We start from the raw sequence: 115,343 nt of genomic DNA on the forward strand, positions 1-115,343 counted from the left end.
TTATAATAATGATAAAGTTAAATTAACTTTTTTGAGAGGATGTACATAAATGAACATGAAGAATCAGATGACAATAATTAAAAATGCAATAGCTGAAGTGTTAACAGGAAAAGAAGAACTTGTCGAATTAACGATGATATCGATCGTCAATAAAGGTCATTTATTATTAGAAGATGTACCTGGAACAGGAAAAACTGTACTTGCTAAAAGCCTTGCTCGATTAATAGGTGGAGAATTTAAAAGAATTCAGTTCACACCCGATATCCTTCCCGCTGATATTACGGGCATACAGTTCTTTCATCCGAAGCATCAAGAGTTTGAGTTGCGTCCCGGTCCAGTTATGACGAACATCTTATTAGCAGATGAAATTAACCGTGCGACTCCTCGAGCACAATCTAGTCTATTAGAAGTGATGGAAGAAAGACAGGTTACGATTGATGGTGAAACCCTTCCCCTTCCGTCTCCTTTCTTAGTTCTAGCAACACAGAACCCTATTGAATCTCACGGAACATTCCCCCTTCCTGAGGCCCAGCTTGATCGTTTTTTTATGAAATTACCGTCTGGCTTTCCAAACTACGATCAAGAAAAAGAAATGCTTCACATGTATCGTAAAAATAACCCACAAGATTCTTTAGAACCTGTCTTCACTTTAGAAGGTATATTAGTCATGCAAGAAGAAGTAAAGCACATTCATGTTAGTGATAGTGTTGAGAATTATTTACTATCCATCGTTCACGCGACCCGCAGTCATGAATTTATTGAGAACGGTGTGTCTCCTCGTGGTACCCTTGCCTTTATGAGAGCTGCTCAAGGCGCTGCTTATGTACAAGGAAGAACGTTCGTTACTCCAGACGATGTCCAATTCGTAGCTCCTTATGTTTTAACTCACCGATTAGTATTGACGATGGAAGGAACGATGAGAAAAACGAAAGATCAAGTGTTAAAAGAGATCCTTGAAGCTATTATTGTCCCTGTAGAATCTGAGGCAGGTAGATAACATGCAATGGAACAGCGAGGTATGGATTAAATCCATCTTTCGGGCCTTAGTTATTTTCAGCCCATTAATACTTTTGATAGGTTTTTATCGTAATATTCCATTTCTGTTTTTATTAGGACTTGCGATCATTTTTTTGTATGGAACATTATTGCTGCAATCTAGATCAGCAACAAAGGACATTGTTTTAGATACTACTAAACAAGTTCATCGTTTGTTTCCGGGTGATACAGATCAGTTCCATGTAAAACTTGTTCATAAAGGAAGGTGGCCTTCTTATAGAGGAGAGCTCATCTTCACACATCGAGCTCCGATAGAGGTCATAGGTCATGTTGAGTCCAACAATACTTCAAAAGGAAGAATTGAAGTTAAGCGTCATTTTGCACTCTATCGCCAAACAGCTTTTACACAAACAATACCTTATACTGCTACAAGAAGAGGAACAACAAGAATTTCTAATTTGACACTTCAAGTACAAGATCCTCTTTCATTAAGTGGTCAAGCCTTGGCTTATAACGGTATATTTCCAACAGAAATTGTCGTTTACCCGAGGCCACTCCCTGTTCATCGTATTGAGCATCTGTTTTCTCAAGGCAGCGGTGAAGCTGTAAGACCTTTTGCATTATTTGAGAACGTATCTCTTCCTGCAGGTAACCGAGACTATTCTCCAGGAGACTCTTTTCATAAAATACATTGGAAAGCTACAGCACGCTCAGGCTCGCTTCAAACAAAAGTTTTTGAAAAAACAGTTGTATATCACTGGACATTTGTTTATACGATACTTCCTGATCATAAAGAGATGAAATCTCTTGAGGATATGGAGAACGAGATCAGTCACTTGGCATACATGTGTCAATTTGCTGCTGAAAAAGGGATTCCTTTTGAAGTGTTCATTAATTTTAAAGTTCCAGGTCCGATGGGGATGTATCATGTGCCAACTGGAAGCGGAGCGATCCACCTGAGCAGTATCCTTGAAGGTCTGGCGAGGATTGACCGATCTAATGTTATCGTGAAACCTCAGATCATGTGGAATAAGATGGATCGTAGTTTTGTTGGAACGAGTCCTTTCGTCATCTTTTTAGGTCATATTCCTACTGACCAAAGTTCTCAAATCTTAATTAAGAAGTGGTCTAGATCAGGTGGAAGAACCTTTTATGTCGAGCATAACGAAGAACATGCCATACTGATGCCATACCTTTCATCGGAGGTCGCATCATGCTAAAGAAAAATCAGCAGTTTTCACTTTATGGATTGAACGTAACCTTTGATGCCATGCTTGTATTTATCTTCATGACCATCTTTTCAGGTGGTGCAACGTGGTTTGAATTCGTATGGTTCACGTCAAATCTCATTCCAATTATCGCGGTTAGCGGAGCTTTATACCTTTACAAACCTAACTTAAATAAGATCACCCTTCTTGCTGTTGTGATCTTATCATCACTGTTGTTTTGGTATATGACTTCTTCTCTCCTTTTATCCATTCTGATCTCAATCGTCCTTATGTGGAGAAGCGCAGAAAATTGGAATGATCCTTTTAAGACAGATCTTGAATTAATTTTTGGTCTTGGCGCAGTGTTAACATTCTTTCTTTCGCTCTTTTTTAAAGATGGCTACACCGTCATATATGGAGCAATCTGGACACAATTCATGCTCATGTTGCTCATTAAAATGACTCTGCACTATTTTAAGAATGATTCTATTCGGATCGTAATGAAGGATTTTGCGGTTCCTTTAACGCTAGTTGGGTTAAGCGGGGTGATCCTTGCTGTATTAGGACCGTTAAAACAACTAATTTATTGGATTCTAGACGGTGTATTCTTCATTTTGTATTATATTTTGGCGGTTCCTCTTTGGGAGTTGCTTTCCCTTCTTCCCCCATTGATTCAAATGATTAAGAAATTGTTTAATACAAAAGAAGGCGGAAAGATGGAATTGAGTAATAAGACAGAGGACATAGTAGAGCAGCGTCCTGAAACACTTGCGGAATCTCCGATGCTTCTATACACGACAATCGCGATTCTTATCATCATCGTCATATTCTTTCTTTGGAAAAAGAGAAATATATTCAACAATCAATCCAGCCTTTTGCTTAATGGAAACATTTCAGTTCTTGATAGTTCATATGCGAACAGCCAGTTGATCGGCAAGAAAAGATGGCTTCACTCCAAAGACAGGACTAGAAAGAAATTTTTACAATTTGAAAAAGTGATGGATAAGAAGGGATTTGGAAGAGAGCCTGGTGAATCTGCGGTGAACTGGTTTCTAAGACTTGAACTATCCGGAAAAGATGCAGATTCTGTTTTAGCTGCTTATGAAAAAGTACGTTACGGTGAAGAGAGCATTTCTGATACTGAGTACAATCAGTATGTAAGTGCATTGAAAAAATTTGAAAAGTCGGATCACTTGAAGAAGAAGCCGAAATAAGACGGCTTCTTTTTTCTGTTCATACCACCTCATTTAATATAGACTAATAATATATAATTAGTCGGATTTCTTGCATACAAGGAGGATATTATGACAAAAAAAATATATGTGATTCATGAGAATAGTGAATGGACTGCTCCGTTATTCCAACGTTTTGAAGAACTCGGACTACCTTATGAAGATTGGCATATGAAAAAAGGACACATAGATCTGACAGAAGCTCCACCACAAGGTATTTTCTATAACAGAATGAGTGCCTCCTCTCATACGAGAGGACACCGATATTCACCTGAATACACGTCTGCGGTACTATCCTGGCTTGAGAGCTATGATCGTAAAGTATTTAACGACTCAAGAGCGCTTCAGCTCGAGATCAGTAAAGTGAAACAATACAGCGCATTAAAAGCATTTCATATACCTGTTCCCAGAACGATTGCCGCTTACGGAAAAGATGAACTGATACATGCTGCAACGAAATTTAACGGCCCTTTCATCACGAAACACAACCGTGCGGGTAAAGGTCTAGGCGTTCAATTGTTCCAAACGCAAACTGCACTAGAGTCTTATGTACATTCGGAGAATTTTGATGAATCCATCGACGGAATTACTCTGCTACAAGATTATATCGAAGCACCAGAACCTTATATCGTGCGCTGCGAATTTATTGGCGGCAAATTTTTATATGCCGTTCAAGTAGATACTTCTGATGGATTCGAACTTTGTCCGGCTGATGCTTGTCAGATAGGTGATCAGTTCTGTCCGATTACAGATCAGACAGAGAATCTAACGCCAAAGTTTCAGATTCTTAAAGACTTTGTTTTACCAAATCAAGAAAGTTATGAAGCATTCTTAGATGCAAATGGCATTACATTTGCCGGTATCGAGATCATTACGGACAAGAGTGGAAACGTATATGCTTATGATGTAAACACGAATACGAACTACAACCGTGATGCTGAAGCAGAAGCAAATATATATGGCATGAAGGCGATCGCGGAGTTTTTAGGTACAGAATTATAATAATAAAAAGGTGACGGTCATCTCAAAATATGCCCTCACCTTTTTATTAAGCTATTAAGTATGATCCACAACTACAGGAGTCTGATTTAAACTCTCCCATAGATAATAAGTGATATATGTACGCCACGGTGTCCAATCCTGCGCAAGCATCCTTACCTCTTCTTCTGACGGTTGCTCATCTAACTTCCAAACTTGACGGATGGCATTTCTTAATCCAATATCTGCAGCAGGCAGTACATCCGTTCTTCCCATACCAAAGATTAAAAGACATTCGATCGTCCATTTCCCTATCCCTCTTATAGGCAATAGAGCTTGTAGAACTTCTTCATCCGATATACTCCATAAGCTTTCTAAATCAAGATTACCTCCTGCAATAAGCTTTGCTAGGTCAATGATATATTCGGCTTTTCTCTGACTGAATTGAAGCTCACGAAGGTCTTCATACTCTAGCTTTGCAACAGAATTTGGAGTTGGAAACACTTGAAATGTACTTCCCTCTACTTCCACTTTATCGCCAGCAAGCTCAATCAGGCGTTCGGTCAACGTTCCAGCAAAAGTTAAGTTTACTTGCTGGCCGATAATAATTTTTACAATAGACTCAAACAGGTCCGTGTCTGTCAGAAGCTTTAACCCCTCAAAGCGTTGCAGTACTCCAACCAATTTCTCGTGTTCTTCAAAGTGGTTATAAAGAGGTGACAGATCGACTTCTGTTGAAAACAATTGTTGTATTTTTTTCTTAACTGCCTCTTCAGATACTCGACCAATTAAAGGTATTGCTTTACAGTTCAGAATAGGGTTAGTAACCGTTCCGCTCGATACTACTTTTACATAGCAAGGAATTTCTTCTATCCTGATTATTTTTTCGTATTCTGTAAATTGTTCATTGAGTTTTAAGACATGAGTTTTCCCTGTAACCGTTAGTCGCTGCATCATCTTTTGAAAATCAAACGGTGGTTTAGGTTCAATCACAAACTCCATCCATAACCATCCCTTCTTATTGAAGCTACTTACCCTCTTTTACCTCTTTATCGTTATCTTCATTATTTATATAGGGATTGTCGTCTAACTGATCGATTGTATGTTTATAGGCATAACCTTTTGTAATGGCGGCTGCGAAAATAATTACGACGAAGATAATGATAACGAGGGTAATTAATATTGAAATCGTTAATATGCTCATACAGACTCCTTACCAAAACTGATGTTATTTGTATGATAGCACATTTTCCCATTAAACAAACGTAGTTCACGATGCATAAATGGTATGAAAAAAGCAGCTATGCCCAATTTCAGACACAACTGCTTAGCTATTATTTACTTTTCTTCATATTTTTCATGCATCACAATACGATTAACATCGAAGCGTTCTGTAGGCTTTGCAGGACCGTCAGCATATCCTAATGTAATCATCATTACAGGAATGAATCGTTCTGGAATTCCAAGAGCAGGCACAATAGCAGCATGATCGAATCCTGTCATCGGACATGAATCAACACCAACTGCTTTAGCAGCAAGCATGAGCTGCATCGCACCGAGTGATGCATTTTTAAGTGCTTCTCTTTCGCCGATCGCACGCCCTTGTGAATAGGCAGAGTTAATATTTTTCAATAACATATTTCTTGCTTCTTCTGGAGCTTTTTCAAATACTTCTGCAGCTACTTTATCTGCTTCTGTGTCTCCTAAGACTACCACTACAGCTGATGCATCCAGCACATGCTTTTGATTATAAGCAATCGGGAAAAGCTTTTCTTTTTGTTCTTGAGATGTTACTACAATAAAACGCCAGTGCTGCAGATTCCATGCTGATGGAGCTTTCCCAGCCATCTCAAAAATCTGGTGAAGTGTTTCGCTCGGAATTTCTTTGTCTTTCTGATACAAACGGACAGAAGATCGTTCTTCCATAACTTTAAATGTTTCGTTCATTTCTTCCACTCCCTATTCCGCATTCTGATGGTTTCTCTATAAAATAAAGAGGTGCCAATTTTCGTTGACACCTCGTTACTATTCCACCAATTATAGTGGGTTATCAGTTGAAGTCAAAAATTATGCAAGCGTTTCGCTGATACTAATTCTTTAGCCAATTCAGTCGCTCTTTCACTTGCATCAGCCAAAATTTCTTCTGCACGATCTGGTGCTGCTGCCATACCTTCTGTAAATACATGATGATAATCAGTAATTCCGATGAATGCCATCACACCTTGAAGATATCCGTTCGTAAACTCAAAAGCTTGAGCAGGACCTTCAGAATATACACCACCACGAGATTGAACGTGAACAGCAGTCTTGCCGCCTAATAATCCAGCTGGGCCGTTCTCTGTGTATTTAAACGTCTTTCCTGCCATCACTACATTATCGATATATGCTTTAAGCATTGGAGGATAGCTCAAGTTCCACATTGGTGTGTTAAAAACATACATGTCTGCTGAAAGGAATTGTTCTAAAATTTCGCCCATACGGCTTGTTTTCTCTACTTGTGATGGAGAAAGCTCTTGCCCTGCAGCTAATTTGCCCCAAGCATCTAGAACATCAGCATCGATGAACGGAATGTTCTCTTCATAAAGATTTACCGTTTCGATTTCTACGTTTTCGTTTTGATTAGACAGTTCGTTTAAGAAGTGACGTCCTAGGCGAAGTCCGAACGATTGATCCATTGGTTTTGGGTTAGAGTTAATGTAAAGTACTTTCATTTTTGTTTCTCTCCTTTATGTCTGTTGTAATTAGTGATTAACTTCTCTTTAGTAAGTTGATTCTTTTACATCATAATTCCATAACTTACTTTTGTCAAGCACTAAACTTTTAATTATTATCATGATTTATTTTAGTGATTTTTCCCATTAAAAAACGCTTTCTAGCTAATAGCCAGAAAGCGATAAGGGGGAGCGAAGATCAGAGTTCCGTTAAAAGGAACTTGTACCTTTATAAAAATTATATTCTTCCAGGCCGTCAAAACATTGCAAACGGTCCCCAATCGTTAAACCAAAATCAATATAAGCATGGCTTTTTGCTGTTAAAAGATTCTTATCTTCAACAATCTGTTTTGATTGATACGTTCCATTCAACCAGCTGTTTGTTTTAGCAAATTCTTCTTCACGTAAAGACACAGTATACGACCTGCCGTTCAATATACCGGCTCGTCCTAAAATAACTGTTCCATTACCAATAGCTGCAATCTTAATATTCTCTCTGTTGAACACTTGCAACAGATGCAGAAGTCTCGGATTTCCTTGAGTGAAAGCTTGTTTTCCCCCAGGAATAATCAGCATCTCATAATCAATAGGACTAATATTCTTCATCTTAATCGTAGGCTGCATCAGTAAACCACATTCACTAGTAACAGTTCCTGGCAACAGCGAGAAAGGCAGCACTTCATACTTTTTACCGATAATAGATAAAGTCGTCATTACTTCAACTTCTCTAAATTGTGGATACAGATAGACAAGTACTTTCTTTTTCAATGGTATTCACCCATTCCTGTTACTTTTCTACCCGTCTTGCAGGGAAGAGGGTGTATAATTATTGTAACAGGATGCCGACTTGCTTTGTATTGGGAAAATTGAAGGAGAACATGTGCTTTCTTTTTAGTAAAATACAAGCAGTTTTCCCAAGTTATTAGATAGAATTGATAGGTTATATATACAACATCTTGTTCAAGTGAGGTTATTTTCTGGTTAGAATGTAGGACTTTACGATTTAAAAATGCGATCGCAAAGGAAACCAGAAACAGAAAACTTACTAACACATATGTCTCTCGAACTCCAAATTCCTCTGCAAACCAACCGAGTAATAATGTCGCTATTCCAAATGTCCCATACACGATTGTCCCATGAGATGCATACACTTTAGCCAGCTGTTTATCTCTATAGGATTCTTGGATCAACGTATTTTGGGACACATCTCTCGCCATCTGAGGAAACCCAAAAACGAAAGAAACCAATAAGGCAATCCATGCTGATGAAGTTAAACCGAACCACACGTTAAGCAACATCAAACAAACCGTTGATGCCATAATGACAAAGCCAAGATATGATTCCATCCATTTAGAGAACCGGTATACTACAAGACCCGCTACCATCATTCCTGCAAAAAAAGACGCATTGATGTAACCCCACCACGCTTCTCCTTTTCCTATCGCTGTTTCAACATATACGTAAAGAATTGCGGCGATCCAAACTCCATGACCGAAGTTTTCAAGTACATCCATAACTGTTAAAGTTGTAAGTTTTTTGATTGAAAGATCAGTTGCCAACCTTCTTTCATCGCTTTCCACTTCGACTCTTGTGTTTTAACGTTCTCCTTTTCGTTAACCTTTATTTGTATAGTAAGTAAGGTTGCAACGACAAATAAGCCAAAAGTTACCCATAGCATATTTTGTTCCCCCCACATCACCAATAGAACACTGCCGAGTGGCCATGATAAAAGCATAGAAGTCTGGTTGGCAATACTGATGAAACTGTTTGCTTTTACAAGCTCATCACTTTCTACAAGATCAGGAACCATAGATCTTCTTGCGGGGTTTCCGAGACCTTCAAGAAGAGAAATGATTACGACCAAAATATACAATAGAGTAAATGTTGTAGCCGTATGTATACCATATAAACCGAGTAAACATAAACAGAATAACAATGCTGTTTTAAGCATAAGTGTGTGGATCAATAAACTCGTTCGTTTGTACGTTTCAATGAATAGAGGAGCTAGAAAACCTGAAACAAGCAAGGACATCGTCTTCGCAAATGGAATAAGAGCCATATGCAGGACAGATCCCGTTTCATTGTAAACAAGTGTAATCAAACAAATGATATAGAGAATATCTCCTAAATTCGCGAGCGTCTGTCCGCTCCATAAAAAATGAAAATAGCGATTTGCTTTGATCATATAAATGCTTCATCCTTTTTATGGTAATATAAACCACACAAAGTTTACCACATGACAGGTGATTACGTCTTTGACGGTGTTTGAGTGGATGATGAGGTTGTTGATTTAAGGTTTTTGGGATAGGTGAAATTTTCGGGAAACGATCATAAATTCTCAGCATCGATCATAAATCCTGAGAGTCCATCAAAAATTCTCGGTATCGATCATAGATCCCAAGAATCGATCATAAAGCCTCGGAACCGATCATAATTCCCTAAATCATAGAGATTTCTCATTGCCGTAGCTAAAATTTCCTTCAAAACCCTCTCTTCACTTCTCTACCTATAAAAAAACTCAAAAAAAAGCTGGCCCATATATAGGCCAGCGAACACAATCACATTATTTATGTCCTCTTCCTTTTGTAAGATGGCATGGTACTCCTTTACCCATAGCTCCTGGCTGTGACATGCGTTCCATGTAAGCCAATCCTCTTACGCATTGGTTTTTACAGGCGATGCAAGTTTCACTTGTAACCATCTTTTGTGTGTGCTGGTATTTATTAACCTGACTGTCATATTTATTTTTTGTTGTTTTTTTTGCATTTTTTTTAGCCATGAATGTGCCCTCCCCCTGAATCCTAAACCCAGTGTATGTAGGAAGAGGGGCTTTTGACATACATAAAAATAAAAAAACTACCCTATGTACAGGTAGTCTTCATCATGTGCGATTTCATATTGAATGCTTTGCCGTTCAGCCAATGACATGATGTAGTCACTGTCTGATTTGTCATACGCTAATAAAAACTCGTGCAATGGCATGTTGTATTTGTTCCAGACCACTTCCATCAGCCACTTTTGGCTGATCATAAAATACTCACCATTATAACGGTCTACTTTTATGGTATTGCCTACATACATCCATAACACTCCCTTTCAAAGAGGTTAAATATGCATTAGGTCTTACGGTTGTACCTCCATTATATTCCTTTTATCAGAAAAGTCAAAAAGGAATCGTCTGTATATAATATACGGGTACATTTACTACTTGACGCAAATAGTGGCAAAGAAATTGTAACCGTACTTGGGAAGACTAGACATAACCATAAATTGATATAAAATTTATAGTAGAATACGTCTCATGACCTATGACAAATAAACCATAATATGGTAACCTCAATAAGGTGTATTTTAAAACGTGTAAAACCTTTTAAAACGGGAATATGTTATTAAGCTGATGATATAGATAAAGGAGTAGTTCGTATTGCGTATTATAAAAGAGAATATTTTAGCATTATGTCTTCTCCTCTCTATCCCTTTACTGAATATTATTTATCAGGTATTAAATCACGGGGAACGCGGGGCGAGGCAACTTATTACAGCAGTGGATCACCAAATCCCATTTGCGGAGATTTTTATTGTACCTTATATCCTTTGGTATGCTTTTATTTTTCTAATGTTTGTTTACTTTTGTGTATATGACAGAGCCATCTATTATCGGACTTTATTAAGTTTTTGTGTTGGAATGCTGGTATGTTATGTGATTTATTTCTTTTTTCAGACCACTGTTCCCCGTCCCGAATTAGTTGAAGGTGGCATACTCACAAAGATGGTTCAATATGTATATGGGGCTGACCAACCGTTCAACTGTTTTCCAAGTATTCATGTTTTGAGTAGTTATCTTATGATCTTAGGTATTCGCCATAGTAAGATGTGGACGATCAGAAAAGATATCATTGTCTCAACCATCGCTTACAGCATTATCTTGTCAACATTGTTCGTCAAACAGCATGTTGTATTGGATGTAGTTGCTGGGATTTTATTAAGCAGCTTGCTATTTAAACTGTTCTATTATCTTGAGGCTGAAACGGTACTCAGCTTTTTCAAACGAATGTTCAAGACAAAACTTCAAAGCACAGAAAAAAGTTAAAGAAAAAAGAACTGCTTTTATAAGCGGTTTTTTTTTGTGGCTTTAACTCGTTCATAACTGTTTTCTATGTACAGACATAACTTGGGCTTGAAGGAAATATGAATAACATGGGAAGGAGTGATAATATGAGCGAAGATCAATTACATTCGAAGAATCAGAATCGGGCTGACAGTATGCATCAGATGTGTAAGCAGCATATGTATTATCATGTAACGATTAAAACCCGAGACGGACAAGAAATTGAAGGTATCATTACCGATCTAGACAAGAAAAATGTGTATATGATGGTTCCGCAAAACATGATGCCAGCGGAAGAAGAGCAAGAGAGTCCTCAACCTACACAACAGTCTCCAAATCCCCAACAACAATCTCAGCAAGTTCAACAAAGTTCAGAGCAAAATCAACGACAATGGTATGGTAATCCTTATTATCGAAGATATTATCGTCAGATTTTCCCACTAGCATCCTTAGCAGCTTTGTCATTATACCCTTATTATCCACCTTATCCATATCCTTATTATCCACCCTACCCATACCCTTATTATTAGAAATCCGCCTGAAACAGACAGGCGGATTTTTTTTATGATTTCAATTAGGAAAAAACGGGAAGTGTACATAAGTCATATTAAATAAGGAGGTAATATAATGGCTAACGTTTTGGTTGTATATTATAGTTCTTATGGTCATATTCATGAGATGGCATTAGCAGCTTCAGAAGGTGTAAAGCAAGTTGACGGTACCGAAGTTAAAGTTGTAAAAGTTCCTGAATTTGAAGTCACAAAAAAATATATGTCTCAACAAGATGCTTATGTAAAAGCTCAAGAAGCACAGGTTGATATTCCTGAAGTTACACTTGATGATTTAAAATGGGCAGACGGAATAATCTGGGGAATTCCGACACGATATGGGATGATGCCAGCACAGATCAAACAACTACTCGATTCTGCGGGCAGTCTTTGGGCAAATGGCGATTTAGAAGGTAAGCCGACGGCCGTAATCACAAGTTCTAATACGATTCATGGCGGACAAGAATCTACTGCTATCACTTCTTTTGTTCCACTCATGCACTTTGGAATGATTTATGTAGGTCTTCCTTATGGAGAAAATCCAGAACAGATGACATCAGAAGGAATCGGTGGTTCACCGTACGCGGCATCGACTGTAGCTGGAGCAGATGGTAGTCAGCAGCCTCAAGATGCAGAGAAAACAATGGCATCTCGTTTAGGAAAACGCGTGGCAAAAGTGGCAAAAGCACTTAAAGGGAACTTATAGAATCTATATAAAAAGCCCCTCCACATGGAGAGGCTTTTCACATTACTTCACGTCATACCCTTGATCTTCAATCGCTTCACGCATTTCGGCTTCTGTAACTTTCGAGGAATCCACTTCAACTTCCACTTTTCCTGTTTCTAAGTGAACCACTACGTTTTTCACTCCATCTAGTTCATTTAGTGCATTTGTTACCGCTGCTTTACAATGTCCACACGTCATACCTTCTACATTTAGTGTTTTTGTTTCCATCATTTTTCCTCCTAAATTTTATTTAAGTTGACTCGTTTTAAACGCAATGCGTTCGTTACAACAGATACAGAGCTAAAAGCCATAGCCGCTCCGGCAACCCATGGTTCGAGCAAACCGAATGCAGCTATCGGAATACCTGCTGTATTGTAAAACAATGCCCAAAATAAGTTTTGCCTAATGTTCTGCATTGTCTTCCGGCTTAACTCTATAGCTTTTGGAATATGATTAAGATCACCGCCAACAAGCGTAACATCAGCGGCTTCGATCGCTACATCTGTTCCTGTTCCGATTGCCATTCCAATATTAGCAGTCGCAAGTGCTGGAGCATCATTGATCCCATCACCTACCATCGCTACTGTTTTTCCCTTTTCTTGAAGTTCTTTCACAATACGTGCTTTATCTTCGGGTAAGACTTCAGCGAATACCTCTTTAATGCCTACTTCTTGTGCGATCGCAAGTGCTGTTCTTTTGTTATCACCTGTGATCATATACACATCAATACCCTGTTCTGTTAAAGCGTTAATCGCATTTTTAGATGTTTCTTTTACCGTGTCAGCAACAGCTACAATCAGAACGAGCTCTCCATCTACTGCACCAAGCATAGCTGTTTTTCCTTCGTTCTCATATGCTTTAAGAAGTGCTTCCTGCTCTTTGTATTCTACAGCTTTTTCTTTCATGAGCTTTCTCGTTCCGACGAGTATCGTTCTCCCACTAACTACCGCTTCAATACCATGCCCTGGAATAGCATGAAAGGATTCCGTCTCAATGGATGGTATATCCTGTTTATTTCCGTACTCAACAATTGCTTCTGCTAAAGGGTGTTCAGAGCTTTTCTCTGCGGAAATCACATGAGCAAGGAAACCTTCTTTTAACTCTGTGAGATCTGTTACTTCTGGTTTACCTTTTGTAACCGTTCCTGTTTTATCAAGTAGTACAGTATTAATTCTTTGTGCACCTTCTAAATATTCCCCACCTTTGAACAGGATTCCCTGCTCTGCACCTTTACCAGTTCCAACCATGATGGACGTCGGTGTTGCAAGACCAAGTGCGCATGGGCAGGCTATTACTAGTATGGCAATGCTGACTTCAAGTGCTTGTGGCAGGTTTCCTGAATCAACAAGAAAATACCAAATTACAAAGGCAAGTATTGCGATACCTACTACAATCGGCACGAAAATCCCTGAAATGTAGTCTGCCATACGTTGTATGGGTGCTTTCGATCCTTGAGCTTCTTCAACAATTTTTATGATTCCTGCTAAAGCCGTTTCTTTTCCTACTTTTTTGGCTTCCATACGAAGAGTACCATTCTTGTTAAGTGTAGCTCCAATAACGAAATCACCTTCTGCTTTTTCAACAGGAATCGCTTCGCCTGTAATCATACTCTCATCGACGGAAGAATTTCCAGAGAGTACAGTGCCATCAACCGGTATTTTTTCACCCGGTTTAATAACCAGCGTATCCCCCACCACTACTTGATCGATTGAAATTTTCTCTTCCATTCCATCTCGAACGACAGTAGCTTCCTTCGCTTGCAGATTCAATAGTTTGGAAATCGCCTCAGTTGTTCTACCTTTTGCGAGAGTCTCGAAATATTTACCGACTAAGATTAACGTGATTAATACAGCGCTCGTTTCAAAGTACAGCTGGGGCATATAGTCTGGATTACTAAGCGTTTTAAATGCTTCAACGACGCTGTAAAAAAAGGCAGCGGACGTTCCGAGTGCAACAAGAACATCCATGTTCGCACTCTTATTACGAAGCGCTCGAAAAGCACCGATATAAAAAGGTCCTCCGATATAAAATTGGACGATAGAAGCGAGAATAAATTGAAACCAAGGGTTCATGAATAATGAAGGCATCAACAGACCAAAATCCCAAGGCATATGTGCAAACATTGTATAGAGAAGTGGAAGAGACAAGATGATAGAAAGAATTAACTTTCTCTTCTTAGCCGTGATCTCTTCTTCCTTCTTCGTCTTTTTTGTTTCACGATCTTGGTGAGTAGACGCATGATACCCAAGCTTCTTGATCTTGTTTAAAACATCGTCTACAGAAACAATCGCCGGGTTATATTCTATGGATCCTGTTTCACCCGTTAAGTTAACGGTAGCACTAGAGATCCCTTCCATACGGTTTAAGCTTTTTTCAATGCGTGTAGAACATGCTGCACAGGTCATCCCCGAAATATCAAGATCTACTTTTTCTTTAACTACCCCGTATCCTAGCTTTTCAATTTTTTGTTCGATCTCTTGAAGGGTGATTGTTTCAGGATCAAACGTTACAGATGCTTTTTCCATGGCTAAGTTGACGTTAACATCGACATGATCCATTTTCTTCAGCACTTTCTCGATTCGAGTTGAACAAGCTGAGCATGTCATGCCCGTGATTCCTAGATTTACTTTCTTTTTGCTCATGGTCTTCACCTTCTTTTATGATTTAGAGAATTGCTTAATGACCCTCATTAATTCTTCTATAGAGTCTTCTCCATCACCAGATTTTATCGCATCTGCCACACAATGCTGAGTGTGACTTTCCATCAATTGAAATCCTACTCTTTTTAATCCGGCTGTCACAGCTGAAATCTGAACAAGAACATCTATACAATAACGATCATCTTCTATCATTTTTTGAAGTCCACGAACTTGGCCCTCGATCTTTTTTAAACGGTTGTTTAAATCTTGTTTATCACTGTCACAGCGATGTGTTTTTTGTTCCATATGGGTTCATCCCTTCGTTTTGGATGCTTACAAGGTTAGTATATACTATACCCCCCTATAGTATCAAATGTTATGATCAGTTTCTTCTTTTGTTTACAAAAATGTAGATCCCTGCTAACGCTACAACTCCTAAAATGATCTTTCCTTCTGTATTCCATTCGGTTACGTTATACACTGAATATGCTTCAAGTACCAATGCTGGTATCTTCCCTATTGAACTTGCTACAACAAAAGTCCATGCTGAGACAGCCCCGATCGCACTAGCAAATGTAACAAATCCTGAAGGTACAAAGGGCAGCAATCGAAGTGACAGGATGAGGAGGAATGCTTCCTTCTCTCTTGCTTCCAACAATCTTACCACCCTGGGGTACCCTTTAAGCTTCTCTCTAGAAACCTGTTTGAATCCTTTTCTGTATAGAAAAAAAGCAACCATTGCTCCTAATGCTTCTCCAATAAATGAAATGAATGTTCCGTACCAAAACCCAAAGAATAAAATATTTGCGGCTGTTATAAAAACAGTAGGAACAACACCTAAAATTCCAATTAATATATTGAGAACGAGTGAAAGGATAATCGCCCATTCGCTATATTCTTGGAAAAATTGAATCACGGTTTCTGACATGACATGCATTCCTCCTAAAAAATCCTAAGTTCATACCCCTTTATGGTACTAAAAAAGCCATGCAGCTGCATGACTTTTTACGTTCACTATTTTCTATTGTGAAGCAGGACAGTAAGGCTGATCAATGTTACAAGAATTGTAGCACCCATGTCAGAAAGGATTGCAATCCAAAGTGTGAGCCATCCCGGTATCGTAAGCAGCAGAGCTAAAAGCTTCAACCCAAGTGATAATCCGATGTTCCACTTGATGATTGTATTTACTTTTCTTGAAACCTGAACAGCATCTGGAAGTTTTCCTAAATGATCTTGCATGAGTACAATATCTGCCGTTTCGATCGCACTATCTGTTCCTTTCCCCATTGCAATACCGAGATCTGCCGTAGCAAGTGCGGGAGCATCGTTGATTCCATCACCGATCATAGCCACTTTTCCATGCTTCTTTAGTGATCTAACCTTTTCTACTTTATCCTCCGGGAGCAGCCCCCCGAAGAAAGAAGACACTCCCGTTTTTTTAGCAACTTTATCTGCAACAATTGGGTGATCACCAGTCAGCATGACCGTTTCTCTTATTCCTTTTTCATGAAGCAGAGAGATAATGTCAGGACTTTCTTTTCTAATTTCATCAGCAATAGCAAACACACCAAGAATTTCAGTGTCACTTGCAACAAGGACGATCGTATTACCATCTTCTTTAAATGATTCGATAACATTTATTACGTCCTCATCCGCATGCATACTGCCAATGATTTTTTCGTTTCCTAGCCTATACGTTTTATGATCGACTACCGCTGTAATTCCTTGACCACTAACTGTAGTAATTTCATCCGCTTCTACTTCTTCAGCACCAACTTCCCGGCACTTTGCAACGACTGCTTTTGCAAGAGGGTGTGAAGAAGACTTTTCAATCGCATAAGCCACTTTATAAAAGTCGGGATGGAACGCTTTCTCCGCTACAACGTGCGGTTCCCCTAGTGTAAGAGTACCGGTTTTGTCAAAAGCAATGATATTTATCTTCCCAAGCTGTTCAAGATAAGCCCCGCCTTTGATCAAGATCCCATTTCTTGCATTAACGGTAATTCCAGATAGGATCGCAATCGGTGAAGATAGAATAAGCGCACAAGGGCAGCCCACGATCAATACCGCAAGTCCTTGATAGAACCATTCACCCCACGGATCGTTGAACAAGAGTGGCGGTACTAACATAACAAGTGCAGAAATAATCATGATGATCGGTGTGTAATAGTTTGCAAACCGATTGATGAAAAGCTCCGTTGGCGTTTTCGATTCTTGTGCTTCCTGAACAAGAGCCAAAATTTTAGAAAGAGCTGATTGGTTATAAGTCTTCGAAATTTTCACATGAAGGACACCTTCGTTATTGATGCTTCCACCAAATACGTTCTCTCCACTCTCTTTTTCCACAGGAAGTGATTCACCTGTGATCGCAGCTTCGTTCACAGAACTCTTTCCATAAACAACGACACCGTCTGATGGGATCTTTTGACCTGTTTTCACGAGTACCACATCATCAACAGCAAGTTCTTCGATCGAGATAACTTCTGTTTTCCCGTCTCTTAACAGAAGCGCTTCTTTCGGTGCTACCTTTAAAAGAGATTCCATCGAACGACGTGCTTTTTCCATCCCGTAAGATTCAAGAAGTTCATTAATACCAAAAAGGATTGCCACAAGTGCAGCTTCTTTCCATTCTCCAATGGCTACTGCACCGACTAAGGCAACTGTCATTAGAGTGTTTATATCAAATTTCAACTTCGTTAGATTTCGGAGACCTTTTAAAAACGTTGAGTACCCAGAAGCAATCGTCGCAACCGCATAAAATAGTATGGAAACATACGTTATGTTCATCATATGTTCTGTTATAAGTGCTGCTATGAAGGAAGCAACAGAGACGTATAGACCAATCATGAGCCAATTAGGTCCTGTAGGCTCTCCGTCTGATTCAAAACGTACATTCTCAGTCGAAAGGATAGAACGAACGCTGTCCAAATCCATTTGTTCATCTAAAACAATTTTGCTTGAGTTAAATTGCACTTTCGCTCGCTCTCCACCTGGAAGCTGTTGGATCTGTTCTTCCAGCTTTAAAGCACAATGTCCACACGATAAACCGGTGATCTTATGCTCTTTCATTTATGGTCCCTCCTTTCTAGTCGTGTCTCGCATGATGGATGGATTGATGCAGAAGGGTCATCACATGCTCGTCATCTATTGAGTAGAATAGTGTAGTTCCAGCGCGTCTAAATTTAACAAGTCTTAAATTTTTCAAAAACCGTAACTGATGGGATACCGTTGATTGCATGAGTGATAGTTCTTCAGCAATTTCAGAAACATTGCACTCTCTCTCTCCTAATAGATGCAAAATGCGAATGCGAGTTGGATCTGAAAGTGCTTTAAACGTTTGAGATACGATAAATAGTGTTTCCTCATCGAGGTGTTCATATTTGTTTTGCTGATCAGACATGAAAAACAGCTCCCTAAAATTCGGCTTTATTCATTATATGAACATATGCTCATATATGTTACTTAGAGTGTACCTAAAAATTTAAAATTGTGCAAAACAAAAAGAAGCGAGAATTCTCAGCTTCTTTAACTATTACTTATTTCGTTCCTTTTGAATCGCTGTTTTCGGCCATATGTTAGTGAGCGCCACACCCATTCAAGCGGTCCCGTGTAATACCTTTTCATCCACCACTTTGAAAAAATAACTTGAATAGAAAAAATAACGCACGCCAAGATAACACCAACGAGTGGTCCAAACTTACCATACAGACCTAACCCATAACTATAGAAAATCGTTGTTGCGATGATCGATTGAGTTAAGTAGTTCGTAAAAGCCATGCGACCTGTAAATTGAAAGAAGTTAAACAAACGTTTACACACTCCACTTCGATAAAGAAGAACGATGCTGCAGATATAGAAGATGCTCATCATTGCCCCACCAAATTCGTATCCCCATGACATCGCGGTCTCATAACGCCAATCTTCTCCTTTATTAGAAAAGAAAATAACAGCGAATGATTTACTTCCAGGACCAAGGATCAATGTTAACAGCCACAGTCTCCATAAGCCTCGGTTCGTGAACGTTCTTTTCTTAGCAGCATAAGCACCGAATAAAAACATCGGCAAAAGTCCTGCTATAAAAAAGAGAAAATAACGGTTCAGATCTCCCCATTCATGAATTCTTTCCTTCATGATCTCAACATAGGTACCGTTGCTGTATATTTGAATGGATTGCGCGATCTCTTGTTCATAAAGCTCGTTTTGAGCATTTTGATAAGTTATCGCCGCGCCACTACTCCAATAATCGTACGTTAATGTTGTCATAAATAAACTGTAAACCGTTATTAACAGAAATCCCATTATGATTAATACTTTCTTATTTAAACGATAAAAGATCAACATGAACAGACCAACGATTGCGTACATGATCAATATGTCACCGTACCAAAAAAACAGAACATGAAGGATTCCAAAGAGAAGCAGAACAAACTGACGTCTTAGAAACACAGGAACAAACCTCTTATTTTTTGCCGCTGCTCTTTCTGCCATCAACACGATACCAAACCCAAATAAAAAGGAAAACATCGTTATAAAGTTTCCTTGAACAAAAAACTCTAATAGCACATTTGTCCAAACGTTATACGGCTCATCAAAATATTCGTAACTCAATGCACGAATCGGTGAATCCGGTCCTGAAAAAGACTTCATATTTACGAGTAGAATGCCAAAAATGGCTATACCGCGCATAATATCTAACGATTGAATTCTGTCTTGCTCTCCGACTGGTTTCCAATTCATGATGAACCCCACTTAAAATTTTTTTTCATGATTCCACTCCCTTTGGTTTATTTTACCGCAAATAGGCAAAAAAGTTAGAATATGCGTCATTATTTGCTATTCTATAATCAACAGATCAAGGATTTGGGAAGGATGAAAGCGGTTTTGAAAAAATATACCTTAACGGTCGTTTCGATTGTCTCTATTGCAGCTACAGTACTATGGCTGTTTGGTCTTGGTTGGACGTTACAAGATCAATTTTCTACTAACAAAAAAGTTTCACAGCTTAAAGAAAAAACCGAATCAACTTCAACAGAGAAGCAAGATGGCACCCTTACGATCTTTGCATTAGGGGATTCTCTGACTCGTGGAACCGGTGACGCTGACGGAAAAGGTTATACGGGCTATCTAACTGAGCGCTTAAAAGAAAAAACAGACCAAGATATTAATCTGCTTAACACTGCAATCAAGGGGGAAACATCTAGAGGTCTTCTTAAGCAGCTTCAACAAAGTGAGATTCAGCGTCAAGCCAAACAAGCAGATGTGATCGTCATGACGATTGGCGGAAATGACCTTTTTCAACAAGGAGCAGCATTAGAGAATCTAGATGATAATGCGATTAACGGTAAAAAACAGATTTATTTAAGCAATGTAAAAAAAATCTATACACAGCTCAGAGAACTGAATCCTGAGGCAGTCATCTATCATGTTGGGTTGTACAACCCTTTTAGCAACATGCCTGATTCAAAAACAACTTCTTCAATCGTTAGAGACTGGAACTTCCAGTCTGCTGAAACAGCAGCTGGCTTTGATAACATCGTATATGTACCTACCTTTGATCTCTTTCAGCTTCAAGTAGAAAACTATCTCTATACCGATCAATTTCATCCTAACACGGAAGGTTACAAGCTGATTGCTGAACGAGTAGCCTCACTGATCAAATTTGAACAGGAGGAGAATGAATCATGAGCCAAACACCCGCATTAGAAGTAAAGAATCTAACTAAGAAAATTAAGGGCAAGCAGATCATAAAAGGTGTTTCGTTTACACTCGTTCCCGGAGAAGTCTTTGGTTTTCTCGGACCGAACGGTGCTGGAAAGACGACGACGATTCGAATGATCGTTGGTTTGATCTCTCCTACTTCTGGAACGATTAAAATCGGTGGTAAGAATGTACGAACGGAATTTACCGAAGCGATGAGACATCTCGGGTGTATTGTTGAAAACCCTGAACTGTATCCGTACTTAACAGGATGGGAAAATCTTATACACTTTCAAAAAATGGATTCATCTATCCCTAAGACAAGATTAAATGAAGTCATCGAACTCGTAGGGTTACAAAATCGAATTCACGATCGTGTAAGTACCTATTCACTCGGTATGAGACAGCGTTTAGGAATTGCTCAAGCTCTTTTAGGAAAACCGAAAGTACTTATTTTGGACGAGCCGACGAACGGACTCGACCCTGCAGGTATTCGCGAGATGCGTGAATTTATACGACAGTTAGCAAGAGAAGAAAACTTAAGCGTTCTTGTATCGTCCCATTTGTTAAGTGAAATTCAGCTGATGTGTGATCGTGTGGCGATCATCTCAAAAGGAACTGTATTACGCACAGACTCTGTTGATAACCTATTGGCTGAACAGGAACGTGTGATTTGGCGTGCTGAACCTATTAAAGTGGCTAAAGAGATTCTTTCTATGGAAACAGAAGTTACAGAAGGTCCTGATCATACACTAATCACGTTATATAATGAACCATTGCTGCCAGATTGGAACGAAAAACTCGTAAAAGCTGGAGTGAGGGTAAAAGAAATGAGAACTCAGCTTCCTTCTTTAGAAGATCTGTTCTTAGAAGTAACAGGAGGCGAAAGCATTGATTAATCTTGTCCGGAATGAAATGTTAAAGCTTCTAAGGAAAAAACGATTGTATGTCATCATCTTGATCATCGCGTTCTTAGTTCCTCTTTTTACATATGCTCAGTTTAAAGAGATTCAAGATCAACGTGAGAAGATGGGGAATCAAGATTGGCGAACTACACTGCAGCAAGAGATCACTGACACTCAAAATCGACTAAGCTCAAGCCGCATTCAAGATGAATGGCGTAAATTTCTAAAGATCAGACTTTCACAGCAACAGTATTATTTAGAGAACGATATCGATCCACGTGCTCCAGGAGCACCAACATTCATGCGAATATTCGTTGAGAACTCGATCGATCTACTTCTCCCGTTGCTCGTCATGGTCATTGTGGCAGACCTCGTTTCTTCTGAATCAAGTGGAGGAACGATCAAACTTTTACTCACCCGCCCAGTTAAACGATGGCGCATTCTTCTTAGCAAATATTTAGCGATGCTGCTCTCGATTTCATTCATCGTTCTATCAGTAGCAGTTCTATCGTATGGAATATCTGGCGTCGTCTTCGGATATGGCGGATGGAACATGCCTCTATTAACAGGATTTACGGTTTCTGGAGATGAACTTTTAACTGAAAATGTACACATCGTTCCACAATGGCAATACATCCTGATGGAGTTCGGTCTCGTATGGTATGTATGTATGATCGTTGGAACACTCACCTTCATGCTATCCGTACTGTTAAGAAGTACGGCTGCCGTTATGGGAATCATGCTCGCGTCACTCATTGCCGGAGCCATTCTAGCGAACATGGTATCTTCTTGGGAAAGCGCGAAATATTTCTTTATGGTAAACCTGAACCTTACAAACTATGTGAGTGGAATGGCAACTCCAATCGAAGGAATGTCTTTAGGATTCTCGATGAGCGTTTTAGCAGTTTGGGGAATTGCTGGATTCATCATCGCTTTCGTAACGTTTTCTAAGAGAGATATCTATTAAAATAGGAAATGAAAAAGGAAACCGCAAAGTCGGTTTCCTTTTTTATGTGACTTCTTTCTAGACTGTCGAAGGTAATCTATCCGTTCTAGCAGTTAATCTGTCTGATTGACTCAAGTATCTGTCCGATTCAGATGATAATCTGTCCAATTGAGAAGATAATCTAGCCATTCGACATCATAATCTATCCATTTGCAACTTATACTAGATCTTGAAGTGTTTGATCATTTCAGTCAGCGCTTGTGAAGCATCGTTCAATTCTTCGGCCGACTGAGAAACTGTGGATAGTGCCCGTACTTGCTCTTCAGAAGATGCGCTAACTTCTTCACTCGCTGCTGCAGATTGTTCAGCTACTGCGGCGATACTTTGAATGGATGCTACTACTTCCTCTTTATAGTTGTTTATCATTTCTACTTCACTCGTAATCTGCTCGATTGATCTCACCATATCAGCCATAGTTCCTGAGATATCATTAAATGCTGATTCGGTATCCGTAACGGTCACATTTTGATCGTGAGCGATTTTTTTTGTGTATGCCATCTCGTGTACAGCTCGCTCAGACTCTTCACCAATCCCTGAGATCGTTTTACGTACTTTATCTGCAGCAACAGCCGATTGTTCTGCTAACTTTCGTACTTCATCAGCAACCACCGCAAAACCTCGCCCGCTCTCACCTGCTCTAGCAGCTTCAATACTTGCATTCAACGCTAGTAGATTAGTCTGATTCGAAATCTCTGTAATCGATTGAATCACTTGCTCAATCTCTTCTACTTTAACAGCTAGTCCAGAAATAACAGATTCAATGTTTTTCAGAACTTGGTTACTTTCACCCGTTTTTTCACGCAACACGTCCATTTGTGAGATTCCTTTCTTATTAGCTGCTTCAGCTAATAAAGACAGTCGGGTCATCTCTTCTGCTTGTTCATTTACTTTCTCAATCTGTAGTGATAAGTCCATCGTTCGACGGTTTGTTTCATCGGCATCTTCTGCTTGTGTGGTAGCTCCAGAAGCAATCTCTCTGACTGCTCTTGAAACTTCTTCACTTGCAGCAATCGTTTCTTCTGACACGGCACTCAAATTAGAGGTAGATTCATTAACCGTTACAACAGAATGACTGACAGATGTTATAAGTCCACGCATGTTTTCTACCATAGCGTTAAAATGATGAGTGAGTGTCCCCACTTCGTCTTTAGACTTAGCTTCAACAGATATTGTAAGGTCGCCTTCTGCAACTTTTTGTACTTGTGCTTGTAATCTAGTAATCGGTTTAGAGATACTTTTTGCTAACATATAAGTTACACCTAACGCCACGATTACTGCGACAGATGTAAAGATAAGTATCATGTTTAAAAGCTCTTCAGCATCTTTTAGCAACTCTTTTTGATCGTAGACAAAACCGAGCTTCCAGTTCGTGCCGTCTATCGTCGTGTAATAGAGTTCTCGGTCTTTACTTTGATAAGTATAGGAAACGTTTCCTTTTTCATTTTTGTATATCTCTTTAATAAATGTCTCTTTACTTAAGTTTTTACCTTGTTGTGTCGGATGAACGAGTGCCATACCTTTCGGATCAAAAAGCACTGGATATCCTTTATAGCTGACTTTCGTTTTGTTAATCATGCTCGTTAATCCACCAAGATTTAAGTCAAGACCAACTACACCAAGAACCTCATCTGTTGCAGGGTCTAACACCGGTTTTGTAACCGTTACAACATATTCACCTGAACTAGCATCTTCGTACGGTTCTGTCCACATTATTTTCTCTGGTGTTTGTTTAGCCGTTTGATACCAAGGACGTTCCGTTGGATCAAATCCATCTGGCAGCTCAAGTTTAGGAGTCGTTTTGAACTGTTTTGTCTCTGCGCCTATGTATAAGACTGCAACGTTTTTATTAAGATCCAAAAAGTGTTTGAAGTCTTGATCTACTATCGGCCAAACTTCATTCAAACCCTTTGTTTCATTCGTTTTTACTGTTTTTAAATAGTTGATAAGTCTGCTGTCCTGGCTGTATCGATCGATTGTATCTCCATATGATTTCAAATACAGCTCTGTTGAGGCTTTAACTTCGCTTGAAAGACTTGTTGCTTGTTCGTTGCTGTTCCTTACAAGCTGTTGTTTGGTTTGAAAATAAGAAAATAGCGATACAGATAAGAGTGTAATGGCAACTAGAATACTTACAGAAAGCATGATCTTCGTTTGAATTCTTTTAAACATCTGTTTAACCCCCATTTATCATCTAAAACCCCTTACCTACATATCGACATCTAGTTATAAATGATTTAAGAAATAGATCTAAACAGGTACAAAAGAATCATTTTCATATTAAAACTTTTCGAAACAAGTACTTTTTACCTAACAATAGTAATCATTTCATAAAGATAGCCACAAAAAAAAACCGCACAAGGCGGCTTTCTAAGCTTCTTTTCTAGCAAGGACTTTTTCAGATGCTCTCTCTTGAGCGATTTTTCTTTTCTTCAGTGTACCTAATCCTAGTACAAGAAGTACCACAAGAACTTCAAATCCATATTTCACAAATCCATTTTCGAAATAAGGAGCCATGAATTTTTCTCCGACGATCATCTTAGAAGCCGTCCAAGCAAGGACACCGGCTCCAATAGTGATGATGAATGGGTATTTATCAATAACCTTTAGGAACAATGTACTTCCCCAAACAACAATAGGGACTGAGATTAATAATCCGATTACTACCAGTAAGAAATCGCCATGTGCTGCACCTGCAACGGCAAGAACGTTATCAAGCCCCATTACCGCATCAGCAATAATAATTGTCCGAATAGCTGCCCAGAAACTATTTTGAGCTTCAATTTCATGATCTTTTTCTTCGATCATAAGCTTATAAGCGATAACGACAAGAATTAATCCACCTGCAAGCAGCAAGCCTGGAATCTGCAGCAGCCATACAACCGCAAGCGTAGCTGCTGCACGAATCACGATCGCTCCTACTGTTCCCCAGATGATTACTTTCTTCTGATTTTCCTTTGGCAAGTTTCTAGCTGCCAAGCCGATTACAATTGCGTTATCCCCAGCTAATACTAAGTCGATAACAACGATCGCCAATAAGGCCGACCAAAAATCTGGTGTTAAAAAATCCATTCAAAAAATCCTCCCTGTAAAACATCTGTTGTTTTTAAAAAGCAGTTGATTTTTCGTTCCATCCAATCAACTACCAAAGTAGAACAAAGGCATGATAGCAATAATCTTTTAGAAAAGGTGACAAAGATAAAAAAAATGAGTAATTACGAACACGTTATGCCCTGCCAGGCTTATCCATTTCTACATATAATAAGAGCAAAGGGGGTGTTTTTTATGCGTTCATGTTCATGCGGATGTAAAGTTAGATGCCAATCCTGTGTAAACTTTTGTGGTGTTCCTTTATTTTGCCGAGACATTCATCCTTGTTGTTTTCCTTTCATTCAGCCTCAACCTACACCAACAACCTCTCCCTTAATCGTTGTTTGTAGATGCCCTCGTTGCTCAACAAGGCAACGGTAACTTGCTTAGAAATGCAGTTACCTTGTAACTTCACATCACTGATACGATTGAGTGAACGTTTTGTTTCAAAAAAAGCGTTCTTTTTTTTTATTAAGGGAATAATGCAGGATAGATTGATAAGATCCATTTATTGGGGGTGTCCTCGTGCGTTGGTTTATGAAACAGTGGTTTCACCGTTTCTTTCAAGATAAAGTATTTGATCTTTCTGCACAGCTAGCTTATTACTTCCTAGTTTCTCTGTTTCCTTTTGTTTTTCTCATCTTTACGATCCTTAGCTTTTTGCCTATTTCTTCTGCTTATGTCCTATCACTTTTTCAGTCTATCGCACCAGAAGAAGCATATGCTTTATTAGAGTATAATCTAGTGGCGGTATTGGACGAGCATAGAGGAGATGTATTATCTGTTTCATTAATCATCATGATTTGGTTAGCGACAATCGGTACGCACGCAATCATCCGGGTTTTCAACCAAGCTTACCAGGTCGAAGAAAGCCGACCTTTTATAAAAGAACTCATTTTAGGTATGTTCCTTACGTTCGGTCTTGTGATCGCAGTTATAACTGCTCTCCTTTTACCGGTCTTTGGAAGGACCATCGGGATTTACATATTTGAACGAACAGGATTCTCTCATCCCGTCTGGCACATATGGGAAACAGCACGTTATCTTATTGGTTTCTCAGTGCTTCTCTCCATCTTCTCGGCTCTTTACCGTTTTGCTCCAAATGTAAGATTGACGTTTAGAAACGTGTGGCCCGGGGCTATTTTCTCGACAGCAGGCTGGCATCTATTTTCTTATTTATTTTCTTCATACGTTCTTATTTTTGACTACGGACAGATATACGGAAATTTAGGCGCATTATTAACATTAATGGTGTGGTTCTATCTATCTGCGATGATCTTAATCGCTGGCGGACAGTTGAACGCGATACTCGCATTAAAGAGGGAATTAAGAAAATAAGAAGATTTTTGAAAACTTCACTTTCTGTGATTGACATTTTCACATTATCGTAACATCATTGTGTATATATAAAGAATTAACATCTTTTTTTCCGGTCATAATGGATAGTAATGAAAATTACTGACCGGCTAAAATTTCGGAGATCGGGGCTGGAAAATGACTGTAAAAAACTTAATCTTATTACTCATTTTGCTTGCCGGAATCGTCATCTTTGTCTTTTACAGTATACCTCTCCTTCTCGCATTGCTTACTGCTATAATGCTAGAACCAGTAGTAAAATTGTTTATTAGACTATTTAAAGGTAGACGATTATTGGCCGTCACTGCTACTTTTATCTTGTATCTTGCGGGACTAGGTATTTTCTCTTACTGGCTTACAACAACACTTGTTATTCAGGTTATCGAGTTTATTACCGTTCTTCCATCCTATTCTGTTCATCTGTTCGAAGTAGCAGAGAATACGTTTTATGAAATGGAAAACTTTTATGCTAGCTTACCTCCTGAAGTGGTGAGAACGCTTGAAGAGGGATTAGTAGGTTTAAAGGATTATGGCGTTGAAACAGCAAAGAACTTAACTTCGGGTATATTAGGACTGATCACAGCCATACCGGGATTGTTGATCTATTTTATTATCTATGTAGTTGCCGTTTTCTTATTTTCACTGGATCTTCCGCGACTGTATGCTGAGTTTCTTAACCTATTTACAACAGCAGCCCGCGAAAAGGTTGAATTGGTCTTTAGTCAACTGTCTAGAGCAACAGTAGGGTTCTTTAGAGCTCAGATCATCTTAAGTGTTGTTACATACGCATTGGCATTGATCGGACTCATGATTTTAGATGTTGAGTACGCAGTTATTCTCGCTCTTTTGATCGTTATTGTAGATATCCTTCCAATCCTCGGAACAGGATCATTCCTTGTCCCATGGGCGGCTTATTCCTTCTTTATCAATAACAATGATCATCTTGCATTCGGACTGCTGATCATGTTTGGAGTCATCACGATCGTTCGAAGAATTATCGAACCGAAAATACTCGGGTCAAGTCTTGGTATATCTGCACTAGCAGCTCTTGTTTCCTTATATATTGGATTCCAGCTTCTAGGCTTTATCGGATTGATCGTCGGTCCTGCTATCGTCATCATCTATGAAGCTTTGAGAAGTGCAGGGTTTATCAAAATTAAGATCGATTTCTAACGAAAAACGTGTTTCCTGTAATAGGAAACACGTTTTTTTCTATTTATAGGTTAGAAACACCTGCAATGTTGGGAATTATAGAAAATAAGTAAAAAAAATGAGAAATTCATACGAATACTTTATAAGGTGAATAATTATTGGAGGAATATCGATGAGTACTGCTACAAAAGAACGCGATTATTATTTCGACAACGCTAAGTTTATTTTAATTTTTCTCGTCGTGTTCGGGCACTTTATTTCCCCGATAAAAAGTCAAAATGAGTGGCTTTACACGATTTACAACTTTATATATACCTTTCACATGCCTGCATTTATATTAATAGCAGGATTCTTTACAAAAGGTGTGTGGCGTGATGGCTATCTTCCAAAAATATTTAAAAAAGTGCTGATTCCTTATTTGGTATTCCAGTTAATCTACAGCTTTTTCTATTATGACTTATACGGTAAAAGTGAAGTAAAATTAGACTTCTTTTCTCCACACTGGACACTTTGGTTCTTATTAAGTTTGGTTTTCTGGAACATCCTTTTAAAAGTCTTTGTGAAAATGAAATACCCGCTTCTCCTTGCTATTGGTATAGGAGTAGCAGTAGGTTATATTCATGACATTGGTACATTTTTGAGTCTCCTTCGAACATTTGTCTTTTTCCCTGTTTTCTTGCTTGGACATCTGCTTGAAAAGAGAGACTTCAAAAAGATATTACGTCCGAGAGCCAAAATTGTCTCAGCTGCTTTCTTAGTGGTACTGTTTATTACCTATCATTTTATTTTTCCAAACGGTACAAAAGAATGGCTTCTCTCGTCATCTTCCTACTCGGAAATCCTAGGATACAACGATTGGTATGGTGGTATTGTACGTCTTGCTATGTATGGTGTCATGTTTGCGGCAACCTTCAGCTTTTTAGCACTTCTTCCGCGCAGACGAATGTTCTTCACCGAATTTGGAGAACGCACATTATATATCTATCTGTTGCATGGATTTGTGTTGAAATACTTATTTACAACAGATCTGTTCGCGTCTATTGAGGAAAACGGCGCATACTTTATGCTCCTCTTCCTAGCTGTTATTGTAACGCTATTTTTAGCAAGCAAACCCGTAATCGCACTAGCACAGCCGTTTATTGAGTTGCGTTGGTCTAAGCTTAAGAAAATATTAAAACCAAAATCCTCTCAGCCTAGAGAGAGTTAATTCTTATAAGGAAGAAACACCGCAAAGCCGAAATGGCTAGCGGTGTTTTTTCGTTTCAATAAGAATGAAATAAATAGAAAGAGTGCGTAGGTTTTAATAAAATTTTAGGAACCTTGTTTATAATAATGTTGTTTTGCCTCTGCTAACACACGTAACGGAAGCTTGTCCGCTAGTTTAAATGCTTCTTTTTCGTTTAACTCTAATGTCTTGACTAATTTTTCGATCTTTTCTTCAGATGGAATCATTCTTCCTTTTTCAATATCTGCCATGTATTGAGGAGTGATGCTTAATCGTCTTGCAAGCTCTGATTTGCTCAAGCCCTTTTGATTTCTAGACAATTCAATAAACTTTCCGAACTCACTCATTTATTAAACCTCCCTTTCTTCCTGAATAAAACAGCGTGAATTGTAAGATGATGTACGCTGCTAACCGGCTCGTCATGTTGCGGAAATCTAAGGTTGGATCAATTTCCACGATGTCCATCCCTTTAACATAAGGCTCTTTTGCAAGATACTGAATCCCTTCAATTAACGAGTCACTGTCTAATCCACCTGGACCGATCGCAGGACAACCTGGAGCAAAAGCCTGGTCTAAAACATCCATGTCGAGAGAAATATATATGTTATCTGTTGTCTGTTTTAACTGGTCAACTGATTTTTGTAACAAAGAAAGCATTCCGTTTCTTTTTACATCACCCATCGTATGAACCGTTACTCCATGGTCCTTTGCATATTCATGATAAAGTTTCCCATTTGAGAAATCTCGAATACCAATCTGAACAAGTTGATCGCCTGTAATCACTCCATTCTCTATGAGTTGGCGAAACGGCGTACCGTTTGATGGACCACCGTCCTCCGTATTACGGAGATCAAAATGTGCATCGAACTGGATGATGCCAACACGTCCTCTCGTTTCTTGAAAAGCTTTGATCGCTGCAGCAGAAACAGAATGATCGCCACCAAGCGTAATTACACATGCTTCGCTATGCTGAGCTCCAATATCTTTTAAGACCGAATGTATTCTAGATTGTGAAGTAAAGAGATCTGTTACATGCATCTCAATATCCCCAAAATCTGTAATGCTGTGATCCCAAAGATCACTTTCTTCTTCAATGCTATATGTGGAAAACGAATGCATCATCGTACGGACGGTCTGTGGTGTGAGATGTGCACCTGAATGCGAAATAGAAGTCTTCGAGAGAGGAGCACCAGCTATCGCTACCCCTCTCACTTCATCTCCTGACCAAGGCTTCAAAAGTTGACCTGCCTTTTTTATCCCTCTGTCAGTAAAGGGCGCCTCACCCGATTTACGTAGAAAGGGTATAGTTTGCATGAATATCTCCCTTTCCAACTACTAACTTACCGTTCTTCCACACTTTGTTAACGTGGTTCACACCATAGTGATATGGAATATACTTATAGTTTGGTACATCCCACAGAACAAGATCTGCTCTTCTTCCTATTTCTAAACTACCTGCAACATCACCGCGTCCAATCGCATATGCTGCGTTGACCGTTACAGCATTCCAAATTTCTTCTGGTGTCATCTTCAGCTTTAATGCAGCGAGTGTCATAATAAACTGCAGATTTTCTGTAGGTGAACTTCCAGGGTTAAAATCAGTCGAAAGTGCAACTGCTGCGCCGTTTGAGATCATTTCTCGTGCTGGAGCAAAGTGATCTTTTCCTAAATAAAACGTTGTTCCTGGAAGAAGGACTGCGATCGTTTCGGATTCCCCTAGCATACGAACGCCTTCTTTACTCGCTCCAACTAAGTGATCAGCAGAAACCGCTCCAATCTCGCAAGCCATCTCCGTTCCACCGAGAGGATCGATCTCATCCGCATGAATTTTCACACCGAATCCTGCTGTTTTCGCTTTTTGAAGAAAGACTTTAGACTGTTCTACCGTAAACACACCAGTTTCACAGAAAATATCTACAAACTCGGCCAGACCCTCTTTTGAGATTATGCTTAACAAGGAAAGCATCTCTTCTAAAAAGGCATCTGGTCTTCCTTTATAATTTTCAGGAATAGCATGAGCTCCCAAAAAAGTTGAAACAAGATCGATCGGGTGAGTTTCATTCAGCTGTTTTGCTACTCTCAGCTGTTTTAGTTCAGTCTCTTTATCCAATCCGTACCCACTCTTTGCTTCCATAGTCGTAACACCATATGTTAAACACCTGTTTAAATGGAACATTCCCTTTTTATAGAGAGCATCTTCAGCTGTTTCACGTGTTGCTTTGACCGTTGAATGAATTCCTCCGCCTTGAGCTAAAATTTCTAAATAAGGAACTCCTTGTTGTTTCAAAGCGAGTTCATGCTCTCGTGATCCCCCAAACACTAAATGTGTATGAGGGTCCACTAAGCCTGGTGATAACAGTTTGCCTTCTGCCTTAATCGTTTCTTTTGCTTGTAACTGAGCCGCTTCATCGACAGTTCCTATAAACGCAATCACTCCATCTTTTATACCAACAGCTCCGTTATCGATGATGGAGAGTTCATTCATCTGTGTACCTCGAAGCGCAGCTCCATTACTTTTTGGAACAATCACCTGTCCAGCAATAATCAATGTATCTAGCATTCGTCACACCCCTTTTTAGTTCTCGATCATCGGCAGATCTACGCCTTTTTCTTTCGCAGTTTCAATCGCTAGGTCATAACCTGCATCAGCATGCCTTACGATTCCCATTCCAGGATCACTCGTTAGTACACGCTCAAGACGATGAGCAGCTTCTTCTGTTCCATCTGCTACAACGACCATTCCAGCATGAAGAGAATAACCCATCCCAACACCGCCGCCATGGTGCACAGATACCCAGCTTGCACCATTTACCGCATTGATCATCGCGTTTAAAATCGGCCAGTCTGCAATCGCATCACTGCCATCCAACATTCCTTCTGTTTCACGGTTTGGTGAAGCAACTGACCCGCAATCCAAGTGATCACGGCCGATCACGATTGGTGCTGACAATTCGCCGCTAGCTACCATTTCGTTAATAATTTTTCCAAACTTCGCACGTTCACCATACCCTAACCAACAGATGCGGGAAGGAAGACCTTGAAACTGTACTTTGTCTTGAGCCATCTTGATCCATTTGCAGAGGTGCTCGTTATCACTAAACTCTCGTAATATCACTTCATCTGTTTTTCTGATATCTTCTGGATCTCCCGATAACGCTACCCATCTAAAAGGTCCTTTTCCTTCACAGAACAGCGGTCGAATAAACGCTGGAACGAACCCAGGGAAATCGAAAGCGTTTGTAACTCCTTCATCAAGCGCAACTTGTCTGATGTTATTTCCATAATCAAATACAACGGAACCCTTCTTTTGCATCTCAAGCATAGCCTGAACGTGAATCGCCATTGATTGCTTCGATTTTTCGATATATTGCTCAGGATGACGTTTACGAAGTTCTGCCCCATCTTCCATAGAGAAACCTACTGGTAAATACCCATGTAACGGGTCATGTGCAGATGTCTGATCCGTAACAAGATCCGGAATCTCTCCCATCTCAATCATTTTTGGTAAAAGCTCAGCAGCGTTTCCTAAAAGACCGATCGATAGTGGCTCACCTTTTGCCGCGTATTCTTTTGCCATGCTTAATGCTTCGTCTAAACTCGTTGTCATTTTATCTAAGTATCTCGTGTCTAAGCGGCGTTGGATTCTTGTTTCGTCTACATCGATCGCAATCACAACACCATCATTCATCGTTACTGCTAGAGGTTGTGCCCCACCCATACCTCCAAGACCTGCTGTGAGTGTAATCGTTCCTTTTAGTGATCCGTTAAAATGTTTGCGGGCAGCTTCTGCAAACGTCTCGTAAGTACCTTGCAGGATGCCTTGTGTGCCGATATAGATCCAGCTTCCTGCTGTCATCTGGCCGTACATCATCAGCCCTCTTTTTTCAAGATCACGGAATGTATCCCAATTTGCCCATGCAGGAACAAGGTTGGAGTTCGCAAGTAAAACACGTGGAGCATCTCTGTGTGATTTAAATACAGCGACTGGCTTTCCAGATTGCACAAGAAGAGTTTCGTCATTCTCTAAACGCTCTAATGTTTCTATGATCTTATGATAAGAGTCCCAGTTGCGGGCAGCTTTGCCGATACCACCATAAACGACTAGTTCATCAGGATTCTCCGCCACTTCCCCATCTAAGTTGTTCATCAGCATTCGGATAGCCGCTTCTTGAACCCACCCTTTTGCTGATAATTTTGTACCTCTAGCAGCTGATATAGAATGTTTTACGTTTGACATGTAAAAATACCTCCTTTTAATGTGCTAACTTTTGAATTTTTGATCCGATTAAGATGTCATTCCACGATGTATCAAGAATCCATGAAGCAACAGCTTCCATATCTCGGTGGAACATGCGGTCACATTGTATTGTAGGACAAACGATTCTTCCTTGTTCATATACTCTCTTTGTTTTAGGTGCTAATTTTTCTGGACCTCTAAAATCTGCTGCTTGCATCGCACAGATTAACTCGACTGCAAGAACACGCCTTGCATTCGCAATAATTTGAGCCGCATGCCTAGAAGCGATAGTTCCCATACTTACATGATCTTCTTGATTGGCAGAAGAAGGTATTGAATCAACACTTGCAGGATGTGCCAATGTTTTATTTTCTGAAACGAGTGATGCAGCTGCATATTGCATGATCATCGCACCAGACTCAAGCCCTGGATTCGGACTTAAGAAACCTGGCAAGTCACTTAATTGAGGATTGACCATCCGTTCGATCCTTCGTTCAGAAATATTTGCCCATTCTGCTGCTGCAAGTTTTAAGAAATCCATAGCAAAAGCGATAGGCTGACCATGAAAATTCCCGCCTGATATGATTTTGTTTCCTCCATCAAATATCAGTGGGTTATCCGTTGCAGCATTCATTTCGATCTCAAGCTTTTCTTTTACATACCCAAGTACTTGCCACGAGGCACCATGAACTTGAGGGATGCATCTTAAGGAGTAAGCATCCTGGACCCGGATCTCTCCTTGCATCGTTGTAAGCTGGCTGCCTTCTAAATATTCTCTTAAACGCTTTGCAACAGCTACCTGCTCTTGATATCCTCGAGCAAGATGAACATCCTCATCAAACGCATCTGTTATGCCTCGTAAACTTTCTGTGGTAAGCGCTGCAATCGCATCTGCCATGAGTCCGATACGTTCCGCTTCTATATAGGCAGCAATTCCTTGTGCTGTCATGGCTTGCGTTCCATTGATCAAGGCAAGCCCCTCTTTCGCGGTCAATACGACAGGTTCAATGCCCGCTCTCTTTAAAGCTTCTTGGCCAGGAATACGTTCTCCTTTGTAATACGCTTCTCCCTCACCTACTAACACAAGTGCTAGGTGAGAAAGCGGAGCAAGATCTCCACTCGCGCCAAGTGATCCTTGTTGAGGAACAACAGGATGCACATTCTTTTCGACTAACTCTAGCAACCTTTCGATTACGACTGGGCGAATTCCAGATAACCCTTTTAGAAGTGCATTGGCACGCAAGATCAGCATCAAGCGGGAGATCGTCTCTGGGAAAGGATCTCCTATGCCGCACGCATGACTGCGGATCAGATTGATCTGAAGCGTTTCTACATCGTCTCTAGAAATAAAAACATCGCTGAATTTTCCGAAGCCCGTAGTGATTCCGTATACGACTTTACCTGCAGCTACGATCTCCTCAACCGCTTTCCGACTATCTGCTACTTTCTTCATGCTAAGCGGGCAAGCTTTTACTGGTTCGTTATCGTGCAGAATCCGCTTGAGCTCTTCAATGGAAAGCGTATTACCTGTTAATGTAATCATCTTCATCCCTCTTTTATTAAGGTTCTTTTCTTTATTATTCTTCTTCGTTAAAAGTGCAAAGTGCGTGTTTTTTTTACAACTGCGAAAATTGTGCCTTAGAAAACTTCATTGAGCAGTTGATTGGAGTGTAAGATGCGAGACTCCTGTGGGACAGGTGGGCAGGTGAGACACTTAAGAGTAAAACGTCCGAATGTGGCTCACCGCCTGCCCCACGGAAAGCGAGTATCTGGAACGGAAGTCAACCACTTTCAAAAGCAACAAGTACTGCTTTAATAAAGACTTACATCACATACAAAAAGAGCGCACCCGAAAGAAAACTCTTTCGAATACGCCCCCTCATCACTAGTTACTATGGGCACTATTTAAATATGATTGATTCCTAGACCGATCGCCTCATGCTCTAATCCTTTTACAGGAGCACCAATCGTTCCATAGAGAGCGACTGCGATCCAGTCCCCTTCTTCTTTCTTCTCATACGGATTACCTCGGACAACAATGAATCGTAAACCTACAGTCCTAAGAACGGTTCCAAGCTGAACCTGTCCCCTTGTCACCCCATGAAAAGCTTCCATGATGGCATGATATAACGAATGTGTTTCACGATAAATCCCAGTTTGAATTATATTTTCACTTTTGGCCGCTGTTTCAATGGCAGCTACTACCTTTTGTGAATCCATTGAACCGGCTTTGCCTACGCAATACTTCCAGCCCAATTTCTCGATTTCAGGCAGATAACTTTCATCTAATACCCCTAACATGGCCATCTTTCCGATCAAACGTTCATTTGATAATGCCATTGCATGAATCACTCTTTCTCTAACGGCTAATAACTATCTCTAGTGTATGCGTTTACAATTTGTCCGTCAATTCCCTTTCAACAACTTATCACAGCAGTTTAGTAAAGAAAATGACACGTATAATCTATCAAACTAGCGGTAAGAATGATAGTAAGAAATATAACGGAATGAGGGTTGTTACATGTTAAACGTACAAAAAGAAATTGCACTTGCTTCAATGTCACGCACACCACAGTTCGAGGAAGATGTGAATGACTTTTTTATCGCTTATGACAAAGGACATAATCCGTTACTTCTCTTACCTACTACAAAAGGTTTTCTTCCTGAAGGACAGGTATACGCGATCGCATTTATTAAAAAAGAAAACAATTCATATCAATTTACCCTTTCAGATAAAATTATGCCTTTTTCGATGGATGAGGCCACGCTCATTCATGATCAGCTCGGTTTCTTCTTCGGTCCTGATAATAATATGCTTTCTTCCTTTTTTAAAGGTGATACGTATGGTGCATATGTAGTCTGGACAAAGCATATGGTCACACAATTGATCAACGAGACTCTGCAGAATTGGCACAACACATCCGATGATTCACAGCGCGAAAAGCATAAAACGCGTCTAACTATGCTTCTTCAAGCTTAAATCTGTAACTTAAAACCAACTATTTTCAAAAGCAACACTGAATACGAAAAATACAAAAAACTGACTGCTAGTTCCTTTATGTATTGAACAGATGAAGGAAGTTAACAGTCAGTTTTTTTACTTAAATGGATCATGTAGTAGATGAAGCCTGTTCTTCATTATTTTTCTTAAAGTGTTTTTTAATGTAAGTCATTATAAATAGAAGTGGAATATAACTGATGGCTAAATAAAATCCGATCTTGTTCGTGTAGTTGTTTAACATGTTAATCTTAAGACGCGTGTCCAAATAGTAGCAAGCTGCTAATACTAAGACTAGCATAACGATGAGTGTGATATGATGACGAATGTTCAGCATCAACTTGGCTACCCGGCTCGAACACCAAATCGCCAGTGCAATATTAGGCAGAATCACTAAACACCATATGGAGACAAATACGAAATCAAAGCGTTCTACAAAGGAAACTTGAACGATTTTCACCATAGATAGTGTTGCCCAAATATTTCTAGATAGTTGCTCCTCGCTAAAGAAGGCAAACGAAAACAAAGTGACTAGCAAGTACATCATAAATGTAAAAAGATTAGCATGATGGGCAAACTTTTGAGAACGCTTTGCATTTTTGATAAACGGATAAAAAACAAGAAGTGTTTCAAAACCAAGATAGCTCAACATCATATTTTTCGTAGCTGACATGTAATCCTTGATACTTTCATCAAATACAGGCAGAAGATTTGAAAAATGAGTAAATTCCAGTGGATACACTAATAAAACAATCAATCCTAATGGAATAACCACCCCTAAAAAGCAGATTCCCGCCACCGTTCTAAAACCGGAAGAAACGACGTAGTACGTTAATACAAGGAACACTGCAGCGATCTTCCATGTACTTAATGTAGGAAACATCCATACTTGTATGACTTCAATATACGTTCTTAGTACAGTAATCGACCAAAGCAGAAAATAGAGAAGCAAAAATAGGTTGAATAGATTGCCTAGAAAACCACCAAACAACGTTTTATGTGTGGTCACAATATCTCCATCGCCATTATCAAGTACGTAATAGATCATCCAGATTAAAATATGTACAAAAACAGCAGCGATTATAACGGAAATCCAAGAATCATAACCTGCGTATTTAGCAATGATCCGCTGATACCCAAGAACCCCTACCCCTACTTGTTCAGAATGAACGAGGAAAAAGACAAGAAATGGAGAAACGAGAAAAGCTTCTTTAATTTTTTGCATAACGGTCTCTCTTCCTCTCTCTTTAAAGTAGCAATGAAATCTTGTTTAGCTTTCCCAAGAGGAAGTCAATTAACCCATAAATAACCAAAAAAGCTAATGCAGAATGAAGGAAATTCCTTCATCGCATTAGCCTCTTTTTTACCCAGTGAACACTTCACCATCTGGATATCTAATATTATCTTTTGTTTGTTTAGCAAGACTGAACGCCAGTGTTAACGGTCCTAATTTACCGAAAACCATTACCACACAGATTACAATTTTCCCGATGACTGTTAGATCTGGGGTCAGACCCATACTTAATCCAACTGTTCCAAAGGCAGACACAACTTCAAACACGATCACCATGAATGAAGTATCTTTCTGAACATATGTGATAATAAATAATGCGGCAAAAATGAACAGGATAGATATGGTTGTGATCGCAAGAGCCCTGTATACCACTGCATTTCGAATGGTTCTTTTCATAAGCACTGTATCATCTTTACCTTTTAAGAATGCTGCAACCGTAAAGATAATGACGACAAACGTTGTCAGCTTGATTCCTCCACCAGTTGAAGTACTCCCCGCTCCAACAAACATCAGTAGAATCATCAATAGAGATGTATCTGGATTGATCGCCGTCATATCAATCGAGTTAAATCCTGCTGTTCTTGGTGAAATCCCTTGGAAGTAAGAAGCCCAAAATTGTTCCGCCCCTGAAAGCATTCCAATCGTCTTAGGATTGTTGAACTCAAAAAGATAGAAAAACAAGATCGCAACAACATTGATTATCAATGTTGATAGCAACATCACTTTAGAATGCAGTGAGAGTGTTTTCCACCGGCGGCTTACCCATATATCGACTAATACTGTAAACCCTATTCCACCCGTTATAATGAGAAACGAAATGACAAGGTTCATCATCGGATCTCCTACATAACCCATCAAACCATCAGACCAGAGGGAGAAACCAGCATTATTATAAGCCGATATGACGTGGAATATGCTGTAATAAATCCCTTTGCTCACACCTAAATCCGGCACAAGTCTTAATGATAACAAGAAAATGGCAATGATCTGAATACCGATTGAAAATATAAAGAGATTCCGAACTAATCGAATTACTCCGCCAATAGAAGGCTGGTTTAGTGCTTCTTGCATCAATACACGTTGTTTGATAGAAATTTTTCTTCCCATCATAATAACGACGAGTGACGCAAATGACATGACCCCAAGTCCTCCGATTTGGATTAAAAACAAGATAACGATCTCACCAAACAAGGTAAACGTAGAGCCAGGATCAACTGTAGCTAAGCCTGTTACTGTTGCTGCTGAAGTAGCAATAAAAAATGCATCTACCCAAGATAACGTTTCTTCATGAGCAACAGGGAGCTTTAACAAACACATGCCAACAAAAATGAGAAATAAAAATAGCAACGCTAAAAACTGAGGAGGGTTCAATTTAATTGGGTTATGCAAAAAACGTTTATGCTTTCTGACATGTAGTGCCAAGGCTTACACTTCCTCATCCTCAAATCGGTTTAGATCTTCGTTCCGACCGATCACGACAAGTATATCTCCATATTGAAGAGATACATCAGCGATCGGTGAAACGAGAATCTCATCTCCACGTTTGATAGCCACGATATTACATCCATAGCGTGCACGAACATCAAGATCTGTTAAGGTCCGGTTTACGAGCTTATCTGTTACACCTATTTCTACAATACTGTGTTCATGTGATAGCTCGATAAAATCTATAATCTTTTCAGAAGAAATAAGTTGGGCAACGCGCAGCGCCATATCACGTTCTGGATGGATAATACGGTCTGCTCCTAGCTTTTCCAACACTTTATGATGATAGTCATTTTGTGCTTTAACCCAAACTTTTTGAACGCCTGCTTCTTTTAGAAGTAAAGTGGTTAGAATGCTCGCTTGAATGTCTTCTCCGATCGATACGATGACTTGAGTAAAATTACGAATTCCTAACGACTTCATCACGTTCTCATCAGTAGAGTTTGCTTGAACAGCTTGAGTCGCTATGGTAGCAAACTCATTTACTCTTTCCATATCTTTATCTATAGCTAAAACATCATAGCCCATCGTGGCAAATTCTCGACAGATGCTGCCACCAAAACGTCCTAGCCCAATAACTGCAAATTGTTTTTTCATTATGGTCTCCCCTTAAAATCCATGAAGTTTTTACTTCGTTGTTTTCTAGCCTTGCTGGTTAAGAGGCTTACAAATTTAAGTAAAAAAACGCAAAAAAAGACCACACAAAAAAGCGGGTCCGGTTTTCCACCAAATTGACCTCTCCAGTGACATGACGCTTACGGGGTTAGCTGTCGGATTAGGGAATGGAGTATCCCTTTTTGCAAATAGAGCAAAATTCACCCCAAAAGATTGGTTCCCCCGTTTTACAGTAGTTTAACTATAAAAATAACTGTAAATTCAGCGATCTAAAGCCTGCTAAATTTCGAATTACATATACTGTAATCCTCTCTCTTTTAAATGTCAATCCATTTTTTACGTGTTAACAAATACTTTACATTTTGCCTGAAAATTGAAGGATTAATACAACGATTCCAATCAACCACACATAAATAGCAAATCCTTTTAACGTGCCGGTTTGAAGAAGTTTAATCATCCACTTTACTGCCACATATCCAAACAGAGCTGACGCTAAAGTACCGATTAATAATGCTGAATAAGAGATCGGCGGATGTGCCCCAGTAAATAGATCTTTTGATTGTAAGACAACACCACCCGCAATAGATGGAATAGATAGTAGGAATGAAAAATAAGCAGCAGCTTTTTTATCGATCTTACAAAAGAGAGCTGCTGCAATCGTTAGACCTGATCGTGAAATAGCTGGAAGAATCGCTGCTCCTTGAAACGTTCCGATCACAAGTGCATCTCGTATTGAAATATCCTCTATTCCTTTGTATCCATTGCGTTTATATGAATCAGCCCACCAAAGCAAAAAACCTGTAATGAGAAACTCCCATCCAACAGTGATTCCCGTTTTTGAGATATCTTCAAAAAAATCTTTAAATGCTAGTCCTATAATAGCGGTTGGAATCGTTCCAGCGATAAGCAGAACTCCCGTTTTGCTGAAGGGTCTTTTTATGACTTCCAGAATTTCTCTCCAATACACCGTCATCACGGCAATAAGTGTTCCAATGTGAAGCATGCTATCAAGAAACAATCCGGCTTCTTCTAGCTGAAACACTTGCCTGCCAAGCAACAGATGACCAGTAGAACTTACAGGTAAAAATTCTGTTACTCCTTGCACAATGCCCAATATTAATGCCTCAAGCCACTCCATAAAAAATCCCCCTCACCTAACACGGTCTCGTACAACCTATTCCTGAGGGGGATTTTCTATTCTTGTTTTTTTATTGCGTTATAGCCATATCAGGCAACCAGCTGAGATTAGAGAACACCAGAGAACAGACGAGCAAACGATTCTTTTGTCCGTTCCCACAAACCTCTTTTGTAAAATTCAACAGGCTTCACTTTTACAGATTCCACCATATCTTCTTCGTATTGCACTACAAGATCATGAACAGATGCTGTATTCAGTAAGAACACGTTCACTTCAAAGTTAAGGTGAAAACTTCTCATGTCCATATTGGCAGTACCGATCGAAGCAGTATCACCATCGATAATGATTACCTTTTGATGGAGGAATCCTTTTTTGTAGGAATAGATCTCTATTCCTGCACGCAAAAGCTCTGGAAAATAGGAGCGCGTCGCATATTGCGTCAAGAATCCATCGTTGATCTCAGGAACCAGTAATCGAACCTGTACTCCTTTTTTTGCTGCCACTCTCAATGCCGTTCTAATCGCTTCATTTGGAACAAAATATGGCGTTGCGATCCAGATGGATTTCTCTGCACATGAGATCAAAGAATAGAATAGATCACTCATGATCCCAAGCTGGGTGTCCGGACCACTTGCTACAACATGAACGGTTCCGTCTCCTTCAGCAGGGTATGCGGTTGTAAGGTGATTATCTTCTAATAGATCTTCTCCACAAACATATTCCCAATCCATTAAGAAGATCGCATGAAGAACTTGAACAGCTTCTCCTTCCATAACCATATGTGTATCGCGCCAGAAACCAATTTCAGGATCTTCTCCTAAATATTCGACGCCTACATTCAAGCCTCCAACAAATCCAACCTTTCCATCGATTATTATAATCTTCCGATGGTTTCTGAAATTAAGTTTCTGATTAAAAAAGCCATATCGAACAGGTAGGAATGCTTCCACTAAGATTCCTGCTTTTTTCATTCTGTCGATGTCATATTGCTGAAGAGAAAGACTTCCTATTCCATCAAACAAAAATCTAACTTTTACACCTTCATTGGCTTTTTTTATTAAAAGGTCAATAATGTCTTTGCCAAGGCGATCTGAACGAAAGATATAATACTGAATATGTATATACTCCTTGGCTTCTTCTAGTCTCGCAAAGATTTCAGGAAACGTCTCTTGGCCATTCTTTAAAATTTTTGAACTTGTTTTTCTGTTTAATCGCGTTAGGGTAATGTGGTGAGCGTGTGTTGCAAAACACTGCTGATGCCTTTTCAAATCACTAAAGTCTGGTTTTTCTTCTTGTTTAGCTACTCGGATCCATTCGTCCCTGTCTTTTTTTCTTTTAGATTTAAATAGATGACCTTTTAGATAAAGCTGACCCGAGTACAGATAGAACATATAACCGATAAACGGAAACAGAATCAATACATAAATCCATAGAAGTGTATGTTGAGCTGTTCTGTTCTCAAGCATAAGCGAATAAATCGTATAAAGAATCACTGCGATGTAAAGGAGCCCAAAAACCGTTTTGATTACTACATATCCTTCTGCAAAGAAAACGATGTATAAACAGACAAGTAATAATAGTGTGAGGAAGAATTCCCATATTCGTTTCATGCACGTGCTCCTTTTTACCAATCTTCTCTTTTCTCTCTTTTATTCCCTTCCCCTTATAAATAAAACAAAGGGATTCTCTCTTTTTATACCATTTTTTTATAGGGTTTGCAGATTTGACGACTGTTATGAAATTAAGTATTGTTTTAATCATTCGAAACGGTTTTTTTGTACGCATTGGATTGTTATACAGACGCTTCAGAAATTTACGGGGCCAATCGGTGGTGAATTTTGAATTGGACAGATTATGTGACCAATCCGACAGATTAATCTTCAAATCGGACAGATTCACTAGTCAATTGGACAAATTATCGTCATTAACAGGAAAACGGCGCCCATGCACAGACTCCTCTATGGCACTTACTGTCGACTTTTACGAAAATACTGTCCACTTTTTGAGTTTTACTGTCCACTTTCGCTAATTTACTGTCCACTTTTGTAGATTTACTGTCCACTCTCCTATTTTTACTATCCACATTAATTTTAAGCAAAATTAGAAACATATAAAAAAGCTCCAGAGGTTATCACCACCTCTAGAGCCTTTCAACATTATTCAGCTTTCGCTCCATTTTCTTTCCAATAGTATTCAGCAACTGCTTCAGCAACTGCTTCAGCACTTCTGTACAACTCATCCATGTTGTTATCCACTCCGCCAAACTCAATGAGCAGAGCATGATCAGAAAGGTCTTGATTATAAACCCCATTTCCCTGAGTTTTATTTTTTCCGATGACCCCGCGGCTTAAACCAGGGTATTTTTTATCTAAGATCGCGTTGATCTCTTGCGCTGCTTTTTGGTTATTCTCAAAATTAGGATTCGCTTTACCGATAACGAATAACGTACGTGCGTATGACTTCCCATTGATTTCTGTTGTTGTAGACTTTCCTCTCATTGAATCTCGATGCAGATCAAAGATTAAATCAATATCTTTGTTGCTCGCCATCGCACTTTGAACCAGTGTTCGTGACATCGGATAGCTCTTTCTATAGTCTGTGTTATTCTTCCTCAAAAGCTCCGTCATGTTTGTCATATCGACGGATGTTCCAATTCCTCTCGCCTCTAATTCCTCACCGAGTTTTTTCCCTACCATTGTGATGTTTACTTTAGAATGAATAGCATGATCGGGATTCGTAACTCCTTTTAAGTGAGGCAGAAATGATTCCCAACTGTGCGAATGATAGATATATGCGATTTTCTTTCCACTCGTTGTTTGACCTGGCGGATTCTCTGAATCAGAAGGATCCGGATCTTCCAAACGTTCGATATCTTGAACTTCTGCATCTTCTCCACTTAAGAGGAGTTCCATCGGCGGCGGAGATTCGTAAGCAAGGTTTGTGTAATCTGTTCCTTCTCCAGCAACAATGATCGTTGAATCATAGAGCGCAAAACCTGGAAGTTCGTTTCCTAATAGACTCCGGATATCACCAGGCTTTATGCTTGTAGTCAATTCGAACAAAACACTCGATAAAGCCGGCGGTTCACTTTCTTTTGGAAGCTCCTGCGTAAAATATCGATTTTCCCAACCTATGAAATACACAAGTGCTTCACCTGAAAATTCCGTTAACCACTTATGCATGGTTGATGAACTTAGCCGATATTTGTGCTCAAAGGATGTGATAAAGCTAGTGGCTACAACAATAAATAGCATGGCGCCTGCAAGTAATAAAGGTAAACGCTTCATATTCAATTGCGGGGTAAACATGTATAGCCCTCCACTTCTGTTGACGTTTCTATCACATCCTATGCAGTGAAGAATTTAAATAGAATCCAATCTATGAAAAAATAATAGAGAACTTCTCTACGACTCATTTTACTAATACTTTCTAAGGCACAAAAAAAACCAGTTCCTCAACTGGTTTGTGTTGTAAAGACGATCTCGTCTGGGTCTGTATGATTGCCACTTGCAAGCTTTTCGTAAATATCAATAAAAATACCTAATTCTTCTTGTGATAAGTGATTAAGATAGCTGCTTATAGAATTAACTCTCTCACTTTCAGCCTCTCGTAAAATTTCATGTCCTTCGTCAGTAATCTCTAAATATACAATTCGACGGTCTAAGTCACTACGGTAACGACTCACAAATCCACGCTTGTACAAACGATCCGCACCAACAGTTATCGCACTTGGTTTTACACCCATATAGTCAGCCAATTTTGAAACGGTCCATTTATTTCTAATACACAACGTCTTCAAAAGTACAAACTGTGTTTTCGTTAACTCCTTTTCTATAGCAATTTCCGGGTGTAAACGCTTTGACACAATGTAATGCACTTTCTCCAATCTCTCCACATAGGACTTCAAATCCTTATTCCCCATACTATGAACCTCCAGCCTCTAAGTTGTAATGCGAATATTATACTAACATTATACAAGAATTTTCATAACATTTGAACTATTATTTACAAATAATGTGTAAAAGAGTTGACGACTTGCATATAAATAGGATATATTACGTTCAAATATATTTGAACGTTTCAGGAGTGTTGAACATGCAGGAAATTTATCATATACGCGAAGTTGAGCAATTAAAGGTAATCTCTGACCCGTTGCGTATCAAAATCCTATGGGAGATATTAGAGGAAGCTAAGACAGGAAAGATCTTATCAGACTTATTAGAAGTTCCAGCACCAAAGATTCATTACCACCTTAAGGAACTTGAACGTGTAGGTTTAATTAACGTCGAGAGAACAGAAGAAAAGAATGGCATTATACAAAAGTTCTACAGACCTGTAGCTCACTCATTTTCGATTGCCGAAATATTGCCCGATCAACGTCATGCTGTAAGAGATGAACTTTCAGATGCATTAAAAGAAAATATATTAGTTTCTCTTGATAAGACAAAATCTATGGTTCGCAAATTAGATCCTGAAATACTGGCTTACTCAGATTCTCCTCTTAAATTTGGTTATAGACATGTAAAACTTTCTTCCGATCAAGTAAAACTGTTACATGACAAGGCAAAAGAAATATCTGACTTAATCTCAGAATTTAAGAAGAATGAAAGTGACGATGGTGAGATCTATCACTACTTTATGCTCTCTTTTCCTTTGAAAGACACACCTTATCCTGAAGAGGAGTTAGAGTAAGATGGCTGAAACAATAGCTGTACTCCAGAAAAGTGAAACAGAGTCTTTATTCAGAAAACGTTCATTCCTATTCATATGGGCGATAACGATCTGTTCTTCTTTTTCAATCGCCATCTTTCAATTCTCACAGAGTTGGTATGTTGTAAAGACTCTAGATAAAGAAGCCTCACTCGGCATTGTATTTATTGCAGCAAACGTTCCTCGTATTTTATTCATGGCTATTGGCGGCGTTCTAGCGGATCGAGTCAGCCGTACGAAAATTTTGTTTGTCGCTAACTTTCTAAGAACCCTTTTGTTAGTCGGGTTGTTGATCATGCTTGCAACAGGACATCTCTCGCTCCTGTCTTTTATCATTTTTGGTTTGTTTTTCGGGGCACTTGATGCTTTTGTATGGCCAGCAAACGGATCTCTTCTGCCTAATGTTGTCGACCAATCTCAATTAACACGTGCAAATTCAGTCATTCAGACCACCCAACAAAGCTCGTTAATACTTGGACCGATGATTGGAGGTCTTCTTGTTGCAAGTAGCGGAGGATACATACTCTCGTTCGGTGTACCCGCTGTGATGCTGCTGCTCTCTGCCATCCTTGCTTATATGTTAAATATCCCAGCTACCATGAGTTCAAGCACAGCAAATCCTGGCATGTGGCTATCTATAAAAGAGGGCATTGATGTAGTAAGACAATCCGCTTTTTTAAAAGCACTCTTTCTTAGTACGATCTTCCTTAATGTTTTCGTAATCGGACCTTTGATGATGGGTTTGCCGATCTTCGTGAAAAACGTGCTCGACGGAACTGCACTTGATTTTAGCTTTATTGAAGGTGCTATGGCTCTAGGCATGCTCATTAGCTCCGTTATTATAGGTATCTTAAACGTTAAGAAAAGACGCGGACTGATGGTGACAGTTTCTTTATTCGCCATGAACATATTCTTTTTCTTATTTAGTCAAAGTTCCACCCTTTTTGCTTGTATGTTGACGATTTTCTTTATTGGGATTACGTTTCCCGCAACGAATATACCGCTTATTTCAGCGGTACAATCTTCCGTTGATAAGAATCTTCTAGGCAGATTGATGGGTTTGCTAACCATGGCAAGTATGGGGCTTGCTCCTTTATCACTTGCAGCAACGTCCATGTTGATCTCTTATGGCTTTTTTATTGAAAACATTATGTCTCTAGGTGCACTCTCTTTAATTGTTGTTAATCTTTTGATCATGTGGAAACTTCCTGCTTTAAGAAAAATGGAATAGGCGGTGTAGATGATGAAAGTATTACTTATTGGCGGCACTCGTTTTTTAGGAAAACATGTAGCAGATTCTTTTAACAACAATCATCATGAAGTGACTTTGTTTCATAGAGGGAAAACATCAAAGAAAGGGTTAGCAGAAAACGTTCATAAGATTATTGGTGACAGAGATCTTGATCTGTCTTCACTTAAGAGTGAATCTTGGGACATTGTAGTGGATACGTGTGGTTATTTTCCGAAGCAGGTCCGTAAATCAGCTGAAGCACTCCAGAAAGAAGGAACTTTCTATATCTTTATTTCTTCAGTATCTGTTTATGAAGATCAGTCCGTTCGAAACATTACGGAGGAAGCGCAAACCGCTGACCTTATTGATCCAACCATTACTGAGATCGGTGAACATTACGGTGCCCTTAAAGCAGCTTGTGAACAAGAGGTCTTAGAGATATTCGGTGAGAATGCTTTGATCGTGCGTCCAGGTTTGATTGTTGGCCCCCATGATTACACAGATCGTTTCACATATTGGCCAGACAGGGGTGTTCGAGGCGGAGAAATTTTAATCCCTGAGATGAAAGATCCGACCGTTCGATTCATTGATGTTCGTGATCTAGCGAATTGGATCGTACGGATGGCTGAGAATAAGGAGAACGGGATCTATCAAGCAGTTGGAGGTGTGTATGACTTCAATGAGGTTGTTCAAAAATGTTTGCGAAGTCAAGAACACTCGACAATCGTTCCTGTGGCCGAATCCTTCTTGTTAAAGGAGAACGTCGGCGAATGGGTTGAGTTGCCACTTTGGATATCAAGTGAAGATTATCGTGGTCTTGATTATGCGGATGATTCTAAAGCGATAAACAAAGGATTGATTTTTCGACCGATAGAAGAAACGATAAAAGATACTGCAGATTGGTCTCAAAGCCGAAACTTAAAACCAGATGATTGGAAAGCAGGCTTACATCCTGATAAAGAAAAGCAGCTTCTAAAAAAATGGAACGAAAGTGTAAAGTTAAGCTAAAGAGAAATAATTTCTTCTATTTTTCAAAAATACATGAATGCCCATGGCACTTGTCCATACCATTTGACTCCTCAGGACATATAGTATGATTGTGAGATACAAAATCTCTCCTGTTGGCAAGAGGCCGGCAGAGCAATTCCCTACCCCCCATTTCTTCATCATGCGTTCGGTTTTCTTTACCATAATCCTTTTTTAAGGATTATGGCTTTTTTTTTAGATAAAAAGGGAGTTTATTTAACTCACTCCCTTTTAAAACACAGATTTTTTATCTTGGAAAACGCTTAGGATCATCATGAAAATTGATATATTTTTTTAGATGATCAGGCAGTTCCCCTTTTTGAAAAACATGTTGAATATCAGAGAGCGGAATCTCTAAACGTGCCAATGAGGGATACAACGGAAGAATTTCTTTTGGTTCATAAGATTGCTGATAACTCGTGATCGCTTCATTCGTCTCTTTTTCAACAGATTGACGATACGCATGAATCTCTTGTATCTGTTTGACCATCATCAAGTACTCTGCTTTTAAACGTTCAAGCTGATGTATTTTCTTTTCCATACTATTCTTAGCCGTGTCTAGCTCTCTGTCGCGTGAAGAATAAACCGTTTTTAAATACTCGGACAACCGATCATCTCGGTTCTCTTTTAATTCATCCAGCTGTTCCATGGCATTACGTTCTTTCTCCATCGCTAACAAGTATTTATTCTTTACTTCTGTTAAATCATCCATCGTGATTTTTGAGTTTCTAACACCGTATGAATTTAATAACTCTTCATACTCATTTGAAGACCATTCTTTTTGTTTATGTAGTTGCTGCCACTTTTCTTGAGCGCGAGCAATATCGATATCGTATTCTTTTTTCATTTGCTTAAAATGGTTTAATTCAGGATACATAACAATCTCCCTTCGTTTTTCAACATTCATAGTATTCGGGAGGGTTTTGGGTTTAACGTCTCGAAAGTTTAAACAACTGTTTAAATTGAGTGATGATAGGAAATTCTGTGATGTTCTTTAAAGTGTTGGTTTCCGTTTCAGGTGCTTCGCTTTCCGCGGGGCAGGCGGTGAGCCACATTCCAACGTTTCAGGTTTAAGTGTCTCACCTGCCCACCTGTCCCGCAGGAGTCCCGCACCCTACACTCCAATCAACTTATCAATGAAGCTTAAGAGACTTAACATCAACACCTTGTTTAGTATTACCTAATAGAAAGAAGGATTAATTCATGAAGATTACAGCAATTAGACATTGTAAAGCGGAAGGTCAAGAAAGTAATTCTCCATTAACTGCTCAAGGAAAACAGCAAGCCAAAGAACTGGCTGTCTTTTTGGAGGGTCACCATTTTGATTGTGTGATCTCGAGTCCATTCAAAAGAGCCATCGACACCATTAAACCTTTTGCAGAGTTAAGTGAGCAATCTATAAAGATAGATGAACGATTGGCTGAACGTATTCTATCTGCTGAAGCTGACCCCAATTGGAGAAGTAATCTAGAACGTACATATATAGAAGAACATCTAAAGTTTCCTGGTGGCGAGTCCACATTTGAAGCAAAGCAAAGAATCTCTTCCTTCATTAATGACTTGCAAAATGAATCCTATAAATCCGTTCTGATTGTTACGCATGGAAATCTGCTTAGCTTGATGATTAATTTGTTTGATTCATCATTCGGTTTTAAGGAATGGGAGCTTCTCTCCAATCCAGATGTGTATCTTATTGATGTTTCTTTAAAAGATGTATCCAAGCTGTGGGTGTCTTAAACTGGTACATAATTCCAGACCCCCAACCCTCCTCATAAAATCCCGAAACCTGTACACGTAAGATAAATTATTAGGAGGGAAACATCTTATGAAAAAATTAGTAGTAGCATCAGTATTAGGCGCTTCCCTATTCGGCGCAAACGCAGGAATCTCAGAAGCGGCATCTTCATGCCCGTTCGCTTCTTTAAATAATAACCAAACTCAACAAGCTCAGGCAGCTCCAGCTCCACAACAGCAACAACAAGCTGCACCAGCACCACAACAAGAGCAAGCAAAAGCTCCAGCTGAAGCAGCACCAAAAGCTGAAGCAGGTGCAGAACTAACTGCACAAGAGAAACAAATGTTAAATCTTGTAAACCAAGAGCGTGAAAAACAAGGATTGCCAGCACTTAAAGCTGATCCTGAATTAACAAAAGTTGCACGCGTTAAAGCAAAAGATATGATCGACAACAACTATTTCGACCACAATTCACCAACTTACGGTTCTCCATTTGATATGATGAAGAAATTTGGTGTTGAATATAACACAGCTGGTGAGAACCTTGCAGGTAATTCATCTGTAGATGGTGCTCACACTAGCCTAATGAACTCTCAAGGTCACCGTGAGAACATCCTTAAGTCTGAATACACTAGCGTTGGTATCGGTGTAGTAGATGGTGGACAATACGGTAAAATGTTCGTTCAAATGTTTAAAGGATAATAAATAATAAAAAGCTTTCCCGCTGTGGGAAAGCTTTTTTCGTTCGCTTAGCTCATTAATGAATGGGAATCGTAATGGTAAACATCGTACCTTTTCCTTTTTTACTTTTCACATCTAATCTCCCGTTATGATGTTTGATGATGTTTGTGCTTACCATCAAACCTAAGCCTGTACCTTCGTCTTTTGTCGTAAAAAAGGGTTTCCCGATCTTCTTCATGACCGTTTCATCCATACCGCATCCATAGTCACGTATTTGAACATGAAGAAAATCTTTATTTCTAGATGACTTCATGTTAATTTCTACACAATCTCCAACAGCAGAAGCTTCGATCGCGTTCTTCAAAAAGTTGATGAACACTTGTTTAAGCTGCATAGGATCACAAAAAACAAGTGGAATCTGATCTTCTAAATCTTTTTTGATCTCAATATTCTTCATAATAGCTTGTGTGTTCAGCAAATCTACTGTGTCATTAATAATATCGGTCACACATGACATCATAAAATTTTGTGAATTGCTTTTAGATAGTACTAAAAACTCCTTAATGATATGTTCAATTCGATCAACCTCAGTAAGAATTATCGTTAAATATTGATCGAATTCATCTGTTTGATTCTGGATGAGTTGAACAAAACCTTTTAAAGAAGTTAAAGGATTGCGTATTTCATGTGCCACGCCCGCTGCAAGCTCTCCTACAACATTTAACGCTTCCGCTTTTAATAATTTTTGTTCTGTAAGCTTCTGATCTGTCACATCTTTCAAAATCGTAACATGTAAGTCATCTACGATATCTTTCTCACAAGAGTATTGGATTTCTTTCACCAGACCATCTGGTGTCTTGTAACGGAACTCTCCTTCAATCTTTTTTCCATTCAAGACTTCTTTCCATTTCTTTCGGATTAACTCTTTACCATTTCCTACAAAAAATTGGTCTGCACTGATTCCTATAAGTTCTTCTTTAGAAAGTTGCAATAGTTCGCAAGCACGGTCGTTCACTTCGGCAATCTCCATATTTGAACGACATAGAACAATCGCTTCTAGTGCATGATTAAACAACTGTTTAAACTTTTTTAAATTTTGTACAGTTGTCCGTTCTTCCTCTCTAATCGATGTTATATAGGATGTTCCCACAACCTCTATAACATCATGATTATTTCCTGTTATCGGATAAAGAGTTGTGCGGATACTTCTAACGCCTAACAGACTATCTGTGCTTTGGATCGAACCTGAAAATGCTCTTTCTAATGGTTCAGTCCACTCTGCGATTAACTCTTTGTTAAATAGGTCATGTAGTTTTGTTCCTGGTAAAGGCTTTATGGATACACCGAGTTCATCTAGCATAGAACCTACAGAATAGGTAAACTTATATTCACCCTCACCATCTCTTCTCAAACCGAAAAGATGGATAGGACAATGATTAAGTGAATGGTGAAAATCGGCAATACGTTTAATTTCGACTTCTTCATATTGCTTGTTCATTAATTAGTCCCCTTCTTATTTACAGAATTTCCTGATCTGTTGCTCGGGCTATTATGAGATTTAACCACTTCATCTTTGTTTTCACTAAACTTTTTAATTCGACAAAATTATTGTTTTCCCTATTGGACAACTTTCCCATTTTTTACAATCAACTATACGGGTCTTTTGAAGTGTTTTCCAAAATAAACTATTTCAACTTAAAAGAAATAAAATAAAAAAGCCTTCTACCAAAATTGGTCAAAGGCTTTAAAACAATAATTACCTATTCATCTTGTTGATTTCATCCTTCATGAAGTCGTAATCCATTGGACCTATATGTGAATTACTGATCATTCCTTTTTCATCGATAAAATAGCTAGTAGGGATCGACACGGCTCTAAACTGTTTTCCTATTGTATTCTTTTCATCAAGAGGAATAGGAAAAGACAGCTCATATTCTTTAACGAACTTGCTTACTTTCTCTGTATTTGTTTCAGAGTACTCAAGATTAACTGCTAAAATTTCTACATCTTTGTTCTTATAATCTCTATAGAACTTCTCCATTTCGGGCATTTCCTCCCTGCACGGGGGACACCACGTAGCCCAAAAGTTCACAATTACTTTTTTTCCACGATAATCCTTTAAGTCGACTTGTTTTCCGTCTAGCGTTTTTAATGAAAAGGTAGGTGCTGTGCTTCCTTGTTTTAATCCAGTATTTTCTTCTTCCTTAACTTCAGTTCGTGGTTCTTCCTTCTTATCGATAGCTGTATAAAATGCTAGACCAATCAATCCAGCAAATAAGAGAAGGATCACGATTGATTTTATTCTCAATATAATTCCTCATTTCCAATTGGTTCACTAAAATTTATTATAGAGGATTTCATACTGCCACTGCAAAGTTCCTCCTATGCTCATAAGTAAAGAGTAACATGCGACAGAGTGGATCATTTGTCCTAAAAATTAGAAAAGACAACAACTTATGTTTAAGCTGTTGTCTCCCGGGTACTTATAAATTAGAGGCCATCACAATCGTGCCAACTGGCTTTTTACTGTTTGGAGTTGGTTCATGTGAAATTGCAACTGCATCCCAATTGTGTTCGCCTTCGAATTTAACGGGGAACACCACTGCACCGTTTCCATTTTCGTCTGGTGTGAATGTGCCAGCTCGATAAGGTTTGTCTCCTTCAATCAGCCAAACCTGATAAGTCTCGGTTCCTTTGACTTGTGTTAGATTATTCGTCTGAACAACAAGGTTCATCGTCTCATTCTCTTGTACCATTGATGCTACACCTGTCGAATCTGTCTCTTCAGACGCAAGTTGAACTGTCTTGAACGTTTTGTTGATCTGCTCTTCGATCACTTGTTCATTTTTGTTGTTCTCATTAAATAGATAAGCATTCGTACCAAGTGATAACAATAGACCAGCTGCAAGTAAACCTTGTATCCATGGTTTTGATTTGCGTTGGGTAATAGGAGAAACCGTTGTCGTTAATTCATCGGTTTTGTTAACAGACTGTTTTTCTTGATGTGTAAAGCTTGAGTTAGAAGCCGTAACATTTGTTAAAATACGTTCTTTCATACCAATCGGAGGTTGTGCCTCTTCTGATAAATATGGAAGATCGGCTGTTAGTTCTTGCCATTCTGCCCATTCTTCTTGACATGCATCGCATTGCTTTAAGTGTTTTTCAAAGGCATCTTTTTCTTTACCTTCTAGCAAGCCATTATAATATTCCAGCAGATTATCACAAGTTTTCTGTTCCATATTTATCCCCCCTCTCTCGATAGATCTTTTTTAAATGTTTCAGTGCTAAACGTATCCTTCCTTTTACCGTACCGAGAGGAATGTTCTTTCGCTCTGCAATGTCTGATTGTGAATAGCCTTTGAAATAGAACATCTCTACAATATCTTGCTGCTCTTCTGTTAACGAAGAAACGGCTTCCTTCAAGCTCTCTCTTTCCTCGTTCCATGTAACGGTCTCTTCTACACTCTCAGTTCGTTCATAATCTATATCTTTTTCTAATATCTCAACTTCATTTTTTTGCTGCTTTCGTATTAAATCAATACAGGCATTTCGTGTAACGGTTAAAAGCCATGAAGAAAATTTCCCTTTATCCTCTGAATAGAGTCCCTTTTTTCGCCACAGTTTCATAAAAACGTCTTGAACTGCCTCTTCAGCCAACTCTTTTTGTCTCAACATTTTAAATGAAAAAGAAAACAATAGCTTTTCATAACGATCATACAGCATTTCAAGGGCTTCTTTATTTTCTTCTTGAACTTTTAAATAAAGTTCGTAATCAGAAGTTCTACCCATCTTTTGTCTCCTTTACTGCACACAGAATAAATCTATCATATCAAAATGAGGCAGTATTTGTCTTTTTTTACGATGGATGTATAAAGATAACGTTAAATAAAGCAATTTGGATCACATTTTTTCCGACTTTTATCATTAAGTTTCCCTTTATCTTTCCGATATAAAAGAAAATATAGCTCAAGTAAAAGATACAGAATTTAAAGATAAAGTGAGGAACATCATTATGGATCGCACAACATTAATCGGAGTCATTCTAGGCATATTGGCTGTAGGTGTCGGAATGTTTTTAAAAGGCGCAAGTCCGACAGCCTTATTGAACCCAGCTGCATTGCTTATTATATTTGCCGGAACTGCAGCAGCTATCCTCATCGCATTTCCGTTGAACGAAATCAAAAAGATTCCTGCTCTTTTCAAGATTTTATTTAAAGAACAAAAGCTCATCGATATGAAAGAGCTTGTCACGATTTTTATTGAATGGGCAACCGTCGCTCGTAAAGAAGGATTGCTCGCATTAGAACCAAAAGCCGAAGAAGTGGATGATCCGTTCCTACAACAAGGAATCAAGATGATCGTGGATGGTCAGCCTCCTGAATTTATTAAAGACGTCTTAATGAAAGACTTAGAAACGATGGAAGAACGTCATGCGAGCAACGCTACGATCTTTACGCAAGCTGGTACATACGCTCCGACTCTTGGTGTATTAGGTGCCGTAGTAGGATTGGTTGCAGCACTAGGAAATATGGCCGACATCACCGCTTTAGGTAAAGCGATCTCAGCAGCCTTTATTGCTACGTTGTTTGGTATTTTTTCTGGTTATGTACTGTGGCACCCTTTCGCTAACAAGTTAAAACGAAAATCAAAAAAAGAAATCATGATTAAAGAGATCATGATCGAAGGACTGTTGTCTATTCAAGACGGAACTTCACCAAAAATTCTAGAAGAAAAACTCTTAACGTATATTCCAACTAGCGAACGTGATCAATACAAAGCGGGTGGTTCTGTTGGCTAAGAAGAAAAAACATCATGATGAACATGTGGATGAATCTTGGCTCATTCCTTATGCAGACATGCTCACGCTTTTGTTGGCATTATTCATTGTATTGTTTGCTATGAGTGAGATCGATGCTCAGAAGTTCAAACAGATGGCAAGTGCTTTTCGAAATGAATTCACAGGCGGAACAGGCGTCATGGAAGAACAAGTACCCATTCCTTCTCCCGACTCTACTCCCATACCTGATGCACAAAAAGAAGTCATATCCAAGGAAGAAAAAGAACAGCTAGAAGCAGCAAAAAAAGAACTTGAACAATTAGAAGAGATGGAAAAAAAGATCAATGCCTATATAGAAACAAACAAACTTGATTCTAGTCTGCAAACAAAGCTGACTGAAAACGGCTTGTTGATCACCATCTTAGATAATGCTCTGTTCGACTCTGGAAGTGCTACAGTTAAGCCTGGATCTATTGAGATCGGAAAAAAACTTTCTGATCTACTCGTGACTACACCACCACGAAATATTGTCATCGCTGGCCATACCGATAACGTACCGATCAGCACTGCAAACTTTCAATCGAACTGGGAACTCAGCGCGTTAAGAGGGATCAACTTTATGCGCGTTCTGCTCGAGAATCCTTCATTGAAACCGAACCAAGTCAGCGCAAGCGGTTATGGAGAATATCGTCCAAAGTCAGAGAATAAAACTCCAGAAGGCCGAGCAAAAAACCGCCGTGTAGAAGTACTGGTCCTGCCAAATGTTAGTTTGAAAGCTGTGCAGTGATTTAGAGCTGCATATGACGATGTTAGAAATATGTGGAGAAGCGATGGGAATCGATCATAAATTCTGAGAACCGATCATAAATCTCGAGAATCGATCATAAATCCTGAGAGTCGCCCATAAGTCTTGAGAATCGCTCACAAACACATTTCACACAACTCTTGCTTCACACCACATCTAATACATCCATAAAAAAACTGGCTTCTAAAAGTGGTTATCCACTGTCAAAGAAGCCAGTTTTCATCTTTATTCCATCTTTTTACTCGTTTTATAGCTATCCAAGAAATGAATACGCTCCAGCATGGTCGGATGGCCGTATAAGAACCATTTTACAAGCTTTGGTGGGTTCACTTCGCTTAAAGAAACGGTCGCGAGTTCTTGGAAAGCCCCTACTGCGGCTTTCGGGTTATTAGTCATCTGAATGGCATACAGATCAGCGTCACGTTCTGCTTTTCTTGAAACCGCATTTTCGACCGGAGATACAGCAAAGCTTAACAGAGAAAAGATCAATAGCAGTGCGGGAAGTGCCGCTAGATCTCCTATCCCTTTTATCCCCCATGACTTTCCGTACTTCTCGACCCATTTTCGATAGATGATATTTCCGAGCCACAATCCTAAGAACGATAGGACAACAGATGAAATCAAGTTCCAATATAGATGGTTCATCACATAATGACCAATCTCATGAGCCATTACGAACAAGACTTGATTATCACTTAATTTATTTAATGTGGTATCCCATAGTACGATTCGCAAGTTTGATCCGATTCCATTTACATAAGCATTTAATGCATTTGTTTTTTCAGACATGTTCACTTCATACACATTTTCAGCCGGAATGTCAGCTCTTTCTGCTATATCTAAAATTTTTCCTTTTAGCACTTCATCCTGAAGCGGATAGAACTTGTTATACAAGGGATCGATCACTACAGGCTGAATAAAATAAAGAAACAAAGTAAACGGCACGGAAAGCAGCCACGCGTAAAGCCACCATCTTTTTTCGTATTTCTTGATCAACCAATACATTACAGCGACCATCACGGTTGTTAACAACCAGTTGATCCAGAAATCCACTAGTCCATCCCTCATCCAGCTGTGGAACGATTGAACGGATATATTGTAACTTTTGGAAACGGTGAAACTGTAGTAGCGGAGCGGGAATGTTAACACCCAGCTAGCAAACGAAAGCAACAGCACGTAAAGAGCGGTGTGTACAATAGAGAATCTAGTTAACCCACTAGAAGTCTTTCGGAACCATTTCGATAATCCGAACCCTAGAACAAACAGATAGATCAACCATTCTAGCGGCACAGAAATGAAGTAGATGAAATCTTTGATCCTTGAAAAATCAGTGCTAAGTTCTAGTTCACGGTCAGTCATAAAAACTGCTGGATCTGCAGCAGAGCCTTTTAGATCTACAGGCAAGTTTGCGTCTGCTCCTTGAAACAAGTAAAACCACATCAAACCCGCGTATATCGCAAAGCCGATTACAAACCATAACAATTTTTTCAAAGCATGCGCCCCCCTTTATTACCTACTATAAAGTGTAGGGCGATTTGTCCAAATTAGAACAAGCTTTCATAAAATACTTTGAGAATCTTAGAGAGCATTGGCTAAAGTTGGAACGACATGAAGGTTTTCATGCTCTACATCAATGGAATTAGGCTGGATGTATACCGCTCTTAATCCCATTAGAAGTGCTGGTGCGATTTCATTTATAAAATTATCACCAATCGATACTGCTTCATGTGGCTGTACGCCGTATTCATTCAATATCGTCTTTAATTTTTCTTTCGTCTTTAACGGTTTTTCACTTTCCGTATAAAGAGCATGAAACAGGTCATGAAGCTCTAACTCATGTAACAAGCGTTTCACATCTTCTCTTTCGCTGTTCGTTAAGAGAACCACCTTTTTCTTCTCTTTTAAACGTTGCAATGCCTGTTTAAGGCCAGGTGTTTTCGATAGCTGGAACTGATCGGTTACCATGTACTCTTTTGTAGCATTGTAGCATTCCCATGTATCTGCTTGTTTCAAGCCGAAATGCATAGCTGTAGCATATGGCAGCCACCAACCATCACCGATCGCAATCAATCGTTCAAAATCATACACAAGCTCCCCTGAGAATTCTGCTCTTACTTTATCCTGTGGCCACTCTTCTCCATTAAAGGATATTACTTTTGTTACTTGCAGGGTCATGGGATCAACTGTAACACTTGCATCATTCTTGATATCATACACTTTTCCGATCCCAACGGGGTGTGTTCCTTTCTTCATACTCTCATATGTATCCCAAAAAGCTTTCTGTTTATCATCAGACACCCTTTTTTGTAACAAGCGGCAGTAATAATCAAAATGGTCTGTATCTTCATATAGCGTTCCGTCCAAGTCAAAAATAAGTAACTTTGCATCATCAATAATCGATTTCACGTCTCATCCCTCCTACTTTCATTGTAGTAATCCTACTCAAAAAAAGTAAAGAAAAGTACGTTGACATAAATTTACTAATCTTGTATGTTATAAGTGTACTATACACAGTAATACACACATATAGTATATAAAGGTGGGATAACATGATATTGAATTTAGATCCCCGAAGCAATACACCGATATGGGAACAAGTCGTTCATCAGATCAAGGAATTGATCTTGCGAGAAATTTTGTTGCCAGAAGAAAAATTGCCTTCGGTACGCGAACTATCAGGAACATTACTGATCAATCCAAATACAGTGAGTAAGGCTTATCAAGAATTAGAGCGCCAAGGGATCATTGAGACCTTGAGAGGCAAAGGAACGTTCGTTTCCGCTTCTATCGTACCTAAAGCAGATGATCAGAAGATTACGGAATTGAAACAACAGCTGAAACAGCTATTTATTGAAGCTTCCTATCTAGGTATCGATCACCAAACATTATCAAAGTGGTTGAAAAACTTTTCAGAAGAGCTTGGGGGTAAAGACAGTCATGCTGAGAGTGAATAATATTAGTAAAACGATAGAAGGGTCTCAAGTGTTAGATCATGTGAACATTACACTTGAACCAGGTACAATTGCAGGTTTGGTCGGAAGAAACGGTGTTGGAAAGTCTACGCTGCTTCGCGTGATCGCCGGTATTTTAGATCCTGATGAGGGGCAAGTGCTCTTTAATGATACAGATATTCATCAAGATCCTCAGGTTAAACAAAAGATCACGTATGTACCTGACTCGACTGAGATTTTAAAGAGCTATAGCGTGAAAGAAATCGTAAAGCTTTACGATGCGATTTACGAAGATTTTGATGTTGTGTACTTCTACTCTCTTCTGGATCGCTTTAAACTTCCTAAGAATAAAAAGATCAGAACATACTCTAAAGGAATGAAGGCACTGTTCTTAATGATCCTTTCTTTTTCAACGAAATCGGATCTGATTATTTTAGATGAACCAACAAACGGACTTGATCCTATCGTGAAAAGAAATATTTTGCAATTTATTATTGAAGAAGTGAGCGAGCGACAGTTATGTGTTCTCATCTCTACTCATCATTTAGAGGAAGTAGAGAAGATGGCAGATGTTCTTATCATGATTAAAGAAGGACGAATTGAATCCACAACCTCTATCGAGGATGCGAAATCATCGTTCCGCAAAGTACAAGTTGTTTACAAACACTCTCTGCCTGAAAAGATTGAGCAATTGAACAACGTGAATATCTTAAATCAAACAGGACGTGTCTATACATTGATGATCGAAGGTAACATTGACGCGACACTTGAAAAGATGAACTCAGAGAATCCGCTATTATTAGAAGAACTACCTATGACACTCGAAGATATTTTCATTTCAACACTTGGAGGTGAATCACATGTTTCATAGAGCATTGTGGATGAGGAACCAAAAACTAGGAAGTCCTGCCGTATGGGGAATCTATATTTCGTTGTTTCTGTTTCTGCCGTATTCTTTTTTTGGAAAAGCACAAAACATGTTAACTGAAAAAAATAATCCCTATCGTGATGCACCTGAGAACTATTACTTAAACTTTCATTTTACTGGTTCCGATATCGTATTATTTCTCTTTTTAGTAATAGGATTAGCTGCACTTTTAGTGGGCAGTGAACGTACGTCTCATGCTACTGATCTAACGTTCTCACTTCCGTTTAAACGTAAAGAGATCTTTCTTTCAAAATGGATCTTTGGAGTTGGTCATATAACAACTGGCCTTTTGGTTAACTTGTTAGTTTGTATGCTTATCGTAAAGTTTACTATTCTTTCAGAAGTAACGGATGCAGCATTTCTTTTTGAATTCATGATGATCGTTATTCCGTTTTCTATCGCTATATTCTCTTTTAGTCTTTTTATTGGGACAGTTGCAGGCAGTCTAGTCTCACAATTAGTGTTAAGTGGTATCTTTCTACTTTTCCCGATTGGGTTTTTATCTCTAATTGCATCGTTTTTAGAGTACCACGGGATTTCTATTAATCGTGATGCACATACCACTCAAGTATTTGGTGATTTAATCAATAGTTTAACACTGCCAATACCTATCATTGATTTCCGTTATGATATAAATCTTTCAACAGAAAATTCTTTTACTGAATTCTCACATATACCTTATGTCATGTTACTCATTCCACTAGCTTATACGATTCTATCCGTAGTTTTTGGAACTTGGCTCTTTAGCAGAACTAAGAACGAGAACAACGGTAGATTACTTGTTTTTGAAAAAGGTAGAGGATTCTTTACCTTTGGCGTTGTATTGTGCTTTGCTCTAACGTTCGGAATGTTAGGTGGCGGTATATTTGGCGACTATGATTCAAGATCTTTAATAGGCTATTACTTATCTGCAGCAATAGGCGGCGTTCTAGCATACTTTATGTTGAAAAAATTGATTCATTTCCGTATGCAGTTTGGCAAATAAAGAGAAGAGCGGACAATATGTTCGCTCTTTTTTGTTTGCCTTATTTTTGTTTGGGCATCCTGATAACAATAACAGCACATGTAAATGAGGGATGACAATGGATGGAATCTTAATCACGATCTATAGAACAGTTCTAGGTTTTGCTTTTTTGTTAATGCTCATGAGGTTGCTCGGGAAAAAACAACTTGGTGAACTTACATTTTTTAACTATGCAACTGGCATCGCGATGGGTAATATCATTGGAGACATGGTCGTTCATAAAGAGATCACGGTTTGGGAAAGTTTGGCGTCTCTGAGCTTCTGGGCGTTAGCCGTATTCGGCATAGAATTTCTCAACCGCCATTCTCCCCTGCTCACAAAACTAACGAAAAGTCAGCCGACAATCGTTATAAAAAAAGGACAGATCATGCAAAAAGAGCTTAAGCGGATGCAGATGTCGATGGATGATTTATTGATGCTTCTCAGGATCAGTGCGGTCTTTGATATTACGGAAGTAGAGTATGCGGTTATGGAGCCTAACGGACAACTCAGTGTGTTAAAAAAGCCACTTAAAGACTCTGTTACAAAAGAAGATCTCAACATTCCACCAGAAGCTCCTCAATATTTGCCGGCTATGCTGATCTCAAACGGAGAGAAAATAGATCAGCCCTTTAAAGAATATAGCTTGTCAGACGAATGGTTGGATCAGCAATTAAAGAGTGCGGGTTATCAAGATGTAAAAGAGGTCTTCTTCGCACAGTTACAAGATGATGGAGAGGTATTTTTTGTAAAAAAAGAAAGAAGCAGCTGACACGCGTATCAGCTGCTTTTCTTCGTTATTTACCTTTTTTCACTTCATGCAGAAGATCAGGGAAGTTTGTGAAAATACCTGTTACACCCCAGTCGATCAGTTTCTGCATTTCTTCTTTTTCGTTTACCGTATACGGATGGATCTCTAGGTCGTTCTGCACCGCTTTTTGTACATACTCGCGGTCGATCATATCGCTGTTTGGCCCGATTCCCATCGCATATTGTTTGATGGATTGTACTTCTTCATCCGTTAACTCAGCAGGACTTGTATACTCTAAAAGCTGAACAAGTTTTACTGAAGGATCGATCTCGTCCATCTTTAACAGACTTTCAGAGCTGAAAGATTGAACCAACAACTTATCTTTATTAATTCCATACTCATTTACTTCATCAAGAAGCTTTTGTTCCATACCCGGATAAACTTCAGGTGATTTTGTTTCAATATAATAGTTCGCATTCTTTCCAAACGTTTCAAATACTTCTTTTAATGTTGGTACTTGAAGTCCTTCGTATTTTGCTTTTGCTTGCTCTGGATATTTTTCATTGAACCAGCTTCCGGCATCAAGCTGTTTGATTTCTTCAAGAGTATAATCTTTTACTTGACCTGTTCCGTTCGTAGTACGGTCCAACGTCTCGTCATGCATAGCGATCAACTCGCCATCTTTTGTCATCTGAAGATCGACTTCAATGTAATCTCCATGCATTTTTTCACCCATCTTATAGGATGTAATCGTGTGTTCTGGTGCATAACCAGAAGCTCCTCGATGCGCAACATTTAAGATGTCTTTATGTTTTTCTTTTGCATCAACCACTGAACTATCAGCCCCCATCAATGTAAGACTTAGTGCTAAAGCTCCTATACCCGTTTTTATTAATTTCTTCATCATGTTGCACTCTCCCTTTGTTGTAAGTGAACTACTTTGTCACTGTAACAAGGGAATGTGAACCTGCTTTTGCATTTTTGTAAATCATGTGTAAGTTTTTGTATACAAAAAAAGCTCGTCCGAAATGTTCGAACCAGCTTTTGTAAGTGTTATTATTTTTGTTCTAAAAATTTCTTGATTGCAAACGAGACACCACTCTCATCGTTTTCTTTCGTAACAAATGATGCCATCTCTTTTACCTCATCAACAGCATTTCCCATAGCTACAGGAAAACCTGCCACTTCTAACATGGAAACATCATTATAGTTATCACCGATTGCCATCGTGTCTTTTAAAGAGATTCCTTTAAGTTCTGCATACCGTTGAACCGCCACACCTTTTTGTGCTTCACTATTCGTGATCTCTAAGTTGTTATCAGCAGAAGCACTGACTGCGAGAGAATCAACTCCTTTTAAATGCTGAAAAGCTCGTTGAAGTTTTGCTGTATCACTTGAAAAGGCAAGAAATTTATAAACCTCAATACCATTCTCACTTAAAAGTTTATCAAAATCTCCAACAACACTCACTAATCCTAAGCGGAAACGACGAAGAGCCGCTTTTTGAACGTCGTCATCTGTAGCTTCTGGATTGGAAGTTAACACGATATCTTTCATCACTTCGTAAGCTTTTTCCCGATTATCTGTAAATGTTCCTTTGCTCGTGTAGAGTTCATAATAAATATCTTCTTCGTCCAGAATTTTTTTGATATCCTCGTACTGCTCAAATGTTAAAGGAATCGAAGAAAGGATCTCCCATCCTTCTGATCGAATCTCTGCTCCATTTACGCAAATTAGCGGCAGATGAAGATCTGCATCTTCTAGCGTGTGTTTGGCTTCATCATAAGAGCGACCTGTAGCGATTACAACATGATGGCCATCGTTTACAGCTTCTTTAATGGTTTCACTGTTCTCTTTTGTTACTTTTAACTGTCTATTAACTAGAGTTCCATCCATATCAATTGCGATTAATTTCATCTAAATCATCCTTTATTGCTTAGTCCATTAGTAAGTGTACCCATAATTGAAAGCTTGTTAATCATTATTTGAAGCTTATCAGGTAACAAAAAAAAGAGCTATAGATAGCTCTCCGATTTTACAAATTATTAATCTTTATAGATAAAAGATTGTACAACGTCCGTTACAGCATGAAAAATCTCAACGGCTTGAAAAGAGAGTACAGATAAAGCTGAAACGGAAAACAAACCAATTAGTACAAAACGAACTAAATGAGGCATCTTGTATCTCCTCCTTTTAATTGTGATTATACGCCCACCTTTTCAACAAATCAATTCATAAGGTGTAATATTTACAAAGTAAATTATGACAATATCCTACAAAAACGTATAACCGTACAAAACGAAGATTGAAGATAGCACGACCACGATCACATTTAAGTTCAACCAAGCCGCGATAAATGCTGCAGCAGCACCTATTCCCCCATATAGATAATTTTCTGGATTGATGGTAAATACACCTGGAAAAATGAGTGCACCTAGTATAGCAAAAGGAACGTTCTTCAATATCCCTTGTATCCTTGGATGGAGATGGTTCGTATGAAAGAGAACGAGCGGCAACATCCTAGGAATATAGGTAACGATTCCCATCCCGACAATTACCCATATTAATTGTTCACTCATCCCTCTCATCCCCCTTCATAAAAAACTCGATTGAAACGGCAGCGATTAAAGTAGATAGAATGATTCCCCATCCACCATTTAAAGTGGGAACGAACGAGAAGATTGAATTTAATACTGCTGCAGTCGCGGCAAGTGCAATTACCTTCTTGCTCTTTTTGGCAGCAGGTACGAGTAGTGCGATAAACATCGCATAAAGCGCGATCCCCATACTATCTTGCAGTGATTGTGGAAGTCCAGCTCCCATCACATAACCTACCCCTGAAAAGATTACCCAACAGCTGTATGCAACGATTCCCAATCCAAGCAAATAGCTTCCCGTAATTTTTTTCTCGGATGAGGTCGCAGCAACAGAAAAAGTCTCATCCGTAATGAAAAAAGCGTAGATCGCACGCAGCCATTTAGGGTCATCCTCAGCACGCTCCTTTAAAGAAGCACTCATAAGAAGGTGCCTAATGTTCATAATGAAAGTGGTCAGGATTAGTTCTGCAGCACCACTCATTGCCACAATCATCGATAAGGCGATGTATTGCGAAGCACCAGCAAACACGATAACGCTCATGCCTATCGTTTCAAAAAGACTTAACTCTGCAGCTTTAGCGAGCAGACCAAATGTAAATGCAACTGGCATATAACCAATTGCGATCGGCAAACCAGCTTGAACACCTTTCTTCCAGTATGCAGGTGATTCTTCTCTATGTACGGCAGGGCTTGGCATCATCTTTTTTCATCTCCGTTTTATAAGATGTGGAAGCTATTAAATTGTAAGGGGTCTGTCCCCGGGACAGACCCCTTATCATTATTTCTGTCCTGTGATCGTGCGTAGAATAAGGTCTACACTATCAGAAGCTTTAAATGTGTCCATGTTTTTCTTCATCTGCTCTTGATCATCTTTCAGATCTTTTAAAGAGGTGATCAATGTTACTTTCGTAAGTTCTTCTTCATAAAGAACGTGGCAATAACCCTGTTTTTCAAAGGATTGCGCATTAAGGATCTGATCTCCTCTGCTCGCCGCTCTTGAAAGCGGAATAAGTAGCATTGGTATCTTAAGCGTTAACCACTCAAAGATACTGTTCGATCCAGCACGAGAAATCACAAAGTCTGTTGCTGCAACCACATCTGGAAGTTCACTTTGAATATACTCGAACTGTCTGTAGCCTTCTGTATTTTTTAAACTTTCGTCTACGTTTCCTTTTCCGCAGATGTGTACGATCTGATAAGAACGTAACAATTCAGGCAGTGCTTCACGAAGAGCTTCATTGATCTTACGCGCACCTAAGCTTCCACCCATGATTGTCAGTACAGGGAGATGGCTTCGGAAGCCTAAGAAAGACAAACCTTTTTCTCTAGTACCTTGAAGAAGTTCATCGCGAATTGGTGAACCGGTCACAATCGCTTGCCCTGCTGCAAAATGTTTCTTTGCTTCATCGAACGTTACAAAAATCTTAGAAGCAAACTTAGATGAGATTTTGTTAGCCAGACCTGGAGTAATATCTGATTCATGGATATAAACAGGAATGTTGCGCATCCATGCTGCGATAACCACAGGTACAGCCACAAAGCCTCCTTTTGAGAAAACAGCATCGGGCTTTAATTTTCCAAGCTTAAAATAAGCCTGTGCAACACCAGCTGCCACTTTAAAAGGATCTTTTATATTTTTTAAGTCAAAATAACGACGCAATTTCCCACTAGATATTCCATGATAAGGCACGTTCGTTCCATCTTGGATCAAACTTTTTTCGATACCATCAACAGAACCGATGTAATTCAAGTCCCATCCCATCTTCTCCAATTTAGGTATTAAGGCAAGATGCGGTGTTACGTGTCCAGCTGAGCCACCGCCAGTTAAAACTAACTTCTTCAAACAGCATTCCTCACTTCTTTTATATCCGCCGTGCTTTTCTATAGCGGATGTTATCTTATCGCCATTTTAATATATGTAGCCCAAAAAAGAAAATGGCATGTGAGTGATAATTGTTTGTAAATTCTGATTGAATATCACATTTTGAACGTTTTTGTGCTTGAGGTGTTTCCTCTAAGAACTAAATACACGTCATTTCAGCGATCGAAAGAAGTTCCTAATGATACCAGCAGGGGTATATGCACAGCGAATTCTAGAAATTCAGGCATTAATCCTAGAAATTCCGGACTTATTCCAGCGAGTTTGAGCGATAATCCGGCGAGTTTTGATCATATATCGGCGAGATGACATAACTCGACAAACTCCTGACTCCATATACCCTTAACCCCAACAAAAAAACGGCCTACAAGACCGTTTTTTTCACATCATCATAACACTCATACAGAGCTTTTCTCTTTTTTGCGAGCTGGAGGTACATGAATCGCTTTTCCGCTCGCGCTCTCAATCGCTTCAAGCCATGCTTCGTTCAAAGCTGGATGCGCATAGACCGGGTAAGCCAGATCCTCTTCACGCGCAACCATCTCAAGTGCAAATGTTCCCGCTTGTATCATTTCGACAGCGCCAGCTCCCATCATGTGAATGCCGAGAACCACATCACTCTTCGCGTCCATCACCATCTTGGACAATCCTTCTTTTTGACCGAGGATGGAAGCAAAGCCATTGCCACTCATTGAAAATTGCCCCGTCTTCACTTCATAGCCCTCAGCTAGAGCTTGCTCTTCTGAGAGACCTACGGAAGCAATCGGCGGATTCGTGTGCACCACATAAGGAACAAGACTTAAATTGAACGATGACTGCATTCCTCCCATATGTTCAGCTGCCGTCTTTCCTTGCTTAATTGCTTTTGATGCTAACTTCATCCCAATCGTACAGTCACCAGCCGCGTATATGTTAGAAACAGAACTTTGGCTATGTTCGTTTACGATAATAAAACCATTCTCGTCACGTTCGATCGAAATCGCTTCTAGTCCTAGACTATCCACATTCGGCGAATAGCCAGCAGCATACAATACATGAGAAGTCTCGACAGAAATTTTTTCATCACCGTCTTTTTTCAACGATACGGTTACTGAATCAGCCATCTCTTCAGCACTTTCCCATAGATGATTCTTAAATACTTTTATCTTGTTTTTCTTTAAAACACGCTGCAGTTCTTTTTCAATGCTAGCGTCAAGACCAAAGCCATTACGGGGTATGGCTAACGTAACATCACTCCCAAGCTGTCTGTAAGCCATAGCTGCTTCCAGTGCAAAGTAATCAGCTCCATAGATGAATAGACTTTTAGGAAGCTCACCCAACTCCCATAACGTATGAGGTGTCATGATTCTATGTGATAGCTTTGCCTGTTCTGGCAATAATGGTGAACTTCCTGTCGCGATGAGCGCGTGCTCAAATTCATACATCTCAAAATGATGACCAGAGTCGATACCTATTCTCTCACCGGACATAAAAGATGCTGTACCTGTTAAATGCTCAATTTTGTTTGCTTTTATCAGGGCTTCTACTCCCTTTTGAAGTCCAGTTACAACCGAAGAATAATAGTTTGTGAAGGTATCATATTCAAAACTTGCGTCTGAAACTGAAATCCCCATGTTTTTATATTGATAAAGGCTTGAAAAGTTAGAAGCAGACTGTGTAAGGCTCTTTGAAGGAATACATCCCTTATGAAGGCAAACACCGCCTAACTTTTCTTTTTCGATCAGCGTAACTTCCATTCCAAGCTGTGCCGCACGGATTGCGGCATGGTATCCGCCAGGTCCGCCTCCGATAATAACCAGTTGTCGTTTTGTTGCAAAATCACCTACAACCATCTATATCAGCTCCAGTGTCATGAAGTAAGGATTCTCGATGAGTTCTTTTACGCGGTTCGTGAACATGACAGCCGTTGCGCCGTCTGCAACGCGGTGGTCAAACGACATAGATACGTTCATCATAGAACGAATCACGATCTCATCTCCGATCACAACAGGCGTTTTCTTTGTTTTATGAAAAGCCATCAGCGCTACTTCAGGATGATTGATGATCGGTGTCGCAGCGATCGAGCCGAGCGGACCAACGTTTGAAATCGTAAACGTGCTTCCTGTTAGATCAGAACCTTTCAGCTTGTTCGTCTTAGCACGTGTGATCTTGTCTTTCATGTCAACCGCGATGTCTCGTATATTTCTTTGTTCGACTTTTTGAATCACTGGTACGATCAAACCTTCATCAGAGTCGGTGGCGATGCCGATATTCACATTTTTCTCAAGACGAATGACTTCTTTTTCTTCATCTAGCTTTGCGTTGAAAATCGGGAAATCTTTTAATGCGATCTGAATCGCTTTTACGAAAAACGCTGCAACAGACACGTTCATGCCACGCTTGTTATCTGGATCCATCGCTTTAAGCTGTTTCTTCAGATTCATAACAGCTGTTACATCGATCTCTTCAAAATGCGTGACGTGCGGAATCGTCGCAAGAGATTGAACCATTTTCTTCGCGATCTGCTTCCTGCGTCCTTTAAACGGAATCTCTTCCGGGTCACTTGTTGAAAACTCTTTAGTCGGAGCAGTCGCTTTTTCTTCCACAGAACCATGTGGTGTTGCCTCAGTTTCTGTAGGCTGATCAATAAAGTTATAAACGTCTTGATCTGTCACACGTCCACCAGGTCCTGTACCCTTGATCTGTTCGATATCCACACCGTTTTCACGCGCAATTTTTCGAGTATATGGAGCAGCTAGAACACGCTTGTTCAATGTTGCGATACCGCCCGAAAAGGCAGTGTGACTTGGTGCTTTAACTATTTTTTCAACGACCGGCTGATCTTTGTTTTCTGGAGCGTCTTCTGCTTTTTGGGAAGACGGCGCAAAAGCATCAATCGTTAAGATAACAGATCCTACAGTCACGACATCTCCCTCTTTTACCTTGATGTCTTTAATCGTTCCGGCTGCTGGTGAAGGAAGTTCGGCGGTTACTTTATCCGTTTGAACCTCTACTAAAGGCTGATCAACTTTTACGGAGTCTCCGGCTTTTACGAAAAAGTGTATAACTTCTCCTTCGTGCATTCCTTCACCGATATCATGCAATTTAACTTCTACCACTCACACTCACCTCCTAAAATTGCGTTACTTTTTCAATAGCTTGAACAACACGATCCGCACTTGGCAAATAATGATCTTCTAGCGCAAACATCGGAACCGGCGTATCAAAACCTGTTACGCGCTCGATCGGCGCTTTCATATAAAGGAAAGAAGTATCATTGATCAATGATATGATCGTTTCTCCCAGTCCACCTGTTCCCGGTGCTTCATGAACAATGACGGCACGACCCGTTTTTTGTACACTTTCAGCGATCATTTCTTTATCTAACGGATATAGTGTACGAAGGTCGATCACGTCACACTTGATCCCTTTTTCTTCTGCTGTCTTTGCAGCTTTCATAACGACTTCGATCATCGCGCCATAAGCAAAAATTGTTACATCGTTTCCTTCTTGAAGGCGAGCAGCTTTTCCAAGTGGAACATTATACTTTCCTTCAGGAACATCCATCTTCGTACTTCTGTAACAGCGCATCGGCTCTAAGAAAAGGACAGGATCAGGATCTTCAATCGCTGAAACAAGCATCCCTTTTGCGTCATACGGATTAGATGGAACAACAACCTTCATTCCTGGCATCCCCGTAAATAAAGCTTCAACAGAATCAGAATGGATTTCAGGTGCACGTACGCCTGCTCCAAAAGGTGCCCGAATGACCATTGGCACTGTAAAATGTCCAAGTGTTCTCGCACGGATTCGAGACGCATGAGTCATGATCTGATTGAACGCAGGATAGATGAAACCAAGAAACTGCATCTCAGCGATTGGTTTGAAGCCGTTTATCGCAAGCCCGATCGATGTACCAATAATGCCAGATTCAGCAAGCGGTGTATCAATGACTCGATTCTCTCCAAATTCAGCAACTAGACCATCTGTTGCACGGAACACTCCGCCGTTCTGTCCAACATCTTCACCAAGCACGATTACGTTCTCGTGTTCTTTCATCATCACTCTCATACCGTCTGTTACAGCTTGAACCATCGTTAATTTTTTCGTATCTACTGCCGTTGTCATTAGCGATCACCTCTTGAATGAGCGTATGCTTCTTTTTGGCTTTCGATCGGCCAAGGATTCTCTGCAAACACATGATCAAACACATCGTTATAATGCGGTGCTTGTGCTTCTTCCATCTCTTTTACTGCTGCTTCAATCTCCAGCGTTAGTGATTCTTGGAGGTCAGCCGCCCACTTCTCATCCCACATGTTTTCGTTCTTCATAAATCGCTCTAATCTAAGAATCGGATCCGTCGTCTCACGGCGGTTCACAGACTCTTCTTGATTTCTGTATTTGGAAGGATCATCAGCTGTTGTATGTGCACCATAACGCCACGTTACAGCTTCAATCAACGTTGGTCCTTCCCCTTTTCTGGCTCGCTCCACCGCTGTACGCGTGTGGAAATATACAGCGAACACATCATTACCGTCTAATCGAACGCCTTCCATCTCGTATGCTACTGCTTTTTGAGCGATTGTTTTACTTTTCATCTGCTTTTCGATCGGTACTGAAATGGCAAACCCATTGTTTTGATTAAAGAAAACAACAGGAGCGTTAAACACGCTAGCAAAGTTTAAGCCTTCGTGAAAATCACCTTCTGATGTTGCTCCGTCTCCAAAGTAAACGATAGAAGCACGATCTGTACCTTTTAACTTTTCAGCCCAAGCAGCTCCTGTCGCATGAAGAAGCTGTGATGCAATCGGAACGGCTGGAGGAAAAATGTTCTTTCCTTCCGGAGGGATACATCCTTCTTGGCGGCCTTTCCAATAAAGAAAAAGTGTTTTTAGCGAATGACCAAATGTCATCGTTGCCGCGTGATCTCGATAAGTCGGGAACATCCAATCGCCTTCACCCATCGCCATCGCGCTTCCGATCTGTGACGCTTCTTGCCCTTCGAAAGGAACGTACGTACCGATCCGTCCTTGACGCTGCAGGTTTACCCCTTTACGGTCAAAAAGCCTCGAACGAAGCATCTTCGTGTAAAGCTCTTTCGTTAGTTCCTCTGTGATCTCACCGCGGTATGTTTCGTCATTCCACTCACCGTTCTCATTAATGATCTGCATCTTTGGAAATAACTTTTCCATGGATAAATTCCCTCCTTAGTTTCGAACTTGCCATTTTGGTCTTCGGTTGTGAGCGAAAAAGCTGTTTCGTTTTGATCGGGCTAGAAGCTTCTCCTCACAGAAAAGATTTGCTGCTTCCATCGTTGATATCTGGTTCTTCGTGCTCTCACTATAGATCTGTATCAAACTGTCATAGATCGCTCTCGTTTTTGTTAAGACTCGAGCCTTATTCGGACCATAAAGCTCATCAGCTACCTGAATGAGCCCTCCTGCGTTCACAATATAATCCGGACCATATAGGATTCCTTTTTGTTGCAGGTAAAGCCCATGTTTATCTTCTAAAAGCTGATTGTTAGCACTTCCAACTATCGCTTTAACTTTCAACTGTTCGATCGTCTCGTCGTGAATGATTCCTCCTAGTGCACATGGTATGAAGATGTCAGCGTCCACCCCGTAGATGTCGCTTCCCTCAACCACCTCCACATTTCCAGGCAGAAGTTCTGCTCGTTCTTGAATCATCTTTAACGCTTTTTCGTTAATATCCGTTACATAGATCTGTGCACCGGCAGCGAGCAGTTGCTCTGCGACCTTAAACCCTACTTTTCCTAATCCTTGTATCGAGTAGGACCTACCTGCAAGTTCATCTGTTCCTTCGAGAGTCTGAATCGTAGCTTGAAGGCCATAGATAACTCCTTGTGCTGTTGGAACAGAAGAGTCGCCGCTGCCGCCATATTCCTCAGGTACCCCGACGATACAATTCGTTTCCTTTAACGCGTGAACAAAATCATCAGGCGTCGTACCCATATCCGTTCCTGTGTAAAAACGACCGTTTAAAGAATCTACAAACTGTCCGAACGCTCGAAACAACTCTGGTGTACGATCAGTCGTGGGGTCTCCGATAATGACCGATTTACCCCCACCGAAGTCAACATCCGCACCTGCACATTTGTATGTCATACCTTTTGACAGTCTCAGAACGTCCTCAAGTGCCTCATCCACCGATCCGTATGGTCTCATTCGGCATCCCCCGAGTGCTGGGCCTAATGTTGTGTTATGTATAGCGATAATTGCTTTGAGACCTGTTGATGGATCGTTACAAAAAACAACTTGCTCATGCTGTGATATTTTTTCAAACATGTGTAAATCCCCCTAGTGTGTCTCTTGTTACTCTATTTCTTTTTCGCTTTGCCGCTTTAAAGTGTAAGCGCTTTCATTATTGGATAAAAAAATTTAAATCTTCATTTCTTTAATTTTTTGTGAGATTGCTTCTCGTGGCAGAATATATTGTGTTACTTCTCCTTCACCTGCTATTGCTTTACCGTTATAGACGGTCACATCACATATGACAGCTTTGCCTTTAACTTCTCTTAACGTGGCCGTTACAGTAAGCTCAGCGCCTTCTGGTGTCGGAGCCATATGCTTGGCTGCAACTCCACCGCCGATTCCTTCTTCGTGCTCTTCAAGATATGGCAATATAATCTGTCTCGCTGCCCATTCCATATGATAGACCATGCTAACCGTTGAATAGGCTGGATGGACAAGCTTTCCTTCAAATTGAGCAAACATATCGGGTGTAACGGTAGCTTTGATGGTCGCACTTTGGCCGACCTTCATGCCTGATTTCATGCACACACCTCATATCTTTTATCAAATTTATATAACGTTTTCTTAACGTAATCATAACATTTTGTGTGATATCCGGTCAATGAATCCCCAGAATTGTTTGATTTGTAAGAAATATGAAAAATATGCAAAAATGGTTCTGGAGGTGTATTTATTAAATGGATGAATGTATATTTTGTGATCCCATGAGTTTTCCTGAACAAAAAATAGTATTAGAGAATGAAAGTTGCTACTTTTTGCAGAGTCCGAGAGCTCAGGATATTTTACAAGGTGCGGGATTGATTATTCCAAAAGCTCATAAACAGACTGTATTTGATTTAAGTGAAAAAGAGTGGAGTGATACATATGAGTTGATGCAGCAAGCAAAAAGTTTGCTAGACTCAGAGTTTGCACCTGATGGCTACAGCACGGGATGGAACGTAAATCGAGTGGCTGGTCAGAGCATTCCACACGCTCATTTTCATATCATCCCTCGATTTGATGACGAGCCGTTCGCAGGAAGAGGCATTCGTTCGTGGATCAAGTCTGAGGAAAACCGCAGGACGGGCAGGCAAAGTAAGACTTTATAAATTCCTTTTTTATGTGATGGACGATTATTTTTATGTGATTCATAATCATTTTTATGTGATTGATCACCTTTTTTATGTGATCGGCGCTGTTTTTTATATGATTAAGTTTAGCGGAAGCTCCCTACCGCATAAAAAAGCTGATACAGCACATGCTGTATCAGCTTTATCCTTATCATTTCCGCAACTGCTTCAATACTTCGTCAACTTTCGCATGATCTTCAGGAGTTTCATCCATGTGCTTCCACAAAACCTCTCCATTTCGATCAAACAGCCATGAACTTCCTTGAATGTTCACATCTTGATTTTTCACTGCGCTTAAAAAATGCTTTCTTTCCTTCTTATCTTTAGGCACAATGTCGCTTATCTTAACTTCACCTTTTAAGAGATCCGCACCTACAGACAGCATGCTTTTAACAGTCGTCATGTGGTGGTTTCCCATTTCCTCGTATAGCTCAAGCTCCGGATCACCATAGATTTCAAACGGAAATGGTCCATGTACATTCATAAATTCTTGAATCTGTTCACGATTTGCTGGTGATACGACAACAACTTTTACATCTAAACGTTCAAACTTCTCAAATGACTCACGCAACTGCGCAAGGAACTCTTGATAGTATGGTCAGCCAAGGTGTCTGACTAACACAACGAATGTTTTATCTTCACCGAACAACTCATCTAGCTTTACAGATTTTGAACCTTCAATGGATAGCACTTCCTGATCTAGTTTCATCCAGATCGCCTCCTCATATTATACGTTCGGGTATTCCTGAGAAAGAGGGTGAAGCATGATCTCATCAACCACCATGTGTTTTGGTGCGCTTGCCATGTACGCTACAGCTTCTGCGATATCATCTACTTTTAGCCAATCTTCTTTAAAATCAAGACCTTGTTCAGAATCAGCAAAGTACGTATCGATCGCTCCTGGATTCACAGTACCTACACGAACACCAAATTCTCTGAGTTCTTGTGCAAGAGACCCCGAAAATCCTTGAACCGCATACTTTGTAGCTGTATAGACAGAGCCGTTCGCAATCGTTCTGCGACCCACATCTGATGAGATCGTGATAATCGTTCCCTCTTTTCGCTCTTTCATATGTGGAACAACCGCTGTACTACATAAGAATACACCTTGTACGTTAACTTCAAACATTTTTTGAAAGTCTGCTAATGAATGTTCTTCTGCCAATTTAAACTGACCGACACCCGCATTATTTACTAGAATATCAATGTTTCCAAACGCTTCAAACGTTTGTTTAAATAGTTCAGCTACGTCCGCTTCATTTGTCACATCGGCTTTTATGGCAAGAACATCGAAACCTTTAGCTTTTAACTCTTCTCCGGTTTTGAAGATACCATCAGACGAACCAACGATCGCTAATTTTGCTCCTAATGTTCCTAGCTTTTCTGCTATAGCTTTCCCACACCCGCGAGTTGCTCCAGTTACTACTGCTGTTTTGTTTTTTAGCATGTATAAAACTTCCCTTCACTTCTATGTTTCACAAATTCTATTATTAACACAAAAAAGGCGCTAAAACCAATTATGGTCCGCGCCTTTCTTTCTAATTTCCTTTTAAAAAAGTCCAAGCATGTTAACGAATACGATGATGATGACAACAGGAACGACATAACGGATCAGCATGAGCCATAGCGCAAAGCCTTTTACCGAAACAGAGGAACCTGCTCTAAACTCTTGAAGTAGCATCTCTCTAGGATAACGATAGCCTACGAATAACGCGATGAATAACGCACCTAAAGGAAGTAAGATGTTACTAACTAAGTAGTCGAGTTGATCAAAGATAATCTTGTCAAACAGCGTGAAATCTGACCATACGCCATAAGACAAAGTAGATGGTACTCCGAATGCAAAGATAAGAATTCCAATGATCCATGACCATTTTGCACGGTTCTCTAGTTCACCCTTTGTGATTGATGCAACGATGATCTCTAACATCGAGAAAGCTGATGTAAGGGTCGCAAATAAGAACAGCGCCAAGAACACGATAAAGAATAACTGTCCAAAAACAATCTGATCAAATACGGCAGGAAGTACAACGAAAAGCAAGCCAGGTCCTTCTGTTGGCTCTAGACCTAAAGAAAATACACCTGGGAAGATCGCTAACCCTGCTAATAAGGAAATCAATACGTTCAGTAATACGATAGTTGTCGCTGATTTTGTAAGACTTTCTTTTTTACTCAAGTAAGAGCTGTACGTTACCATTACAGAGATACCTACACTTAATGAGAAGAAAGACTGACCTAATGCAAATAGGATATCGTCTCCACCGATCTTGGAAAAATCAGGAAACAAGAAGAACTTTACGCCTTCCATCGCATTATCAAGTGTTAATGAGCGAATGATCAATACAGCAAACAAAACAAAAAGAGCTGGCATCATGATTTGGTTTGCTTTTTCGATACCGTTCTTAATCCCGCGACTTACAACGAAAATCGTGATCATCATAAAGATGAACTGAGAGATCAAAACGGGCCATGTACTAGAGATCGATTGGCCAAACATTTGACTAAAGTCATGATTAAAGAAGTCCCCGGAAAAACTTTTACCAAGGTAGAGTACGATCCATCCACCGATTACACTGTAAAATGATAATAAGATAAATGCTGTCGCTACACCCATTCTGCCTAACCAAGGCCATGCAGTACCTGGCGCGATCTTTCGATAAGCGGAAACTGCCTCTTTTTGTGCACCTCGACCGATAACAAACTCAGCCATTAATAGCGGAAAACCGATTAGAAACGTAAACAATAAAAAGAGAAGGAAAAAAGCTCCCCCGCCGCTAGTACCGGCAACATAAGGGAATTTCCAAATTGCACCGAGTCCAATTGCTGATCCTGCTGCAGCTAGAATAAAAGCTAACTTTGACGTCCACTGGTCTTGCTGATTCATAATTACATACACCCTCCTGTTACTATTACTACTGAATTAGATGAAACGATTGTTTAACATACTTACTGCTTCTCTTGCTTCTTTCATCATGGTCTCTAGCAGATCTTTTACGCTCGGCACATCCGAAATCGCACCAGCGATCTGACCGCTATTAATAAAACCGTTCTCCAAGTCCCCTTTTACAGCTCCTAAAATATGATGATCCTCTGAGGTGTGTGTAATAAACTCTTCAGGTGAGACGCCATTTTTTTCAAGTTGAATTAACTTTTGAGCATAAGGTGTATCATAAATTCTTCTGATCTTTCCAGTTGAGCGGCCAACGATTAACGTTTTGGTATCATCTGCCTCTACTAAGGAAGTCTTGTATCTCTCATGAAAAGGTGCTTCCTTTGTTGCAATGAATCGAGTTCCCATCTGAACACCTTGGGCACCAAGAGCAAAGGCAGCTGCCATACCGCTCCCATCAGCAATACCTCCAGCAGCGATAACCGGGATCTGTACGCTTTTGGATACCTGCGGCAACAGAACCATTGTCGTTGTCTCATACGGTGAGTTAAGTCCCGCAGCTTCATAGCCTTCAGCTACTAGCAGATCTGCCCCTGCTGCCTCGGCTTTTTTAGCATGATAGACAGAAGCCACAACACAGATAACCTTTAAGCCGTGTTCCTTTAGTTTCGGTATGTAAGGCGCTGGATTACCTGCAGATAAGGAAACAACTTCCACTTTATGTTTGATCAGAAGTCTAAGAATTTCTTTTACATTTGATGCAACGGTTAAAGGTACATTAACAGCAAATGGCCTGTCTGTCATCCCCTTTGTTGCAATTATCAAATTTTCTACCTCTTCAGGTGACATCGTACCAGCACCGATTGTGCCTAACCCACCTGCATTTGATATAGCAGAAGCTAGTTCTGCATTACTAACATTTCCCATTCCTCCTTGAAGGATCGGATACTGAATGTTTAACAATTCACAGATGGAATTCAATTTCTCCACTTCCCATTCTAACCTTTGTTATACTGAACCTATAACCTGTACGAGGGAGGCTCATAATGAAATACACGTTTAATGGAAAAACACCAGATGTTCATGAAAGCGCTTTTATTGCGCCTGGGGTTCACTTGATTGGCGACGTTACAATAGAAGAAGGAGCAAGCGTCTGGTTTAACTCCGTTCTTCGAGGTGATGAAGGACCGATCTCCATCGGCAAAAAGACTAACGTTCAAGACAATTGCACGCTACACCTCTATGAGGGGTATCCTCTCATACTAGAAGATGAAGTGTCGATCGGTCACAACGTCATCCTGCACGGATGTACGATTAAAAAAGGCGCACTCGTTGGTATGGGTTCTACCATTCTTGATGGTGTAGAAATTGGTGAACAAGCATTCATCGGTGCGAATACACTAATTCCTCCCGGCAAAAAAATTCCGCCGCGTGTCATGGTCATGGGTTCACCGGGTAAAATCATACGCGAACTGAACGACGATGATCTAAAGCTCATTCAGCTTACGATCGACACGTATTATGAAAAAGGGAAACAGTTCCGTGATGAATTAAAAGAATAGTAGAAAAGCACTTTCGTACAATAGCTTGCGAAAGTGCTTTTTTAGTTGTATCTAGCCTAATTCTTTTATGACCGGTTCTCCTGAATAAGAGGATGATTAAGAGCATCAAACTCTGAATCTTTCTTTAGATCGTTTCCATCCGAATAGATGCTTTCAAAGAAACGACTTGCAGGTCCTGCTAATGCTCGGTAATAATCACTAAAGAGCGAAGCTGCGTGATCACCTAGCCAGTCTGCATGAAGAAGCTCCTTCGGAAGACCTGGATCGATAAACAGGAACTTACGATATTCGTGAACAAGTTTTGTACGCTCTACAAAGCACTCTCCGTCTGTCATCTCACCTTTTTCAATCTTATTCTTATCGATCACATACTTTTGAGAATACGTTACGATGAACTCGTTGTATTTTTCGTTAATGTCATTCAGATCCCAACACTCAGAAACTAGCTTTTCATTCTCATTCGGCCCATTGTAAACGGCTGTAAACGAATGAACATAGTCTTTGATCTCATATTTATCAATCATAGATTGAATCTGCTCAGAGTATGCGTGCGGTGAGATCCAGAAACTGTTAGCAAGCAGACCAAATCCGCTCCAGACCAGTTCCTTTCGAAGCTCATCACGAATGCTTCTTTTCTCTTCAGGAATCGTATAGGTGAACATCATCCATTCGCCGTTCCACGGTTCCTGTTGCGCGTTAAAAATTCTCTTTGCTGCTTCATCCATCCGCTTTTTTCCACGCTCAGTTAAAAAATAATAACTTTTATTGCCTTGTTTTCTAGCTGCGATCCAGCCTTGCTTATTCATTCTGGAAATCGCTGCTCTTACGGCCTGTTCGTTGTGACCAAACTCTTCTAACAATCGAATCAAGCTGCCGATCCATATCTCACTGCCATAATGCCGGATATAGTCTCCGTATAATGTGAATATCATGGAGCGTGTGTTTAAACTATTCTGCATGTTCATACCCTCATTTGTACCTGTTATTGTCTGTACAATCCTACCATAAAGAAAACTGGACTAACATCAAGTCTTTCAGTTCAGAACTTCATTGAACTTATATTAACGACTTATATGTAACCTCGTCGAAAATCATCGGTACAAAAAAGTTATACTCTATGATAGTGGAATTATGGAGACAGAAACAAGTTACTCTCCCTTAAATACAGGCGGTCTTTTTTCTCCAAAAGCAACGAGTGCTTCCATTCGATCTTTTGTGGGAATTGTCACTTCATACGCTTTCGCCTCAATCGCAAGTCCTGTCTGAAGATCCACTTCCGTTCCATGCTTGATCGCATACTTTGCTTGCTGAACGGCAACTGGTCCATTCTTCATAATAAGACCAGCATAGTTTTCACAAACAGCCATCAATTCTTCTCTCGATGTTACTTGGTTTAAGATACCGTATGAAAAAGCTTCTTCCGCCATCATCTTTTTCGCTGTTAAAATCAGTTCCATCGCTTTCGCTTGACCGATCAGTCTAGGAAGACGCTGAGTTCCTCCCGCACCAGGAATGATCGCCCAACTAAGTTCTGTCAGACCCATCGACGCTTCTCTCACAGAAACCCGCAGATCACAAGCAAGAGCTAACTCGAAGCCTCCTCCAAAAGCATGGCCATTGATCGCACAGATCGTAGGCTGCGGCAACGCTTCAACAGCAGAGAACACATCGCGAATCTTACGTACATTTCTTCTTACTTCTGAATCACTCAGTGTACGGCGTTCTTTTAGATCAGCTCCTGCACTGAATGCTTTTTCCCCTGCACCTGTAAAAATCACAACGCGAACATCATTATTGTGATGAATGTCTTCTACGACTTCTTCAAGCTCTTTTAATGTTGAAAAGTTAAAGCAGTTCAAAACTTCTGGACGGTTTAAGGTTACATATGCAACATAATCTTTTACTTCGTATAAAATAGCACTCATGTTAGATGACCCTCCTATTCATTGATCGCTTCAACTACGGAAGCAATACCTTGACCAACACCGATACACATTGTTGCTAGACCGTAGCGCGATCCTTGCTTTTTCATTTCATGAATAAGCGTTGTTAAAATACGCGCGCCACTTGCTCCTAGCGGATGGCCGAACGCAATCGCACCGCCGTTTACGTTAACTTTGCCAGAATCTAGTCCAAGTTCTCTCATACAAGCAAGTGATTGTGAGGCAAAAGCTTCATTCAACTCCACCAAATCTAAATCAGCTATAGAGAGACCTGCCCGCTTCAGTGCTTTTTTGGAAGCTTCGATCGGGCCTACACCCATTATAGCGGGCTCAAGACCTGCCACACCGGATGATACATATCGAGCCAAAGGTTTTAATCCTAACTGATCTGCTTTTTCACGGCTCATCAAAAGTAATGCAGAAGCTCCATCGTTGACTCCAGACGCATTTCCCGCTGTGACGCTTCCGTTTTTAAACAACGGTTTAAGCGTACCAAGCTTTTCGAGCGACGTTTCAGGACGAGGGTGTTCATCTTCTGTAACCCACGTTTCGTTTCCTTTTCGGTCTACTACTCTTACAGGAACAATTTCTTCTTTAAAACGGTTCTGTCCGATAGCTTCTTTTGCTTTCTGCTGAGAATCATAAGCGAATTGATCTTGTTCTTCTCTTGTAATTCCATATTTCTTCGCTACGTTCTCTGCTGTTTCAGGCATAGAATCTGTTCCGAACTTTTCATGCAAAAGCGGATTAATAAAGCGCCATCCGATCGTCGTATCAAACATTTTCATATCGCCACGAGGATAGTCGACTTCAGGCTTCCCCATTACGAGTGGTGCACGTGTCATACTCTCCGTTCCACCGGCGATGAAGATATCTCCTTCACCAGCCAAGATGGCTCTAGCACCGTAGATGACCGCATCCATACCAGATCCGCATAAACGGTTGATCGTCGTTCCGCCTACCTCTACAGGAAGTCCCGCGAGTAAAGCTGACATTCTTGCCACATTACGATTATCTTCTCCCGCTCCGTTTGCGTTTCCGAATATCACTTCTTCAATCTCGTTGACAGGAAGTTCAGGGTTTCTTTCCACAAGCGCTTTGATCACCTCTGCACCAAGATCATCGGGCCGAACCGTTTTTAGTCCACCTTTATATCTTCCTATAGGCGTACGAACAGCATCAACGATGACAACCTCTCTCATCACTTTTTCACCCCGTTATCTTCCGTGGTATAGTCGTATACCCCTTTACCTGACTTTCGGCCAAGTCTACCCGCCTTAACATACTTGACTAAAAGTGGTGCCGGACGATATTTTTCACCTAACGTTTTATGAAGGTAGTTCAGGTTGTTTAAGCGTGTATCTAATCCTACTAAATCGCCAAGTTCAAAAGGTCCCATCGGAAAATTCAAGCCCAGTTTAATCGCTTTGTCGATGTCTTCTGGCGTTCCTACGCCTTCTTGCAGCATATAGAACGCTTCATTCCCAATCATAGCTGAAATCCGGCTTGTAACGAATCCTGGGAACTCGTTAACCGTTACGGTTTCTTTCCCCATCTTCACAGCAGCTTCTTTCGCGAGCTCGACCGTTTCATCGTTTGTTTCATGCCCGCGAACGATCTCAACGAGTGGCATTCTATGCACCGGGTTAAAGAAATGCATGGCGATTACTTTTTCAGGACGTTTAGTAAAAGATCCTATCTCAGTTGGACTCATCGTAGAAGTGTTTGTCGCAAGCACGCAATGTTCAGGTGCTGAACGGTCTAGTTCTTCAAAAACAGCACGCTTGATCTCTATGTTTTCTGGAACAGCTTCAATCACTAAGTCTGCACCGCTAACGGCCGCTGAGAGATTCGTAGCATACGAAAGTCTCGCTTGCGCTTCTTCAGCCACACTTTGTGATAACTTTCCGCGAGATACTGCTTTTGAAAAAATAGAATCGATCTCTTTTTTTGCATTTTCAAGTTGTTCTTCTTTTACATCAACGAGTTGAACATCAAAACCGCCGACTGCGCTCACGTAGGCGATTCCTCTTCCCATCACACCAGATCCGATGACTACAGCATTTTGTAACAATAGTCTCTCCTGCCTTTCTTTTAAACAAATGTTTAACGTTTTGTATGCAATACTGCTTTTGAAGGAGGTTAATTTCCGCTGCAAGGCTCGCTTTCCGCAGGGTGTGCGGTGAGCCCATTCGCCGCTTTGCGTCATTGAACGGTCTCACCTGTCTAGCTACAGCTCCTAGCCCCTCGAGGTCATAAGTTAAATGGTACACGAAGGCAAAGAGCGCCTTCCCTACCCATTTTCCTTATGCTTATCAGGGCTGTACAGTCGCTTCCGCATTTCAATAGTCCCACTCATCCTGCAGGCGTCTCGCCTTTCCGCTCCAATTAACTATTCAATGAAGTAGTAATTCAAATCTCTTTGCAGCAAATTCTTGTATAAAAAGCGAGCACTAAGGCTCGCTTTTGTTTTGTTCTTTACTAAATAAATCACTGACAGAAAAGCTTTAAAACCTTCTGTTAAAGGTGATTTTAGTGGAAGATGCGAGACTCCTGCGGGACAGGCCGGCAGGTGAGACACTTAAGAGTGAAACGCTTCAAATGTGGCTCACCGCCTGCCCCGCGGAAAGCGAGCATCTGAAACGGAAATCAACTCTCCCACAAGCAACAAAGCTTAAATAAACAGTTATTTTGTTTTTACAGATTAAAAGGATTCAACGGACGTGATCCTGTGTAGGACACGACACTCTTTGTTTCTGAATAAAGATCAAGTGTCTCGATGCATAGCTCGCGGCCGAAACCTGATTGCTTGTAGCCTCCGAATGGAGTTCCCGGGAATGCAGAGAACGGTGAGTTGATCATAATTGTTCCAGCTTGAATCATACCCGCTACACGTGTTGCCTTTGCGTGATCCTTCGTCCAAATTGCTGCTGCAAGACCGAAGTCAGTATTGTTTGCAAGTTTCACAGCCTCTTTTTCGTCTTTAAACGTAGAGACAACAACAACAGGTCCGAAGATTTCTTCTTTAACTACTTTCATTTCTTCATTTACGTCTGTAATGATCGTCGGAAGATACCAATGACCGTTTTCATATCCGTCGACTTTTGCACGTCCGCCACCTAAAAGGATAGTTGCTCCTTCTTCTTCAGCAGATTTTACGTAGCCGTCGATCACTTCAAGCTGGCGATCTGAAATAATCGCTCCAACATGCGTACCTTGATCGAGTGGATTACCTAGTACAAGCTTCTTCGCTTTTTCAACGAACTTTTCCATGAACGCGTCATAGATACTTTCCTCAATGTACAAGCGAGATCGTGCTTCACAGGATTGCCCTGTATTGTAGAAAATACCGAATAATGAGCCGTCCACTGCTGCATCAAGATCCGTATCGGCAAAAACTAAGTTAGGTGATTTTCCACCAAGTTCAAGCGTTACACGTTTTAACGTTTGAGACGCCTTAGCCATGATGTCTTTTCCTGTTCCTGTCTCACCAGTAAACGCTACTTTATCAACACCTTCGTGTTCAGCAAGGTATGAACCAACCGTAGCTCCGTCACCTGTAATGATGTTTACAACACCTTCAGGAACACCCGCTTCATGACAGATCTCCGTCATAACGATCGCTGTTAAAGGCGTTAAACTAGCAGGCTTTAAGATGACAGAACAGCCCGTTGCGATTGCTGGTGCGATCTTCCACGCTGCCATCATCATCGGGTAGTTCCAAGGAATAATCTGTGCACAAACGCCTAGAGGCTCTTTTAGCGTGTAGTTCATGAATGGTCCTGGCATAGGGTTCACAGCACCGCGGTGGCTTACAATCGCACCTGCGTAGAACTCAAAGTCTTCAATCGCTTGCATGACTTGCCCTTGTGCAGCACTTAAAGATTTTCCACTGTTCAAAATTTCAAGCTCAACAAGTTCGTTATAACGAGAACGCATGATGCTAGCGATCTTGTTCATCGTGCGAGAACGCTTGTTTACAGGAGAGCGCTTCCATTTTCCTGTTTCAAAAGCTGTTCTTGCAGCCTTTACAGCAGAATCCACATCAGCTTTTGTTGCTTTTGCAACTTTCGCTAACGGTTCACCTGTTGCCGGGTTATATGTAACAAAGTATTCTCCCTCAGATCCACCAACACTTTGTCCGCCTATCACCATTTCATATACGTCACGTTTTACCGCTTTAACTTCTGTCTTTGTGCTCATGTTCTCCACTCCTTTTAATCTAGATGCCTATTTTCCTGTGAATGCTGGTTTTCTCTTTTCTATAAATGCATGCAGACCTTCTTGATGATCCGCTGACTCACCAGCAATTTTTTGCGCTTGTGCTTCATATTCCAGCACTTCGTTCAGATCGCTTTCCCAGCTTTTATTCATATAGCGTTTGATGAGACCGATTGCTTTGGTTGGCATGTTTGCAAGTTTCTCAGCGAAGATTTCCACTTCAAGCATGAACTCTTCTTCGCTTACCGTTTTTGTTACAAGACCAAACTCTTTAGCCTGCTGAGCGGTGATCTTCTCACCTAACACAGCTAACTCCATCGCTTTTGCATGACCTACTAATCGAGGCAAGAAGTACAGATTTCCAGAGTCAGGTACGAGACCAACATGAATGAACGCTTCTATGAAGCTCGCTTTCTCACTTGCGATACGGAAGTCACAAGCTAGAGCGAGACTCATTCCTGCACCAGCTGCAACACCGTTCACGGCTGCGATTACAGGCTTCTCCATGGCAACTAATGCTTGCACCATCGGATTGTATCCTTTTCGCAGAACATCGCCATAATCAGCGCCCTCTGGTGAACCTGTTAAGTCTTGACCTGAACAGAATGCACGCCCGGCGCCCGTTATAACAACAGCTCTTACATTGCTGTCTTTGTTTGCTTCTTTAATCGCTGAAACCATTTCCTTATGCATGAGTGATGTGAATGCATTGAGTTTATCCGGACGATTTAAAGTAATCCAAGCCGTTTTTCCTCTTGTTTCGTAGCTGATCGTTTCAAACATGTTCATATCCCCTCTACTTCCCTTTAAATTCGGCTGGACGCTTTTCAACGAAAGCCTTCATGCCTTCTTTTTGATCCTGAGACGAGAATAATAGATAAAAGTTTTTACGTTCGAACTGCATGCCTTCGTGTGTGGAATAATCAATAGACTTATAAACAGTCTCTTTTATTAAACGAGTAGATAAAGGTGCTCTAGAAGCTACAATCTTCGCATACTTTTTTGCCCCGTCCACGACAAGTTCAGGTGCGATGACACGGTTGATCACTCCGTATTGAAGAGCTTCATCAGCTGTCATCGGATCACCGAGCCATAGCCACTCGAGCGCTTTTTTCTGACCCATCAGCTTTGTAAGTTTTACAGTGCCACCAGCACCTGGCATCACACCAAGTTTGATCTCAGGAAATCCGAACTGTGCATTTTCTGCTGCGAAGAGGATGTCTGCGCATAACGCTAGTTCAAAACCTCCACCAAAGCAGTAACCGTTGACGGCACCAATGATCGGCTTTTTGATCGTTGCGAGACGATCCCATTCTTTAAACTGGTTTAATAGTTCAAGAGAGACCGCTGTATCTTCTTTCATCTCATCAATGTCAGCACCGGCTGCAAATGCACGCTCACTGCCTGTTAAAACAATTGCTTTCACCTCATCATTACGGTCGAAGCTTTCAAAAGCATCTAATAGTTCCGTAACCATCGGCCTGTTGATCGCGTTTAACACGCGCGGCCTGTTTAATTGAATAGAGGCTATCCCATCTTCAATAGAGGTTAGAATTGTTTCGTAATTACTCATTGATTTCCTCACCGATCATGAGCGTTACAAGTTCAGCTGCAAAGCTCATCAAGTCTTTTCCAGAAGCTTTACCTTCATCAGACTTCATCGCTGCTTTCAACGCATCATGATCGTCATAGTACATTTCACAAAGAATGTGATAGTCGCTTTTCCCCATCGGCGAGCCTACGATTTTCGTTACTTCCATTTTGCGAAGTCCAGGAATCTTCTTCGTGATCTCAGTATGATGTCCAAAATAGTGGTCGTCGAACTGCTCCAAGTTTTCCGGTGTTTTGTAAAGTGCGATTAGTTTTACCATGTGTGTTTCCTCCCTATTTTTAAACTCATCATTTTTCTTATCCCATATCAGCAACAGGTTTCATCGCTTCAAACGGGTTCTTGCACGACTTGCAATATAGGATACTTCTGCAGGCTGTTGGTCCAAAGATGTTTTCCATCGTTACGTATGTTGATCCACAATACGGACAATCGATCTCCCAAGGCTCACCCATCACATGGTTCGCTGGTGGAGGTGAGATGCCAAACTCTTTTAACCTCTCTCGTCCCTCTGGTGTAATCCGGTCTGTTGTCCACGATGGTGTAAATACAAATTTCACTTCTGCTGAAGTAATTCCTTCTACATTTTCAATCGCTTTTTTAATATCTCGTTCGATGATGTGAAGAGCTGGACAGCCAGAGAACGTAGGCAGAACAGAAATCCTTACCCTATCATCTGTCACGTCAACTTCGTGCACCATCCCGAGATCCAATATACTGACAGAGGCGATTTCAGGATCTTTTACATCCCCAAGCGCGTCCATCACACTATCAGTCATGCTGCTTTTTAATTCGGACACGGGGTTCATCTCCTTTCTAAATCGTCTTACCAGCCAGTTGCAGGATTTGTTGCATAAACTTCAGAAAGTGTTGCAGTTGCTTGCTTCAAGTCTTCCGTGTGTACTCCGTTTCGACCGTTGCCTCTTTCCATGCGAGGTTCCCCAGGATAAGATGCACCTACTTCTTTTAAGACAGCCTCAATCTTGTTGTTCCATCTCTTCTTCATTACGTTCTCATCATCGATGAAGTTCGCCTTTACGATATCTTCATAATACGGTCCGAGCGTAAGAACGCCGCCAAAGTCTTTCCAAACCTTTTGGATGGCTGCTGTCATTCGAAGGGTCGCTTCATCTGTACTGGTCATAAGCTGCTTGAACCAAATCTCCCAATGCATCAGATGGTAATACTGTTCTGTCATGATTTTACGTGCTGCTTCTGCCAAAGGTTCATAGGAAGAGTGGCGCAATGAATCTAGACGTATATGTTTGTGTACAGCGTAAAAGTAGTTGCGTACGACAGTGAACGCCCAGTCGTAATCTGGTTCTTTTAAGTACGTTCCAGGTCCGTTCACTTCTTCTAAGATGATGGCATTTCGAAACAGATCAGGTGATCGCAGGTGAGCAATCCTGTCTGCTTCTCCTTCTTCAAGATTTTCGAGTAGGTTATAGTACAAATTCGCATGCCCCATCATGTCTTGTGAGATGGATGAGAATGCAACATCCTCTTCAATATGCGGTGCTAGACCAAGCCACTCCGATCCGCGAAACGCAAGAAGAAAATCATCGTCTGCAAGCTGATAGAGAAGCTCGATCAATGCTTTCTTTTCTTTTGGTTTTAACGTTTCTTGTGTCATGAATTGTCTCCCCTTCCGCCAAGGATGTGCTGTTCGGTAAACTGCTCCTGATTATAGTCGCGCCACTTCTTCTTTAGATAGCCGTACCCTTTTGTTTCTCTATATTGTTTATCGAGACGTTTTAGCATCTCTCTTTCGTCTTGGTTAAGTCCCCTGATGTTCTCTCTTTTCACAACCCAGATGTCGGCGACCGTTTCTCTTCTGAAAAAGTTCTCTTTTGCCATGATGAGCGCCATATCTGCGTTTGGTGCTAAAAGGCTGAAGCTATGCTGAAACGGAGATTTATCTGTTTTTTTACTGAATACTTCATACACGTTGTAAAACTCATTTGTTGATTCGTTCACCTTTGTTTCTCTCCTTTCCGCTGTTAGTTCGCCTTTTTAGCAGCGAGTGCCGCGCGTACCCACTCGTTATTTTTGTATGAGCGGCGACGAAGATCTAAACGATTCTGTGATTGTGGTCCGTTACCTGAAACAATCTGTTTGAACTTGCTCCAGTCAGCGTCCTTATAGATCCACATCTGGCTGTCTTCATCAAAACGGATCGTATCATCTGGAATCGTTAGCCCAAGCGACCAAATACGCGGAATATATTTTGTGAAGAACTCTTGTCTAAGGTCCTCGTTTGTTTTTGTACGGATCTTATACATGATGTTCTTATCAGCGTTTGAATTTCCGGTTTCTTTTGCTGACTTTGGTCCGAAGAACATGATCAGTGATTCCCACCAGCGGTTTAACGAATCCTGCAGCATTTCACGCTGTTCCGACGTTCCTTCTGCCATCGCTAAAATGATGCTCTCACCATGTTGCGCGTGGAAAACTTCCTCCGCACAGATACGCTTTAACGCCCTGGCGTATGGCCCATAAGAAGAATCAAGCATCATGCTCTGAGAGATGATTGCCGCCCCGTCCACAAGCCAAGCGATAATTCCCGCATCACCCCAAGTTGGAGCATCCATATGAAACACGTTATGAAATTTTAATTTACCTGAAAAAAGATCTTCCATGATGTCGTGGCGGTTCTTGCCAAGAGGGGCCATCAAATCTTCTGCCACACGAAGCAAGAGCTGTCCATGTCCCATCTCATCCTGAACCTTAGCCATAATCGCAAGTTTGCGGTGAAGAGAAGGCGCTTTAGGTACCCACTCTTTCTCCGGAAGCGCTCCCATAATTTCAGAAATGCCATGCATCGAAATCAAACGAATCAGCTGCAGGCGATAATCTTCCGGCATCCAGTCATCCGGTTCGATCTTTTCACCGGCGTTGATCCGATCAAGAAAATGAGTCATCTTCTCTTCTTCACTAAGCTGATTAAAACTCATACCAACTGTCATGTTGTTCCCTCCTATTATATTACGTTTATTTACCGTAATTATAAATTATCGTCATACGATTTAAAAGTAATTATACGCCCATTTTTCTCTGTGTTTTCCTGACGACTCGAATCGCCTTACCTTCAGAACGTGGAATACCTTTTGGTGGATACACTTTAATATTCATGGATACGAGGCATGTGTCTTTAATTTTTTTTGTGATCGTCTTCTTTAACAGGTGCGTCGCCTCATGATCTTCGTCTCCGTTTGTTACAGCATAAAGTTGTTCTGTCATCTCAACATGAAGTTCGATATGTTCTTTTAATCCTTCTGTTAAAATATGAACTTGGTAGTGAGGTACAATATCCTCTATCGAAAGAAGACAATTCTCAATTTCAGAAGGAAACACATTAACTCCACGTACGATAATCATGTCATCGATCCGGCCCTTCACACGGCTCATTCGTATGGAAGTCCTTCCACAGCTGCAAGGTACTCGATTAATGGAAGCAATATCTCCTGTACGATATCGAATGATCGGAAAAGCTTCCTTCGTTAAACTCGTAAACACAAGCTCTCCATACTGACCATCAGGCATTGGTTCGAGCGTATCAGGATTAATGATCTCAGCTAAAAAATGATCATCCATAATATGAAGGCCATCCTGTGCCTCGTGGCATTCCATCGCAACGCCTGGACCCATCACTTCGCTCAATCCATAGATATCCATCGCTTTGATGCCAAGCTTCTCTTCAAGCGTCGCACGCATCTCTTCAGACCACGGCTCTGCTCCAAATATTCCATATTCTATCGAAGTCGCTTTCGGATCTTTTCCTAGCTCCTCCATCTTTTCAGCAATGGTTAAAATATAAGAAGGTGTTCCGCATATCACCTGAGGTTTAAAGTCTTCGATCAAAAGGATTTGCCGTTCTGTATTTCCGCCTGAAACAGGAACTGTAATCATCCCCAGCCGCTCAGATCCGTTATGAAGTCCGAGTCCACCTGTAAATAGACCATAGCCATATGCATTATGAAGGACATGACCAGGTTCTCCACCTGCAATGGCAATAGAACGCGCTACCATGTTGCTCCACCTATCAATGTCACCTTCTGTATAGCCAACCACTGTCGGTTTACCGCTCGTTCCAGAAGAGGCATGCAGTCGGACAAGGTGATCGTTCGGAACAGCAAAAAGACCAAAAGGATAATGATCGCGAAGATCTTTTTTTACGGTAAAAGGAAGTTTTTGAAGATCTTCTAATGTATCAATTGAAGAGGGATGAATTCCTTTTTCGTCAAAAGCATTTTTGTAAAAAGAGACATTCTCATATACGTTGTGTACCGTCTGCTTTAACCGATGAAGCTGAAGCTCTTCTTTTTCATCACGACTCATACATTCCACTTGTGGATGGAGGATCATTCTTTCATCTCCCTTTATAATATGTAAGCGATTACAATTGAGATTAAAAAAATATGACGTTTTTGTACCGTTATCTAATTATTGTGTGATGTATTTGGTTTCAGCTTATCATTTATAATAATTTTCTGTCAAATGATTTTGAGTGCTGAAACAGTCGTTTAGACACGACCAGCACTTTATACTTTTCTGAAGACACGCTCATTGTGTCACAAGAAAAGTGTAATGTGACCTCGAGGGGCTGGTCTTTGAAGCTGGACTGATTTTGAGTGCTGAAACAGTCGTTTAGACACGCAACTTTTGGATGAGTTGTTGAAGACTTATAAATTGTCTTTGAGGACTTATAAAAAAATTTGAAGACTTATAAATTTTTTTGAAGACTTATAAATGAAAATGAAGACTTATAAACGATATAAACAAACAAAAACCGCCCATGAAAAGGCGGTTTTCTTCCTAATATAATAGATCAAGAAACTCCTGACGCGTTACATTTCCGAAATAGTGGCTTAAATCTAAATCCTTAAGCACTTCCTCGATCGCCTCGCGGTCATAACGTACACCGTTCAGCTTGTTTTCAATATCTGATACGTCACCTACACCAAAGAAATCACCAAAGATCTTACTTTCTTGAATGATTCCTTTAACGATGTGCAGACGGATATCAACAGAACCTGCTGCAAATCGGTTCGAAAGTTCCACATTGAACTTCGGAGATTTTCCGTAGTTCCAATCCCAGTTGGCATAACGCTCTCTTGAGATTTTGCGGATCTCTTCCCAGTCCTTTTCGGTCAATTCGTATTTTGGCACAGAATCCAACTCTTCGAATAAATACGCAAGAAGGGTCTGTTTGAACTCTTCCATCGTCATATCTTCATCCAAGTGCTCACGGATATTGGTTACTCGGCTGCGGATGGACTTGATTCCTTTTGACTCGATCTTGTCCATACGTACATTTAGAGCAGAAACTACATTTTCGATCTCAGAATCAAATAGCAAAGTTCCGTGGCTAAACATACGGCCTTTTGTAGAAAACTGTGCGTTTCCGGAAATTTTCTTACCGTCAGCCAAAATATCGTTTCGTCCGCTTAATTCAGCGTTCACACCGAGTTTTTTCAGTGCTTTTACAACAGGATCGGTAAACTTCTTGAAATCATGAAACGAATTACCGTCATCTTTCGTGATGAAACTGAAGTTTAAGTTTCCGAGGTCATGATACACCGCACCGCCACCAGATAAACGACGAACCACGTGAATCCCTTCATCTCGAACATAGTCCGCGTTGATCTCTTCAACGGTATTCTGGTTCTTACCGATGATGATCGATGGTTCATTTATATAAAAAAGCAAATACGTTTCATTGATGTCTAAATGTTTTAAAGCGAACTCTTCTATAGCTAGATTCACTCTTGGGTCTGTAATATTTTCATTATCAATAAAAAGCATATTTCTCTCCTCTTTCAGTCCCTATCTTTAAGCTCCCCACGTCCAGCCGGAAGAGGCAAGCTCCACTTTATTGTTATACACCTCTTTTGCCTCTGTGACAAGCTGTGATAACTGACCAAAATGAGGAAGGTGAGAAAGAAGCAGTTCACGAGCTTCGGACTCATGTGCTAGCTTGCCGCAATCCTCTGATGTCATGTGGCCTGGGCCGCTTCCATCCATTCCTTTGTAAAAGTTGCATTCTGCGATTAACAAGTCCGCATATAGGCTGAACGGAACGAGTTCAGGAATGAGCGCTGTATCTGCCGTATATACGATGGTATGTTTTCCGTCTGTAATGCGCATCGCATAGCAAACCGCAGCATGCTTTGTCAGTTGAAACGTAATCGTAAAAGGGCCGACCTTCAACACTTCATCTGGATGATAAAGAATTCCCTTTGTGGTAGTCCCGTGCGTGAGAGAGCGAAAACCATCTTGATCCTTATCGTGGCCATAGATCGGAAGTGGCTGTATTCCTTTTTGTAAAAACGACTGGATGAGACGACTGTATTGAAGAACACCTACATCAGCTACATGATCTGCGTGATAATGCGATAATACGACCGCATCTAGTTTTTCTGGCTTTATATACTTTTGAAGTTGTGAGAGAACGCCGCTTCCACAATCGATGAGCAGATTGAATCCCCCACTCTGAAGAAGATATCCCGATGTGGCTTCTCCCACTCCTGGATAACCACCCCAATATCCAATGACCGTTAGTTTCATAACTCTAGCCCTCCGCCTTTTTATTTACTAGTTTACACAATGCCCGACTCTTTACACTAGTTTTTGCGTTTAAGAGCATCTAGTACTTTTACTAAAACGGGGTTGTTTTTATGTTCTACTTTATATGCGGCATAGATTGTGTTTTCTGTGGTTAGTTCAGGAAATAATACCTTCACACGTTTTTCTAGTAATGATTTTTCAAAAAGATAAGTGGGAAGTATGCTCATTCCTAACCCATTTTCGATGCCCTCTAAGATCGATCTTAGATCAGGTATCACGTGGCAAGGTTGAAAGTCTGGTCGCTTTTTGAAATGATCACGCCAATACCTTCTTATGATAGGAAGTTCTAATCCATAGCTCAGCCAGTTCTTTTTGTTCAGCCACGCCTCTATTTCAGCAGTACTTTCTGCACTCGTTTCATAGGTTGGTGGTCCCACAGCAACAAATACTTCATCTTCAAGTTTTTGAAATTCAATTCCTTGCTGTTGCATTTTTTGAGTCGTCAGAATAAGATCCACTTCATCCTTCTCTAACTTTTCTAGTAACGTACCCGCCACTCCAAACTGAGATAAAAAACGAATATCTAAATCTCGGATTTTAGGAAGAGTTCGTATCGTAAAATATTCTACAGGCGAACCGATTCGGATAACAGGTGCACGTCCATTGCCAGATGAACTATGAAGCATTTGAAGTGTCGTATTTTCCAAGTTCTCAATGAGCGGAACAATTTTTGTATACAGTTCTTTGCCTTTATCCGTTGGTACCATTTTACGGGGAGCACGAATAAATAGAGGCTCTCCTATTTCTGCTTCTAAAGCTGCTAGATGCTGGCTCATAGCAGGCTGTGTTAAGATTCTAGCTTTTGCAGCAGCAGAAACAGAACGGTGTTTGTAGATGCTGATGAAACTTCTGTACCATTCAAAATCAATCATAAAAATCGCCCCCCCTTCTAAAGAATCAACATAAAAAACTGCACCGATCCGGATGAGGCACGATGCAGAATTTTATCCTATAGATCAATGATGTTTAAGCGGTATACTTCTCTTTCCTGAACAAGTGTTTCTATGTTTTTTCGATAATTTTTATAATGGTCGGATTCGATATGCCTGTTGAGAGCATCTTCATCACGCCAGTTTTCATAAAACACAAAAGTCTCAGGGTTCTCAGTAGATTCGTGAAGTGTATAGCTGATACATCCTTCTTCTTTCCTTGATGCTTGTACAACCTTAATCAATTCTTCGCGCAAACTTTCCGCTTTACCTGGTTTTGCTTTGAGTATTGCGTTAATGGTAATAGCCAAAAAATCATCTCCTTAAACAATCTTACAAACAATCTTGCCTTTAACATGTCTCTCTGAAAGCTTTTCAAGAGTTTCAGGTACTTCTTCTAGTGAAATCACTTGTTCTAGTAAAGAAGAAACTTTCTTATCTGCTACAAGCGCCAACAGCTCGTCACCCATTTTTGCTAAGTCGCGCTCAGCCACCTCGTCATGGTTATGATGAATGGCGTTTAATGCTACCTCATGAAAAGAGATTACACGTGTAAATGGTTTTACCTTTGTATAATCAGGAGCGCCAGCAATATGTGCAATGTGACCGTTGTATGCGATTAAGTCGAGTGATGCAGTTGCATTGTCTCTAGAGACTGTATCTAGAACTGCATCAACACCTCTACCGTTTGTAAAAGCCATCACTTTTTCCTTAACGTCGTCTTCCTTATAGTCGATCACAAGATCTGCTCCTAAAGAACGAACGTACTCATGGTTGTGTTTGGATGCAGTAGAGATCACCGTTTTCCCTGCATGTTTTGCAAGCTGAACCGCAAACCCACCTACACCACCCGCACCTGCATGGATCAAAATCGTATCGATTGAAGACATAGGCAATTTTCTAAACAGAGCCTGATAAGCTGTATAGCCTGCTGTTGGAAGAGCAGCTGCTTCTTCAAATGATAGAGAATCTGGAATACGTGAGATGGTATGTGCTGTTGTTACTCCATATTCAGCGTATGCCCCTTTTTTGTTAAAATCTCCGTGATACACAACACGATCACCGATCTTCCAATCTGTTACACCTTCTCCAACTTCATGTATGGTACCTGCCGCATCAAGCCCTAAAATGTGAGGATACGTCCAGTTCGGATTTCCTCCAGTTGCCGTTTTATAATCGACAGGATTTAGGCCAGCCGCATGAATTTTTACTACTACCTCTCCATTTCCTGCAGTTGGCATGTCTATTTCTTCTACCTTCATTTCTTTCCATTGATTGAGATCTTTCAAAAGTAATGCTTTCATCCGAAATTCTCCTCTCCCATATTCCTTTTCAATGTTCACAAAAAATAAAGCCTGCAAACCTTTTATTATAAAGGTCTGCAGGTTCACCTATAATTATGCTAACTGTTTTAGAACTTCTTTAGCCACAGAAACTGTAGATTGTGGATTTTGACCCGTAATGAGTTGTCCATCTCTTTGGACATGATCTGACCAATTTTCAGCAGCGACAAATTGTGCACCTAGTTCACGCATGCGTGTTTCTAACAAGAACGGCATATATTGATCAAGCGTTGTTGCTACTTCTTCAGCATCTGTAAAAGCAGTCACTTTTTTCCCAGCTACTAACGGAGTACCGTCAGAAAGTTTGACTCCAACTAGACCTGCTGGACCATGACATACCGCTGCTACTACTTTATTTTGCTCATATAGGTCGCGGATGACTTCTTGCAGTTTTGTGTTTTCTGGAAGGTCAAACATAGTTCCATGTCCGCCTGGCAAGAAGACAGCATCAAAACCATCAAGGTCTTTGATTTCTTCTAATTTTAATGTGTTTTCAAGATATTTGGCTGTGTCTAGTATCTCTTGAGGCACTTCACCCTCTAAGCTGCGGTCATCTACAGGAGCTTTTCCACCTTTAGGACTTGCAACAGTAATAGTATGACCCGCTTTGGCGAACTCCACATAGGCTTCACCAAATTCAGAAAGCCATAATCCTGTTGAATGTTCGTTGTTCATGTTATCAGCCGTAGTTACGACCATTAATATATGTTTAGACATCGTCTAATTCCTCCTAACAAAAAGTAAGTTATTACTCTAACAATACCTATTGTAGACTTCCAAAACCCATAATACAAATTAGAAAATATAACCCTATCTATAAATATATTTATTAATAAAGAATGAACATCTTGAAAAGATGACATGAGAAAAACCCCCGCTTTTTTGCGAGGGTTTACATACCAAGCTACTCTTTTACCGCACCTGAAGTTAACCCAGACACGATTCGGCGTTGGAAAAGCAGTACCATGATTACAAGCGGCACCGTTACGATAACAGTCGCGGCTGTAACCTCTCCCCAAGGAATCGTGAACTGTCCTTCAAACATTGCGATTCCGACCGGAACCGTTTTGAACTCATCATCTGTATTGATTGTTAACGCGAACAGAAACTCGTTCCATGCTGATATGAATACCAGAATCGCTGTTGTGAAAATTCCTGGTATCGCAAGCGGCAAGATCACACGCCAATACGTTTGCATAGGTGATGCCCCGTCCATTTTTGCTGCTTCTTCAAGATCAAACGGGATCTTTCGGAAGAACGTGACAAGAAGCCAAATCGATAATGGCAACGTAAATGTTGTGTACGGAATGATCAAACCAAGATAACTGTTCGTTAATCCAAGATTTTTCAAAACAATGTAGATAGGTGAGATCGTTGCGATCTGCGGAAACATGGATACCGATAACACTAATCCAAGGATAACTGTTTTTCCTTTAAAGTTTAATCGTGCGATCGCATAAGCCGCAAAGCTGGCTACAAGGACTGCGTACACAGTAGTAATCGTCGACACGACTAAGCTGTTCCATAAATATTTTAAAAATGGATAGTTAACAAATACAGATTCATAGTTCTCACCTGTCATGTTATTTGTAAACGGTATGAACGCACGATCACCAAACAGCTCAGCAACCGGTTTGATTGAACTTGCCAGTACCCATAAAAACGGAAACATGACAAGGAAGACAAACAATGTTAAGAATACGTAAAACATTGGGCCTGCTTTTTTGTTCATTTCCTATTCACTCCTTTATCTGTTCCGTTTTTATCTATCATTTAAAAGGTCTCGTCCAAGGAACTTGATATAGATCATCGAGATAATCGCTACACAGACAAAGACAATAACCGACAGCGCCGAACCTTCACCGAAATTAGTCTGTGCAAACATGACTTTGTAAGCAAGGATCGATATCGTTTCCGTAGAGTTTGCTGGACCTCCACCTGTGAGTACATAGATTAAGTCGAACACACGGAACGCATCTAGTGTACGGAACAACAAGGCAACGAGGATGCTAGACTTTAATAGAGGCAGTGTGATCTTTAAGAACTGTTTCCACTTGCTTGCTCCGTCGATTGCTGCTGCTTCATACAATGAACTCGGAATCGTTTGAAGCCCCGCTAATAACAAGAGTGCCATATACGGCGTCGTTTTCCATACGTCTGCGAAAATGACGGCAAACATAGCGCCCGTGCTTGTTGTGAGCATATCCGTCATCTGATCAAACAATCCGATCTCTGCAAAAGCTTTGGCTACGATTCCATTTTGACCATCATATAGATACTTCCACATGAATGCTGAAACAGCAGTTGGGATCGCCCATGGAATGAGGATGGTTGCTCTGACGAGTCCTCTACCAAAGAAAGCTTTGTTGATAAGCAATGCGATCGCGAGTCCGATAACGAGCTCTGCAAAAACAGAGATTACCGTAAAGACGGTCGTATTCTGAATCGCCTTCCACATGCGGCTATCTGTTAGATTTTCTTTATAGTGCTTCAATCCGATAAAGTTTGGTGTGATGACTGAATCCTTTAATGATGATGAAAGTCCGATCACGTCTTCAGGGTTTTTCAGTTCACTCTTTAACTCTCTAAGTTGTTCGGAAGAATCTGTTACAGCTTTCTCTAGATCGAGCGCTACCTCTTTGTCCAAATCAGAAACAGCGAGCTCTTCACTGATCGGCTCCATCACGGTTAGCTTCTCATCTATTTCGTCATACTTGCTACTCAATTCTCCATCAGCTTTTAATTCTGAATCCACTTTTTCAAGATTTGTTTTAATCGCTTCAAGCTCTGATTTTGTTTTTCCTGTTGCTTCATCTAATTCATCTTCAAGTGAACTGATCAAGAAAGGATAGTTATCTAGATAGGTTTGCAGATTCACTTTATACGACACATACGCTTCAGATTTTGCAGGATTGTTCAGTCGTAGATCAAACATGCTGTAATAGAAAGATTGAAATACTGGCCAAATGGCAATGATTAAGATCAAGATCATCGACGGGGCGATCAGCATGTAGCCTAGCGAACGGTCAGAACGCTTTTTCTTCGCCTTTTGTTTAGTTTTTGCTGCTATCGGCTTTTGGTTGTTAGGCATTAGATCAGGTTTCAAACGTTTCAGCTCCTTACTATTCGAATGCAATCGACGGACGGGCGCTGTTACGTCCATCCATTTCACTCTTTGTGTGTGGAATCGATACCAATTATAAAAGTAAGGGGAGCCTCTCTAAGAGAAAGGCATACCCCTTATCCATTTACGTTTCTTACTTTACTAGTTTTGCAGAGATTTCTTTTTGCATGTTTTTAGCTGCTTGTTCTGGTGTGATCTTTTTCGCTACTGCTTGAGAAACTTGTACTTGAATGATGTCAGAGATCTCAGGGTAGTTCGGTGCTACTGGGCGAGATACTGCTGCTTCAAGTGCGTTTACAAAACCTTCTTCTTTAAAGTATGGGTTTGCATCTAAAATTTCTTGGTCTTCATAAAGAGAAAGAATCGTTGGCGCGTGTCCACCTTTGATCGCGTCGATCTTTTGTCCTTCTTTACCAGCCATAAAGCTTAAGAATTTCCAAGCTTCTTCAGGGTGTTTTGTGTTTTTGTTGATACCAGCCATCCAGCCGCCAAGTGCTGCTGCAGAACCTGCATCACCTGCTGGAAGTGGAGCTACTCCAACTTTACCTGCGATCTTAGATTGCTTCTCATCATTTGCTAATGCGAATTGATATGGCCAGTTACGAATCAGACCTGCTTGTCCGTTGATGAATGCTGTATGTGACTCTGGCTCGGCAAACGTTGTAACGTTTTGCGGAACAACATCAGAGTTTGCAACTTCTACAAGCTTAGCAATTCCTTTGATCGCTTCTGGAGAGTCAACTTTAACATCACCATTTTCGTCGATGATCTGACCACCGTATGATGCGATAAATTCAACCGCGTTACATACAAGACCTTCGTATTGCTTCGCTTGCATTAAGTAACCAAACTGTGTTCCACCTTGCCCCTTCGTTTCCTTCGCTTTCGCTAAAAGCTCATCCCACGTCTTTGGAACAGAACCTGCATCAACTAAGTCTGTGCGATAGAAAAGCATTCCTGCATCAATAAACTTAGGAAGAGCCCATTGCTTTCCTTTAAATTTAGATGCCGTGATCGCACCTTGGTTATAATCATCTGGGTTAATACCGTCTTTTTCCATAAAACGGTCTAAAGGCATCAAGAATCCTGCTTGTGCAAATTCTGCCGGCCAGATTACGTCTAGATCGATAACGTCGATCTCATCTGAGTTAGCGTTGAACGCTGTCACATAAGCGTCATGCTGTTTGCCCGTATCAGCAGGCATCTCTTTAAATTTCACATCAATGTTAGGGTATTTCTTTTCAAAAGCTTCCACCATTGCTGTTGTACCTTGTGTATCATCCTTACCACGTGCATAGACGATCGTTACTTTTTCGTCTTTATCACCGGCGGAATTGTTACTGTTGCTGCTTCCTTCTTCTTTGTCCGAACAAGCTGCAAGTACAAGTGACAACGCTAGTGAAGTAGAAATCACTTTTGAGATTTTCTTAAGCTTCTTCATTGTGTTTCCCCCTAATCTCCTGTTTTGTAAACGATTACATTTCACCACATAAAGTTACGTTGAGGATCGTTTGATCAACTGAAATGGCAGGATTACTTCTTTTCGACTTAAAGGTTTCTTTGCCTGAATAGCTTCTACCATCAAATTCATGGCTTGCTTAGCAATAGTGTCGATCGGCTGTTCGACCGTCGTCAGATCCATTAATGCTGCCAGAGGCTGATTATCAAAGCCGATGATAGCAAGATCCTCTGGTACTTTCCAGCCAGCGTCAAACGCCGCTTTTGCGATACCTGCTGCCACTTCATCACTACCGGTAAAAACCGCTTGCGGCTTATCATCCAGCTCACTCAATTTTTTAAATGCAGCAAAGCCGTCTTGCACACTATAAGCGTTGTAAAAGAACCATTCTTCCTTCATCATGATTCCTGCTTCATCTAGCGCTTGTAAGAATCCGATCTTTCTGTCTTTAGAAACTCTGGAGCTTTTGTGGTTGCCAGTGCAATACCCGATCTTTGTATATCCTTGATCGATCAAGTGCTTCGTTCCTAGATAGCTTCCTTCTATCTGGTTTAAGTAGACGGAAGGTACTTGAGCAGAGTCTGAGTATTCGTTACAAACAACGATGGGGCCGAACGATAAGTATGGTTCAAACTCACTCCAATCGTTTTCTATGGATGTTAAGATCAGACCATCTACTTGCTTTGTTTTTAAAAGCTCTAAAAAATTCCGCTCTTGCTCTTTCTTATAACGGGTCTGGCACAAAATCAGCTGATAGCCTTTTCTCGCGGCTTCCTTCTCCATCACTTCAACTAGATGACTGAAAAATGGATTCGTGATCCGAGGCACATAGACAGCGATCGTTTCTGTCTGCTGTCGCCTCAATCGTCTTGCTGATGAATTGGGCACATAATTCAGTTCTTGCATCGCCTGTGTTACGAGACGTTTTTTCTCTTCTGTCACATACGGATGTTCATTGATCACCCTAGAGACAGTTGTGCGGGATAATCCTGCTTTCTTCGCCACATCTTGAATGGTTGCCATCAGATTCTCCTCTTAAACAATTGTGGAATCGAATTCATGAAATCGTTTTCATAATCAGAGTATAGTTCACGAAATATTCACAGGTCAATCCTTTTTTTCAGAAAGTTTTGTAATTAAAGATTTCATCGGAAGCAGGAAATACAACGATTCAAACGAACTTATGATAAAATACATACACGATTTTGTTTTTAACGTGAAAGGAGCCGGACCATGATTACAGTAAAAAATTTAAAAAAGTCCTTTGGTGATCTTGAGGTATTGAAGGATATCAATGCAGAAATAAAAGCACAAGAAGTAGTTTGCGTGATCGGCCCTTCTGGCTCAGGAAAAAGTACATTTCTCCGCTGTATCAATAAACTTGAAGATATAACTGGTGGCCAAGTCATCGTGAACGGGACGGATATCACAGATCCGAAAACGAATATCAATAAAATCCGGGAAGATGTCGGAATGGTTTTTCAACAGTTTAACCTTTTCCCTCATAAAACCGTCTTAGAAAACGTAACACTTGCTCCACTTAAAGTGAAAAGCGCCAATAAAGAGGAAGCTCGTGATAAAGCATTAAAATTACTCGCAAAAGTAGGCTTGCAAGATAAATCAAACGCCTATCCTTCACAGCTTAGCGGTGGTCAGAAGCAGCGTGTTGCTATCGCACGTGCACTCGCGATGGACCCTAAGATCATGCTCTTTGATGAACCTACCTCAGCACTCGACCCAGAGATGGTCGGTGAGGTTTTGGAAGTAATGAAAGATCTTGCGCGTGAAGGGATGACAATGGTAGTCGTTACGCATGAGATGGGGTTTGCGCGAGAAGTTGGTGACCGTGTGATCTTTATGGATGGCGGCTACATCGTTGAAGAGAATGTTCCATCTGAATTGTTCGGAAACACGCAGCATGAACGTACGAAGTCGTTTTTAAGTAAAGTTTTATAGTGATGGTAGTCGGTTCCCTGATTTGAAGGGACCGGCTTTTTATTTTGCTTTCTATGGTGTGTGTAAATGTCGAATGGCCTTTATTTTTGATTTTAGACTTAATTGGTCTTAATTTAGACTTAATTCGCTGCTGTTTTGACTTAATAGGATACAGTTTCGGCTTAATTAGTTAGCTTTACGACTTAATTGACCTGCTCCCCCCTCATAAACCACCCACAAACAAAAAAACTGGACTCTATAAAGAGTCCAGTTTGTTACTTTATTTGATCAATCCTTTGCTTTTCAGAAATTCTTGAGCTACTTCACGCGGATCTTCTTTATCAAGGTCCACTTTCGCATTCATTTCTGCCATATCTTTTTCTGAGATCTTCCCTTCAAGCTCATTGAGAACACCTTCAAGCTTCGGATACTCCTTCAACGTATCTTCCCTAACAACAGGTACTGCATAATAAGGTGGGAAGAATTTCTTATCATCTTCCAGCGTCTTTAAATTAAAACGAACGATTCTTCCATCTGTTGTATAAGCTGGAATCGCGTCCACCTTACCTTCTTTTACAGCAGAGTACATCAAGTTCGGATCGAGACTCTTCTTATCCTTAAAGTTAAGTTTGTACGTATCCACAAATGGCGTATAGCCGTCCTCACGTTCAAAGAACTCTGTCGGACCACCGAAAGTAAGCTGGTTCGACTTCGGTGCAAGTTCTGAAATCGACTTCACATTCACTTGTTTCGCCGTATCAGGATTTAACGCTAGCGCATATGTGTTTTCAAAACCGAGTGGCTTTGTCCACTTCAGATTATAGTCTTTCGCATAGCCTTCTTTTACTGCATCATAAATTTCTTCAGGCTTCATACTCGGATCATATTTTTCTTTTAAAATGGTTAGATAGCCTGTTCCTGTGTATTCAACATAAAGATCGATATCGCCTTTCTTGATCGCTTCCGTAAGAATAGGCGTCTCACCAATCGCTTCTTTAACGACTACAGGATAATCCGTTTTGTCTTTGACATACTCAGAAATCACATAAGGGAGGATGTATTGCTCTGTCCACTTCTTACCTGTGATTACAATCGCATCCTCTTCACCGCCACCACGCAGTGCAAAGAAAAGAACGAGTGCAGCGATCGGTAACCCAATAAGGACAGGCAGTTTCCATGAACCACGTTTCTTTGATGCTTTAGGTTCAGTAGCTAACTCAATGCGTCGCAGAATAAAATCAAATACGATGGCAAGTAATGCAGCGGGAATCGCACCTGCTAAAACAAGCTCATTACGAGTAGTAGATAATCCACGATAGATAAGATCACCTAATCCACCTGCTCCAATAAATGCCGCAAGTGTAGCTACACCAATCGTTAATACCGTAGCAGTACGCAGACCAGCCATGATGATCGGCAGAGCTAACGGCAGTTCGATCATTCGTAAGATTTGAGTATTTGTCATACCCATACCTTTACCAGCTTCAACAGCCGATTTATCTACCCCTGTAATTCCTGTGTATGTGTTGCGTAGGATAGGCAAAAGTGCATAAACAGTAAGTGCGATGATTGCTGTTGTACTTCCGATTCCGAATACAGGCAGTAAGAATCCGAATAAAGCCAAACTCGGTATCGTTTGGAAAATGGCTGTAACCCCAATAACAGGTTCAGCAACCGTTTTTCTTCTTGAGATAAAGATTCCTAGAGGAACCGCAATCACTGCTGCGATCAAAATCGATACAAGAGATAAAAATAAATGCTGCTGAAGTCCTGTAAGAATTTCAGGCCATCTGTTCACAAACGTATCTTTCATCGTGATCAAAAAGTTATTCAATGCCCGCACCCCCTTCAACAGGTTTTTGTGCGGAAATATTTAACCCAGCTAAACCGCGCATCATGGATGCACGTGTGATCAATCCAACTAATTTTCCGTTATCGAGCACAGGGATCATATGAACACCATGGGTTGCGAAGATTTCTGCAACCTCCGTGTACGTTGAGGAAACATCGACCGTAATGATCTCTTTTTCCATCAGATCACCGATGGTCTTGTCTTCTTCAGGATAATGCTGTTCGATTTTATCAAGTGTGGTGATTCCTAGAAGCTTGTTTTGCTGATCTGTGATCAAGAGACTGTCTACTCCATATCTCTTCATCATTTTTAATGACTCGGCAAGTCCTCTCGTTACTTTTGCCGTAACTGGATTTGGTCTCATAAGATCTACCGCTTCTGGCATGGACGATTCATCAGCAGACAATCGGTTCTCACCAATAAACCCTTTAACAAAATCGTTTGCTGGATGACGCAGAATTCGTTCTGGTGTATCGAACTGAACGATTTCTCCCTTATTCAAAATCGCGATCTTGTCAGCGATCTTAATGGCTTCATCCATATCATGGGTAACGAATACAATTGTTTTCTTAATGGTATCTTGCAATTTAACGAGTTCATCTTGCAGCTGTTCACGGCTGATCGGATCAAGTGCAGAGAATGGTTCGTCCATTAAGATGATAGGAGGTTCTGCAGCAAGAGCTCGAATAACACCAATACGCTGCTGTTGACCACCGCTTAGCTCAGAAGGATATCGCGTTCTGAATGTTTTAGGATCTAATCCAACTAAATCTAGCAATTCATCAACTTTGCCATCATACTTCTCTTTTTCCCACCCTTTTAAACGAGGTACGAGTGAAATGTTGTCTTCTATCGTCATATGAGGCAATAGACCAATTTGTTGAATAACATATCCAATATTCCTTCTCAGCTCAACGGGGTTTCGGTTTGCAATATCTTCTCCATCAATGAGGATCGTTCCTTTTGATGGCTCGATCAAACGGTTTATCATTCTCATGGTCGTTGTCTTACCACAACCACTAGGCCCGATTAATGCTACTAACTCCCCTTCTTTAATTTGAAAGTCAATATTCTTCAAGGCCTCAAAACCGTCAGGGTACGTTTTCCCTACGTTTTTGAAAGTTATCAAGTTCGGTTCTCTCCTTTTTTTACTTAAAATAAGCTGCATCCATTAGAATGTCCATAACTTATGTTTCCCTTGCTTGCTTGCTTGAAAACTTCTTTTCTAAAAGTTTTTTGTTTACATTGTTGCAATTGCTGCAGATAGACCGGCTTTTCCCTTTACAAAACTATAAAAAACACCTGAAAGGATGTTGTCCCCTCAGGTGCGTTCTAGTTATGCTATTGAACCTTCATCTTCGCTATTCTTTTTTCTAAACTGACTGGCAAAGTAAGCCCATGTACCGATCATACAGATCGCCATGAAACCTACTAGAATCCATAGATTAAAGCTAAAGCTTTCCATATCTCCGCTTGAGATTACCGCTTTAAATCCTGAAACCGAATATGTCATAGGAAGCCAAGCATTGAATCCTTGCAGTCCGTTCGGAATAAGTTCTAATGGGAATGTTCCCGCACTCGTTGTAAGCTGTAGGATTAAGATAATAATCGCTACAAATCGTCCTGGATCTCCAAGCACTGTAACAAGTAACTGAACGAGAGCTAAGAATGTAAGACTCGTGATAATACTAAGTCCGAGGAACGCTCCTAAGTTACTCACTTCGATTCCTAGACCATATATCAATACTGCATCCGCAATAAGTGCTTGAACAACACCGACAACAGCTAAGAACGTGAACTTACCAGCAAACCAGCTGAAGCCTGAACGCGGGTGTCCAGCTTTATCACGTAATGGGAATACGATCGACATCAACAATGCTCCTACGAAAAGACCTAATGATAAGAAGTAAGGAGCAAAGCCTGTTCCGTAGTTCGGAACGTCAGAAAAGCTTTTTGTTTTAACTGAAACAGGGTTTGCAATGCGTTCAAACATGTCACTGTCTGGATCAAGTTCACCTGTTTTGTCCGCAGCATCACTTAATGAAGAAGATAGTTTCCCGCTTCCATCAAGCAGCTTTTGTTCACCATTATGAATTTCTTTCACGTGCCCTGTAACCTCTTGCCAGCCTGTTGCAACAGTGGAAGTTCCATCTGCTAACTTGTTACTCGCCCCTAACAGTTGCTGACTGCCATTAGCCGCTTCGCCTAATTTAGATTGGAACGTTTGCGTACCTTCGTTTACTTTTGCCTGACCGCTCGCGAGCTGATCGACTCCGCCAACAAGTTTAAGCTGACCGTTATGAAGTTCTTCTGCTCCATTTGCTAAAGCTGTTTGTGAATCACTAAGCTTTTTAGCTCCGGCAGAAAGTTCATTCGCTCCGCCAGCGATCTTACCTGTTGCTGCAGTTAAACTATCCAATCCGTTATTTATGCCATTACTAGCTGCTGCAAGCTGTTTTAAAGATGCTGCCATCTGCTCATCTGACATGTTTCCTTGGTTTTGAATCAGTGCATTGATTTGTTGTTCTAATTGTTTTGAACCTGCGGTTGCCTTTTGTGCACCAGCGTTCCATTCGTTTACAGAGCCTGCAAGCGTACTTGCACCTGTCGATAATTTAGATGCCCCGCCTTGAAGAGCTAAGCTGCCGTTCTTAATTTTTTCTGAACCAGCTGTCGCTTGGCTCAGTCCACCTTTTAGAGCTTGTGCTCCATTACTTAATTGACCTTGTCCGTCTGCTAGTTGTTTATGAGCAGCAAGTAATTTATCAATTCCATTATCGAACTCAGTCATTTTTGAATTAAACAGGACTGCTCCATCTTTTAGTTCGTTGATCTGTGGTGTTTTTGCTTCCATTCCAGAAGCTAGCTCACCACTGCCAGAAGCTGCTTTTTTTAATCCATCTGTAACTTGATTTGACCCATCTGCTGCTTTCTCTAACCCGCCAGCCAATTGCTCGACTTGATCGAACATCACTTCAGCGTAAGTTTTTGTAAGTTCGTTAGACAAACTTTCTTTCATTTTATCTACGGCTGTTCCGCCAATTTGTGCAGCTAGAAAGTTAAAGCCAGCGTTCGGTGTATAAATGATCTCAGGCTTTTTGTTTGAGTTTCCTGATAGAGCAGTTGCCTCTTCAGAAAAGTTCTCCGGAATCTCGATCATCATATAATAATCGTTATGTTCCAAGCCTTGCTTTGCTTTTGCTTCACTAACAAATTCCCACTCAAACTGTGGATTTTCTTTGAGTTTTTTTACAAACTCATCTCCCACGGTTAAGTTCTCACCGTTATATTCATAACCTTCATCTTGATTGACTACGGCCACTGGCAGATCTTCCATCTTGTCATACGGATCCCAGAACGCCCATAGAAACATTCCGCTGTATAACACAGGTATAAATAGAACTGCTAGGACCGGTACTGCAATTTTTCTGTTAGAAAAAACTGCTTTAAATTGAGCTCCGATACTTTTTAGCACAGTTGTTCACTCCTCCTGATACTGAATGACTGTTTTAGTCATTTGGTCATTTAACGGTAAAAAAAGAGACTCTTACAGTCCGCTTTTTCGAAAATGACCGAAATAGAAATTTGGTCACAACTTAATGTAACACGTTTTTCTTGCTTCTGCAATACTATGGTTTCCTTAAACCATCCATTACAAACATCTCCAAAACCTCAAGCATCTTTTCTTTCTGAAGAGCTTCGTGATCACGTTCCCAATCAAAAATAAGAGCGATATATACCTTTACCATCATAAACGCCACAATATCTGTGTGACATTCTTTAATCTCGCCTTTTTCTACCGCTTTATCCAGCTCTTTTTGAACAAAACTTAATACCGCTTTTTCGATTCTCTGCAAAGCCTCAGTTACAGGCGAAGTATTTAGCTCTTTCACTTCTTGAGAAAGTTTAACAGCTAACTTATGCGTTTTACGAAGTTCTACAACTTCATACAGTGCATTATGCAAGTTCTCGTAAAACGGCCGATCTTCTTTTATTGCAGAAGATGCCGCTAATTTTGTCTCTGTTACTAAGTTTGTGATAATCTCAGAAAATAATTCTTCTTTGTTTGCGAAAAAAGTATAGATCGTTCCTTTTCCAACGTTTGCGATCTTAGCGATTTGATCTACTGTACTCGCCTTATAGCCAAACATAGAAAAAGAGCGCTCTGCTGCGTCTAGAATACTTTTTCTGCGGTCCATCATCCCACCTCCTCACCATTAACAATATTTCGTTTCGTACATAACTGCAAGGTTAAAAGGACTCTTGTACCTTCATGAAGCACGCTCTCATACCGAAGTTTGCCGTCCATATCTTGAATCAGTTTATAGGTTACCATCATACCTAGACCCGTGCCTTTTGCTTTTGTTGTATAAAAAGGTAGCCCGATCTGTTCTAGCTCCTCTTCTGTCATACCTTTACCATTGTCTTCAATCGCGATTGTAATACTTCTTTTTGTAACTTTATAGCGATACAGATGGATCGTACCTCCCTCTTCAATCGCTTCTATTCCGTTTTTGATAATATTTATTAAACCTTGCTTAAGTTTTGGTTCATCAATGCACACATTGTAAGATCCTAATGGACTTGCGGTAACCTCCACATTATTAATCGCTCCATAAGGGGCAGTAAGCGCGATAACATCTCTTAATACTTTTTCTAGTGAAACGGTCTCAAGCTTAGGAACATCAGGCTTAACCATAGACAAATAGTCTGTGATGATTTTGTTCGTTCGATCTAGTTCTTCAATTAAGAGTGGGGAATGCTCCCTCAATTTTGCATCTGTAGTCGTGCTGCCGAGAAACTGAATCATTCCACGAATAGTCGTCATCGGGTTTCTCACTTCATGCGCGATTGCCGCTGCCATCTGTCCTGCAACTGCCAGTTTATCTAAGTAAACGGTTTCCTTTAACTGCATGTTGATCTTAACGAGTCTCTCGATTAAGAATATACAAGAAAAGAATGCGATCAAGAAGCTCGAGAAATAGACGAGATAAAAATCGATTGTCAGAAAATCAAGATATGTATGAATGAACAACATATAAAAAAGTGTATAGACCAAAGCAATATAGATAGCAGAAACCCATCTGCGTTTATCTTCATCAAAGAATCCATGATAGATCAGACATACCACATATGCTAGTGAGATTAAGACGATACCCAGCCACGCTAATTCTCCACCTACGGCTAACCTAGCGATCGCAACAATTATCGAACAGATCGCTCCCGGTAGCCAGCCTACATACAATGTGACAATCATGATTGGAACATTTCGAAGATCAAAAAAAGAATCCTTCAGCGTTTCAATAGGAAACAGCATACAGACTAGTGCACCCGCACCACTGATCAGACCAAAGACAACTTGGTTCTTATAACTCGGAATGACACCGGGATGAAGGGGGAAGAACATGTTCAATAGATGAGTAAACGAAAATATGATTGCAATATTTACAAATAACGGCTCGATAAATGCTTGCACAACAGCTTCCCCCTTCCTTTTTTCTCCCTACAGTATAGCAGAAACATTCTACAAGAAAATATAAAAAACGACAAACATATCCATTTGCCGTTTAATTCTTAACATATTTATTATTTTTTATATAAGTTTGAGTGATTTCATGTCTCATTCATTACGAACGGAACAAAGAATCCACAGCCATTTTCGCTGAATTCACACAATCTGGCAATCCTACACCATCATATGGAGCTCCTGCTAATCTTATGCCAGGCAGCTCATGTTGAAACACAGTTCTGAGCTTTTTGACATACTCTTTATGTCCGACTTCATATTGCGGCATTGAATCAATCATACGAGAAACATGATAGAATTCTGGACGAGAATCAACACCCATAATTTTCTTCAAATCATCTAATACTTTTTCCAAAATAACTTCATCTGGTTGTTGAACGATATTCTGGTCTTCTGCTCGTCCTACATAACAACGAAGAACCACTTTTCCTTTCGGAGTCGTATGCGGCCATTTTCTGCTCGTCCATGTACAAGCGGTGATGGATGTTTTTTCACTTTTAGCAATAACAAAACCTGTTCCATCAAGACTGAAGTTCACGTCTTCTTCATTAAAACTCATTGCAACAGTTGCTACTGAAGTTGGCTTCGTGTCGTGAAAACCAGCAGGAAACAGAGATTCACCAAGAAGTTTTTTCGTAACATGATAAGGTGTTGTGACAATTACATGATCACCTTTCATAACCGAACCATCTTCCATCACCACAGAATATATTCCGTCTTCAGACCGCTCGACAGCTTTAACGGAAACCCCTGTCTTTATACTCTCTTCTGGCACTGCTTTCGAAAGAGTTTCAATGAAAGAGGACAGCCCGCCTTTGAGTGTTAAGAAAGCACCTTTTTTCTTCTTCGTGATCGGTGTCTTATCTTGTTTAGGCTGCGTCTTTTTCATGCCTAAGATTAAACTTCGATATTTCTTTTCCGTTTCTACAAACTGTGGAAACGTAGATTGCAGGCTAAGCCGATCGATCCTTCCGGCATATATGCCTGATAACAAAGGTTCGATCAGCCGATCAACTACTTCATCACCAAGACGTCTTCTAAAAAAATGACCGACAGAAATATCTTGTTGCGCATCTTTTCGTTTAGGAAGAATAAGGTCTAACCCTGCTCTTGCCTTTCCCGTTACAGAGAAAAGAGGTGTTGTCGCAAACGGCATCACTTTTGTCGGGATTCCCATCACAGCTCCTTCAGGAATAGGGTGAAGCCTCATATTATGCAAAATATAAGCCTGACCCGTTTCATTAGAAACTAAATCGTCGCCTAGACCAACATCTTTAATAAGTTCTGTCATTACTGTTTTTCTGGCAAGATAGGAATCAGGGCCACGCTCTAGCACAAAACCATCTTCTTTAATCGTATCAATCTTGCCGCCAAGACGGTTGCTTGCTTCGATCACTGTGAAGGTTATCGGCTTGCCCGTTTCCTTACCATATTTCTGAACATAAAAGGCAGCGGCTAAACCTGTTATGCCGCCGCCCAATATAATAACGTGCTTTCGCTCGTTCATTTCTTTCACATTCTTTCTTTTGCTAGTGCGTTTTCAATGACCGTTGCCAAACAGTCTATAAATTCCGGCTTTGCGTTAGGCATCTCAGGACGATAATAATTCACGCCCAACTCATCTGTGACCACTTTACACTCATAATCGTTGTCATATAAAACTTCTAGATGATCGGCAACAAAACCAACCGGACAATAGATAAAATGCTTGTAGCCATGCTCGTTATAAAGATCTTTAGTTAAATCTTGCACATCTGGTCCGATCCACGGTTCAGGTGTATTACCAGCACTCTGCCATCCAATCGTGTAATGAGGGACATTCACCTCTTTTGCGATCAAATCAGCTGTTTCCTGAAGCTGCGCCGGATAAGGATCTCCCATTTGTAGAATCTTTTCTGGCAGACTGTGTGCGGAGAAGATTACAACGGTTTTGTCGTGTTCGTTCTCTGGAATAGAGTTAAACGTTTGTTTAATGCCGTCCGCCCAAAATTGTACATACTTCGGCTCATCATACCAGCTGTCGATCGTCGTAAAGGATGGTCCACCGATTTTTGCAGACTCTTCCACAGCACGTCCGTTGTATGATTTAACGCTGAACGTTGAATAATGAGGAGCAAGAACAAGCGTTACTGCTTCTTCAATTCCATCTTCCTTCATCTGCTGCACAGCATCTTCAATGAAAGGATCGATATGCTTCAAACCAAGATAGCTTTTAAACTCACGATCGGGATAACGCTCATTCATCTCTGCTTCAATTTTTTGCGCTTGCTCTTCTGTAATCTTAGCAAGTGGCGAGATTCCACCGATCTGTTCGTAGCGTTCTGTAAGTTCTTGCAGCTGTTCAGGAGAAGGCTTACGTCCTCGTCTTATATGTGTGTAATAGCTTTCTACTTCATCAAGACTTCTTGGCGTTCCGTACGCCATGATTAATAGACCTGTTTTCTTGTTACTCACTTTTTATCACCCTAGTTTTTTAGACGTATATTCATGAACAAAGGTGGTCAACTGCTTTAATGTTGCAATGTTTACTTCAGGGAAAATACCTTTTCCGACATTGAAGATAAAGCCTGGTTCTTCCATACCTTCATCCAAAATTTCTTTCGTACGTGCTTCGATTACTTCCCATGGCGCCAATAGAATGGAAGGATCTAAGTTTCCTTGAAGAGCCTTCGTAACACCCATCTGACGAGCTTCTCTTGGGGACAATCTCCAATCAAGTCCGATCACATCGATCGGAAGCTCGTTCCATTCCATGATTAAGTGTCTTGCACCTGTTCCGTAAAGAATCAAAGGAATATTTTCTTCTCGTAGTGATGAGAAGATCTTGTACATCACAGGCTGAATGTATTTTCTGTAATCAGCTGCATTTAACGCGCCGACCCATGAATCAAAAATCTGAAACGCTTGAGCGCCAGCTGCAATCTGTGCTTTTGCATAAGCGATCGTCATATCGCCTAGCTTGTCCATCAGCATGAACCAGCTTTCAGGATCAGAGTACATCAGCTGCTTAGTTTTATGATAATCACGAGATGGCCCACCTTCAACCATATAGCTCGCAAGGGTAAATGGAGCACCAGCAAACGTAATAAGCGGCACTTCTAACTGCTGTCTTAAAATTTTAATCGTATCCAAAACATACGGTACGTCTTTCTCAGGATTAATCGTCCCTAAGCGCTCAACATCTTCGCGCGTTCGTACAGGCTTATCGATCACTGGTCCGATTCCCGATTTAATCTCTACGTCTACTCCAATCGCTGGAACTGGAGACATAATGTCTTTATAAAGAATCGCAGCATCCACTCCATGTTGATCTACAGGGAGTTTCGTAACGCCAGCGCACATCTCTGGTCTATGTGTGATTTCAAATAGTGAATACTTCTCTTTCAGTTTACGGTACTCTGGCTGGGAACGGCCCGCCTGTCTCATGTACCATACAGGAATATGTGAATTCTTCTCCTTACGACACGCTTTCAAAAACTCTTCATTCATAGTCAAAACGTACACACCTTTCTATACAAGACCAAAAGCTGCAGCACTATTGTTATCTCCTAGCTGCTGAAACTTAAAACCTTTAACGTCAATATCCATACACATTGTAAGGGAATTCATAATAAAAGTATAGAAGATAAGCTTAATTGTCATGATTTTGGCAAAATGGATGTTCTTTGGGTGTTGAAAGCCTTTACAGGCGCATGCTGCTTAAACCCTATGAGATAAGTAAATGATGGATTTCGTCTTCGAGCACATCGATTAAGTCAAAAGTGGCATCAATTAAGTCGAAATGAGCAACCATTAAGCGGTAACACGCCACAATTAAGTCTAAAATGAAAAATATAGGCTTGCCGATACAGTTCGATTCCCTCGCTCTACTTCCAACTTCCAAACTCTCATCAAAAAGGAAGACGGCCTCCTTGGCCATCTTCCACTACCACTCATTCCTCATTTTTCTTCTTTTTCTTTTTCTTCTCATTTTCACGATCTTTACGAATCTTATCTCTTACTTCTTTTTTATCTTCCTCACCAAAACTCGGGAAAAGAGAGATGGACACCACATTCGACGGCTCTCCTTCTTGTTTTGTAAGAGAATTATACGGAACAACATAAAAGTCTGGCAGCGTGAAGAGATTCTTGCCAGAAGCACTATACTCCCCTTTGCCTTTTATCGTATCTAGTAGAGTCGTTTCTCCTTCATTTACCGCGTAAACCTTGTATTGCAGGCGCTCGTCTTTTGACGGAGTCCAATTCAGTTGAACGGAAGGAATTCCATAGTCCCCCATACCAAATGAAGCACGCAGATCGTTTAGATCAATAAGCTCGATTGGCGGTGGCAAGTCTTTTACCCCGTCAGGTTTTTTGAACGATAGTCCTTGTTGAGACGGCATCTCGTTAATCACTTGTTTAAATAAGAGAGTAGGTAGAGAACTACCGCTATTAAGGTATGCTTCCTTGGTCGTTCGATCATAGCCAACCCAGACTGCACCGACTATTTCTGGCGTATATCCGACAAACCATGTGTCTTTGTTTCCTTTATCTACGTTCGGATAATTCGTTGTACCCGTCTTCCCGGCGATCTCCATGTTCTCTTTTCCATCAGATCCAGTTCCGTTCTTCACGACTTGCTGAAGCATACGCGTCATGTACCATGCATTCTGTTTTTTCCAAACTTTCTTTTCTTCCTTTTTTGCTTTGCCGATCAGTTCTCCTTCATTGTTATAGATCTTGCTGATCACGAAAGGCTCGATCGTTTTACCCTCATGAAGGAAACTGCGGTATCCTTTTACCATTTGCAACGGGGTTACACCTTGATCGATGCCGCCGAGTGCAATTCCGAGTCCTTTATCCTCAATCGGCATGCCAAGCTGTTCAAGATAACTTTTAGAATCAGGTATTCCGTTCTTGTTCAACAGCCATACTGCCGAAGAATTTACAGAGTGAGAAATGGCATCCACCATGGAAACTTCACCATCGTATCTGCCGTTATAATTCTTAGGTTCATAACCGTCGTAGCTTAATTCTTCGTCACGCAGCATCGAATAGGGTTTGTATTTTTCAGACTCAAGGGCAGGACCATACACGGATAAAGGCTTAAAAGTTGAACCTGGCTGACGATTCACCTGTACGCGATTAAGTCCCTCTGTCACATAATTTCGTCCGCCTTGAACAGCGAGCAGACCACCCGTTTTTCCATCCATCAGCACCATAGCGCCTTCGGGTTTTTCCTGACCCGTCCCTATAAAATAACGACCGTCTTGAAAGCTCTTATACACAGAATCTTGTGCAGCAAGATCCATTGGAACGACAATTTTATAACCACCTTGTCGCAGCTCTTCTCTTGAAAGTTGATACTTTTCTTTTGCTTCTTTTATAACCATATCAATATAGGTTGTATAAGCCGGATTTCGTTTTTCTTGCTGAAAATCTAAAGCAATCGTTTTCCCTTGCGCCCTGACGGTTTCAGAAGGTGTCAGATAATCTTGTTTCTCCATGAGTGTCAGAACGAGATCACGCCGCTCTTTCGCTTCCTTAGGATTCTTTAATGGCGAATAATAGTTTGGTACTTTCGGAAGTCCGGCAAGCATCGCACCCTCTGCTACAGTTAATTCGCTGGCATCCTTATTGAAATACGTTTTTGCAGCGAGTTGGATGCCGTATGCGCCATGGCCGAAATAGATTTGGTTCAAATACATCTCCAAAATCTTATCTTTCGGGTATCTTCTTTCCAGATTGATCGCAATTACAGCTTCTTTTGTTTTTCTTAGCCATGATTTCTCATGGGACAAAAAAACATTCTTTGCTAGCTGCTGAGTAATCGTACTGCCGCCTTCGACTTTTCCACCAGCTAGAATATCTTTATAGATAGCACGCGAGATCGCTTTTACATCAATTCCATTGTGTTTATAGAAACGGCTGTCTTCAACTGCAACAAATGCTTCCTGCACATGTTTTGGGATGTCCTCAATGTCTACGATCTCTCGATTTTCATCATAGATCTTCGTAATTTTATCTCCGTTCTCGGCCACAAGGACAGTAGCTGAATCCATTACAAGATCTTTTTCATCGATCACATAATCTCCCGCCAAGATAATGAAGAGATAGGCAAAAAAACCTATTATAAGTGAACCCGTTAAAATTCCGAGTACGATAAGACTTCTCTTTACCATAACCAACCCTCATTTCATTCTAGGTCGAAAAGTACATTTTATATAATTTTCCCTTAGTTGGAAAGTATATTACAAGTAACCAACTTCTTACACTGTTTAATGTGCTGAACGGTTGGGTAAAACAAAGGTAAATCAATAAAAAGGGCAGGGATTCCTATGAACATATATATTACTTATGGGACTTTAGACTATTTAGCAACATATCAGGAAAAATACGATGGAGCTCTCCTACTAGAAGGCGACTCTAATTCTGCTCTCGTAATTGAAACAGATGGAGAGAACCCATTTACAGAAAAACATGAGTATGAAGTGATAAACCAAAGAGGATCCTTAACTGGTGCTGGTTTTGTTGTTATGAACCACATCCCGGTATCTGAAGAAG

At 40.4% G+C, this 115,343-nt stretch carries 115 protein-coding genes and 1 riboswitch (1 of these 116 only partly in view); of the genes, 29 read left to right on the plus strand and 86 right to left on the minus strand.

The genetic code is table 11. From position 1 onward, the window contains the following. Positions 1-49 precede the first annotated feature (49 nt). The 4 genes from FS458_RS16315 to FS458_RS16330 all read left to right on the plus strand — a co-directional run bounded on the left by FS458_RS16315 (position 50) and on the right by FS458_RS16330 (position 4,438). Positions 50-997: an AAA family ATPase gene (locus FS458_RS16315; RefSeq protein WP_144702601.1), complete on the plus strand. Its 948-nt coding sequence runs from the start codon at positions 50-52 to the stop codon at positions 995-997. A 1-nt stretch (position 998) separates the two neighbouring features. Further along, positions 999-2,216, plus strand: coding sequence for a DUF58 domain-containing protein (locus tag FS458_RS16320; protein WP_144702604.1), 1,218 nt, complete (start codon positions 999-1,001; stop codon positions 2,214-2,216). After that, positions 2,210-3,418, plus strand: a complete 1,209-nt coding sequence (locus FS458_RS16325; protein ID WP_144702607.1) for a DUF4129 domain-containing protein — start codon at positions 2,210-2,212, stop codon at positions 3,416-3,418. Before FS458_RS16320 ends, FS458_RS16325 begins: the two co-directional genes overlap by 7 nt. 90 nt (positions 3,419-3,508) lie before the next feature. Then, positions 3,509-4,438 (plus strand): ATP-grasp domain-containing protein, encoded by a 930-nt coding sequence (locus FS458_RS16330; protein ID WP_144702610.1) that lies wholly within the window; start codon positions 3,509-3,511, stop codon positions 4,436-4,438. 54 nt (positions 4,439-4,492) lie between these two features. Here the strand turns inward: FS458_RS16330 and FS458_RS16335 are convergent, their stop codons facing one another. The 9 genes from FS458_RS16335 to FS458_RS16375 all read right to left on the minus strand — a co-directional run bounded on the left by FS458_RS16335 (position 4,493) and on the right by FS458_RS16375 (position 10,206). Continuing rightward, complete coding sequence (locus FS458_RS16335) at positions 4,493-5,416, minus strand: DNA-3-methyladenine glycosylase family protein (RefSeq protein WP_144702613.1); 924 nt, start codon at positions 5,414-5,416, stop codon at positions 4,493-4,495. A 25-nt stretch (positions 5,417-5,441) separates the two neighbouring features. Then, a complete protein-coding gene (ytzI, locus tag FS458_RS16340) occupies positions 5,442-5,618 on the minus strand; it encodes a YtzI protein (protein WP_144702616.1) in 177 nt (58 codons plus the stop codon). A gap of 134 nt (positions 5,619-5,752) precedes the next feature. Next, positions 5,753-6,361 (minus strand): nitroreductase family protein, encoded by a 609-nt coding sequence (locus tag FS458_RS16345; RefSeq protein WP_144702618.1) that lies wholly within the window; start codon positions 6,359-6,361, stop codon positions 5,753-5,755. 113 nt (positions 6,362-6,474) lie between these two features. Next, positions 6,475-7,125, minus strand: a complete 651-nt coding sequence (locus FS458_RS16350; protein WP_144702621.1) for an FMN-dependent NADH-azoreductase — start codon at positions 7,123-7,125, stop codon at positions 6,475-6,477. A 210-nt stretch (positions 7,126-7,335) separates the two neighbouring features. Beyond that, complete coding sequence (locus FS458_RS16355; RefSeq protein ID WP_186320589.1) at positions 7,336-7,893, minus strand: DJ-1/PfpI family protein; 558 nt, start codon at positions 7,891-7,893, stop codon at positions 7,336-7,338. Further along, positions 7,890-8,705, minus strand: coding sequence for an MFS transporter (locus tag FS458_RS16360; RefSeq protein ID WP_144702627.1), 816 nt, complete (start codon positions 8,703-8,705; stop codon positions 7,890-7,892). Before FS458_RS16360 ends, FS458_RS16355 begins: the two co-directional genes overlap by 4 nt. Then, a complete protein-coding gene (locus tag FS458_RS16365; protein WP_144702630.1) occupies positions 8,645-9,310 on the minus strand; it encodes an MFS transporter in 666 nt (221 codons plus the stop codon). The genes FS458_RS16360 and FS458_RS16365 overlap by 61 nt, the downstream gene beginning before the upstream one ends. Before the next feature lie 378 nt (positions 9,311-9,688). Next, a complete protein-coding gene (locus tag FS458_RS16370) occupies positions 9,689-9,904 on the minus strand; it encodes a hypothetical protein (protein ID WP_144702633.1) in 216 nt (71 codons plus the stop codon). A gap of 77 nt (positions 9,905-9,981) precedes the next feature. Then, positions 9,982-10,206 carry a hypothetical protein gene (locus tag FS458_RS16375; protein ID WP_144702636.1) on the minus strand — a complete coding sequence of 75 codons (225 nt, stop codon included), beginning with the start codon at positions 10,204-10,206 and terminating at the stop codon, positions 9,982-9,984. Between the two features lie 463 nt (positions 10,207-10,669). Here FS458_RS16375 and FS458_RS16380 point away from each other — a divergent pair, with 463 nt between their 5' ends. The 3 genes from FS458_RS16380 to wrbA all read left to right on the plus strand — a co-directional run bounded on the left by FS458_RS16380 (position 10,670) and on the right by wrbA (position 12,487). After that, positions 10,670-11,215, plus strand: coding sequence for a phosphatase PAP2 family protein (locus FS458_RS16380; RefSeq protein ID WP_260858781.1), 546 nt, complete (start codon positions 10,670-10,672; stop codon positions 11,213-11,215). A gap of 125 nt (positions 11,216-11,340) precedes the next feature. Next, entirely contained in the window at positions 11,341-11,763 is a 423-nt protein-coding gene (locus FS458_RS16385) for a hypothetical protein (RefSeq protein WP_222122229.1), read from the plus strand. A 97-nt stretch (positions 11,764-11,860) separates the two neighbouring features. Further along, positions 11,861-12,487 (plus strand): NAD(P)H:quinone oxidoreductase, encoded by a 627-nt coding sequence (wrbA, locus tag FS458_RS16390; protein ID WP_144702642.1) that lies wholly within the window; start codon positions 11,861-11,863, stop codon positions 12,485-12,487. 42 nt (positions 12,488-12,529) lie between these two features. On the opposite strand, the gene copZ is transcribed toward wrbA, so the two are convergent. The 7 genes from copZ to FS458_RS16425 all read right to left on the minus strand — a co-directional run bounded on the left by copZ (position 12,530) and on the right by FS458_RS16425 (position 19,884). After that, positions 12,530-12,736, minus strand: coding sequence for a copper chaperone CopZ (gene copZ / locus FS458_RS16395; protein WP_144703741.1), 207 nt, complete (start codon positions 12,734-12,736; stop codon positions 12,530-12,532). 11 nt (positions 12,737-12,747) lie between these two features. Next, on the minus strand, positions 12,748-15,150 hold the full coding sequence (locus tag FS458_RS16400) for a heavy metal translocating P-type ATPase (protein ID WP_144702645.1): 2,403 nt from the start codon (positions 15,148-15,150) through the stop codon (positions 12,748-12,750). Positions 15,151-15,165: 15 nt separating this feature from the next. After that, positions 15,166-15,453, minus strand: coding sequence for a metal-sensing transcriptional repressor (locus FS458_RS16405; protein ID WP_144702648.1), 288 nt, complete (start codon positions 15,451-15,453; stop codon positions 15,166-15,168). 76 nt (positions 15,454-15,529) lie between these two features. Next, complete coding sequence (locus FS458_RS16410; protein ID WP_144702651.1) at positions 15,530-16,075, minus strand: TVP38/TMEM64 family protein; 546 nt, start codon at positions 16,073-16,075, stop codon at positions 15,530-15,532. An 86-nt stretch (positions 16,076-16,161) separates the two neighbouring features. Then, positions 16,162-18,216 (minus strand): heavy metal translocating P-type ATPase, encoded by a 2,055-nt coding sequence (locus FS458_RS16415; protein WP_144702654.1) that lies wholly within the window; start codon positions 18,214-18,216, stop codon positions 16,162-16,164. A 16-nt stretch (positions 18,217-18,232) separates the two neighbouring features. Further along, on the minus strand, positions 18,233-18,547 hold the full coding sequence (locus FS458_RS16420) for an ArsR/SmtB family transcription factor (RefSeq protein WP_066391583.1): 315 nt from the start codon (positions 18,545-18,547) through the stop codon (positions 18,233-18,235). A gap of 125 nt (positions 18,548-18,672) precedes the next feature. Further along, positions 18,673-19,884, minus strand: a complete 1,212-nt coding sequence (locus FS458_RS16425; protein WP_144702657.1) for a DUF418 domain-containing protein — start codon at positions 19,882-19,884, stop codon at positions 18,673-18,675. A 144-nt stretch (positions 19,885-20,028) separates the two neighbouring features. Here FS458_RS16425 and FS458_RS16430 point away from each other — a divergent pair, with 144 nt between their 5' ends. The 3 genes from FS458_RS16430 to FS458_RS16440 are packed head-to-tail and all read left to right on the plus strand — an operon-like array spanning position 20,029 to position 22,716. Continuing rightward, positions 20,029-20,832, plus strand: coding sequence for an SGNH/GDSL hydrolase family protein (locus tag FS458_RS16430; RefSeq protein WP_144702660.1), 804 nt, complete (start codon positions 20,029-20,031; stop codon positions 20,830-20,832). Then, positions 20,829-21,743 carry an ABC transporter ATP-binding protein gene (locus tag FS458_RS16435; RefSeq protein WP_144702662.1) on the plus strand — a complete coding sequence of 305 codons (915 nt, stop codon included), beginning with the start codon at positions 20,829-20,831 and terminating at the stop codon, positions 21,741-21,743. The genes FS458_RS16430 and FS458_RS16435 overlap by 4 nt, the downstream gene beginning before the upstream one ends. Next, a complete protein-coding gene (locus FS458_RS16440; protein ID WP_137790451.1) occupies positions 21,736-22,716 on the plus strand; it encodes an ABC transporter permease in 981 nt (326 codons plus the stop codon). The genes FS458_RS16435 and FS458_RS16440 overlap by 8 nt, the downstream gene beginning before the upstream one ends. Positions 22,717-22,917: 201 nt before the next feature. Here the strand turns inward: FS458_RS16440 and FS458_RS16445 are convergent, their stop codons facing one another. Both FS458_RS16445 and FS458_RS16450 read right to left on the minus strand, forming a co-directional pair. Beyond that, the gene (locus tag FS458_RS16445) at positions 22,918-24,924 is read right to left on the minus strand and encodes a methyl-accepting chemotaxis protein (protein WP_186320590.1); all 2,007 of its coding nucleotides are present in this window, start codon (positions 24,922-24,924) and stop codon (positions 22,918-22,920) included. Positions 24,925-25,122: 198 nt separating this feature from the next. Then, positions 25,123-25,824: a TerC family protein gene (locus FS458_RS16450; protein WP_144702668.1), complete on the minus strand. Its 702-nt coding sequence runs from the start codon at positions 25,822-25,824 to the stop codon at positions 25,123-25,125. 543 nt (positions 25,825-26,367) lie between these two features. On the opposite strand from FS458_RS16450, the gene FS458_RS16455 reads away from it, so the two are divergent. From FS458_RS16455 to FS458_RS16465, 3 genes are all read left to right on the plus strand, one after another. Continuing rightward, positions 26,368-27,180: a YihY/virulence factor BrkB family protein gene (locus tag FS458_RS16455; RefSeq protein WP_144702671.1), complete on the plus strand. Its 813-nt coding sequence runs from the start codon at positions 26,368-26,370 to the stop codon at positions 27,178-27,180. A gap of 156 nt (positions 27,181-27,336) precedes the next feature. Next, a complete protein-coding gene (ytvI, locus tag FS458_RS16460; RefSeq protein ID WP_066391559.1) occupies positions 27,337-28,371 on the plus strand; it encodes a sporulation integral membrane protein YtvI in 1,035 nt (344 codons plus the stop codon). 151 nt (positions 28,372-28,522) lie between these two features. Beyond that, positions 28,523-29,557: an acyltransferase family protein gene (locus tag FS458_RS16465; RefSeq protein WP_144702674.1), complete on the plus strand. Its 1,035-nt coding sequence runs from the start codon at positions 28,523-28,525 to the stop codon at positions 29,555-29,557. Positions 29,558-29,661: 104 nt separating this feature from the next. On the opposite strand, the gene FS458_RS16470 is transcribed toward FS458_RS16465, so the two are convergent. The 6 genes from FS458_RS16470 to hutP form a co-directional block, all read right to left on the minus strand. Next, a complete protein-coding gene (locus FS458_RS16470) occupies positions 29,662-29,922 on the minus strand; it encodes a helix-turn-helix domain-containing protein (RefSeq protein WP_066391554.1) in 261 nt (86 codons plus the stop codon). Beyond that, on the minus strand, positions 29,915-30,889 hold the full coding sequence (gene hutG / locus FS458_RS16475; protein WP_144702677.1) for a formimidoylglutamase: 975 nt from the start codon (positions 30,887-30,889) through the stop codon (positions 29,915-29,917). The genes FS458_RS16470 and hutG overlap by 8 nt, the downstream gene beginning before the upstream one ends. After that, positions 30,864-32,135, minus strand: a complete 1,272-nt coding sequence (gene hutI, locus FS458_RS16480; RefSeq protein WP_144702680.1) for an imidazolonepropionase — start codon at positions 32,133-32,135, stop codon at positions 30,864-30,866. Before hutI ends, hutG begins: the two co-directional genes overlap by 26 nt. Positions 32,136-32,150: 15 nt before the next feature. Next, positions 32,151-33,812, minus strand: a complete 1,662-nt coding sequence (gene hutU / locus FS458_RS16485; protein WP_144702683.1) for a urocanate hydratase — start codon at positions 33,810-33,812, stop codon at positions 32,151-32,153. A gap of 16 nt (positions 33,813-33,828) precedes the next feature. Continuing rightward, positions 33,829-35,355, minus strand: a complete 1,527-nt coding sequence (hutH, locus tag FS458_RS16490; RefSeq protein WP_144702686.1) for a histidine ammonia-lyase — start codon at positions 35,353-35,355, stop codon at positions 33,829-33,831. Between the two features lie 362 nt (positions 35,356-35,717). Further along, complete coding sequence (gene hutP / locus FS458_RS16495; RefSeq protein ID WP_066391539.1) at positions 35,718-36,152, minus strand: hut operon transcriptional regulator HutP; 435 nt, start codon at positions 36,150-36,152, stop codon at positions 35,718-35,720. Positions 36,153-36,333: 181 nt separating this feature from the next. On the opposite strand from hutP, the gene FS458_RS16500 reads away from it, so the two are divergent. After that, on the plus strand, positions 36,334-36,792 hold the full coding sequence (locus FS458_RS16500) for a hypothetical protein (RefSeq protein ID WP_144702689.1): 459 nt from the start codon (positions 36,334-36,336) through the stop codon (positions 36,790-36,792). 130 nt (positions 36,793-36,922) lie between these two features. Here FS458_RS16500 and FS458_RS16505 read toward each other — a convergent pair whose 3' ends face one another. From FS458_RS16505 to FS458_RS16535, 7 genes are all read right to left on the minus strand, one after another. After that, complete coding sequence (locus tag FS458_RS16505; protein ID WP_144702692.1) at positions 36,923-38,035, minus strand: GerAB/ArcD/ProY family transporter; 1,113 nt, start codon at positions 38,033-38,035, stop codon at positions 36,923-36,925. Positions 38,036-38,173: 138 nt separating this feature from the next. Continuing rightward, on the minus strand, positions 38,174-39,526 hold the full coding sequence (locus tag FS458_RS16510; RefSeq protein ID WP_260858714.1) for a TrkH family potassium uptake protein: 1,353 nt from the start codon (positions 39,524-39,526) through the stop codon (positions 38,174-38,176). A 3-nt stretch (positions 39,527-39,529) separates the two neighbouring features. After that, complete coding sequence (locus FS458_RS16515) at positions 39,530-40,186, minus strand: potassium channel family protein (RefSeq protein WP_144702694.1); 657 nt, start codon at positions 40,184-40,186, stop codon at positions 39,530-39,532. Between the two features lie 139 nt (positions 40,187-40,325). Further along, positions 40,326-40,481: riboswitch (cyclic di-AMP (ydaO/yuaA leader) on the minus strand. 78 nt (positions 40,482-40,559) lie between these two features. Continuing rightward, positions 40,560-41,342: an undecaprenyl-diphosphate phosphatase gene (locus FS458_RS16520; RefSeq protein WP_144702697.1), complete on the minus strand. Its 783-nt coding sequence runs from the start codon at positions 41,340-41,342 to the stop codon at positions 40,560-40,562. A 107-nt stretch (positions 41,343-41,449) separates the two neighbouring features. Beyond that, on the minus strand, positions 41,450-42,952 hold the full coding sequence (gene cls / locus FS458_RS16525) for a cardiolipin synthase (RefSeq protein WP_144702700.1): 1,503 nt from the start codon (positions 42,950-42,952) through the stop codon (positions 41,450-41,452). 546 nt (positions 42,953-43,498) lie between these two features. Beyond that, positions 43,499-44,650: a stage II sporulation protein P gene (spoIIP, locus tag FS458_RS16530; protein WP_144702703.1), complete on the minus strand. Its 1,152-nt coding sequence runs from the start codon at positions 44,648-44,650 to the stop codon at positions 43,499-43,501. Positions 44,651-44,796: 146 nt separating this feature from the next. Further along, positions 44,797-45,207: a MarR family winged helix-turn-helix transcriptional regulator gene (locus tag FS458_RS16535; protein ID WP_186320591.1), complete on the minus strand. Its 411-nt coding sequence runs from the start codon at positions 45,205-45,207 to the stop codon at positions 44,797-44,799. Positions 45,208-45,437: 230 nt separating this feature from the next. Here FS458_RS16535 and FS458_RS16540 point away from each other — a divergent pair, with 230 nt between their 5' ends. The 3 genes from FS458_RS16540 to FS458_RS16550 are packed head-to-tail and all read left to right on the plus strand — an operon-like array spanning position 45,438 to position 48,291. After that, complete coding sequence (locus FS458_RS16540; RefSeq protein WP_186320592.1) at positions 45,438-46,034, plus strand: ArsR/SmtB family transcription factor; 597 nt, start codon at positions 45,438-45,440, stop codon at positions 46,032-46,034. Position 46,035: 1 nt separating this feature from the next. After that, positions 46,036-47,283: an MFS transporter gene (locus FS458_RS16545; RefSeq protein WP_144702711.1), complete on the plus strand. Its 1,248-nt coding sequence runs from the start codon at positions 46,036-46,038 to the stop codon at positions 47,281-47,283. Between the two features lie 9 nt (positions 47,284-47,292). Continuing rightward, positions 47,293-48,291, plus strand: coding sequence for an NAD-dependent epimerase/dehydratase family protein (locus FS458_RS16550; protein ID WP_144702714.1), 999 nt, complete (start codon positions 47,293-47,295; stop codon positions 48,289-48,291). Between the two features lie 265 nt (positions 48,292-48,556). Here FS458_RS16550 and FS458_RS16555 read toward each other — a convergent pair whose 3' ends face one another. Continuing rightward, positions 48,557-49,186, minus strand: coding sequence for a hypothetical protein (locus FS458_RS16555; protein ID WP_144702717.1), 630 nt, complete (start codon positions 49,184-49,186; stop codon positions 48,557-48,559). A gap of 326 nt (positions 49,187-49,512) precedes the next feature. Here FS458_RS16555 and FS458_RS16560 point away from each other — a divergent pair, with 326 nt between their 5' ends. Beyond that, positions 49,513-50,046, plus strand: a complete 534-nt coding sequence (locus tag FS458_RS16560; protein ID WP_144702720.1) for a histidine phosphatase family protein — start codon at positions 49,513-49,515, stop codon at positions 50,044-50,046. Positions 50,047-50,134: 88 nt separating this feature from the next. Further along, entirely contained in the window at positions 50,135-50,746 is a 612-nt protein-coding gene (locus FS458_RS16565) for a CAP domain-containing protein (protein WP_137790473.1), read from the plus strand. 55 nt (positions 50,747-50,801) lie between these two features. Here FS458_RS16565 and FS458_RS16570 read toward each other — a convergent pair whose 3' ends face one another. The 4 genes from FS458_RS16570 to FS458_RS16585 form a co-directional block, all read right to left on the minus strand. Next, on the minus strand, positions 50,802-52,223 hold the full coding sequence (locus tag FS458_RS16570; protein WP_144702723.1) for an ATP-binding protein: 1,422 nt from the start codon (positions 52,221-52,223) through the stop codon (positions 50,802-50,804). A gap of 258 nt (positions 52,224-52,481) precedes the next feature. Beyond that, a complete protein-coding gene (locus tag FS458_RS16575; protein ID WP_186320593.1) occupies positions 52,482-53,033 on the minus strand; it encodes a TlpA disulfide reductase family protein in 552 nt (183 codons plus the stop codon). 175 nt (positions 53,034-53,208) lie between these two features. Further along, positions 53,209-53,964: an anti-sigma factor gene (locus FS458_RS16580; protein ID WP_144702729.1), complete on the minus strand. Its 756-nt coding sequence runs from the start codon at positions 53,962-53,964 to the stop codon at positions 53,209-53,211. After that, the gene (locus tag FS458_RS16585; protein ID WP_144702732.1) at positions 53,945-54,514 is read right to left on the minus strand and encodes an RNA polymerase sigma factor; all 570 of its coding nucleotides are present in this window, start codon (positions 54,512-54,514) and stop codon (positions 53,945-53,947) included. The genes FS458_RS16580 and FS458_RS16585 overlap by 20 nt, the downstream gene beginning before the upstream one ends. 223 nt (positions 54,515-54,737) lie before the next feature. Between FS458_RS16585 and motA the strand changes: the two genes are divergently transcribed. Together motA and motB are read left to right on the plus strand one after the other, a co-directional pair. Beyond that, positions 54,738-55,523, plus strand: a complete 786-nt coding sequence (gene motA / locus FS458_RS16590; RefSeq protein ID WP_137790478.1) for a flagellar motor stator protein MotA — start codon at positions 54,738-54,740, stop codon at positions 55,521-55,523. Further along, on the plus strand, positions 55,513-56,289 hold the full coding sequence (gene motB / locus FS458_RS16595) for a flagellar motor protein MotB (protein ID WP_370630084.1): 777 nt from the start codon (positions 55,513-55,515) through the stop codon (positions 56,287-56,289). Before motA ends, motB begins: the two co-directional genes overlap by 11 nt. A 243-nt stretch (positions 56,290-56,532) precedes the next feature. Here the strand turns inward: motB and FS458_RS16600 are convergent, their stop codons facing one another. Next, positions 56,533-57,798 (minus strand): M48 family metallopeptidase, encoded by a 1,266-nt coding sequence (locus FS458_RS16600; RefSeq protein ID WP_186320594.1) that lies wholly within the window; start codon positions 57,796-57,798, stop codon positions 56,533-56,535. An 87-nt stretch (positions 57,799-57,885) separates the two neighbouring features. Next, on the minus strand, positions 57,886-58,713 hold the full coding sequence (locus FS458_RS16605; RefSeq protein ID WP_144702738.1) for an HAD family hydrolase: 828 nt from the start codon (positions 58,711-58,713) through the stop codon (positions 57,886-57,888). 143 nt (positions 58,714-58,856) lie between these two features. Between FS458_RS16605 and FS458_RS16610 the strand changes: the two genes are divergently transcribed. The 4 genes from FS458_RS16610 (at position 58,857) to FS458_RS16625 (ending at position 61,961) form a co-directional block, all read left to right on the plus strand. Further along, positions 58,857-59,261: a GntR family transcriptional regulator gene (locus tag FS458_RS16610; RefSeq protein WP_144702740.1), complete on the plus strand. Its 405-nt coding sequence runs from the start codon at positions 58,857-58,859 to the stop codon at positions 59,259-59,261. Then, on the plus strand, positions 59,245-60,129 hold the full coding sequence (locus FS458_RS16615) for an ABC transporter ATP-binding protein (RefSeq protein WP_144702743.1): 885 nt from the start codon (positions 59,245-59,247) through the stop codon (positions 60,127-60,129). Before FS458_RS16610 ends, FS458_RS16615 begins: the two co-directional genes overlap by 17 nt. Beyond that, positions 60,119-61,171, plus strand: coding sequence for an ABC transporter permease subunit (locus FS458_RS16620; RefSeq protein ID WP_144702746.1), 1,053 nt, complete (start codon positions 60,119-60,121; stop codon positions 61,169-61,171). The genes FS458_RS16615 and FS458_RS16620 overlap by 11 nt, the downstream gene beginning before the upstream one ends. A 97-nt stretch (positions 61,172-61,268) precedes the next feature. Further along, a complete protein-coding gene (locus FS458_RS16625; RefSeq protein WP_186320595.1) occupies positions 61,269-61,961 on the plus strand; it encodes a DUF421 domain-containing protein in 693 nt (230 codons plus the stop codon). A gap of 25 nt (positions 61,962-61,986) precedes the next feature. On the opposite strand, the gene FS458_RS16630 is transcribed toward FS458_RS16625, so the two are convergent. From FS458_RS16630 to FS458_RS16680, 12 genes are all read right to left on the minus strand, one after another. Then, positions 61,987-62,844 (minus strand): glycerophosphodiester phosphodiesterase, encoded by an 858-nt coding sequence (locus FS458_RS16630; RefSeq protein ID WP_144703749.1) that lies wholly within the window; start codon positions 62,842-62,844, stop codon positions 61,987-61,989. 152 nt (positions 62,845-62,996) lie between these two features. Further along, a complete protein-coding gene (locus FS458_RS16635) occupies positions 62,997-63,857 on the minus strand; it encodes a Cof-type HAD-IIB family hydrolase (RefSeq protein WP_144702752.1) in 861 nt (286 codons plus the stop codon). 128 nt (positions 63,858-63,985) lie between these two features. Then, on the minus strand, positions 63,986-64,117 hold the full coding sequence (locus FS458_RS21140; RefSeq protein ID WP_255520061.1) for a hypothetical protein: 132 nt from the start codon (positions 64,115-64,117) through the stop codon (positions 63,986-63,988). A gap of 96 nt (positions 64,118-64,213) precedes the next feature. After that, positions 64,214-64,519, minus strand: a complete 306-nt coding sequence (locus FS458_RS16640; protein WP_066391480.1) for an AzlD domain-containing protein — start codon at positions 64,517-64,519, stop codon at positions 64,214-64,216. Beyond that, the gene (locus tag FS458_RS16645) at positions 64,512-65,237 is read right to left on the minus strand and encodes an AzlC family ABC transporter permease (RefSeq protein WP_370630063.1); all 726 of its coding nucleotides are present in this window, start codon (positions 65,235-65,237) and stop codon (positions 64,512-64,514) included. The genes FS458_RS16640 and FS458_RS16645 overlap by 8 nt, the downstream gene beginning before the upstream one ends. Before the next feature lie 78 nt (positions 65,238-65,315). Continuing rightward, complete coding sequence (locus FS458_RS16650; protein WP_144702754.1) at positions 65,316-66,380, minus strand: undecaprenyldiphospho-muramoylpentapeptide beta-N-acetylglucosaminyltransferase; 1,065 nt, start codon at positions 66,378-66,380, stop codon at positions 65,316-65,318. Between the two features lie 434 nt (positions 66,381-66,814). Next, on the minus strand, positions 66,815-68,248 hold the full coding sequence (gene lpdA, locus FS458_RS16655) for a dihydrolipoyl dehydrogenase (RefSeq protein ID WP_144702757.1): 1,434 nt from the start codon (positions 68,246-68,248) through the stop codon (positions 66,815-66,817). Next, a complete protein-coding gene (locus FS458_RS16660) occupies positions 68,249-69,514 on the minus strand; it encodes a dihydrolipoamide acetyltransferase family protein (protein WP_144702760.1) in 1,266 nt (421 codons plus the stop codon). Between the two features lie 13 nt (positions 69,515-69,527). Further along, positions 69,528-70,523: an alpha-ketoacid dehydrogenase subunit beta gene (locus FS458_RS16665; RefSeq protein ID WP_144702763.1), complete on the minus strand. Its 996-nt coding sequence runs from the start codon at positions 70,521-70,523 to the stop codon at positions 69,528-69,530. Beyond that, positions 70,523-71,587, minus strand: coding sequence for a pyruvate dehydrogenase (acetyl-transferring) E1 component subunit alpha (pdhA, locus tag FS458_RS16670; protein ID WP_144702766.1), 1,065 nt, complete (start codon positions 71,585-71,587; stop codon positions 70,523-70,525). Before pdhA ends, FS458_RS16665 begins: the two co-directional genes overlap by 1 nt. A 15-nt stretch (positions 71,588-71,602) precedes the next feature. Next, on the minus strand, positions 71,603-72,703 hold the full coding sequence (locus FS458_RS16675) for a Leu/Phe/Val dehydrogenase (protein ID WP_144702769.1): 1,101 nt from the start codon (positions 72,701-72,703) through the stop codon (positions 71,603-71,605). Between the two features lie 93 nt (positions 72,704-72,796). Continuing rightward, entirely contained in the window at positions 72,797-73,192 is a 396-nt protein-coding gene (locus FS458_RS16680) for a thioesterase family protein (RefSeq protein WP_144702772.1), read from the minus strand. 155 nt (positions 73,193-73,347) lie between these two features. Between FS458_RS16680 and FS458_RS16685 the strand changes: the two genes are divergently transcribed. Then, positions 73,348-73,758 (plus strand): HIT family protein, encoded by a 411-nt coding sequence (locus FS458_RS16685; RefSeq protein WP_144702775.1) that lies wholly within the window; start codon positions 73,348-73,350, stop codon positions 73,756-73,758. A gap of 172 nt (positions 73,759-73,930) precedes the next feature. Here FS458_RS16685 and FS458_RS16690 read toward each other — a convergent pair whose 3' ends face one another. From FS458_RS16690 to FS458_RS16705, 4 genes are all read right to left on the minus strand, one after another. Beyond that, positions 73,931-74,350 (minus strand): AhpC/TSA family protein, encoded by a 420-nt coding sequence (locus FS458_RS16690; RefSeq protein ID WP_144702778.1) that lies wholly within the window; start codon positions 74,348-74,350, stop codon positions 73,931-73,933. Positions 74,351-74,506: 156 nt separating this feature from the next. After that, on the minus strand, positions 74,507-75,226 hold the full coding sequence (locus FS458_RS16695; protein WP_144702781.1) for an SDR family oxidoreductase: 720 nt from the start codon (positions 75,224-75,226) through the stop codon (positions 74,507-74,509). A gap of 102 nt (positions 75,227-75,328) precedes the next feature. Beyond that, positions 75,329-76,663, minus strand: a complete 1,335-nt coding sequence (locus FS458_RS16700) for a sodium-dependent transporter (protein ID WP_144702784.1) — start codon at positions 76,661-76,663, stop codon at positions 75,329-75,331. Positions 76,664-76,699: 36 nt separating this feature from the next. Next, complete coding sequence (locus tag FS458_RS16705; protein WP_144703755.1) at positions 76,700-77,650, minus strand: NAD(P)H-dependent flavin oxidoreductase; 951 nt, start codon at positions 77,648-77,650, stop codon at positions 76,700-76,702. Between the two features lie 65 nt (positions 77,651-77,715). On the opposite strand from FS458_RS16705, the gene FS458_RS16710 reads away from it, so the two are divergent. Further along, positions 77,716-78,231, plus strand: a complete 516-nt coding sequence (locus FS458_RS16710; protein WP_144702787.1) for a gamma carbonic anhydrase family protein — start codon at positions 77,716-77,718, stop codon at positions 78,229-78,231. Between the two features lie 65 nt (positions 78,232-78,296). Here FS458_RS16710 and paaX read toward each other — a convergent pair whose 3' ends face one another. The 23 genes from paaX to FS458_RS16825 form a co-directional block, all read right to left on the minus strand. Next, positions 78,297-79,190, minus strand: coding sequence for a phenylacetic acid degradation operon negative regulatory protein PaaX (paaX, locus tag FS458_RS16715; protein ID WP_144702791.1), 894 nt, complete (start codon positions 79,188-79,190; stop codon positions 78,297-78,299). Between the two features lie 189 nt (positions 79,191-79,379). Continuing rightward, entirely contained in the window at positions 79,380-80,156 is a 777-nt protein-coding gene (locus tag FS458_RS16720) for an enoyl-CoA hydratase-related protein (protein ID WP_144702794.1), read from the minus strand. 14 nt (positions 80,157-80,170) lie between these two features. Then, on the minus strand, positions 80,171-81,376 hold the full coding sequence (locus tag FS458_RS16725) for a thiolase family protein (RefSeq protein WP_144702797.1): 1,206 nt from the start codon (positions 81,374-81,376) through the stop codon (positions 80,171-80,173). Beyond that, a complete protein-coding gene (locus FS458_RS16730; RefSeq protein ID WP_066391452.1) occupies positions 81,376-82,248 on the minus strand; it encodes a 3-hydroxyacyl-CoA dehydrogenase in 873 nt (290 codons plus the stop codon). Before FS458_RS16730 ends, FS458_RS16725 begins: the two co-directional genes overlap by 1 nt. Before the next feature lie 623 nt (positions 82,249-82,871). Beyond that, entirely contained in the window at positions 82,872-84,377 is a 1,506-nt protein-coding gene (locus tag FS458_RS16735) for an aldehyde dehydrogenase family protein (protein ID WP_144702799.1), read from the minus strand. Between the two features lie 27 nt (positions 84,378-84,404). Then, the gene (locus FS458_RS16740; protein ID WP_144702801.1) at positions 84,405-85,178 is read right to left on the minus strand and encodes an enoyl-CoA hydratase-related protein; all 774 of its coding nucleotides are present in this window, start codon (positions 85,176-85,178) and stop codon (positions 84,405-84,407) included. Between the two features lie 13 nt (positions 85,179-85,191). After that, complete coding sequence (locus FS458_RS16745; RefSeq protein WP_144702803.1) at positions 85,192-85,968, minus strand: enoyl-CoA hydratase/isomerase family protein; 777 nt, start codon at positions 85,966-85,968, stop codon at positions 85,192-85,194. Further along, a complete protein-coding gene (locus tag FS458_RS16750) occupies positions 85,961-86,266 on the minus strand; it encodes an EthD family reductase (RefSeq protein ID WP_137790505.1) in 306 nt (101 codons plus the stop codon). Before FS458_RS16750 ends, FS458_RS16745 begins: the two co-directional genes overlap by 8 nt. Before the next feature lie 37 nt (positions 86,267-86,303). Continuing rightward, complete coding sequence (gene paaD, locus FS458_RS16755) at positions 86,304-86,804, minus strand: 1,2-phenylacetyl-CoA epoxidase subunit PaaD (protein WP_370630062.1); 501 nt, start codon at positions 86,802-86,804, stop codon at positions 86,304-86,306. 26 nt (positions 86,805-86,830) lie between these two features. Next, on the minus strand, positions 86,831-87,637 hold the full coding sequence (gene paaC, locus FS458_RS16760; RefSeq protein WP_144702808.1) for a 1,2-phenylacetyl-CoA epoxidase subunit PaaC: 807 nt from the start codon (positions 87,635-87,637) through the stop codon (positions 86,831-86,833). Next, positions 87,634-87,981, minus strand: coding sequence for a 1,2-phenylacetyl-CoA epoxidase subunit PaaB (gene paaB / locus FS458_RS16765; protein WP_066391438.1), 348 nt, complete (start codon positions 87,979-87,981; stop codon positions 87,634-87,636). Before paaB ends, paaC begins: the two co-directional genes overlap by 4 nt. A 23-nt stretch (positions 87,982-88,004) precedes the next feature. Continuing rightward, positions 88,005-88,970 carry a 1,2-phenylacetyl-CoA epoxidase subunit PaaA gene (gene paaA, locus FS458_RS16770; protein ID WP_144702811.1) on the minus strand — a complete coding sequence of 322 codons (966 nt, stop codon included), beginning with the start codon at positions 88,968-88,970 and terminating at the stop codon, positions 88,005-88,007. A gap of 70 nt (positions 88,971-89,040) precedes the next feature. Continuing rightward, a complete protein-coding gene (locus tag FS458_RS16775) occupies positions 89,041-90,369 on the minus strand; it encodes a phenylacetate--CoA ligase family protein (RefSeq protein ID WP_144702814.1) in 1,329 nt (442 codons plus the stop codon). A 450-nt stretch (positions 90,370-90,819) separates the two neighbouring features. Further along, complete coding sequence (locus tag FS458_RS16780) at positions 90,820-91,809, minus strand: lipoate--protein ligase (RefSeq protein WP_137790510.1); 990 nt, start codon at positions 91,807-91,809, stop codon at positions 90,820-90,822. A gap of 27 nt (positions 91,810-91,836) precedes the next feature. Then, complete coding sequence (locus FS458_RS16785) at positions 91,837-92,571, minus strand: MBL fold metallo-hydrolase (RefSeq protein ID WP_144702817.1); 735 nt, start codon at positions 92,569-92,571, stop codon at positions 91,837-91,839. A gap of 56 nt (positions 92,572-92,627) precedes the next feature. Beyond that, positions 92,628-93,503: a LysR family transcriptional regulator gene (locus FS458_RS16790; RefSeq protein ID WP_144702820.1), complete on the minus strand. Its 876-nt coding sequence runs from the start codon at positions 93,501-93,503 to the stop codon at positions 92,628-92,630. Positions 93,504-93,580: 77 nt separating this feature from the next. Beyond that, positions 93,581-93,871, minus strand: a complete 291-nt coding sequence (locus FS458_RS16795) for a putative quinol monooxygenase (protein WP_144702823.1) — start codon at positions 93,869-93,871, stop codon at positions 93,581-93,583. 12 nt (positions 93,872-93,883) lie between these two features. Beyond that, positions 93,884-94,864, minus strand: a complete 981-nt coding sequence (locus FS458_RS16800; protein ID WP_144702825.1) for a zinc-binding dehydrogenase — start codon at positions 94,862-94,864, stop codon at positions 93,884-93,886. 93 nt (positions 94,865-94,957) lie between these two features. After that, on the minus strand, positions 94,958-95,620 hold the full coding sequence (locus tag FS458_RS16805) for a type 1 glutamine amidotransferase domain-containing protein (protein WP_144702828.1): 663 nt from the start codon (positions 95,618-95,620) through the stop codon (positions 94,958-94,960). A gap of 187 nt (positions 95,621-95,807) precedes the next feature. Beyond that, positions 95,808-96,635, minus strand: a complete 828-nt coding sequence (locus FS458_RS16810) for a carbohydrate ABC transporter permease (RefSeq protein WP_066391426.1) — start codon at positions 96,633-96,635, stop codon at positions 95,808-95,810. A 30-nt stretch (positions 96,636-96,665) separates the two neighbouring features. Beyond that, a complete protein-coding gene (locus FS458_RS16815; protein ID WP_144703758.1) occupies positions 96,666-97,994 on the minus strand; it encodes an ABC transporter permease subunit in 1,329 nt (442 codons plus the stop codon). 166 nt (positions 97,995-98,160) lie between these two features. Next, the gene (locus FS458_RS16820) at positions 98,161-99,468 is read right to left on the minus strand and encodes an ABC transporter substrate-binding protein (protein WP_144702831.1); all 1,308 of its coding nucleotides are present in this window, start codon (positions 99,466-99,468) and stop codon (positions 98,161-98,163) included. A 54-nt stretch (positions 99,469-99,522) separates the two neighbouring features. Then, positions 99,523-100,509, minus strand: a complete 987-nt coding sequence (locus tag FS458_RS16825) for a LacI family DNA-binding transcriptional regulator (RefSeq protein ID WP_144702834.1) — start codon at positions 100,507-100,509, stop codon at positions 99,523-99,525. A 210-nt stretch (positions 100,510-100,719) separates the two neighbouring features. Between FS458_RS16825 and FS458_RS16830 the strand changes: the two genes are divergently transcribed. Continuing rightward, on the plus strand, positions 100,720-101,442 hold the full coding sequence (locus tag FS458_RS16830) for an amino acid ABC transporter ATP-binding protein (protein ID WP_144702836.1): 723 nt from the start codon (positions 100,720-100,722) through the stop codon (positions 101,440-101,442). Between the two features lie 259 nt (positions 101,443-101,701). Here the strand turns inward: FS458_RS16830 and FS458_RS16835 are convergent, their stop codons facing one another. The 9 genes from FS458_RS16835 to FS458_RS16875 form a co-directional block, all read right to left on the minus strand. After that, positions 101,702-103,264 (minus strand): glycine betaine ABC transporter substrate-binding protein, encoded by a 1,563-nt coding sequence (locus FS458_RS16835; RefSeq protein WP_425589495.1) that lies wholly within the window; start codon positions 103,262-103,264, stop codon positions 101,702-101,704. Beyond that, the gene (locus FS458_RS16840) at positions 103,248-104,402 is read right to left on the minus strand and encodes an ABC transporter ATP-binding protein (RefSeq protein WP_144702839.1); all 1,155 of its coding nucleotides are present in this window, start codon (positions 104,400-104,402) and stop codon (positions 103,248-103,250) included. The genes FS458_RS16835 and FS458_RS16840 overlap by 17 nt, the downstream gene beginning before the upstream one ends. A gap of 207 nt (positions 104,403-104,609) precedes the next feature. Continuing rightward, on the minus strand, positions 104,610-106,748 hold the full coding sequence (locus tag FS458_RS16845) for a YhgE/Pip family protein (protein WP_260858723.1): 2,139 nt from the start codon (positions 106,746-106,748) through the stop codon (positions 104,610-104,612). A gap of 154 nt (positions 106,749-106,902) precedes the next feature. Further along, positions 106,903-107,475: a TetR/AcrR family transcriptional regulator gene (locus FS458_RS16850; RefSeq protein ID WP_144702842.1), complete on the minus strand. Its 573-nt coding sequence runs from the start codon at positions 107,473-107,475 to the stop codon at positions 106,903-106,905. Further along, the gene (locus FS458_RS16855) at positions 107,472-108,749 is read right to left on the minus strand and encodes an ATP-binding protein (protein ID WP_144702845.1); all 1,278 of its coding nucleotides are present in this window, start codon (positions 108,747-108,749) and stop codon (positions 107,472-107,474) included. Before FS458_RS16855 ends, FS458_RS16850 begins: the two co-directional genes overlap by 4 nt. 151 nt (positions 108,750-108,900) lie before the next feature. Further along, complete coding sequence (gene hemY / locus FS458_RS16860; protein ID WP_144702848.1) at positions 108,901-110,307, minus strand: protoporphyrinogen oxidase; 1,407 nt, start codon at positions 110,305-110,307, stop codon at positions 108,901-108,903. Positions 110,308-110,312: 5 nt separating this feature from the next. Next, entirely contained in the window at positions 110,313-111,254 is a 942-nt protein-coding gene (gene hemH / locus FS458_RS16865; RefSeq protein ID WP_144702849.1) for a ferrochelatase, read from the minus strand. Positions 111,255-111,260: 6 nt separating this feature from the next. After that, on the minus strand, positions 111,261-112,289 hold the full coding sequence (gene hemE / locus FS458_RS16870) for a uroporphyrinogen decarboxylase (protein WP_144703764.1): 1,029 nt from the start codon (positions 112,287-112,289) through the stop codon (positions 111,261-111,263). Between the two features lie 443 nt (positions 112,290-112,732). After that, positions 112,733-114,961, minus strand: a complete 2,229-nt coding sequence (locus FS458_RS16875; RefSeq protein ID WP_144702850.1) for a transglycosylase domain-containing protein — start codon at positions 114,959-114,961, stop codon at positions 112,733-112,735. Positions 114,962-115,117: 156 nt separating this feature from the next. On the opposite strand from FS458_RS16875, the gene FS458_RS16880 reads away from it, so the two are divergent. Beyond that, a protein-coding gene (locus tag FS458_RS16880) for an antibiotic biosynthesis monooxygenase family protein (RefSeq protein WP_144702851.1) crosses the window boundary here: on the plus strand, positions 115,118-115,343 show its beginning. Its footprint extends 266 nt past the window's final position; the window shows 226 of its 492 coding nt (coding positions 1-226); its start codon is at positions 115,118-115,120; its stop codon lies off the right edge, out of view.

The organism is Fictibacillus phosphorivorans, assembly GCF_007673525.1.
Lineage (GTDB): Bacteria > Bacillota > Bacilli > Bacillales > Fictibacillaceae > Fictibacillus > Fictibacillus phosphorivorans_C.

Coding starts and splice junctions, on each gene's coding strand:
- FS458_RS16315 (WP_144702601.1), top strand. CDS start 50: ATGAACATGAAGAATCAGATGACAATAATTAAAAATGCAATAGCTGAA.
- FS458_RS16320 (WP_144702604.1), top strand. CDS start 999: ATGCAATGGAACAGCGAGGTATGGATTAAATCCATCTTTCGGGCCTTA.
- FS458_RS16325 (WP_144702607.1), top strand. CDS start 2,210: ATGCTAAAGAAAAATCAGCAGTTTTCACTTTATGGATTGAACGTAACC.
- FS458_RS16330 (WP_144702610.1), top strand. CDS start 3,509: ATGACAAAAAAAATATATGTGATTCATGAGAATAGTGAATGGACTGCT.
- FS458_RS16335 (WP_144702613.1), bottom strand. CDS start 5,416: ATGGAGTTTGTGATTGAACCTAAACCACCGTTTGATTTTCAAAAGATG.
- ytzI (WP_144702616.1), bottom strand. CDS start 5,618: ATGAGCATATTAACGATTTCAATATTAATTACCCTCGTTATCATTATC.
- FS458_RS16345 (WP_144702618.1), bottom strand. CDS start 6,361: ATGAACGAAACATTTAAAGTTATGGAAGAACGATCTTCTGTCCGTTTG.
- FS458_RS16350 (WP_144702621.1), bottom strand. CDS start 7,125: ATGAAAGTACTTTACATTAACTCTAACCCAAAACCAATGGATCAATCG.
- FS458_RS16365 (WP_144702630.1), bottom strand. CDS start 9,310: ATGATCAAAGCAAATCGCTATTTTCATTTTTTATGGAGCGGACAGACG.
- FS458_RS16370 (WP_144702633.1), bottom strand. CDS start 9,904: ATGGCTAAAAAAAATGCAAAAAAAACAACAAAAAATAAATATGACAGT.
- FS458_RS16375 (WP_144702636.1), bottom strand. CDS start 10,206: ATGTATGTAGGCAATACCATAAAAGTAGACCGTTATAATGGTGAGTAT.
- FS458_RS16385 (WP_222122229.1), top strand. CDS start 11,341: ATGAGCGAAGATCAATTACATTCGAAGAATCAGAATCGGGCTGACAGT.
- wrbA (WP_144702642.1), top strand. CDS start 11,861: ATGGCTAACGTTTTGGTTGTATATTATAGTTCTTATGGTCATATTCAT.
- copZ (WP_144703741.1), bottom strand. CDS start 12,736: ATGGAAACAAAAACACTAAATGTAGAAGGTATGACGTGTGGACATTGT.
- FS458_RS16400 (WP_144702645.1), bottom strand. CDS start 15,150: ATGAGCAAAAAGAAAGTAAATCTAGGAATCACGGGCATGACATGCTCA.
- FS458_RS16405 (WP_144702648.1), bottom strand. CDS start 15,453: ATGGAACAAAAAACACATCGCTGTGACAGTGATAAACAAGATTTAAAC.
- FS458_RS16410 (WP_144702651.1), bottom strand. CDS start 16,075: ATGTCAGAAACCGTGATTCAATTTTTCCAAGAATATAGCGAATGGGCG.
- FS458_RS16415 (WP_144702654.1), bottom strand. CDS start 18,216: ATGAAAGAGCATAAGATCACCGGTTTATCGTGTGGACATTGTGCTTTA.
- FS458_RS16420 (WP_066391583.1), bottom strand. CDS start 18,547: ATGTCTGATCAGCAAAACAAATATGAACACCTCGATGAGGAAACACTA.
- FS458_RS16425 (WP_144702657.1), bottom strand. CDS start 19,884: ATGAATTGGAAACCAGTCGGAGAGCAAGACAGAATTCAATCGTTAGAT.
- FS458_RS16435 (WP_144702662.1), top strand. CDS start 20,829: ATGAGCCAAACACCCGCATTAGAAGTAAAGAATCTAACTAAGAAAATT.
- FS458_RS16445 (WP_186320590.1), bottom strand. CDS start 24,924: ATGTTTAAAAGAATTCAAACGAAGATCATGCTTTCTGTAAGTATTCTA.
- FS458_RS16450 (WP_144702668.1), bottom strand. CDS start 25,824: ATGGATTTTTTAACACCAGATTTTTGGTCGGCCTTATTGGCGATCGTT.
- ytvI (WP_066391559.1), top strand. CDS start 27,337: ATGACTGTAAAAAACTTAATCTTATTACTCATTTTGCTTGCCGGAATC.
- FS458_RS16465 (WP_144702674.1), top strand. CDS start 28,523: ATGAGTACTGCTACAAAAGAACGCGATTATTATTTCGACAACGCTAAG.
- FS458_RS16470 (WP_066391554.1), bottom strand. CDS start 29,922: ATGAGTGAGTTCGGAAAGTTTATTGAATTGTCTAGAAATCAAAAGGGC.
- hutG (WP_144702677.1), bottom strand. CDS start 30,889: ATGCAAACTATACCCTTTCTACGTAAATCGGGTGAGGCGCCCTTTACT.
- hutI (WP_144702680.1), bottom strand. CDS start 32,135: ATGCTAGATACATTGATTATTGCTGGACAGGTGATTGTTCCAAAAAGT.
- hutU (WP_144702683.1), bottom strand. CDS start 33,812: ATGTCAAACGTAAAACATTCTATATCAGCTGCTAGAGGTACAAAATTA.
- hutH (WP_144702686.1), bottom strand. CDS start 35,355: ATGATTACATTAACAGGTAATACGCTTTCCATTGAAGAGCTCAAGCGG.
- hutP (WP_066391539.1), bottom strand. CDS start 36,152: ATGGCATTATCAAATGAACGTTTGATCGGAAAGATGGCCATGTTAGGG.
- FS458_RS16500 (WP_144702689.1), top strand. CDS start 36,334: ATGTTAAACGTACAAAAAGAAATTGCACTTGCTTCAATGTCACGCACA.
- FS458_RS16505 (WP_144702692.1), bottom strand. CDS start 38,035: ATGCAAAAAATTAAAGAAGCTTTTCTCGTTTCTCCATTTCTTGTCTTT.
- FS458_RS16515 (WP_144702694.1), bottom strand. CDS start 40,186: ATGAAAAAACAATTTGCAGTTATTGGGCTAGGACGTTTTGGTGGCAGC.
- FS458_RS16520 (WP_144702697.1), bottom strand. CDS start 41,342: ATGGAGTGGCTTGAGGCATTAATATTGGGCATTGTGCAAGGAGTAACA.
- cls (WP_144702700.1), bottom strand. CDS start 42,952: ATGAAACGAATATGGGAATTCTTCCTCACACTATTATTACTTGTCTGT.
- spoIIP (WP_144702703.1), bottom strand. CDS start 44,650: ATGTTTACCCCGCAATTGAATATGAAGCGTTTACCTTTATTACTTGCA.
- FS458_RS16540 (WP_186320592.1), top strand. CDS start 45,438: ATGCAGGAAATTTATCATATACGCGAAGTTGAGCAATTAAAGGTAATC.
- FS458_RS16545 (WP_144702711.1), top strand. CDS start 46,036: ATGGCTGAAACAATAGCTGTACTCCAGAAAAGTGAAACAGAGTCTTTA.
- FS458_RS16550 (WP_144702714.1), top strand. CDS start 47,293: ATGATGAAAGTATTACTTATTGGCGGCACTCGTTTTTTAGGAAAACAT.
- FS458_RS16555 (WP_144702717.1), bottom strand. CDS start 49,186: ATGTATCCTGAATTAAACCATTTTAAGCAAATGAAAAAAGAATACGAT.
- FS458_RS16560 (WP_144702720.1), top strand. CDS start 49,513: ATGAAGATTACAGCAATTAGACATTGTAAAGCGGAAGGTCAAGAAAGT.
- FS458_RS16565 (WP_137790473.1), top strand. CDS start 50,135: ATGAAAAAATTAGTAGTAGCATCAGTATTAGGCGCTTCCCTATTCGGC.
- FS458_RS16570 (WP_144702723.1), bottom strand. CDS start 52,223: ATGAACAAGCAATATGAAGAAGTCGAAATTAAACGTATTGCCGATTTT.
- FS458_RS16580 (WP_144702729.1), bottom strand. CDS start 53,964: ATGGAACAGAAAACTTGTGATAATCTGCTGGAATATTATAATGGCTTG.
- FS458_RS16585 (WP_144702732.1), bottom strand. CDS start 54,514: ATGGGTAGAACTTCTGATTACGAACTTTATTTAAAAGTTCAAGAAGAA.
- motA (WP_137790478.1), top strand. CDS start 54,738: ATGGATCGCACAACATTAATCGGAGTCATTCTAGGCATATTGGCTGTA.
- FS458_RS16610 (WP_144702740.1), top strand. CDS start 58,857: ATGATATTGAATTTAGATCCCCGAAGCAATACACCGATATGGGAACAA.
- FS458_RS16615 (WP_144702743.1), top strand. CDS start 59,245: ATGCTGAGAGTGAATAATATTAGTAAAACGATAGAAGGGTCTCAAGTG.
- FS458_RS16620 (WP_144702746.1), top strand. CDS start 60,119: ATGTTTCATAGAGCATTGTGGATGAGGAACCAAAAACTAGGAAGTCCT.
- FS458_RS16625 (WP_186320595.1), top strand. CDS start 61,269: ATGGATGGAATCTTAATCACGATCTATAGAACAGTTCTAGGTTTTGCT.
- FS458_RS16630 (WP_144703749.1), bottom strand. CDS start 62,844: ATGAAGAAATTAATAAAAACGGGTATAGGAGCTTTAGCACTAAGTCTT.
- FS458_RS16635 (WP_144702752.1), bottom strand. CDS start 63,857: ATGAAATTAATCGCAATTGATATGGATGGAACTCTAGTTAATAGACAG.
- FS458_RS21140 (WP_255520061.1), bottom strand. CDS start 64,117: ATGCCTCATTTAGTTCGTTTTGTACTAATTGGTTTGTTTTCCGTTTCA.
- FS458_RS16640 (WP_066391480.1), bottom strand. CDS start 64,519: ATGAGTGAACAATTAATATGGGTAATTGTCGGGATGGGAATCGTTACC.
- FS458_RS16645 (WP_370630063.1), bottom strand. CDS start 65,237: ATGATGCCAAGCCCTGCCGTACATAGAGAAGAATCACCTGCATACTGG.
- lpdA (WP_144702757.1), bottom strand. CDS start 68,248: ATGGTTGTAGGTGATTTTGCAACAAAACGACAACTGGTTATTATCGGA.
- FS458_RS16665 (WP_144702763.1), bottom strand. CDS start 70,523: ATGACAACGGCAGTAGATACGAAAAAATTAACGATGGTTCAAGCTGTA.
- pdhA (WP_144702766.1), bottom strand. CDS start 71,587: ATGGAAAAGTTATTTCCAAAGATGCAGATCATTAATGAGAACGGTGAG.
- FS458_RS16675 (WP_144702769.1), bottom strand. CDS start 72,703: ATGTTTGAAAAAATATCACAGCATGAGCAAGTTGTTTTTTGTAACGAT.
- FS458_RS16680 (WP_144702772.1), bottom strand. CDS start 73,192: ATGAAATCAGGCATGAAGGTCGGCCAAAGTGCGACCATCAAAGCTACC.
- FS458_RS16685 (WP_144702775.1), top strand. CDS start 73,348: ATGGATGAATGTATATTTTGTGATCCCATGAGTTTTCCTGAACAAAAA.
- FS458_RS16695 (WP_144702781.1), bottom strand. CDS start 75,226: ATGCTAAAAAACAAAACAGCAGTAGTAACTGGAGCAACTCGCGGGTGT.
- FS458_RS16700 (WP_144702784.1), bottom strand. CDS start 76,663: ATGAATCAGCAAGACCAGTGGACGTCAAAGTTAGCTTTTATTCTAGCT.
- FS458_RS16710 (WP_144702787.1), top strand. CDS start 77,716: ATGAAATACACGTTTAATGGAAAAACACCAGATGTTCATGAAAGCGCT.
- paaX (WP_144702791.1), bottom strand. CDS start 79,190: ATGCAGAATAGTTTAAACACACGCTCCATGATATTCACATTATACGGA.
- FS458_RS16720 (WP_144702794.1), bottom strand. CDS start 80,156: ATGAGTGCTATTTTATACGAAGTAAAAGATTATGTTGCATATGTAACC.
- FS458_RS16725 (WP_144702797.1), bottom strand. CDS start 81,376: ATGAGAGAGGTTGTCATCGTTGATGCTGTTCGTACGCCTATAGGAAGA.
- FS458_RS16735 (WP_144702799.1), bottom strand. CDS start 84,377: ATGAGCACAAAGACAGAAGTTAAAGCGGTAAAACGTGACGTATATGAA.
- FS458_RS16740 (WP_144702801.1), bottom strand. CDS start 85,178: ATGTTTGAAACGATCAGCTACGAAACAAGAGGAAAAACGGCTTGGATT.
- FS458_RS16745 (WP_144702803.1), bottom strand. CDS start 85,968: ATGAGTAATTACGAAACAATTCTAACCTCTATTGAAGATGGGATAGCC.
- FS458_RS16750 (WP_137790505.1), bottom strand. CDS start 86,266: ATGGTAAAACTAATCGCACTTTACAAAACACCGGAAAACTTGGAGCAG.
- paaC (WP_144702808.1), bottom strand. CDS start 87,637: ATGACACAAGAAACGTTAAAACCAAAAGAAAAGAAAGCATTGATCGAG.
- paaA (WP_144702811.1), bottom strand. CDS start 88,970: ATGACAGTTGGTATGAGTTTTAATCAGCTTAGTGAAGAAGAGAAGATG.
- FS458_RS16775 (WP_144702814.1), bottom strand. CDS start 90,369: ATGATCCTCCATCCACAAGTGGAATGTATGAGTCGTGATGAAAAAGAA.
- FS458_RS16780 (WP_137790510.1), bottom strand. CDS start 91,809: ATGCTTTTTATTGATAATGAAAATATTACAGACCCAAGAGTGAATCTA.
- FS458_RS16785 (WP_144702817.1), bottom strand. CDS start 92,571: ATGAAACTAACGGTCATTGGATATTGGGGTGGTTATCCAGGAGTGGGA.
- FS458_RS16790 (WP_144702820.1), bottom strand. CDS start 93,503: ATGATTGATTTTGAATGGTACAGAAGTTTCATCAGCATCTACAAACAC.
- FS458_RS16800 (WP_144702825.1), bottom strand. CDS start 94,864: ATGAAAGCATTACTTTTGAAAGATCTCAATCAATGGAAAGAAATGAAG.
- FS458_RS16805 (WP_144702828.1), bottom strand. CDS start 95,620: ATGTCTAAACATATATTAATGGTCGTAACTACGGCTGATAACATGAAC.
- FS458_RS16810 (WP_066391426.1), bottom strand. CDS start 96,635: ATGAACAAAAAAGCAGGCCCAATGTTTTACGTATTCTTAACATTGTTT.
- FS458_RS16815 (WP_144703758.1), bottom strand. CDS start 97,994: ATGCCTAACAACCAAAAGCCGATAGCAGCAAAAACTAAACAAAAGGCG.
- FS458_RS16820 (WP_144702831.1), bottom strand. CDS start 99,468: ATGAAGAAGCTTAAGAAAATCTCAAAAGTGATTTCTACTTCACTAGCG.
- FS458_RS16825 (WP_144702834.1), bottom strand. CDS start 100,509: ATGGCAACCATTCAAGATGTGGCGAAGAAAGCAGGATTATCCCGCACA.
- FS458_RS16830 (WP_144702836.1), top strand. CDS start 100,720: ATGATTACAGTAAAAAATTTAAAAAAGTCCTTTGGTGATCTTGAGGTA.
- FS458_RS16850 (WP_144702842.1), bottom strand. CDS start 107,475: ATGATGGACCGCAGAAAAAGTATTCTAGACGCAGCAGAGCGCTCTTTT.
- hemY (WP_144702848.1), bottom strand. CDS start 110,307: ATGAACGAGCGAAAGCACGTTATTATATTGGGCGGCGGCATAACAGGT.
- hemE (WP_144703764.1), bottom strand. CDS start 112,289: ATGAATGAAGAGTTTTTGAAAGCGTGTCGTAAGGAGAAGAATTCACAT.
- FS458_RS16875 (WP_144702850.1), bottom strand. CDS start 114,961: ATGGTAAAGAGAAGTCTTATCGTACTCGGAATTTTAACGGGTTCACTT.